Source organism: Streptomyces sp. NPDC006372 (genome assembly GCF_040612515.1).
Lineage (GTDB): Bacteria > Actinomycetota > Actinomycetes > Streptomycetales > Streptomycetaceae > Streptomyces.
The window spans coordinates 741,956-857,298 of the sequence record NZ_JBEXQJ010000001.1 but is presented as its reverse complement, the minus strand read 5'-3'; the positions used below and the strand labels follow the sequence as shown (position 1 = coordinate 857,298).

Below are 115,343 nucleotides of genomic sequence, written 5' to 3'. Positions count from 1 at the left end.
GGCCGCACCACCCCCGCCAGCCCCGCCAGTGCCGAGGTCGCCTCCTCCCCGGGCTTTCGGCCCGCCCCCGCGACCTCCGCTCCCTCCGGTCCGTACAGCACCGCCCAGCCACCCAGGCGCTGGGCGAGCTGCCGGAGGACCGACGGGACCGGGTCGGGGCGGGAGGCGGCGGCGGTGAGGCTCTGCTGGGCCTCGGTGACGCGGCGGAGTTCGGCCAGGCGGGCCTGCGCCATCAGCTGCCAGACGGCGCGGGCCACACCCGAGAAGGTGGTCTGCGGCGGCACCTCCAGCAGCGGCAGACCGTGGGTCTCGCAGGCGGCGGCCAGCTCCTTCGGCACCGTGTCGTGCACCGGCGCCACACCGAAGCCGAGCGCCGCACCGCCCGCCGCCACGATCCTGGACACGTAGTCGTCGAAGTAGGCCCCTGCCCCCGCCCCCTCCGGGATGTGCACGCCCGCCGTGAGCAGCAGCTCCCCGCCCAGCAGATACGGATACGGGTCGGCCATCTCCGAGGTGTGCACCCAGTGGACGACGGCCGCGGGGTCGTCCGGGCCGGCGACCCGGCGCAGGGCCAGGTCCTCGCGGGCCAGCAGGGCGGCGAGCCGGACGGGAGGCGTGGGCGGGACGGCGGGATCCGGCATGGTGTGCGTTCCCTCCATACAGCACCGGCTCGAATGGATGAAACGTACACTTCGCAGTCGCTTTCCGGCCACCTAGGGTCAGTGCTCGTCAACCTCGTCTCCCGCCACCCCGCGTGTGCGAAGGAGGTCCTCATGGCCGTCGACTACCTCGTGATCGTCGCCTACCTGGCCGGAATGCTGGCCATGGGCTGGTGGGGCATGCGCCGCGCCCGCTCCAAGAGCGAGTTCCTCGTGGCCGGCCGCCGCCTCGGCCCGGCCATGTACTCCGGCACCATGGCGGCGATCGTCCTCGGCGGCGCCTCCACCATCGGCGGAGTGGGGCTGGGCTACCAGTACGGCCTGTCCGGTGCCTGGATGGTCTTCACCATCGGCCTCGGCCTGCTCGCCCTGTCCGTCTTCTTCTCCGCCCGCATCGCCCGGCTGAAGGTGTACACCGTCTCCGAGATGCTCGATCTGCGCTACGGCGGCCGGGCGGGTGTGATCTCCGGGGTCGTCATGTGGGCGTACACCCTCATGCTCGCGGTGACCTCGACCATCGCCTACGCCACGATCTTCGACGTCCTCTTCGACATCAACCGCACGCTCGCCATCGTCCTCGGCGGCTCGATCGTCGTCGCCTACTCGACGCTCGGCGGGATGTGGTCGATCACCCTGACGGACATGGTGCAGTTCGTCGTGAAGACCATCGGCGTGCTGCTCCTGCTGCTGCCGATCGCCGTCGTCAAGGCCGGCGGGTTCGGTGAGATGAAGGCCCGGCTGCCCACCGAGTACTTCGACCCGCTGGGCATCGGCGGCGAGACGATCTTCACCTACGTGCTGATCTACACCTTCGGCATGCTCATCGGTCAGGACATCTGGCAGCGCGTCTTCACCGCACGCGGCGACCGCACCGCCAAGTGGGGCGGGACCGTCGCCGGCACCTACTGCCTCGCGTACGCCCTCGCCGGTGCCGTCATCGGTACGGCGGCCAAGGTGCTGTACCCGAAGCTGAGCAGCCCGGACGACGCCTTCGCGACCATCGTGAAGGAGGAACTGCCCGTCGGGGTGCGGGGGTTGGTGCTGGCCGCGGCCCTGGCCGCCGTGATGTCGACCTCGTCCGGCGCGCTGATCGCCTGCGCCACCGTCGCCAACAACGACATCTGGTCCCGGCTGCGCGGGATCGTCGAGGCGCCGTCGGACGACCACGACGAGGTGAAGGGCAACCGGGTCTTCATCCTGCTCATGGGCCTCGCCGTCATCGGCACGGCCATCGCGATCGACAACGTCGTGGAGGCACTCACCGTGGCCTACAACCTCCTCGTCGGCGGGCTGCTCGTGCCGATCCTCGGCGGGCTGGTGTGGAAGCGGGGCACGGTGTACGGCGCGCTCGCCTCCGTCGTGGTCGGCGGACTCGCGGTCGTCGTGCTGATGGCGACGCACGGGATCCTCGCCAACGAGCCCGTCTACTACGGGCTGCTCGCCTCGCTCGCCGCCTACCTGGCCGTCTCCCTGGCCACCCCCGCCACCGACGCCGCCGTCCTCGCCGCCTGGCGCGAGCGGCTCGCGGGACGGTCCCCCGAACTCGCGTCCGAACCGGTCACGGCTCCCCGGTAAGGTCGTAAGGCAAGCAGTACATACGCGATGAAGCGTAGGAAAGAAGGCATTTCTTCATGAGCAGCAACGAGACTCCCCGCGGACCCGTCGACTCCTCCCGGGTCCCGCGGTACGCCGGACCCGCGACCTTCGCCCGGCTGCCCCGGCTCGACGAGGTCGGCGGACGAGCCGATGTCGCCGTGGTCGGCGTGCCGTTCGACTCGGGCGTCTCGTACCGGCCGGGCGCCCGCTTCGGCGGCAACGCGATCCGTGAGGCGTCCCGGCTGCTGCGCCCGTACAACCCGGCGCAGGACGCCTCGCCGTTCGCCCTCGCCCAGGTCGCGGACGGCGGCGACATCGCCGTCAACCCGTTCAACATCAACGAGGCCGTCGAGACCGTCGAGGCCGCCGCGGACGACCTCCTCGGCACCGGCGCCCGCCTGATGACCCTCGGCGGCGACCACACCATCGCGCTGCCGCTGCTGCGTTCGGTGGCGAAGAAGCACGGCCCGGTGGCCCTGCTGCACTTCGACGCCCACCTCGACACCTGGGACACCTACTTCGGCGCCGAGTACACGCACGGCACCCCGTTCCGGCGCGCGGTGGAGGAGGGCATCCTCGACACCTCCGCCCTGTCCCACGTCGGCACCCGCGGCCCGCTCTACGGCAAGCAGGACCTCACCGACGACGAGAAGATGGGCTTCGGCATCGTCACCTCGGCGGACGTCTACCGGCGCGGTGCCGACGAGGTCGCCGACCAGCTCCGCCAGCGCATCGGCGACCGGCCGCTGTACATCTCCATCGACATCGACTGCCTCGACCCGGCCCACGCCCCCGGCACCGGCACCCCCGAGGCCGGCGGCATGACCTCGCGCGAGCTGCTGGAGATCCTGCGCGGCCTGGCATCCTGCAACCTGGTGTCGGCCGACGTCGTCGAGGTGGCCCCCGCGTACGACCACGCGGAGATCACGTCGGTGGCGGCCTCCCACACCGCGTACGAACTGACCACGATCATGTCCCGCCAGATCGCCGCGGCCCGGAAGGACTCGGAAGCGAAGTGACTCACGACCACGACCTGGTGCTCCGCCCGACGCCCGCCCAGACGGAGGCCGCCCTGAACCCTCCCCCAGGCCGTAACGGCGGAGACCTGGTCGTGGAGACGCTGGCCGGGCTGGGCGCGACGACCGTGTTCGGGCTGCCCGGCCAGCACGCGCTCGGCATGTTCGACGCCCTGCGCCGCAGCGATCTGCGCTACATCGGCCTGCGGGTGGAGAACAACGCCGGGTTCGCGGCGGACGCCTACGGCCGGATCACCGGCGAGGCCGCGCCCCTGCTGCTGTCGACGGGGCCGGGCGCCCTGACCTCCCTGGCCGCTCTCCAGGAGGCGGCGGCGGCCTCCGCTCCCGTGCTGGCGATCAGCAGCCAGATCCCGACGGCGGGGCTCGGCGGCGGCCGGCACGGCTACCTTCATGAACTGCCCGATCAGGCGGCGTCGTTCCGGGGCGTGGTGAAGTCCGTCCACACGGTCCGCACCCAGTCCCAGATCCCCTCGGCGATCGAGGCGGCCTGGACGTCGGCGCTGACCGCCCCGCACGGCCCCGTGTGGGTGGAGATCCCGCAGGACGTGCTGCTCGCGCCGACGGCGATCCCGGTGGTGACGGGCGGCGACGCCTTCCCCGAGGAACTGCCGCCGCGCCCCGAACTGACCGCCGTCGCCGCCGACCTGCTCTCGAAGGCGGCCCGGCCGGCGATCATCGCGGGCGGGGGAGTGGTACGGGCGGACGCCTCGGGCAAGCTGAGGCAGCTGGCGGAGCTGCTCGCGGCCCCGGTCGTCACGACCCCCGGCGGCAAGGGCGCCTTCCCCTGGAAGCACCCCCTGTCGCTCCAGTCCTGGATCGAGGACCGGCACACCACGGACTTCCTGGAGGACGCCGACGTCCTCCTGGTGGTCGGCTCGGGACTCGGCGAACTCTCCTCGAACTACCACACGTTCAAGCCGCGCGGCCGGGTCGTCCAGATCGAGGCCGACCTCGGCAAACTGGAGTCCAACCACCCGGCCCTGGGCATCCACGCGGACGCCCGCCTCGCGTTGCAGGCCCTGCTGGAGACCGTGTCCGAACGACAGGACCCGGCAGCCCCCGAGCGCGTACGGGAGCTGCTCGCGAAGGTCACCGAGCGCATCGCCGCCCAGGAACTCACCCTGGAACAGGACGTCCTGGCGTCCGTGCGCAGGGCGCTGCCCGCAGACTCCCCGTCCTTCTGGGACATGACGATCCTCGCGTACTGGGCCTGGTCGGCCTTCGACGCCAAGGGCCCCAACCACATGCACTCCGCCCAGGGCGCGGGCGGCCTCGGCTACGCCTTCCCGGCGGCCCTCGGCGCGGCGGCCGCCGACCCGACCCGGCCGGTCCTCGCGGTCTCCGGCGACGGCGGCGCCCTGTACTCGATCGCCGAACTGGCGACGGCCCGCCAGTACGGCCTCGACGTCACCTGGCTGATCGTCGACGACGGCGGCTACGGCATCCTCCGCGAGTACATGAACGACGCGTTCGGCGAGGCGACGGCGACGGAACTGACCCGGCCGGACTACGTGGCCCTGGCGGAGTCCTTCGGGGTGCCCGGGGTGCGGACGACCCCGGAGAGCCTGGAGGGGGACCTCGCGAAGGCGCTTCGGACACCCGGGCCCTCGGTGGTCCTGCTCCCCGCCGTGCTGCGCATGTTCGCGCCGACGCACCTGGGCTGAGCGCGGCCGGCCGGCCGGGGTTCCGCGCTCCTCACATGGGCGGGGCCGGACGGGGCACCTGTGCTTCAGTCCACCAGCGAAGGGAGCCGATCATGGTAGTCGTCGCCGTCATCGCCGTGTGCGTGGTCCTGGCCGTCCTGGCCTTCCTCGTCCCCCGCCTGTCCCGCCATCCCGAACGCGGCACGCAACGTACGCTCGGTGCCGGCGCGCGGGCCGGTGGCAAGGCACCCGGGATACTGGGACGGCTCTTCAGCAAGCCCTTCCACACCAGTTCCCGCGCGGTGAGCCGCAGCGGTTCGGCAGGTCGCCGCACCCGCGGCCGCCTGCCCTTCTGAACGACGGTGCGGACGGAGCGGGGAGCCTGGTGATGAACGCCGAAGACGCGGACAGACTGCTGGACGGGCTGACCGTGGACGCCAGCCGGCCGGAGCGGCCGATCGTGCTGGACGGAGACGGGCGGCCCATCCGGACCTGGCGGGAGAACCATCCGTACGACCGCAAGGTGGGCCGCAAGGAGTACGAGCGGACCAAGCGCGTCCTGCAGATCGAGCTGCTCAAGCTCCAGCGGTGGGTCAAGGACACCGGCGCGCGCGTGGTCGTCGTGTGCGAGGGGCGGGACGCGGCGGGCAAGGGCGGCACGATCCAGCGGCTGACCGAGCGGCTCAACCCGCGCGGCGCCCGCGTGGTCGCCCTGGACAAGCCCACCGAACGCGAGGCGGGCCAGTGGTACTTCCAGCGGTACATCGAGCAACTGCCCACGGCCGGGGAGATCGTCCTGTTCGACCGCTCCTGGTACAACCGGGCCGGCGTGGAGCGGGTGATGGGGTTCTGCTCCAAGGACGAGTACGAGCTGTTCCTCGACCAGTGCCCGGCCTTCGAGCGGATGCTGGTCGACGACGGCATCCTGCTGGTGAAGTTCTGGTTCTCCGTGTCCCGCTCCGAGCAGCGCACGCGTTTCGCGATCCGGCAGGTCGACCCGGTGCGCCAGTGGAAGCTCTCGCCCACCGACCTGGCCTCGCTGGACCTCTGGGACGACTACACCGAGGCGAAGGTCGACATGTTCCGTGCCACGGACACCGCACACGCCCCCTGGACCGTCGTCAAGAGCAACGACAAGCGGCGTGCCCGGCTGGAGACGATGCGCAGTCTGCTGTCGCGCATCGACTACGCCAGCAAGGACCACGAGGCGGTCGGCACCCCCGACCCCCTCATCGTCGGCGCCGCCGACACCCTTCTGGAGCCCGGGGAGGAGGACACCACACTGTCACCCACTCCGCTGTCCCCCGGCGCGGACGGGCCCGGCAAGCATCCCGGGCCCGACTGACACTCCGACACTCAGGCACCGGCACTGGCGGGGCGGAAACAAGCCGTCACCGTCTTGCCGTGCTTCTGGCACCTCATCGCCCACTCGTCCGCGAGCGTCCGCACGATGGCCACGCCACGGCCGCCGACATCACCCGGCTCCGCCTCGCGCCCGCGCGGCAGCGTCGGGTCCTCGTCGTGGACGCTCACATGGAGGCAGTCACCGTCCCACGTGAGGACCAGGTGCGCGTCGCTGTGCGCATGGACGTGCGCATTGGTGATCAGCTCGGAAACGGCCAGCACGACGGCGTCCACCGTGTCGGGTTCGGCAGCGGCCCAGGGCAGGGACTCGAGCCGCTCGCGCGTCCACTGCCGACCGGCGCGCACGCCCTCGGACATACGGAAGGAGTGCGCCCACCCCATCGCTTTCACCGCCACCGCCCCGACCTCCCGTTTTCGACCACACAGCAGCTCGTACGCGAACCGGGTACCCGGCGCCCGCATCGACAGACCTGAGGGCGCCGGACCCGGACACGGCTAGAGGCCGTCGCGGACCATGGCGGCGACGATGTGGACGTGGCGGTCGGCCGCCGTGGTCGACCACTCGTTGTCGTAGTTCAGGCCGTAGGGCCAGAAGTGGCCGCCGCCGGTGGAGATCTTCGCCCCGGAGCCGTCGTACTGCTTGACGAGCGCGGTGGCCTGCGCCCCCGTCCAGGTGCCGCTGCCGCCGAGCCGGGACCAGCCCGAGCTGGTGCCCACGCCGAGGGTGTGGGCGGTCTCGTGCAGGGCCGTCCGCTCGTTCATGTAGCTGCGGTTGCTGCCGAAGCGGATGGTGCCGTTGATGTTGCCGTCAGCGGTGGGCACGCCCGGCTCGTACCGGACGGTGATGGTCTTGCCCAGGTCGCTGAGGTTGTTGTAGCGGGCCACCGCCGCGTTCATGGCCTTGGTGATGAGGTCGTAGGCCGTGCGCTGGTCCTCGGTGGGGTTGCTCGCGCGGACGAGGGACCAGGTGATGGTGGCCGCCGCGGCGCGGTCGCGGGCCGGGGCGGGTGCGGCGGTGGTCTGCGGGGTCGCGGCCTGGGCGACGCCGGGGCCGATCAGGAGCGCGGCCGTCAGGGTGGCTATGACTGCCTTGCGTGGGCTCATGGGGGATCCTCCTGTGGGGGTGGCCGTGACGCGTGGGGGCGAAACTTCGTACGGCGTTCGGGATCTCGGACATACGGAACCACTGACGGCGTCAGCTGTGGATGGGTCAACTCTGTTCACTGACAAGTCAGTTGGTGTGCTGTCGACCGCAAGTATCCCGATGGGACAGACGGCGTCAAGAGTTCCGGTTCCGGTTCAGCTGACGTCGGACGGGTCCAGGCGGTAGATCGTCGACTGGTTCGACTGGTTCGACTGTGACGAGGAGTTGGAGCCGGTGCTCTTGCTGTAGTCGCTCTCCTTCACCGCCGTGCCGTGCTTCTGCACCCACGCCGTGACCTCGGAGCTGACGGTGCTGCCGCCGCCGGGGCCGCCGCCCATGCCGCCACCGCCGAGCTGGATGTAGTGCAGTTCGCCGTTCTTCACGAGTTCCTCGAGCTTGGCGAGGGTCATCGCCTTGTCGCTGCCGGACCAGCCCCACATCGAGATGACGGGCTCCCCGCTGCTCAGGATGAGCTGGGCCGCGCTCTGCGAACTGGACACGGCCAGGAGCCACTCGGCGCCGTCCTGGTGCTTCTTGAGGTAGGCGACCAGTTCGCTGCTCGCGCCGCCCATCCCGCCGGGACCGCCCGTGCCGTCGCCCGTGCCGTTCGGGGACTTGCCGCCAGGAACCTGCCCGCTCTGCCCGCCGGACGGCGTCCCGCCTCCCGGGAAGCCACGGCCCGCCTGGGCGTTGCCACCCTGCTGTGTCCCCCCGCCGGGCATCCCGCCCGCGCCCGGCCCGTCCGAGCCCGCGCCCGGAAAGCCCCCGCCGTCACGACCCCCGCCCCCGGGCCCGCCGAAACCACTGCCCGTGGACGGCCCGGCGGTCGGGTTCGTCCCACCCATGCCACCGCCACCGCCCGACCCGGACGGCACCGACCAGGCATACGCCGCCGGCCCGGCCACCGCTGCGACGACCGCCGCAGCCACGGACACCGCGAGCAGCCGCAGCCGAAGCCCCGAGACGCCGGACCGGAAGACGAACAGCCCCACGAGGGCCAGCGCCATGACGACCAGGACCGAAGGCCACAGCCAGGTGTTCCAACCGGAGGCCCGCCGCAGCAGCACCGCGGCCCAGACGGCCGTGACGCCCAGCCCGAGGGGCAGCACCCACACCCACCGCGGGTCCGCCCGGAAGGCGCGCAGCAGCAGCACCCCGCCGCCTCCGCACAGCGCCGCGACGCCCGGGGCGAGCGCGGTCGTGTAGTACGGGTGCATCGTGCCCTCGGCCAGCGCGAACGTCAGGTAGTGCAGGACGGTCCAGCCGCCCCACAGCAGCAGCGCGGCCCGGGTGAGGTCGGTTCGCGGTGCGCGGCCGCACCGGACCAGGCCGCCCACGAGCGCGACACCCGCGAAGGGGATCAGCCAGGAGATCTGGCCGCCGAGGATGTCGTTGAACATCCGGCCGAGACCGGCGGTACCGGAGAAGCCGCCGCCTCCGCCGCCCCCGCCCCCGCCGTTGCCCTCGCCGCCGAAGATCCGGCCGAGGCCGTTGTAGCCCATGATCAGGTTCCAGGCGGTGCCGTCCGTCGAACCACCGATGTACGGCCGCGAGGAGGCCGGGACCAGCGACACGGCGGCCGCCCACCAGAAGCTGGAGACGGCCAGCATCACACCGGCGGCCACCAGGTTCACGACGCGCTTCACCGACGCGGGCTTCGCGGCGTACAGATACACCACGAACACGGCGGGCAGTGCGATGTACCCCTGGAGCATCTTGGTGTTGAAGGCGAGCCCGAAGCAGGCCGCCGAACCGAGCAGCGGCAGCAGCCGCCCGCTGCGCACCGCCCGCAGGCCGAGGGCCGCGCCCGACACCATCAGGAACACCAGGAGCGTGTCGGGGTTGTTGTCCCGGTTGATGGCGACCGTGATCGGGGTGAGGGCCAGGACGAGGGCGGCGACGGCCGCCGCCGCGTGCCCGAACACGCGCTTCACAGAGGCGTGCAGGACCCAGATCGTGGCCAGCGCGGCCCCGACCATCGGCGCCATCATCTGCCAGGTGCCGTAGCCGAACATCCGGCAGGACAGGCCCATGACCATCAGCGCGAGCGGCGGCTTGTCGACGGTGAGGAAGTTCCCGGCGTCCAACGAGCCGAAGAACCACGCCTTCCAGCTCTGCGTGCCGCTCAGCACGGCGGCGCTGTAGAAGCTGTTGAGGCCGGAGCCGGACAGGTTCCAGGAGTAGAGCACCGCGGCCAGGGCGAGGATCGCGAGCAGCGCGGGCAGTGACCAGCGCGGAACGGCGTCGGACCGGGGCGCGGCCGGAGGGGGCTCGGCGGTGCGGAGCTGGGTTTCGGTGGCAGATGTCACCCGAGCATGGTGGACAGCCCTGTTGGGTGGCCGCTGTGCCCAAGCTGGCCCGCGCCTGTGAAACGGCACAGCCCCCGGTAACGACTCGCACACGCCTTCGTCAACGCCTACAACCTTTGCCCCTCGTCGGTGAGTCAAGGGGTGCATGACTCCTGCCATATCCCGCCGCGCGAGAGTGCTGGCGGTGGCCGTGGGTACGGGCGTACTCGTGCCGCTCGTCGCCTCCGCCACGCCCGCCTCCGCCGCGCCGCCGGCCGTGACCTGTACGTCCAACAAGGCCGGCCTCGCCACCAAGCTGACGAAGGACATCACCGCCGCCCTCGCCACCCGCAAGGGCACCGTCGCCGTCGGCCTTTACGACCGCAGCACCAACACGACCTGCACCCTGCGCGCGAGTTCCGCCTACGACTCGGCCAGCGTCGTCAAGGTCACCGTCCTCGCCACGCTGCTGTGGGACGCGAAGAAGACGAACCGGTACCTCACCGACCGCGAGAACACCCTCGCCAAGGCCATGATCACCAAGTCGGACAACGCCGCGACCTCCACCCTGTGGAAGCAGCTCGGCATGACGAAGATCAAGGGCTTCCTCACCGCCGCCGGCATGACCCAGACCAAGCCCGGCGCGGACGGCTACTGGGGCCTGACCCAGATCACCGTCACCGACGAGCAGAAGCTGCTGAAGCTCCTCACCGCCAAGAACGCGGTCCTGAGCGACAACTCCCGCGCCTACGTCCTCAAGCTGATGGGCCAGGTCGTCTCGTCCCAGCGCTGGGGCACACCGTACGGAGTGCCCTCCGGAGTGACCGTGGCCGTCAAGAACGGCTGGCTGCAACGCTCCACGAACGGCTGGCGCGTGCACAGCGTCGGCGCGTTCAAGGGCGGCGGCCACGACTACGTGATGACCGTGCTCAGCCACGGCAACAGCACCATGAACTACGGCATCGCCACCATCCAGGCCGTGGCCAAGGTCATCCACAAGGACCTGGCCGCGAGCTGACCCTTCACCCCGCGGCCCCCCGTCACCCCGCGGGCCACCCTTCACCACGCGTCCTACCCGGCGTCACCGGCCCGCCCTACGGTGACGCCCATGCCCCTCAGAACCCACCTCGCCCTCCTCACGGCAGGCCTTGCGGCGGCAGGCTGTCTGACCGCCGCCGGCCCGGCCCGGGCGCAGACCTCACACGCCTGCTCGCCCACCGTCTCCATCGACCGCTACTCCGACGCGCTCGACAAGACGACGTACGAGAACACCGTCGTCGGCAACCTCTCCGCGCTCGCCCAGAACGGGGACGGCTCCCTGGCCGCCCTCTCCGACCGCTCGGCGCTGTTCCGCCTGGACGCGCGCACGCTGCGGCCCCGCGCGGTCACGCCGCTCACCGACGAAACCGGTACCGCGCTCGACTCCGAGGGCCTGGTCGTGGACCGCGACGGCACGTACCTCGTCACCTCCGAGACCGAGCCGTCCGTACGCCGCTACTCCCGCAGCGGCAGGCTCCTCGACCGCCTCCCGGTCCCGGACGACCTGCGCGTGACCCCCGCCGGCCGCGCCCGGCCCAACGGCACCTTCGAGGGCCTGACCCTGCTCCCGGGCGGCCGCACCCTGGTCGCCTCCATGGAGTACCCCGTCTCCGGTGACACCGCGGACACCGTCCGCTTCCAGACCTGGGAACGCCACCGGGGCCGTTTCCGGCTCGGCCCCCAGCACGCCTACCGCACGGACCCGGCCCTCGGCGTCTCCGAGATCCAGGCGACGCCGGACGGCCGCCTCCTGGTCCTGGAACGCGGCTTCACGGCGGGCGTGGGCAACACGGTCCGCCTCTACCTGACCGACCCGCGCGACACCACGAAGAAGACCCTCCTCACCGACCTCGCGACCTGCCCCTCCCTGGGAGCCACGGCCAAGCAGCCCCAGCCCAACCCCCTCCTCGACAACATCGAGGCCATGACGCTCACGGGCCGCGAGAAGAACACCCTCAAGGTCCTCCTCGCCAGCGACGACAACGAAAACCCAGCTCAGACGACCCGCTTCTACTACTTGCGGGTAAGGACAACGCCGCTTCTTTAGGGGCGCGGGGCTGTATCGATGTGCGGCTCCGCCGCGTGGGCGCGAGCAGCCACGACGGCGCCGCACCCGACCACGAACAGAAATTGTTACGGCGGGATGAAATCCACCCCCCCACCGCGTTGGTGCCTTTCGGCAGAGAAGGACGATCGAAGGGCACCGGCGTGGGTTCACAACGGGGATGGGCAGGCCGACTGTGGGGATACGCCTGGCGCCACCCCAGGGACGTCGTCCTCGCCCTCGCCTCCTCCCTCGCCGGCATGGCCGTCATGGCCCTCGTCCCCCTGGTCACCAAGGTGATCATCGACGACGTCATCAGTGACCACACCAGGGACATGACCACCTGGGCCGGCCTGCTCATCGCCGCCGCCCTGGTCGTCTACGTCCTCACCTACATCCGCCGCTACTACGGCGGCCGCCTCGCCCTCGACGTCCAGCACGACCTGCGGACGGCGATGTACGACACGATCACCCGCCTCGACGGCCGCCGCCAGGACGAACTGTCCACCGGCCAGGTCGTCGGCCGGGCCACCAGCGACCTCCAGCTGATCCAGGGCCTGCTCTTCATGCTCCCGATGACCATCGGGAACATCCTGCTGTTCGTGATCTCCCTGGTGATCATGGCGTCGCTGTCGTGGCCGCTCACCCTCGTCGCCGTGGCCGTCGCCCCCGCCCTGGCCTGGATCGCCAAGCGCAGCCGCACCCGGCTGCACCCCTCCACCTGGTACGCCCAGGCCCAGGCCGCCGCCGTCGCCGGTGTGGTCGACGGCTCGGTCAGCGGGGTCCGGGTGGTGAAGGGCTTCGGGCAGGAGGAGCAGGAGACCGGCAAGCTCCGGGACGTCAGCCGCAGGCTCTTCGCCGGACGGCTCCGCACCATCCGCCTGAACTCGGTCTACACCCCGGCCCTGCAGGCCGTCCCCGCCCTGGGCCAGGTCGCGATGCTGGCGCTGGGCGGCTGGCTGGCGGTACGCGGGCACATCACGCTCGGCACGTTCGTCGCGTTCTCGACGTACCTCGCGCAGCTCGTCGGACCGGTCCGCATGCTCGCCATGGTCCTCACCGTCGGCCAGCAGGCCCGCGCCGGCACCGAGCGCGTGCTGGAGCTGATCGACACCGAGCCCTCGTTCCAGGACGGCCACAAGGAGCTCCCCGCCGACGCCCCCGCGACCGTCGAGTTCGACGACGTCGCCTTCGGCTACGACGGTGCCCACGGCACGAGCAGCCCCGTCCTCGACGGGCTCTCCTTCGAGATCCGCCCCGGCGAGACCCTCGCCGTCGTCGGCTCCTCCGGCTCCGGCAAGTCCACGGTCTCCCTGCTCCTGCCGCGCTTCTACGACGTCACCCGCGGTGCCGTCCTCGTCGGCGGCCACGACGTGCGGGAGCTGTCCCTGGAGTCGCTGCGGGCGGCCATCGGCCTGGTCCCGGAGGACTCCTTCCTCTTCTCCGACACGGTCCGCAACAACATCGCCTACGGCCGCCCCGACGCCACCCAGGAGGAGATCGAGAAGGCCGCCCGCGCCGCTCAGGCGGACCGTTTCATCAAGGAACTCCCCGAGGGCTACGACACCACCGTCGGCGAGCACGGCCTCACCCTCTCCGGCGGCCAGCGCCAGCGTGTCGCCCTGGCCCGCGCGATCCTCAGCGACCCGCGTCTGCTGGTCCTGGACGACGCCACGTCCGCCGTGGACGCCAGGGTCGAGCACGAGATCCACGAGGCCCTCAAGGGCGTCATGGAGGGCCGCACCACCCTGCTGATCGCCCACCGCCGCTCCACCCTGAACCTCGCCGACCGCATCGCCGTGCTGGACGGCGGCCGGCTGGCCGACATCGGCACCCACGACGAGCTCCAGCGGCGCTCCGCCCTGTACCGGCGGCTGCTCACCGACCCCGACGAGCTGGGCGCGGTCTCCCCGGGCCACACCCAGCCGGCCTGTCCCCAGGAGGACACCTCGGTACGGGAGGAGCTGGACGCCGAGTTCGACGCCGAGCGCGGAGTCACGCCGCGGCTGTGGACCGGTGACCGCGAGCGCGAGGACACCGCGCTGGCCGAGAGTCCCGCCACGCCCGAGCTGCTCGCCCAGGTCGAGGCGCTGCCCCCGGCCACCGACGTGCCCGACGTGGACGAGAGGCGGGCCGTCCAGCCGGAGGAGTCCTACGGCCTGCGCCGGCTGCTGCGCGGCTTCGGGCTGCCGCTGCTGGTCAGCCTCCTCCTGGTCGCCGTCGACGCGGGCATGGGCCTGCTGCTGCCGATCATGATCCGGCACGGCATCGACTCCGGCGTGACGAAGATCGCGCTCGGCGCCGTGTGGGCGGCGTCCCTGCTCGCGCTGCTGACGGTGGTGGTGCAGTGGGCGGCCCAGATCGGCGAGACCCGCATGACCGGGCGGACGGGCGAGCGGGTGCTCTACTCGCTCCGGCTGAAGATCTTCGCCCAGCTCCAGCGCCTCGGGCTCGACTACTACGAGCGGGAGCTGACCGGCCGGATCATGACCCGGATGACGACCGACGTCGACGCGCTGTCGACGTTCCTCCAGACGGGCCTGGTCACGGCCTTCGTCTCGGTGGTCACCTTCTTCGGCATCATGGTCGCGCTGCTGGTGCTCGACGTACAGCTCGCCCTGGTCGTCTTCGCGACGCTGCCGCCGCTGATCGTCGCCACGTTCTTCTTCCGCCGGGCGAGCGTGAAGGCGTACGAGCTGGCCCGTGAGCGCGTGTCGGTGGTCAACGCGGACCTCCAGGAGTCGGTGTCGGGGCTGCGGATCGTGCAGGCCTTCCGGCGTGAGCGGGACGGCGGGCGGCGGTTCGCCGGACGCAGCGAGAGCTACCGGCAGGCGCGCATCCGGGGCCAGTGGCTGATCTCGGTGTACTTCCCCTTCGTGCAGTTCCTGTCGTCGGTGGCCGCGGCGGCCGTGCTGATCGTGGGCGGGGCGCGGGTCGACGACGGGACGCTGGCGATCGGCTCCCTGGTGGCGTACCTGCTCTACATCGACCTGTTCTTCGCTCCCGTGCAGCAGCTCTCCCAGGTCTTCGACGGCTACCAGCAGGCGACGGTGTCCCTGGGCCGCATCCAGGAGCTGCTCCGGGAGCCGACGTCGACGAAGTCCGCCGAGGAACCCCTCGACGTGCCGTCCCTGCGCGGGGACATCGCCTTCGAGGACGTGCACTTCGCGTACGGAGACGACGAGGAGGCCCTGGGCGGGGTCGACCTGCGCATCCCCGCCGGGCAGACCGTCGCCTTCGTCGGTGAGACCGGCGCCGGGAAGTCGACCCTCGTCAAGCTCGTGGCCCGCTTCTACGACCCGACCAGCGGCCGGGTCACGGTCGACGGCACCGATCTGCGGGCCCTGGACCTCACCTCGTACCGGCACCGTCTGGGGGTCGTCCCGCAGGAGGCGTACCTCTTCCAGGGCACCGTCCGCGACGCCATCGCCTACGGCCGCCCGGACGCCACCGACGCCGAGGTCGAGGCGGCGGCCCGGGCGGTCGGCGCCCACGAGATGATCGCCACGCTGGAAGGCGGCTATCTCCACGAGGTCGCCGAGCGCGGACGCAACCTCTCCGCCGGGCAGCGGCAGCTGATCGCCCTGGCCCGTGCCGAGCTGGTCGACCCCGACGTACTGCTGCTCGACGAGGCGACGGCCGCGCTGGACCTGGCCACGGAGGCCCAGGTCAACCAGGCCACCGACCGCCTCGCGGGCCGCCGCACCACGCTGGTCGTCGCACACCGGCTGACCACGGCCGCCCGGGCGGACCGGGTCGTCGTGATGGACCAGGGCCGGGTCGCCGAGGACGGCACGCACGAGGAACTGCTCGCGCGCGGCGGGCGCTACGCCGAGCTGTGGCGGACGTTCATCGGCGCCCCCGAGCCGGAGGAGCCGGTCGGCGCCTCCCGCTGACAGTGGACGCGGTGCGGACCGTGACGCAGGGGACAGTCGTGCAACCGTGCGACATACGCCTTGCGTCCGTACATCAGTACGCCGATGGACGCGGACGACGCGGTACGGGAGGACGACAGTGGACAGTGGAGCGATACGCCGGCGGCTCGCGCTCGGCCTGGCCGTGCTGACCGCCTCCGGCTTGCTGGCGGTCGCCGCACCGGGCGAGGCGCAGGCCGCCACCGCCGCACCCTGCCCCGGCCGCAAGGTCCGCACCCTGCCGTTCTCCACCGGCACCGTGCTCGTCTACAAGCGCGGCGGCTACGTCTGCGCCGTCACGCTCCCCAAGCGGCCCGGCGTGAAGCGGACGATGAAGGTGAGCGTGCAGGCGCGCGGCAACCGCCCGGTCGTCGACGAGGGCAAGTACGCCTACCTCGCGGGCCCGGTGACGGTGCACGCCGGACGCCGCTGCGTATGGCTGAAGGGCAAGGTGGGCCGGGGGACGTTCAGCTCCGGCTGGACCCTCTGCTGAAGCCGTGCCCGCGCACAGGGTTTTCCCTATGTCCCCTGGTGCTCCGGTGAGTTGGTCCGCTAGCTTCCGGCGCACATCTGTCTCACAGGGGAGTGCGCATGCGCAAGGCGCTCAGATGGCTGCTGGCGCTCACGGTGCTCATAGGCACACTGGGCACGGCGACAGCGGCCACCGCCGCCGAGCCGGGGGCCACCGGCACCGACAGCACCACTGACATCAAGGAGAGACTGCTCTCCATACCGGGCATGAGCCTGGTGGAGGAGAAGCCGTACACCGGTTACCGCTTCTTCGTCCTGAACTACACGCAGCCGGTCGACCACCACGATCCGTCCAAGGGCACCTTCCAGCAGCGCATCACCGTGCTGCACAAGGACGTCTCGCGACCGACGGTCTTCTTCACCAGCGGCTACAACGTCTCCACGACGCCCCGCCGCAGCGAGCCGGCCCAGATCGTGGACGGCAACCAGGTCTCCCTGGAGTACCGCTTCTTCACCCCGTCCCGGCCCGCCCCGGCCGACTGGTCCAAGCTGGACATCTGGCAGGCCGCCAGCGACCAGCACCGGGTCTTCAAGGCCCTGAAGAGCGTCTACGCCAAGAACTGGATCTCCACGGGCGGTTCGAAGGGCGGCATGACCGCCACCTACTACGAGCGTTTCTACCCGCGCGACATGGACGGCGTCGTCGCCTACGTCGCCCCCAACGACGTGGTGAACAAGGAGGACTCGGCCTACGACCGCTTCTTCGCCCGCGTCGGCACCAAGGAGTGCCGCGACCGGCTCAACGCCGTGCAGCGCGAGGCGCTGGTGCGCCGCGAGCCGCTGGAGAAGAAGTACGCGGCCTACGCCGAGGAGAACGGCCTCACCTTCACGACCATCGGCAGCCTGGACAAGGCCTACGAGGCGACCGTCCTCGACTACGTGTGGGGCTACTGGCAGTACAGCCTGCTGAAGGACTGCGACCAGATCCCGGCCGACGCGAAGAACGCCACCGACGACGAGATCTGGACTTCCGTCGACACCATCTCCGGCTTCTCCGCCTACGCCGACCAGGGCCTGACGACCTACACGCCGTACTACTACCAGGCCGGCACCCAGCTCGGCGCGCCGACCATCCACTTCCCGCACATCGAGAAGCAGTACGTCCGCTACGGCTACCAGCCGCCCCGGAACTTCGTCCCGCGGGACATCCCCATGAGGTTCCAGCCGTCGGCCATGCGGGACGTCGACACCTGGGTCCGGCACAACGCCCGGCAGATGCTGTTCGTCTACGGCCAGAACGACCCGTGGGGCGCGGAGCCGTTCCGCGTCGGCAAGGGCGCGAAGGACTCCTACGTCATGACCGCCCCCGGCATGAACCACGGGGCCAACGTCGCGGGACTCGTGCCCGAGCAGAAGGCCCTCGCCACCGCCCGCATCCTCGACTGGGCCGGCGTCGCGTCCAGCGCGGTGCAGTCCGACCCCGAGGCGGCGAAGCCGCTCGCGAAGTTCGACGCCAAGCTGGACAAGCGTGACGTGCAGCGGGAGATGACGCTGCGTCCGTAGCCCGAACGTGTGCCGCGCCCGGCCGTCGCTCACAGCGGCCGGGCGCATCCCACGGGCCGGTCGCCGCCGAGCCGGACGTACAGGACCGTCGAAGCGGGGCAGTCGGCGCGGGTGGCGACGGCCCGGGTCACCTCGTACTCCGGCTCGTGTTCGCCCTCCCCGTCGCACGCCGTCTCGCGGACCTGCCCGTCGCCGGAACCGTAGACGCAGTCGCCGACGACGGTACGGGGGCCGCCCCCGCCGCCCGGGTCCCCGGGGTGCGGTGGCTGGAGGTTGCGCATGCAGGCGTAGCCCCGCGGCACCGCCCCGTCGCCGTCCTCGTCGGACGCGGGCCGCTGCTCGCTGATGTGCAGCACGAAGTCCGTGGTCGCCGGGCAGCGCGGCCCGTCCCGCACGGCGCCGTCGTGCCGGGCCACCACCCGGGCCGCGGCCCGCTCACCGGTGCACGACACCTCGGTGAAGCTCGTCGTCCCGAACGAACTGCACTCGCCGACCGCGAGGAACACCGCCCCGTACCCGGAGGGCCGGGTCGCCGTCGGTGCGGCGCCGGCGGTCGTCGGGCCCGGCGCGGCCTCGCCCAGCCGGCCGTCCTCCGCGACGCCCGCCGAGGGGCTCTGGCATCCGGTCAGCAGTGCGCCGAGCAGCACCAGCAGCCCACACATGACCCCCGCCGAACTTCTCGTGCGCATCGCCGTCCCTCTGAGTGCCCTGGCCCAGCGTGGCCCGCGGCGGCGGGCGCACGCCAGGCACATGGGACGGTTTGCGCACGTTGGGGGTGGTGCGCCCGGTCCGCGACGTACGTCTAGTACGACAGCCCGTGGCCGATCGGGTACAGCACCTGCGCGGGATCATCCGCCCGCTGCACGGGCACCGGCAGTTTCCCGCGCGGTTCCACCCGCCCCGCGATCACCCGCGCGGCGGCCTCCAGTTCGACGTCGGTCCAGGAGTACGTGGCCAGACAGGCCGGGACGGAGGTCAGCTGTGCCACGTCGTATGGGTTGCGGACGGCGACCGCCACGACCGGCCGGCCGGTCGCCACGAGCTGCTCCACCAGCGTCTTCTGGCTGCTGCTCGCGGTCACGTTGTACGTGGCGGCCACCACCGCGTCCGCGTCCCGCGCCGCCGCGACCGCCCGGGCGATCGTCGCCGCCGAGGGCGCCGTACCGGTCGACAGGGCGGTGGCGGTGAAGCCGAGCCCGGTCAAGGCGGCGGCGAGCACACCGGTCGGCGGTCCGGTGGTCCCCGACGGCGAGGCCGGATCCGCCCCGACCACCAGTACCTTGGGGTGCCGGCGCCGGGACAGCGGCAGCAGCCGTCCCTCGTTGACCAGCAGGGTGGTGGTCCGCTCGGCGATCCGGTCGGCCGTCTTCAGATGGGCGCGGGTGCCGACGTTCCGGTCGACCCCGCCCTGACTGACGTACGGCGCGCGGAACAAGCCGAGCTTCGCCTTCAGCCGCAGGATCCGCAGGATCGATTCATCCAGCCGGGCCTCGGTCAGCTCCCCCTTGCGTACGGCGGTGCGGACCGCGTTCCAGGCGAGGTCCAGGTCGGGCGGGTTGAGGAGCTGGTCCACGCCCGCCCTGAGCGCCAGCACCGGCACCCGTGCGTCGCCGTACTTGGTCCGTACGCCCTCCATGCCGAGCGAGTCGGTCACCACGACACCGTCGTAGCCGAGCCGTTCGCGCAGGATGCCGGTGAGGATGGGGCGGGAGAGGGTGGCCGGGTCGCCGGAGCCGTCGAGGGCCGGGACCATCAGGTGCGCGGTCATGATCGAGTCGATGCCCGCGGCGATCGCCGCACGGAACGGCGGTGCGTCGAGCTTCTCCCACAGCTCGCGGCTGTGCGTGATGGTGGGGAAGCCGGTGTGGCTGTCGACGTTGGTGTCCCCGTGCCCGGGGAAGTGCTTGGCGGTCGCGGCGACCCCCGACCCCTGGTACCCGGCGACCTCTGCGGCCACCAGCGCGGCCACGGCCCGCGGGTCGGCACCGAACGACCGTACGCCGATGACCGGGTTGGCCGGGTTGACGTTCACGTCGGCCACGGGGGAGTAGTCCTGACGGATGCCCATCGCGCGCAACTCGGCGCCCGCGATCCGGCCGAGGGCGCGCGCATCGGCCCTCGACCCGCCCGCGCCGACGGCCATCGCCCCCGGGAAGAGCGTCGCGGGCCTGCCCACCCGGGCCACTATGCCGTGCTCCTGGTCGGTGGAGATGAGCACGGGCAGCCCGCGCGGCAGCTCCAGGGACGCCTTCTGGATGCCGTTGGACAGCCCGGCGATCTGGTGCGGCTCGCGGGTGTTGTGCGCCCAGGCGAAGTAGATGATGCCGCCGACCCGGTACTTCGCGACGAGCTCGGCGGCCGTACGGACCCCGATCTCCTTCAGGTTGGCCTCGATGTCGGCCTGGTCGGGGCTGGTGGCGGAGTGGCCGTAGACCCGCATCACGAAGAGCTGGCCGACCTTCTCCTCCAGCGTCATGCGCGAGACGAGGGCACGCAGCCGCCTGTCGTCCGGGGCGTCGGCGGCGTTCGCGGGCCCGGCTGCCACGAGGGCGGTGGTGACGCCGGCCGTGGCGGCGAGGACGGTACGTCTGGAGGGCTGTGCGGTGCTTCCCGTGCTTCCCGTGCCGGTGTCGTGCACGTGCGCTCCTTCCGGAGGTGATCCGCTCGGATCCGCTGAAGGAAACTTCCAGGAGGTCACCAATAACCGGGAAGTTTCTGCCAGTCAAGGGAACGCACACTAACCGCACGGGGGCCGCCACCGGCGCGAGGAGAGGGGGACGCGCCGATGGCGGCGGGTGCCGCCGGCCGCGGTACGGCGGAGAGGGTGGTCAGCGATCGCAGCCAGCAGCGAGGGCCGACACCGCACCGAGGTGACTCTCCGGCAGCCTGCGCATTGGACGGCCGGGATCCGCCCCGGGTTCCCGGCTCACGCCGGATTTCCGCAAGTCGGTACGGGGGGTGCTCCGGGGGCCGACGGGCCCTGTGAGCCGACCCTTTCGGCCATCGTGGCCCGGACGCGGCGCTGCCCCGCCCCCAAGTCACCGGGGCGGGGCAGCGGGTCCGCTTCAGTGCCGCGTCACAGGGCGTGCTCGACGAAGCGTGCCGCAGTCTCCGCCAGCACCTCCCGCCCGTCCCGCGCCCACAACCCGTCGTTGAACAGCTCGACCTCGATGGCGCCGGTGTAGCCGGCCGCCTCCACGTACGCCTTCCACTCCCGCATGTCGATCGAGCCGTCGCCGATCTGGCCACGGCCGGTCAGCACGCCCTCCGGGAGGGGCGTCGTCCAGTCGGCGAGCTGGAAGGTGTGGATACGGCCGCCCGCACCCGCCCGGGCGATCTGCGCGGGAGCCGTGTCGTCCCACCAGATGTGGTACGTGTCGACGGTGACGCCGACCTGGTGGGCCGGGAAGCGTTCGGCCAGGTCCAGGGCCTGGGCCAGGGTCGACACCACGCAGCGGTCGGAGGCGTACATCGGGTGCAGCGGCTCGATGGCCAGACGTACGCCGTGCCGCTCGGCGTAGGGGCCGAGTTCCGCCAGGGCGTCCGCGATGCGCTCCCGGGCGCCGTGCAGGTCCTTGGAGCCCGCCGGGAGACCGCCCGAGACCAGGACCAGGGTGTCCGTGCCGAGCGCCGCCGCCTCGTCGATCGCCCGCCGGTTGTCGGCCAGCGCCTCGGCACGCTCCTGCGGGGCGATCGCCGTGAGGAAGCCGCCCCGGCACAACGTTGTCACCGTGAGCCCCGCGTCCCGCACCAGCTTCGCCGTGGCCTCCAGGCCGTACGACTGGACCGGCTCGCGCCACAGGCCGACGTTGTGGATGCCCAGCCGGCCGCACTCCGCCACCAGTTCGGGCAGCGACAGCTGCTTCACCGTCATCTGGTTGATGGAGAAGCGCTCCAGTCGCGAAGTGCTCACTGCTCGACTCCGTACACGCTCAGCAGGCTCCTCATCCGCTCTTCCGCCAGCTTCGGGTCCGGGAACAGGCCCAGCCCGTCGGCGAGTTCGTACGCCTTCGCGAGGTGCGGCAGCGAGCGGGACGACTGCTGGCCGCCGACCATCGTGAAGTGGGACTGGTGCCCGGCCAGCCAGGCCAGGAACACCACGCCCGTCTTGTAGAAACGGGTGGGCGTCTGGAAGAGGTGCCGGGACAGCTCGACCGTCGGGTCCAGCAGCTCCCGGAAGCCCTTCACGTCGCCGGTGTCGAGCACTCGCACCGCCTGCGCGGCCAGCGGGCCCAGCGGGTCGAAGATGCCCAGCAGGGCGTGGCTGAAGCCCTGTTCGTCGCCCGCGATCAGCTTGGGGTAGTTGAAGTCGTCGCCCGTGTAGCAGCGGACGCCCCGCGGCAGCCGGCGGCGGATGTCGATCTCGCGCTGTGCGTCCAGCAGGGAGACCTTGATGCCGTCGACCTTGTCCGGGTGCGCGGCGATGACGTCCAGGAACGTGCGCGTGGCGGCGTCGAGGTCCGTGGCGCCCCAGTAGCCCTCCAGCGCGGGGTCGAACATCGGGCCCAGCCAGTGCAGGACGACCGGCTCGGAGGCCTGGCGGAGCAGGTGGCCGTAGACCTCCAGATAGTCCTCCGGCCCCTTGGCGACCGCTGCCAGGGCCCGTGAGGCCATCAGGATCGCCCGCGCGCCCGACTCCTCGACCACGGCGAGCTGCTCCTCGTACGCGGCGCGGATCTCCGCCAGGTTGTACGGGTAGCCGACCTCGGTGGCGGAGAGCTGGTCCGTGCCCACGCCGCAGGCGATCAGGCCGCCGACCGACTTGGCCTCCGCCGCGGACCGGCGGATCAGCTCCGCCGCGCCCGCCCAGTCCAGGCCCATCCCGCGCTGGGCGGTGTCCATCGCCTCGGCGACGCCCAGCCCGTGCGACCACAGGTGGCGGCGGAAGGCGAGGGTGGCGTCCCAGTCGACGGCGGCGGGCGAGTCGGGGGAGACGTCCGCGTACGGGTCGGCCACGACGTGCGCCGCCGAGAAGACCGTGCGGGAGGTGAAGGGCGTGCCGGGCGCCACCACGAGCGGTGCGGTGCGGGGCTCGTAGGCCCGCAGCGTTCCGTCGCTGCCCGGGAGTCGGATGGTCACAGCGAGATCTCCGGTACGTCGAGTCGGCGGCCCTCGGCCGAGGACTGCAGGCCCAGCTCGGCGAGCTGGACGCCGCGGGCACCGGCCAGCAGGTCCCAGTGGTAGGGGGCGTCGGCGTAGACGTGCTTGAGGAAGAGCTCCCACTGGGCCTTGAAGCCGTTGTCGAACTCGGCGTTGTCCGGGACCTCCTGCCACTGGTCGCGGAAGACCTCCGTGGCGGGGATGTCCGGGTTCCAGACCGGCTTGGGGGTGGCCGAGCGGTGCTGGACGCGGCAGTTGCGCAGGCCCGCGACCGCGGAGCCCTCCGTGCCGTCGACCTGGAACTCCACCAGCTCGTCGCGGTTGACGCGGACGGCCCAGGAGGAGTTGATCTGGGCGATGGCGCCCCCGTCGAGCTCGAAGATGCCGTACGCGGCGTCGTCGGCCGTGGCGTCGTAGGGCTTGCCGTTCTCGTCCCAGCGCTGCGGGATGTGGGTGGTGGCGATGGCCTGGACCGACTTCACGCGGCCGAACAGCTCGTGCAGCACGTACTCCCAGTGCGGGAACATGTCGACGACGATGCCGCCGCCGTCCTCGGCGCGGTAGTTCCAGGACGGACGCTGGGCGTCCTGCCAGTCGCCCTCGAAGACCCAGTAGCCGAACTCGCCGCGCACGGACAGGATCCGGCCGAAGAAGCCGCCGTCGATGAGGCGCTTCAGCTTCAGCAGGCCGGGGAGGAACAGCTTGTCCTGGACGACGCCGTGCTTGATGCCGGCCTCGTCCGCCAGCCGGGCGAGGTCCAGGGCGCCGGCGAGGCCCGTGGCGGTCGGCTTCTCGGTGTAGATGTGCTTGCCGGCGGCGATGGCCTTCTTCAGGGCCTCCTCACGGGCGGAGGTGACCTGGGCGTCGAAGTAGATGTCCACCGTCTCGTCGGCGAGGACCGCGTCCAGGTCGGTCGAGACGTGCTCCAGCCCGTGCTGCTCGGCCAGCGCCTTCAGCGCGTGCTCACGGCGGCCGACCAGGATCGGCTCGGGCCACAGCACGGTGCCGTCGCCGAGGTCGAGGCCGCCCTGCTCACGGAGGGCGAGGATGGAGCGGACCAGGTGCTGGCGGTAGCCCATGCGCCCGGTCACGCCGTTCATGGCGATACGCACCGTCTTGCGTGTCACGTCGTTCCCTTCGTACGCGGTCGTCGCGCCGCGTACGCCCACTGGTGAGCGTTGCAGCAAGCGCTTTCTATACAGAGAGAAGCTAGCCTCTGAACCATGGTCCGGACAAGACCGTGACCAGGACGAGTTGTTCGAGGGGGCGAACAACAGGGGGTCGGGGGCTTAAGGTCTGCTCGGAACCATGGCCATGACTCGAACGGGTCAGGGCCATGGGTCTGTCGGTACCAGGGCCATGGGTCCGTAGGGAAGAGGGCCTCGGGTCCATCGGATCCACCGGGTCCGTCGGATCCACAGGGTTCACGGGTCTGTCGGGTCCGTCGGATCCGTCGGATCCACAGGAACCGAGGCCGCAGGTCTGGATGTGTACGAGGGCGGACGACGAGATGCGCGACCGGAGGACGACGAGATGACGGTGACCCTGGCGGACGTGGCGGCCCGCGCGCAGGTCTCGCCCGCGACGGTGTCGCGCGTGCTGAACGGGAACTACCCCGTGGCCGCGTCCACCCGGGAGCGGGTGCTGAAGGCCGTGGACGAGCTGGACTACGTGCTCAACGGGCCCGCGAGCGCCCTGGCCGCCGCCACCTCCGACCTGGTCGGGATCCTGGTGAACGACATCGCCGACCCGTTCTTCGGGATCATGGCGAGCGCGATCCAGTCCGAGATCGGCGGGCCGGGCGGCCGCGCGGGCGGCGAGCGGCTCGCGGTGGTCTGCAACACGGGCGGTTCCCCCGAGCGCGAGCTGACGTACCTCACGCTGTTGCAGCGGCAGCGGGCGGCGGCGGTGGTGCTGACCGGCGGGGCGATCGAGGACGCGGCGCACAGGGCGGCCATGGACGCGAAGGTGCGCAAGCTGGCGGACGCCGGGACGCGGGTGGTGCTGTGCGGGCGGCCGCCGGCACCGGAGACCGGGGCGATCGCGCTGACCTTCGACAACCGCGGCGGCGGGCAGGAGCTGACCGAGCACCTGATCGGGCTCGGGCATCGGCGGCTCGGCTACATCGCGGGACCGGAGGAGCGGACGACCACGCGGCACCGGCTGGAGGGCCACCGGGCCGCGCTGGCCGCGCACGGCATCGAGGAGGACCCTCGGTGGACGGTGCACGGGCGCTACGACCGGCGGTCCGGCTACGAGGCGACGCTGGAGCTGCTGCGGCGCGACCCGTCGCTCACGGCGGTCGTCGCGGCGAACGACTCCGTCGCGCTGGGGGCGTGCGCGGCGCTGCGGGACTCGGGGCTGCGGATCCCCGAGGACGTGTCGGTGGCCGGGTTCGACGACCTGCCGTTCAGCATCGACGCGGTGCCTTCGCTCACCACGGTGCGGTTGCCGCTGGCGGAGGCCGGGGCCCGGGCCGGGCGGATCGCCATGGGGCGGGAGGAGGCCCCTCCGGGGGGTATCGCCTCGGTGCGCGGGGAGTTGATGGTGCGAGGGTCTTCCGGGGGGCCGCGGGTCTCCTAAGTCCTGGGGGTGCCGTACTGGCCTCGCTGGGGGCTGCCGCCCCCAGGCCCCCGCTTCGGCCTGAACGGCCTCGTCCTCAAGCGCCGGACGGGCTGGGTGTCGCTGACCGGCGTGGTTGCCGGGAGGGCTCGTCAGCGGACCACGTCGAAGACGTTCTTCTGCAGGCCGTTGGCGTAGGCCTCGTGCTCGACGAGCTTCAGTTTCTGGGTGTCCTTGTCCGTGGCGCTGAAGAGCCGCTTGCCCGCTCCGAGCAGGAGCGGGAAGACGAGCAGGTGGTAGCGGTCGATCAGGCCGGCGTCCGAGAGGGCCTGGTTCAGGGAGGCGCTGCCGTGGACGATGATCGGGCCGCCCTCCGTCTCCTTCAGTGCGGCGACGTCGTCGAGTGAGCGCAGGATCGTCGTCTCGCCCCAGTTCGGCACCAGGTCGTCCTCGGTGAGGGTGGTGGAGACGACGTACTTCGGCATCACCTTGTAGTCGGCGAAGTCCTCCATGCCGGGCCACACCGGACTGAACGCCTCATAGCTGGTCCGGCCCAGCAGCATCGCTGTGGCCTCCTTCTGCTCCCGGCCCTTGATCTCGAACGCCTCGGGGAGGAACTCGATGCCCTTGAAGGTCCACCCGGAGTTCCGGTAACCGGGCTCGCCGCCCGGGGCCTCCACGACGCCGTCGAGCGAGATGAAAGCGGTGCTGATCAGGGTGCGCATCTGGGGTCCCTCGGTTCTCGTGTCCGGTTCTCTGCGGGTGTTGCATCCTTCCGACTGCGGATCACGCGGAAACTCATCGGCCGTCGCGCAAGTGTCTGGTCCCGGATGTCCCGGACGGCTAGGCTCGACCCACAAAATCTCTGACTGAGTCAAACATCGGGGGTCGAGGTCATGACCGTCCAGGACATCCGCTCCTTCAACCGCTTCTACACGAACGTCATCGGCGCGCTCGACTACGGCCGCCACATGTACGCCCCCTACACCCTCACCGAGTCCCGCGTGCTCTACGAGCTCGCCCACGCCCCGCGCACCGACGCCGCCGACCTGCGGGCCCAGCTGCACCTGGACGCCGGATACCTGAGCCGCATCCTGAACAAGTTCGAGGAGGACGGGCTGATCGAGCGCGGCCCGTCCGAGAAGGATCCGCGGCGCCGCCGGATCACGCTCACCGCGCCCGGCCGGGAAGCCGCCGCGCTGCTCGACGAACGGGCCCGGGAGACGGTCGGGGCGATGCTGGACACCGTGCGGTCCGAGGACCGGCCCCGGCTGGGGGAGGCGCTGCTGACCGTCCGGACGCTGCTCGGGGACGGCCGCGCGCCACGCCCCGAGGACGTGATCCTGCGCGAGCCCGCCCCCGGCGACCTCGGCTGGATCGTGGAGCGCAACGCCGCGCTGTACGCCGCCGAGTACGGCTTCGACCTCAGCTACGAGGGCCTGGTCGCCCGGATCGTCGCCGACTACGCCGAGGACCACGACCCGCAGCTGGACCGGACGTGGATCGCCGAGCTCGACGGCCGCCGGGTGGGGTGCGTCATGTGCGTCCGGGACGACGCGCCCGGCGCCGCCCGGCTGCGGCTGCTGCTCGTCGAGCCCGACGCGCGCGGCCTGGGCATCGGCGACCGCCTGGTGGGGGCACTCGTCGACTTCGCGCGCGAGGTCGGCTACCGCGAGGTGGTCCTGTGGACCAACGACATCCTCGGCGCCGCCCGCCGCATCTACCAGCGCCACGGCTTCGAGCTGGTCGCGGAGAAACCGCACCGTTCCTTCGGCCAGGATCTGAACGGCCAGGACTGGCGACTGGATCTTCACGCAACACCGGAGCGATGAAGGGGAGTCGTCGGCGGGGGTGCCGGGTAGGGTCCCTCCACATGAAGCTGGCGTTCTCCACCCTCGGTGTCCCCGGCCTGCCCCTGCCCGACGTCCTGCGGCTCGCGACCACGCACGGCTACCACGGCGTGGAACTGCGTACCCACCCGGAGGAACCGGTCCACCCCGGCCTGGGGCCCGCCGAACGGGCCGACGTCGCGGCCGAGTTCAAGGGCTCGGGCGTAGAGATCCTGGGCCTCGCGGGATACGCGCGGGTCGCCGCCCCGGGCGACGACGAACCCGTCCTGGCCGAGATCCGTGCCCTCCTCGACCTGGCCCGTGACCTCGGTGCCCCGTACATCCGCGTCTTCCCCGGCGGCGACCTCGACCTCCAGACCCCCGAGGAGGCCGACGCGACGGCCGCCCGGCGGCTCGGCACGGCCGCCGAGTACGCGGGCGAGCTGGGCGTCCGCATCCTCCTGGAGACCCACGACTCGCACCGCACCGCCGCCGATGCGATGCGTGTCCTCGGGCTCGTCGGCCACCGCCAGGTCGGCGCGCTGTGGGACGTGATGCACACCTGGCTGGGCGGCGAACAGCCCTCGGAGTCCTACGCGGCGCTCTCCCCGCACCTCGGCTACGTCCAGGTCAAGGACATCGCCTCCGCCGAGGACACCACCCCGCTGCCGCTCGGCGCGGGCGTCCTGCCCCTGGCCGAGTGCGTGGAGGTCCTCTCCCGGCACAACTGGGACGGCTGGCTGTGCTGGGAGTACGAGAAGCGGTGGTACGAGTCGGCGGCGGAACTGCCCGGGCTGCTCGGGCCGGGGCGGGATCACCTGAGCCGGCTGCTGAACGAATCGGCGTGACGGGGCGCGGGGCGGCGGCCCGGCGCGTGCCGGCGCCCCGGTGCGGTCAGATGACGCGGAAGAGGTCCGCGGCGGTGTGCACGTCGGTGAAGTCCTCGACGGAGCGCAGGTTGTCGCACAGGGCCTCCAGGACCGAGCCGGCCGCGCCGACGCGCGGCGCGCCGACGACCACGCCGAAGACCCGGAAGCCCAGTCGGCGCTTGGTGTCGTTCCAGCGCCGCATCCAGGCCTCGGTGACACCGCAGTCGTCGTCGGTGATCATCACGATGTCGCCGCGCCCGCGGGCCGTGTCGTCGAACTCCGCCGCCAGCAGCTCGCCGGCCGCCGACAGCGGCGCCTGGTAGCTGGTGCCGCCGCCGAGGAAGGTCTCCGCGAAGTCGAGGACCCGGTCGATGCCGGCGGGCTCGCCGGCCGGGAAGCGGAAGACCCGCAGCCGGTCGGCGGCGGAGAACAGGATGCCCACGAAGTCCCGGCCGGCGTGCCGGGCCTGGTCCAGCAGTGCCAGCGCACACGCCTTGGCCCACGCCTCCCGGGTGATCCCGCCGGGCCCCGCCTCGTACATGGAGTGCGAGGTGTCCACGCAGGCGATGATCGCGCCCCGGCCGGTGGCCTGCTCGCCCCGGCTGTCGTAGAGCATCAGCTCCCCGGCGGCGTAGCGCACCGCGAACACCGCACGCAGCTCGGGCAGGCCGAGATGGGCCAGCTCGGAGGGGATGACGCGGGAGAGGTCGTCGCCGAGCGTGACGCCGACCAGTTCCCCGGTGGCGTTCGCCACCTTGCGGGCGCGCTCGCCGTCGGCCATCTGCCGGAAGCGGCCGATCAGTTCGGCCCACCGGGCGAGGCGGCCGGTGCGCAGCCGTTCGGCGAGCAGGGCGCGCCGGCCGAACGGCATCCGTTCCAGCTCGCCGGCGCCGACGCCCCACGCCCGCATCAGCGCGGCCTCCTCCCGCACGGCCCCGGCGGCTTTCGCCGCCGCGTTCCGCGCGCCGGTCCGCAGCCCGGGAGCCGCCGCCGCGAGGGTCTGCGCGGCGCCCTCGGCGGCCCGTTCCGCATCGGCTTCGGCGGCTTCGGCGGCCTCGACCGCCTGCCGTACGGCGTCGGCGGCCGGAGCGGACACGGTGCCGTCCTCACCGGCCTCGTCGGCGGCCGACCGGAGTGCCTCGCTCACCGCTTTCGCCGCGCCCTCGGCGGCCTGCCGGGCCCGGTCCGCCTGATCGGCCTGCCGCTGTTGCGGCCGGGAGCGCTCCAGCAGTCCGCGCAGCGTGCCGGCCTGGGCGAGCACGGCCATGGCGGCGGCGTACGGGTCGCCGGCCGTCTCCCGGCGCAGCTCGGCGAACTCCGCCGACTCCAGCAGCGAGGTGACGATCTGGTGGTTGACGAGCCGGGAGGGGACCATCTCCGCGCGCTCGCGCACCCGTGGGCCGGCCTTGTAGGCGGCCAGGAACACATCGGCCAGGAGGTCGGGGGCGGCGGTGTGGCCGTGGCGCTCGTCCAGTTCCTCGGCCAGTTCGCGCAGTCCGGCCGACTGCCCGTAGGTGTCGCGCCAGGTGAACCGGTCGAACCGGTCCGCGACCACGGCCGCGGTGTGCCGCCCGGGGCCGGAGCCGGACAGCCCGAGCCATGTCCCGGCCAGGCCGGCCAGCTCGTCGATCCTGCTCGGCGTCCCGTCCATGGATGTGCCCCCGAGTTCTAGAGCTGGGCCTGCACCATGCTCGCGTCCATGCCGAGGGCCTCGGTGAGGACGCGGGCGCGGACGGCGCGCCGACGCCCGGCGACCCGGTCGATGGCGGCGGTGGAACGACCGGCGCTCACCGCCTCCTGGCGGAGCTTCTCCAGCCGCTTCCCCGCCGTGGCGAGCTGGTTGTGGGCCTTCTTGATGACCCAGTCGCTCAGCGCCTCGCGCGACTGCCCGGCCATGGCGTCGAGCTGGGCCTCCAGCTCGTCGATGGTGTCGGCCAGGTCGAGCGCCTCCTTGGCGTCGGGGTTGACCAGGTGCAGAACCTCGCGCTCGACGGTGGGGCGTTCGGCGGGGGAGTTCCACAGCACGTGCGTCAGCACCGAAAGGTCCGTCTCGTCGACCTCCGGGCGGCCGTCGAGGTACGCGGACGCCTGGAGCAGGCCCACCGCCTGCCGCCAGCGGCGGTCGGAGGCGACGAGTTCCTTGCGGCGCAGGGCCGCGCGCAGCGTGCACACCGCGTCGACGACCGCGTCGGGGACGTCCACGGCCGGGACGGCCTCGGTCACGGCGTGCCGCAACGCGGCCAGCTCGACCGTGGTCCGGGACGGTGCCTCCGGGCGTCTGACGGCGGACCGCACGAGCGCGGCGAAGTTCGAGGGATCCTCCAGGTACCCGACCTCGATCCGCACCAGCAGCCGGTCGTAGACGGCGGCCGCGTCCTCCTCACTCGGCAGCTCGTTGCTGGCTGTGATGGCCCCGATGAGCGGGCAGCGGATCGGCTCGCCGCCGTTCTCGGGGTGGTAGATCCGCTCGTTGAGATAGCCCAGCGTCTCGTTCAGGGCGGCCGTGGAGCACTTGAAGATCTCGTCGATGAACGCGATGTGCGCGGTGGTGGCACGGCCGTCGTAGACCTGGCGGTACTCGCCGCGGGCCAGGGCGGCGACATCGATGGGACCGAACATCCGCGTCGGCGCGGTGAACTTCGACAGCAGGATCTCCCAGTAGGCCGCACCTTCGATCCGGCCCGTCAGCTCCCGCGCCATCTCGGACTTCGCCGTCCCGGGCGGACCGAGCACCAGCGAGTGCTGCCCGGCCAGCAGCGTCACCACCAGCGTCCGCACGACGTCGGCCCGCTCGTAGAACCGCTCCGACAGCTCGCCGCTGATCGCCCGCAGCCTCCCCGCGGTGTCCTGCGCGTCCACGTCCGACTCCTCGCTCGCCCGTTCCACGGCGGACCGACGAGACGGCCCGTTCCTCCATGAACCTACGACGAAGTGGCGTGTGATTGACGGGGATCGCGGTGACCCGGGCCGCTCGAAAGCCGATTGCCGCCCCGTCCCCTCATGGGTAGCGTCTCCCGGCGTGCCCCCGACTCTGCGCACCCGGCGCCTGCTCCTGGACGCCTACACCCCGGCCGACGAGGAGGGGTTCGTCGCGCTCTTCCAGGAGCCGAGGGTGTCCCGGTGGATGGGTTCCGGCACGGCTTCCGAGGCGGAGGACCGGGCCCTGTTCGGGCGGATCTTCAGCAAGGTGTATGCGCGGGACCTGTTCGACGTGTGGGCGGTCCGGCGCGACGGCCTCCTGGTCGGGCACGCGGAGGTCAAGCGGGGCGACGAGGTGGACGGCCACGAGATCGTCTATGCGCTGGCGCCTGAAGTCTGGGGCGGCGGACTCGGAACGGAGCTGGTGGAGGCGCTCGTGGACCACGGGTTCGACACGCTCGCACTGACCGAGGTGCACGCCACCGTGGACGCGCGGAACACCGCGTCTCTGCGCCTGTTGGGCAGGGTCGGGTTCGAGCACGTCCGGGACCTGGTGGAGGACGACGGCAGCCTCACGCGCGTGCTGACCTGCCGCAACTCGGTTCCCAGCCGGGCGAAACGCAGCTGAGGCGGTCAGCACACCCGGACCTGGTGTCCTGACCGCCCAGTGACGCGAACCGCCCGCGCCCGGCGTCTGTTGCGTTGCCTCTGCCGACCGCGGATCCGGTCCGCTACTCCGCCTGTGCGCTCTCGGAGCGCGCTGGGCTCGCCGGCTTCTCTGAGGTCTCTGACTTCTCTGAGCCCTTTGCGCCGTTCCCGCACTGGGAGTCCAGCCTTGTCGTGCCGCCGGATCCGCCCAGGACGGTCCAGACGGCGCCTTCGAGCCCCCCTCCCTGCCTCTGAATGTAGATCGTGCGGCACTGAACAGCCCGACTCGTACCCTCCTCGGCCCGCTGATCGGTGTCGGCCGCGACGGGTGCTGCGGTGGTCAGGACGGCGGCGAGGACGATGAGGGCCGATCCAGCCGAGTGCGCGAGGGATCGGTGCGAACAGTGCAAGCGTGGAGTCTTCATGATCACACTTTGGGTGGAAAAGCGCCCGGCAGGAAGGCTGATGGGCCCTCGGGCGGGCAACTCAACCCGAACGTACGACATGGCGGGGAGCAGGGCCCGCGGCAGCGGCCCCCTCACGGCCGGTGGACCGAGGGCTCGGGAGGCAGCATCACGTCTCCACTCCGCTTGAGCCGCTGCCAGGGCAGCCGGTAGCCGTTGATCGCGGTCAGGCACGCCTGGACGAGGACCAGGTACATCACCTGGCGGTAGACGACCTGCTGGAGCGGGAGCGCCCACAGGGGCCGCAGGCTCTCGCCGTCGAGGTGGAAGGCGTACGCGGCGCAGCCGGCCTGCACCGCCAGCACACCGCTCCACGCCAGCACCGTGGTGAGCGGGTTCCCGAACACCAGGCCGTAGACGGCCAGTATGTCGATCAGCGGGGCGAGCAGCGGCGTGAGGATCTGGAAGACGGCCAGCAGGGGCAGGCCGAGGCGGCCGAAGCGGCCCGCCGGGCCACGTTCGAGCAGCGCGTGCCGGTGCTTCCATGCGGCCTGCATCGTGCCGTAGCTCCACCGGTAGCGCTGGCGCCACAGCTCCCGCAGCGAGGCCGGGGCCTCGGTCCAGGCGAGGGCGTCCGGCGCGTAGCTGATCTCCCATCCGGCCCGGTGCAGGGCCATGGTGATGTCGGTGTCCTCGGCGAGGGTGTCCGCACTCATCATCCCGGCGTCCCGCAGCGCCTCGACGCGGAATGCCCCCACGGCACCTGGGATGGTGGGCAGGCAGTGGAGCAGGTCGTACATGCGGCGGTCGAGGTTGAAGCCCATGACGTACTCGATGTGCTGCCACCGGCCGAGCAGCCGCCGGCGGTTGCCGACCTTGGCGTTGCCCGCGACGGCGCCCACTCGCGGGTTGGCGAACGGCTGGACGAGGCGGCCGACGGTCGAGGGGGCGAAGACGGTGTCGGCGTCCAGCATGACGACGAGGTCGTGGGAGGCGCGCCGGACGCCGGTGTTGAGGGCGGAGGGTTTGCCGCCGTTGGGCCGGCGGACGACGGTGACGTTCTCCAGGGCCAGTGACTCGGCGAGGTCGGCGGTGCCGTCCTGGGAGCCGTCGTCCACCACGATGATCTCGACGGGATGGTCGCTCGCGGCGAGGGAGCGGAGCGTCTTGGGGATGCACAGCCTCTCGTTGTAGGCGGGTACGACGACACTGACGGGCCGGATGACGGTCCGGCGGCTGCCGGTCTCGCGGCGCCGGTGGCGGCGGGCGTGCCGGCGGGCCAGCACGATCAGGACCGCACACCGTGCGAGGACGAGCGACCCCACCACCAGCAGCATCACGCTGACGACCGACACCGCCGTCCCCGACACGGCGACCGCGGTCACGAAGATGCGGCCCTGCCACAGGTGCGCCGTGCCGACGGGGCTGGTGAGACGGTCGGAACCGACGACATCGGCGACGGTGGCGAAGCGGTAGCCCTGGGCCTTCAGCCGGGGGATGAGGATCTTGAGGGCCTCGACGGTCTGCGCCCTGTCGCCGCCCGCGTCGTGCAGCAGGACGACCGCGCCGCTGCCCGGCGGGTTCGGAGTGGCCGCGTCGGCGATCGCCCGGGCGCCGGGCCGCCGCCAGTCGTTGGTGTCCTGGTCGATGAACGCCGTGACGTAGCCCTTGTCGCCGAGGCGCCGGGCCACGGACCACGACGCGTCGTCGAGGGCGGCGGTCGTCGAGGAGTAGGGCATCCGCATCAGCGACGTGTTGACGCCCGCGGCTCCCGCCAGGGCGAGCTGGGTCAGCGCCAGTTCCCGGTCGATGTCGCTCGCGGACCGGTCGGCCAGGTCCGGGTGGGAGAAGGTGTGCACGCCGATCTCGTGGCCGGAGCGGATCAGGCTGCGCAGGATGCCCGGGTGCCGGGCGGTCTGCTGCCCGGTGACGAAGAAGGTGCCGGGCGTGCCGTAGCGGTCGAGTACGGCCCGGACGCGGGGTGTCCAGGTCGGGTCGGGGCCGTCGTCGAAGGTCAGGACCACGGTCCTGTCCGGTGTGCGGAAGCTCCGCAGGTGACCGTGGGTGGTGTCGACGATCGGGCCGCCGTCGACGACCCTGCGGGGGACGCCGCCGGCCGGCCGTCCGCCGCGCCCCTCCTGGTCACCGGCGAAGCCCCGGGTGGTGAACCCCTCGACGAGGAGGACCGAGGCGACGAAGGCCAGCAGGACGAGCGGGACGAGGAGGCGGAAGCGGTGCCGCGCCGACAGGGGTGCTCGCGTCCGCCGCGGACCGGGCGACGCCGGTGGGCGGCCGGGTGACCGGGAGGAGCGCCACCGCATCAGGGTGCCTCGACCACCGAGGGGGCGGAGGACGGGGGCACGGCACTGGACGGCGCCGAGCTGCCGGCCGGCGTTGTGGGCTGGGAGGCGGGTGGTGGCGTCGTGGCAGGGGGCTCGGGCGCCGGCGGGGCGGACGGGGCGGTGGTCGGCGGGGCGGACGGGGCGGTGGTCGGCGGAGCCGGTGAGGGCGGAGGCGAGGCGGGAGCGGTGCCCGTGCCGGGGGCGGGAGCGGCGGGGCTGTCATCGGGGGGCGTGGGCCGCGCCGGCGAGGGTGGCTGCTGGGTCGTGGGTGCCTGTGGTTCCGATGTGTCAGGAGACGCCGGTGCGCCTGCCGAAGGACTGCCGGGCACCAGGAGCGAAACCAGAGGCGGGCCGGGTGAGGTGAGCTGCGGTCCGAGCAGCGCGCCGGGACCGGCTGCCGAGGGGCCGTCGGGCGAGCCGTCCGACGCCGGTGGCCCGCCGGGTGCCCCGGGCGTCCCGCCCGGGATGCGGGGGGCCGGCGCGGCAGGCCCGGCCATGTCGCCGGGCAGGATCGCCCCCGGCGCGAAGGGTGTTGCTCCCATCAGACTCAGCCCAAGGACCGCCATGTACGCGGCTGCACAGGCGGCCAGCCCGTAGCCGATGCGCCGCAGGTTCCGAGCACGCCGACCGGAGGAGTCGACGAACACGGGGAGGCTCGGATCCTTCGGCGATTCCTGGGCTTTATGTCCCCTCTTGGCCTGATAAAGCACCATGAAATTCAGCGTACGCCGCCGCGGGACTGGGCTCGGCAAGAATTTCTTACTCCACCGTGCAACCCTTTCCGTCCCCCGAGGGTCGTAGTGGGTGTCAGGACTTCTGGGAGGGGATCTGGGGGGATCGCGGAGAGCTCCTGACGGGAGGGGAAAAGCCGAGGGGGCCCGGTCGACGGACCGGGCCCCCTCGAAACCGTTCCGGGGTCAGAAGAAGACCCCGCACCTGAGCAGCACGTTCGCGTACGGCCGTGCCTCGCCCGTGCGGACCACCAGCCGGGCCCCGGCCGACAGCTCCTTGAGCCGCTCGTGCGAGACGAGCTCCACCCCGGGGAAGCGGGCCGTCAGCAGCTCCGACGCCTCCGGGTTGGCCTCCCGCACCTCCTCCGCCGCCGTCGCCCCCTCGACCACCAGCTCGGCCAGCAGCCCGTCCAGCACCTCGGCGAACGCCGGCACCCCGGCCCGGAAGGCCAGGTCCACCACCCGGGGCCCGTCGGGGATGGGCATGCCCGCGTCGCACACCAGCACCCCGTCCCCGTGGCCCAGTTCGGCCAGCGCACCGGCGAGATGGCGGTTCAGTATCCCGGTCCTCTTCATGCCCCGGCGACCTCCGCCGCCGTCGGGAAGGAGGCCTGCGCGCCTTCCTTCGTCACCGTGACCGCCCCGACCCGCGCCGCGTACGCGGCCGCCTCCGCCAGGGACTCGCCCGCCCCCAGCCGGTAGGCCAGCGCGGCGGTGAACGCGTCGCCCGCGCCGGTCGTGTCCACGGCGTCCACCTTCACCGACGGAACCCGGGAGACCCCCTCCGCGGAGGCCACCAGCGCGCCCTCCGCGCCCAGGGTCACCACCACCGACCGCGGGCCCTTCGCGAGCAGTATCCGCGCCCAGTCCTCGGGGCTGTCTCCCACGGCGGACGCGCCGAGGATCACCTTCGCCTCGTGCTCGTTGACGATCAGCGGGTCGCAGGCCGCCAGCACCTCCTGCGGCAGGGGCCGGGGCGGCGAGGGGTTCAGGACGAAGCGGCTGTCCGGCGCCAGGGTCCGTACGACCTCCACCACCGTCTCCAGCGGGATCTCCAGCTGCGCCGAGACCACCCGGGAGCTCTGGAACAGGCACGCGGCCGCGCTCACGTCCGCGGGGGTCAGCCGGCCGTTCGCGCCCGGTGAGACGACGATGCTGTTGTCCCCGGACGGGTCGACCGTGATCAGCGCGACCCCGGTCGGCGCGCCGCCCACCAGGACACCCACCGTGTCCACACCGGACTCCCGCTGCGAGTCCAGCAGCAGCCTGCCGTGGGCGTCGTCGCCGACCCGGGCCAGCAGTGCCGTACGGGACCCGAGCCGGGCGGCCGCGACCGCCTGGTTCGCGCCCTTGCCGCCCGGATGGACGGCCAGGTCGGAGCCGAGCACGGTCTCGCCGGCACCGGGCCGGCGCTCGACACCGATCACCAGGTCGGCGTTGGCCGACCCCACGACCAGGAGGTCGTAGTCGTACATGAGTTGTCTCCCCACGTGAGTGACATGGCCGGGCGGTCCCACGAGCCGTGTGCGACCGCCCGGCCGTTCCCCGATGTCAGCCGCTGAAGCCGGCCACGTTCTCCTTCGTGACCACCTTCACCGGCACCTTCACCGTCTCCTCGACCTTCTTGCCCTTGAGCGCCCGCAGGGCGTTGTCCACGGCGATCTTGCCCAGCTGGGACGGCTGCTGCGCCACCGACGCGTACAGCGTGCCGCCCTCGACCGCCTTCAGTCCGTCCGGCGTGCCGTCGAAGCCGACCACCGGGACCGACTTGCCGGCCTTGGAACCCAGGGCCTTGATCGCGCCGAGCGCCATCTCGTCGTTGGCGGCGATGACGCCCTGCACGTCCGGGTGGGCCTGGAGCAGGTTCGACATCACGTCGAGGCCCTTGGTGCGGTCGAAGTCGGCGGGCTGCTGGGCCACGACCTTGATGCCCGGGTAGGCCTTGAGGCCGTTCGCGAAGCCCTGCGCGCGCTCGCGGGCGGCGGAGGTGCCCGCCTGGCCCTGGAGGATCACGATCTTGCCCTTGCTGCCGAGCTTCTCGGCGATCGACTTGGCGGCGAGCTCACCGCCGGCGACGTTGTCGGAGGCGACCAGCGTGTCCAGCTTGGCGTTGTTGACGACGCGGTCCACGGCGACGACCGGGATGTCCGCCTTGTCGGCGGCCTTCACCGAGTTGCTCGCGGCGTCCGAGTCGACCGGGTTGACGATGATCGCGCCGAGGCCGGAGCTGGTGAAGTTCTGCAGCTGGTTGGCCTGCTGGGAGGCGTCGTTCTGGGCGTCCGTGACGGTCAGGTCCACGCCCAGCTTCTTCGCCTCGGCCTGGGCACCCGCCCGGATCTGCACGAAGAAGGGGTTGTTGAGGGTGGACAGCGACAGGCCCATCTTCGGGGTGCTCGCCGCGGAGGAGCCGTTGTGCAGGAAGGACGTGGCACCGACGATCGCGACGGTGACGACGGCCGCGAGTCCGTAGGTCGCCGCCTGCCTGCCCTTGCCCCCTTCAGAGGCACCGGCGGCACCCGGGGTCGCCCCCGCCTTGCGCCGCAGCGTGTCGAACAGCACCGCCAGCGCGATGACGACGCCGATGACGACCTGCTGCCAGAACGCCGACACGTTCAGCAGGTTCAGCCCGTTGCGCAGCACGGCCAGGATCAGCGCGCCGATCAGCGTGCCGGACGCCTTGCCGGTGCCACCGGCCAGGGACGCCCCGCCGATGACGACCGCGGCGATCGCGTCCAGCTCGTAGCCGTCGGCGGCCTGGGGCTGCGCGGAGGACAGCCGGGCGGCGAGCACCACACCCGCGACGGCGGCGAAGACGCCCGAGAAGGCGTAGATGGCGAGCTTCTGCCGCTTCACGCGCAGGCCGGACAGCCGTGCGGCCTCCTCGTTGCCGCCGATCGCGTACATCGAGCGGCCGATGTAGGTCCGGCCGAGCACGAACGCGGCGAGGAGCCCCATCACGATCATCACGAGCACCGGCACCGGCAGCCAGCCGCCGAGCGTGTCCCCGAGGTGCGAGACCGAGCCGGGCAGGGCGATCGGCGAGCCCTCGGAGATCACCAGGGACAGACCGCGCGCGACCGACAGCATGGCCAGCGTCGCGATGAACGGCGGCAGTTTGCCGTAGGAGATCAGGATGCCGTTGACCAGGCCGCACGCGACACCGGTCGCTATGGCCAGCAGGACGGCGGCGAACACCGGGACGCCCGCGGACGTGGCGCTCCACGCGAGCACGGTGGCCGACAGCGCGGCGACCGAGCCGACCGACAGGTCGATGCCCGCCGAGACGATCACGAAGGTGACGCCGAAGGCGAGGACGGCGGTGACGGCCGCCTGCACGCCGACGTTGAGGAGGTTGTCGGTCGTCAGGAAGTCGCCGGACAGCGCCGACATCGCGACGACGAGGACGATGAGCGCGGTGAGCGCTCCGTTGTCGAGCAGCAGTCGGCGCAGGCCGCCCGAGGCGCCACCCGCGCCCGTCGTGCTCTTGAGCGTGTCAGTGGCCACGGGAGGCCTCCTTGTCAGTGCTGGGGTTGCTTACGGCGAGTGCCATCACGGCGTCCTGGGTCGCCTCGTCGGCGGAGAGTTCGCCCGCGATCCGCCCCTGGGCCATCACCAGCACCCGGTCGCTCATGCCGAGCACCTCGGGCAGATCGCTGGAGATCATGAGTACGGCGGCACCAGCCGCCGTCAGTTCGTTGACGAGCTGGTAGATCTCGACCTTGGCGCCGACGTCGATACCGCGCGTCGGCTCGTCGAGGATCAGCACCTTGGTGTCGGCGAGCAGCCACTTGCCGATGACGACCTTCTGCTGGTTGCCGCCGGACAGGGTGCGCACGTGCTGGCCGAGGCCCGCCATCCGCACGCCCAGCTGCTTGGCGATCCGCTCGGCGGCCTCCCGCTGGCCCTTGAGGTCGACGAGCCCCGCGCGGGTGGCCGAGCGCAGTGTCACCAGCCCGAGGTTCTCCTCGACGGACGCGTCCAGCACCAGGCCCTGGCCCTTGCGGTCCTCGGGGATGAGCCCGATGCCCGCGGTCATCGCCGCGTTGACGTCGTGCTTGGCGATCGAGGCGCCGGAGACCTTCACGGCCCCCTCGTCGTACGGGTCCGCCCCGAACACGGCCCGTACGACCTCGGTACGGCCCGCGCCGACCAGCCCCGCGATGCCGACGACCTCACCGGCGCGCACCTCGAAGCTGACGTCGTGGAAGACACCGTCCCGGGTCAGCCCTTCGACGGTGAGCAACGCGGCGCCCTGGTCGGCCCGTTCACGCGGGTACTGCTGCTCGATCGACCGCCCCACCATGAGCCGTACGAGCTCGTCCTCGGGCGTGGCGGCGGGCACCTGCCCGACGCTCTTCCCGTCCCGGATGACCGTGACCCGGTCGCCCAGGGCGGCGATCTCCTCCAGGTGGTGGGTGATGAACACGATCCCGACGCCGTCCTCGCGCAGTGTGCGCACGATCGCGAAGAGCTTCTCGACCTCCTCGGAGGTCAGCACGGCGGTCGGCTCGTCCATGATCAGCACCCGTGCTTCGAGGCTGAGCGCCTTGGCGATCTCGACCATCTGCAGCCGCGCGATGCCGAGGTCCCGGACCCGCGCGCGGGGCGACACGTTCACGCCGACCCGCTTCAGCAGGACCTCGGCGTCGGCCTCCATCCGCTTCCGGTCGATCATCCCGAAGCGGCGCGGCTGCCGCCCGAGGAAGATGTTCTCGGCGACGGTGAGGTCCGGTACGAGATTGAACTCCTGGTAGATGGTGGCGATCCCGAGCCGTTCGGAGTCCTGCGCACCCTGGATGCGCGTCTCCTCGCCGCCCACCAGGATCTGCCCGGCATCGGGCGTGTAGGCGCCGGAGAGCATCTTGATCAGCGTGCTCTTGCCCGCGCCGTTCTCACCGAGCAGCACATGCACCTCGCCCCGGCGCAGGTCGAAGTCGACGCCGTCCAGCGCGACCACACCCGGGAAGGTCTTCCGTATGCCCTCGATGCGCAGCAACTCGTCCGCGTCGCTCACGTCGTGCTCCTTTGCACTGGGGTGGGGTTCTCGCCGCACGAGCGGCGTACGACGAGCCGGGCGGGGAGAGTGACGGACTCGCCGGGCCGCCCCTCGATCCGGTCGACCAGGGCGCGCACCGCGGCCCGCCCCAGTTCGCCCGTCGGCTGGGCGATCGCGGTGACCGGCGGATCGGTGTGCACGAACCACGGGATGTCGTCGAACGCGGCCAGCGCGATGTCGTCCGGCACACGCAGACCACGCGCGCGTACGGCGTCCAGCGCGCCGAGCGCCATCAGGTTGTCGGCGGCGAACACGGCCTCGGGCGGCTCGGCCAGGTCGAGGAACCCCTCGGTGACCCGGCGCCCGCTCTCGGCCTGGAAGTCGCCCTGCCCTATGTAGGCGTCGGGCAGTTCGAGCCCGAACGCGGCGAGCGCGTCCCGGAAGGCGTCCACGCGCTCCCGGCCGGTCGTGGTCGCCGCCGGCCCGGCGATGATGGCGACCCGCCGGTGCCCGAGCCCGCACAGGTGCGCCACGAGGTCCCGCACGGCGGCCCGCCCGTCCGACCGCACCACCGGCACGTCCACGCCCGGGATCCACCGGTCCACGAACACCATGGGCGTCCCGGCCCGCGCGGCGTCCAGCATCAGCGGCGAGCCGCCGTCCGTGGGGGAGACGAGCAGCCCGTCGATCCGCCGGTCCAGCAGGTTCCGTACGTGGTGGTCCTGGAGGTCGGGCCGCTCGTCGGCGTTGCCGATGATCACGCTGTAGCCGAGCGCGCGGGCCTCCTCCTCGACGGAGCGGGCCAGCTCCGTGAAGTACGGGTTCAGCACGTCGCTGATGACCAGGCCGAGGGTGTGGGTCTGGTCGGTGCGCAGGGAGCGGGCGACGGCGTTCGGGCGGTAGCCCAGGGCCTCGACGGCGGCCAGCACGCGTGCGCGTGCCTCGGCGCTGACCGACGGGTGGTCGTTCAGGACGCGCGAGACCGTGGCGACGGAGACGCCCGCCTCGGCAGCGACGTCCTTGATGCTCGCCATCGCCACTCCACCTCCTTGTGGAACCGGAGCCCGTCCGCGGACTCCGTGGAATCGATTACACCGACGGGGGGATGGAATCGATTACACGGCGGTAAATCAAGACCCCGGCGGCACCTCGCAACCGGATCGTGATGTCGCGGGGGGCTCCCCGGCGGTCCAGGGTGGAAGGGAAAGGTCCGTTTCGGAGGCCGGTTTTCCGGGCGAGCGGAGGAGCACATGACGGCGGCGACCCGTAACGACGTACCCATCGCACTCGGAGGCGACGGCGTAGAGGTGCGCAACATGCCGATCGGGGGCGGTATGTCAGTCAGCTACATCAGCCTGTCCCAGGGCACGGACATGGGCCCGGCCCTCAAAGGCCTGCCCGACGACGCGTGCCAGTGCCCGCACTGGGGCTATCTGCTCAAGGGCCGGATCAGGGTGCGGACGGCCTCCGGCGAGGAGGAGTACGAGGCGGGCCAGGCCTACTACTGGGCACCCGGCCATGTCCCGGTCGCCCTGGAGGACAGCGAGTTCGTGGAGTTCTCCCGGACCGAGGACTTCCGGCCGGTGCTCGACCACGTGGTGGACCAGGGCGGGTGAGCCGGCGAGAGCGGGGTCCGCGGACGACCGATGAGTTCTGCCGGCCGGAGTAGTCGACCCTTCCTGCCACCCTTCATCTCATCGACCACAGGAGGAACCCCGTGCCCCAGCTACTGCGCGTGCAGAACTTCAACGTCTCGAGCGACGGTTTCGGCGCCGGCGAGGGCCAGAGCCTGGAGCGGCCCTTCGGGCACGCCGACCCCGCGACGATGTTCGCGTGGGCCGGGGCCACGGCGAGCTGGCCCAACCGCACCGACCCGGGCGGGAGCCGCGGCCTCGACGACTACCTGGTGCGCGACTTCCACCACAACATCGGCGCCGAGATCATGGGCCGCAACAAATTCAGTCCCCAGCGCGGCCCCTGGCAGGACCACGAGTGGAAGGGCTGGTGGGGCGACGAACCCCCCTTCCACACGCCGGTGTTCGTCATGACCCACCACGAGCGTCCGTCGTTCACGCTCTCCGACACCACGTTCCACTTCGTCGGCGGCACCCCCGCCGAGATCCTGGAACGGGCACGGGAGGCGGCACAGGGCAAGGACGTCCGGCTCGGCGGCGGCGCCCACGTCATCCGGCAGTTCCTCGACGCCGACCTGGTCGACACGCTGCACGTGGCGGTCTCGCCGGGGGTGAAGCTCGGGTCCGGTTCACGGCTCTGGGAGTCGCCCGAGGACCTGCTCGACCGCTTCCACCGCGACGTGGTGCCGAGCCCGAGCGGGGTGACGCACCACCTGTTCTGGAGGAAGTGAGCCGGTCGATCAATCGGTGGTGAGCTGGTCCGCCCAGACGTAGCTCTCGGGCAGCAGGTCGGTGATCAGGACGGTACGGGCGCGGTCGCCCGTACCGACGATGACCTCGATGCCCGGGAAGTAGTCCAGCAGGACCTGCCGGCAGCGGCCGCACGGCGGGACGACGCCTCGGCCCCGGTCGCCCACGGCCACGATCGTGTCCAGTTCGTACGCGCCCTGGGCGGCCGCCGCACCGATGAGGGCCAGTTCGGCGCAGGGCCCTCCCGTGAAGTGGTAGACGTTCACCGCGGTGACGATCCGGCCGTCCCGGACCCGGGCCGCGGCCGCCACGGTGTGCTGGTCACCCCGGCACCGGGTCTCGGCCACGTGCGTGGCGGCCTGGACGAGTTCGTGGTCGACGGGATGGTGCCGCGCGGTCATCGTCTCCGCTCCGCTCTTGCCGGGGTGTCAGCCGTGGTCGGTCCGGCCGGCTGTTGTTCTCTGAGCTCCCCGTGCAGGCGGGCGACCACCGCGCACACCAGGGGCATGACCACCGGGGGCAGCAGAAGCAGGGCCACGGCGGTCGGCAGGATCTTCACCAGCACGCCCGTGATCCACACGTTGCCGCCGCTGAGCCACAGCATGCCGAGCCCGGCGTAGTGCGCCAGGGGAGCCGCCGCGTACCGGGCGAGCCAGAAGACGAGCACGGCGCCCGCCGTGACCAGCGTGCCCACGCCGAGCGTGCGCCACCGTGCGCGGCGGGTCAGCACCCAGGAGCGGTACAACGCAACGAACGGGGAACGGCGCTCCAGCACCGACTCGGCGGTGGCCCCCGAGAGGCGGAAGTACAGCAGCGGGCCGAGACACCCGATGGCGATCGGCAGCACCCACCCCACCAGCGTGTACTGCGGGGACGCGGTCTCACCGATCGGCGTGGGCTCGACACCGGGCACCTCGCTGCCCTCGACGAGGGACCACCACACCAGGGCCGCGAGCTCCACGGCGCCCACGGCGAGCCCGGTCAGCGCGTTGACCGCGAGGGCGGCGTGAACACGCGGGCGGCTGCGCCGCCACAGCTCGCGGGTGGTCAGCGGTCCGTCGTCGTGCCTGGCGTGGGAATCGGCGACGGCGTACGCGGTGTGCAGGACGGAGACGACGAGGAGGGCCAGGACGAACTGCAGCACCATCACCACGGCACCGACCCGCACCAACGGGTCCAGGCCGCCGTCGGCGTAGGCCACGTAGGAGTCCTCGTTGGCGATGTTGCGGTCCGCGTAGTCCCGGACGGCCCCGAAGGCGTCCCAGGTCGCCGCGAATCCCCAGGCCAGGATCGCGCAGCCGAGCACGGCCGTCGGGGCGGACACGACGAGAGTGAAGCCGTACAGCGCTCGGCGGTGGCGCCGCAGGACGCCCAGCGCCTCCGACATGATCACTGGCTGCGCGGGTCGTCGCGCTCGACGACCCGAAAGCGCTCGGCGACGACGAGAGTGTCGTCGTCGATGACGGGGGTGCGACCCAGGAACTCGCTCACGCCGTCGCTCCGGAAGAACTCCTCGTGCGCTGTCCGCCACTGTGCCACGTCGGCGTAGCCGCGCCCCTCGGCTCGCGCGAAGTCGTCGTCGATCTCCCGCAGGGGAACGACCCGCACGTCGACGAGCTCGATCGTGACGGCCGGCCGACCCTCGGAATCGAGCACCGCGAACCGCTGACCGGTTCGCGGCACGGCCTCTCCGGCGTGCTCGTAGATCTCCAGCAGACCCGTGAGCGCGGTCTTCCGGCCGTTCAGGATCGCCGCGACGCCACGATCGCGTTCCGGGCCGGGAAAGGCGAGTTCGAGAGTCGGAAGGTCGTCATGTCCCACCGGGAGAGGGTACGAAGACCGCTCGCGTTGATCAATGGCCGTCCGCCCGCTCGCCTTCCTGGGCCGCAGCTTCCCGCATCCCCGTCAGAAAGCTTTTGATCGCGGCCAGTTCGCGTTCGTCGTACTCGCGCAACAGACCCACTGCCCGGTCGATCAGCGGGCCGAAGTGCCGGCGGCCGAGGGCGATCGCGCGCTCGTCCACCTCGATGGTGACCTTGCGACGGTCCCGCTCGCTCCGCACCCGCCGCACATGCCCGGCCCGCTCCAGCCGGTCGACCAACGCAGTGGTCCCCGCCGAGTTCAGCCCGAGCGCCGCACCGAGTTGCCCGGCGCTGGTGTCCTTCCCCGCGCGGTAGGCGTCCATCAGGACGATCAGCGCCCGCACGTCGGTGGGATGCATGCCGTTGCGCTGGGCGAACCGGCCGCTGTGCCGCCCCAGGTCGACGACCACCGCGCGCAGCAGATGGACGATCTCCATCTCGGGCCCCTGCCCGGCCCCTTCGTACTCCTGGTCGGACACGGGGCGCCTCCCCTAGCATCTCGCTCAACAAGTATCTTGCTGGCCGAGATAATAGAGGTCCTGGTTCATGAGCGCTCGCGGTACGTACGACATGGACGGCTTCCTCGCCGCCTACGACAGGGTCATGGCCAAGTGGCCGACCACGCGGGAGACCGCGACCGTGCCCACGCCCTTCGGCGCGACGCACGTCAACATCTGCGGCCCGGCCGACGGGCCCCCGCTCCTCCTGCTGCCGGGCGGCGGAAGCCCCACCTCCGCGTCCTGGTACCGGCAGGCCGCCGAACTGTCCCATGTCCACCGGCTGTACGCCGTCGACCTGATCGGCGCCCCGGGCCGCAGCACCCCGGCCCCCGGCCGCCACCCCCGCACCACGGCCGACCTGGTGACCTGGCTGGACGCGCTCCTCAAGGGCCTCGACCTCGCGGAGACCGACCTGGGCGGGCACTCCTACGGTGCCTGGATCGCGCTGCAGTACGCCCTGCGCGCGCCCCACCGGGTGCGCCGGCTGGTCCTCCTGGACCCGACCCAGTGCTTCACCAAACTCAAGCCGGCGTACGGGCTGCACGCCGTGCGGATGCTGATGCGGCCCACGCCCCGCCGGGTCCGGGTCTTCCTGGAATGGGAAACCCGGGGTGCACCCCTCGACCCCGACTGGCACGCCCTCCAGGAGGCAGCCGCCGGCTTCCCCGCCGTGCGGCCGGTGGTGGGGCCAGTCCCGAAGCCGGGCGCGCTGGGCGCCCTGGACCTGCCGGTCCTGGTACTCGTCGCCGAACGCAGCCGGACCCATGACCCCGCCAAGGTGGCCGCCCGCGCCGGGAAACTGCTGCCCCACGCCACGACGGCCACCCTGCCCAACGTCTCCCACCACGCCCTGCCGCACGCCGCCCCGCCCGAAGCGAGCCGCCGCATCAGCGACTTTCTGCTCTGAGCCGTCTCCCTCTGCTCTCCGCCACCCGCACGACGTCCCGCAACGACTCGGTGAGCCGCAGGGCCAAGTAGTGCAACTCCGCACTCGTCACCCGTCGTACCGCGAGGAGTTCGGCGGAATGACCCAGCAGTTCGGCCGCCATGCCGAGCTGCAGGTCCTCGATGTCGTCGGCGAGGCGTGAGACGTATCCCGTCCCGTCGCCCACGAGGTAACACGGTTTGCCCTCGGGACTGCTCCAGGGCAGAAGACGCCCGGCCGTCGCGGGGGAGTGCCGTTCGTCGGTCATGCCCACACCTCCTTCTCACCTGCGGTGACTGCGTTCTGTGCTGAATCACTCACAGAGTGGGGTCGGCGCTGGCTACGCTGCCAGGGGCTGGAGCTTGACATCGCGCCTGTCAGGAAGAGGAGTTGGCCGCATGGACGAACGCCGCGCGCTTCGAACACCCCGCCAGAAGTACGGGGAGGAGCTTCGCCTCCGGCGGACGGCTGGCTGGAGGATCTGGAGAACAAGTACGACCCCCGCTTCGCTGCCGCCGCCGAACTGGAGCGTCATGCAACGCTGATCCAGCAGTTCGCGCTCGCACTGGTTCCCGGACTGCTTCAGACACCTGATTACGCGCGGGCTGTGTTCGCCGCCTACCGCCTCAACCGCACGGACCAGGAACTGGACAGGCACGTTGTCATACGAACAGAGCGTGCCCGGATCCTCGACGGGCCGTCCGCTCCGGTGGTCTGGACGCTTCTCGACGAGGCCGTGCTGCGACGCTGCGTGGGTGGCCCGCAGGTCATGGCCGAACAGCTGCACAAGATCGCGGACTTGGCCGAGGCACGACGAATCCGGCTGCACGTCCTCCCCTACCGCGTCGGTGCGCACGCGCTCATGGAGAGCCTGCTGACACTGATGAGCTTCGAGGACTCCGCCCCGGTGGCATACGTCGACGCGTTCGAGACCGGACGCCTGATGGATGATCCGCCGCTGGTGAGCGCCTGCCAGACCGCTTACGCTCTGGCCCTGAGCGACGCGTTGTCCCAGCAGGAGTCACTGGCCCTCGTCAGGTCGGCAGCGGAGGAACACACGCATGATCAGCAGTGAGCACACTGGGTGGTTCAAATCCAGCTACAGCGGCGGCAGTCAAGCAGAGTGCCTCGAAGTCGCTCACGGCCACCCCCTCGTCCCCGTCCGCGACAGCAAGACCAAGGGCGGCCCGACCCTGGCGTTCTCCACAAGCGGCTGGGCCCTATTCGTGGCCGCCGTCAAGGAAGGCCACATCAAGGGCTGACCGGAGTGTCGTACCCCACCGGATCACGTACGCCAACGAGGAGATCGGCTACACCGTCGCCCGGGTGGACACCGGCAGAGGTGCCGGCGATCTGCTCACGGTCGTCGGCGCGCTGCTCGGCGCTCTGGCCCTGAGCGACGCGTTGTCGCAGCAGGAGTCACTGGCCCTCGTCAGAGCGGCGGCGGAGGAACACGCGCATGGCCACCACTGAAAGCGGCATCACCGGCTGGCACAAGTCCAGCTACAGCGGCGGCGACCAAGGCGAGTGCCTCGAAGTCGCTCACGGCCACTTCCTCGTCCCCGTCCGCGACAGCAAAACCCCCGGCTGTCCGACCCTGGCGTTCTCCACGAGCGGCTGGGCCGTATTCGTGACCGCGATCAAGGAAGGCCACATCAAGGGCTGACCGCACTGTCGTACCCCACCGGTACCGTCGGATCATGCCCAACCAGACGGGGAACCCCACCGCCGAGGAGCCGCGGCGGCTCGCCGTTCTCGAAGGTGTCCTGGAGCGGATCACGTACGCCAACGAGGAGAACGGCTACACGGTCGCCCGGGTGGACACCGGCAGAGGCGGGGGCGACCTGCTCACGGTCGTCGGGGCGCTGCTCGGCGCGCAGGTGGGGGAGTCGCTGCGCATGGAGGGCCGCTGGGGGTCCCACCCCCAGTACGGCAAGCAGTTCCACGTGGAGAACTACACGACGGTGCTCCCGGCCACCGTCCAGGGCATCCGCCGCTACCTCGGCTCCGGCCTGGTCAAGGGCATCGGCCCGGTCTTCGCCGACCGCGTCACCCAGCACTTCGGCCTGGACACGCTGCGGATCATCGAGGAGGAGCCCAAGCGGCTCATCGAGGTCCCCGGCCTCGGCCCCAAGCGGACGAAGAAGATCGCCGACGCCTGGGAGGAACAGAAGGCCATCAAGGAGGTCATGCTCTTCCTCCAGACGGTCGAGGTGTCCACGTCCATCGCGGTCCGCATCTACAAGAAGTACGGCGACGCCTCCATCTCCGTCGTGAAGAACCAGCCCTACCGGCTCGCCGCCGACGTCTGGGGCATCGGCTTCCTCACCGCCGACAAGATCGCCCAGAGCGTGGGCATCCCGCACGACAGCCCCGAGCGGGTCAAGGCCGGCCTCCAGTACGCGCTGTCGCAGTCCACCGACCAGGGCCACTGCTTCCTCCCCGAGGAGCAGCTGATCAAGGACGCGGTGAAGCTCCTCCAGGTCGACACCGGCCTGGTCATCGAGTGCCTCGCCGAGCTGGCCGAGCCGCCGGAGGACGGCGAGGAACCCGGCGTCGTACGGGAGAAGGTCCCGGGCCCGGACGGCGGGGAGCCCGTCACCGCGATCTACCTCGTCCCCTTCCACCGCGCCGAACTCTCCCTCTCCGCCCAGCTGCTGCGCCTCCTGCGCACCGGGGAGGACCGGATGCCGGGCTTCGGGACGGTGGCCTGGGACAAGGCCCTCGGCTGGCTGAGAACGCGCACGGGCGCCGACCTCGCCCCCGAGCAGGAGGCCGCCGTCAAGCTCGCCCTGACCGAGAAGGTCGCCGTGCTCACCGGCGGTCCCGGCTGCGGCAAGTCCTTCACGGTCCGCTCGATCGTGGAGCTGGCCCGCGCCAAGAAGGCCAAGGTCGTGCTCGCCGCCCCGACTGGCCGGGCCGCCAAGCGGCTGTCCGAACTCACCGGCGCCGAGGCCTCCACCGTGCACCGCCTGCTGGAGCTGAAGCCCGGCGGCGACGCGGCCTACGACCGGGACCACCCGCTGGACGCCGACCTGGTGGTGGTCGACGAGGCCTCCATGCTGGATCTGCTCCTCGCCAACAAGCTGGTCAAGGCGGTGCCGCCGGGCGCCCACCTGCTCTTCGTCGGTGACGTGGACCAGCTGCCCAGCGTGGGCGCGGGCGAAGTCCTGCGCGACCTCCTGGCCGACGGCAGCCCCGTCCCGGCCGTGCGGCTCACCCGGGTCTTCCGGCAGGCCCAGCAGTCCGGTGTGGTGACGAACGCGCACCGGATCAACGCCGGCCGGCACCCGGTCACCGACGGCATGACGGACTTCTTCCTGTTCGTCGAGGACGACACCGAGGCGGCCGGGCGGCTCACCGTGGACGTGGCCGCCCGTCGCGTTCCGGCCAAGTTCGGACTCGACCCCCGCCGGGACGTGCAGGTCCTCGCCCCCATGCACCGGGGCCCGGCGGGCGCGGGCACCCTCAACGGCCTGCTGCAACAGGCCGTCACCCCGGGGCGTCCCGACGTGCCCGAGAAGAGATTCGGCGGACGGGTTTTCCGGGTCGGCGACAAGGTCACCCAGATTCGCAACAATTACGAGAAGGGCAAGAACGGTGTCTTCAACGGCACCGTCGGCGTGGTCACCTCGCTCGACCCGGTCGACCAGCGCCTGACGGTGCTGACGGACGAGGACGAGGAGGTTCCGTACGAGTTCGACGAGCTCGACGAGCTGGCTCACGCGTACGCCGTGACCATCCACCGGTCCCAGGGCAGCGAGTACCCGGCGGTCGTCATCCCGGTCACCACGGGCGCCTGGATGATGCTCCAGCGGAACCTGCTGTACACGGCCGTCACCCGGGCCAAACAGCTGGTCGTTCTCGTCGGTTCGCGCAAGGCGATCGGCCAGGCGGTGCGCACGGTGTCGGCAGGCCGGCGGTGCACGGCACTCGACTTCCGGCTCGACGCACAGAAAAATGATCGATCAAATGAGTCGTGAAGGTCACAAGGCACTTCCAGATGGGGAACACAGGGGGCAGGATGAGCAAGTTGGCGGCACTCAGTGCCGCCGATAGGCCCGATGGTCGACCCCGAGTGCACTCTCCTGAGCCGAGTGGGGGATGGTAGAGACAGTCAGGGCACCTCGAAGATGAGGCACAACGTCGGTGAGGGAAGACGTGAGCGACAACTCTGTAGTACTGCGGTACGACGGCAACGAGTACACCTACCCGGTGATCGACAGCACCGTCGGTGACAAGGGCTTCGACATCGGCAAGCTCCGCGCCCAGACCGGTCTGGTGACGCTGGACAGCGGTTACGGCAACACCGCCGCCTACAAATCCGGCGTCACCTATCTGGACGGCGAAGCGGGCATCCTGCGGTACCGCGGCTACCCGATCGAGCAGCTGGCCGAGCGCTCCACCTTCCTGGAGGTCGCCTACCTGCTGATCAACGGCGAGCTGCCGACCGTCGACGAGCTCTCGACGTTCAAGAACGACATCACGCAGCACACCCTGCTGCACGAGGACGTCAAGAACTTCTACAAGGGCTTCCCGCGCGATGCCCACCCGATGGCCATGCTGTCCTCGGTCGTGTCGGCGCTGTCCACCTTCTACCAGGACAGCCACAACCCGTTCGACGAGCGTCAGCGCAACCTCTCCACGATCCGTCTGCTCGCCAAGCTCCCGACGATCGCGGCGTACGCGTACAAGAAGTCGATCGGCCACCCGTTCGTCTACCCGCGCAACGACCTCGGCTACGTCGAGAACTTCCTCCGCATGACCTTCTCGGTCCCCGCGCAGGAGTTCGAGCTCGACCCGATCGTGGTCTCCGCGCTCGACAAGCTGCTGATCCTGCACGCGGACCACGAGCAGAACTGTTCGACCTCCACGGTCCGCCTGGTCGGCTCCTCGCAGGCGAACATGTTCGCCTCGATCTCGGCCGGCATCAACGCGCTGTGGGGCCCGCTGCACGGCGGCGCCAACCAGTCCGTGCTGGAGATGCTGGAGGGCATCCGCGACAGCGGCGGCGACGTCGACACCTTCATCCGCAAGGTGAAGAACAAGGAGGACGGCGTCCGCCTGATGGGCTTCGGCCACCGGGTCTACAAGAACTTCGACCCGCGCGCCAAGATCATCAAGGCCGCCGCGCACGACGTGCTGTCCGCCCTCGGCAAGTCCGACGAGCTGCTGGACATCGCGCTGAAGCTGGAGGAGCACGCGCTCTCCGACGACTACTTCGTCTCGCGCAGCCTCTACCCGAACGTCGACTTCTACACCGGCCTGATCTACCGGGCCATGGGCTTCCCGACCGAGATGTTCACGGTCCTGTTCGCCCTCGGCCGGCTGCCGGGCTGGATCGCCCAGTGGCACGAGATGATCAAGGAGCCGGGTTCCCGCATCGGCCGCCCGCGCCAGATCTACACGGGCGTGGTCGAGCGCGACTTCGTGCCCGTCGAGGAGCGCTGAGGCGCCGTACCGCTCGAGCCCTCGTATCCGGCTTCCGGGTGCGGGGGCTCTCGCGTTCCTGGCTGCACAGAAGCCGCAGAGAAAAAGAAGGCGCCCCGAGCGTCGGTCCCCCCACGGGCCGACGGCCAGGGCGCCTTCCCAGTCCCGGTACGGATTCCCCCCACGGGATCCGGCCGGGCGTCTGTGAGGACAGCGCCTGAATCGCTGTGAGCACAACGAGCAAAACCCGCCGTACTTCGGTTGTGTGCGGTCTGCCGGGACAGCGCACGACCGGGAGGGCCGCTCAAAGCTTCCCGGTGTACGTGTCCCGGCAACGCATCTCCGGAGGAGTCCCCCAAGACACCTCCAGATGCCAGGTATCGCCCCCCAAGACGCTGCCCGGCATCGTCAACTTAGACCTTCGAACCCCTTCGATGGTTACGTTCACATCACTGTGATCTGCGTCTCTTGCTTATGTCCGCTAGATGCACAAGAGCCCGGATATGCCGACCGGGACTCAAGCGTAAGGATGATGCGCGCGCCTTGTGAAGAGCTTATGTGAGCCGGGCCCGGGACTCCAGAGGGGCTCATATCAGGTTCGCCGTGAACTTAGGCCGAATTCGGGGGACTTCACCGGAATGTCCGCAGTCGCAGACTGTTCGTGACGACGAAGACCGACGAGAACGCCATCGCGGCTCCGGCGATCATGGGATTCAGCAGGCCCGCGGCGGCCAGGGGCAGCGCGGCCACGTTGTAGCCGAAGGCCCACACCAGGTTGCCCTTGATCGTGCCCAGCGTCCGCCGGGACAGCCGGATCGCGTCGGCGGCCACCCGCAGGTCACCGCGGACCAGCGTCAGATCGCCCGCCTCGATCGCGGCGTCCGTGCCGGTGCCCATGGCCAGGCCCAGGTCGGCGGTGGCCAGCGCGGCGGCGTCGTTGACGCCGTCGCCCACCATGGCGACGACCCGCCCCTCGGCCTGCAACGTCCGTACGGCGTCGACCTTGTCCTCGGGCAGGACCTCCGCCACCACCCGGTCGATCCCCACGGCCGTGGCCACCGCCTTTGCCACCGCCCGGTTGTCCCCGGTCAGCAGTACCGGCGTGAGCCCCAGGGCGCGCAGTTCGCGCACCGCCTCGGCGCTGGTCTCCCTGACCGCGTCGGCCACGGCCAGGACGGCCCGCGCGCTCCCGTCCCAGCCGGCCAGGACGGCCGTACGCCCGGCCCGCTCGGCCTCGTCACGCGCCCGGGCCAGCTCCGGCGGTACCTCGCCGAAGAGCCGCCCCACGGCGACCTCACGGCCCTCCACGCGCCCACGAACGCCCCGCCCGGGGACGTTCTCGAAGTCCTCGACGTCCGGGAGCTGTCCGGCCCTCTCCTCCGCGCCCACGGCGATCGCGCGCGCCACGGGGTGCTCGGAGGCGTGTTCGACGGCGCCCGCGAGCCGCAGCACCTGCTTCTCGTCCGCGCCCTCGGCCACGTACACCTCCTGGAGGGTCATCCGGCCCGTGGTGACCGTGCCGGTCTTGTCCAGGACGACCGTGTCGATCCGGCGCGTGGACTCCAGGACCTCCGGGCCCTTGATGAGGATGCCGAGCTGGGCACCGCGGCCCGTGCCGACCATCAGCGCGGTCGGCGTGGCCAGGCCCAGCGCGCAGGGGCAGGCGATGATCAGGACGGCGACGCCCGCGGTGAACGCGGTGACGGCGTCCCCGGTCAGCCTGAGCCACACCCCGGCCGTGGCGACGGCGATCAGCAGGACCACCGGAACGAAGATCCCGGCGACCCGGTCGGCCAGCCGCTGCACCTGGGCCTTGCCGTTCTGCGCGTCCTCCACCAGCTTCGCCATCCGCGCGAGCTGCGTGTCGGCGCCGACCCGGGTGGCCTCGACGACCAGCCGGCCGCCCGCGTTGACCGTCGCGCCGGTGACCGTGTCCCCGGCGGTCACGTCCACCGGCACCGACTCTCCGGTCAGCATCGAGGCGTCCACCGCCGAGACCCCTTCGACGACCGTGCCGTCGGTGGCGATCTTCTCTCCGGGGCGTACGACGAACCGGTCGCCGACGGCCAGTCGCTGGGCCGGGATCCGCACCTCACGGCCGTCGCGGAGCACGGCCACGTCCTTGGCGCCCAGCTCCATCAGCGCCTTGAGGGCCGCTCCCGCGCGGCGCTTGGAACGGGCCTCCAGGTAGCGGCCCAGCAGGATGAACGCGGTGACGCCGGAGGCGACTTCCAGGTAGATCGAGGAGGCGCCGTCGCCGCGTGTGACCGTGAGCTCGAAGGGGTGCCGCATGCCCGGCAGGCCGGCGTCGCCGAGGAACAGCGCCCAGAGGGACCAGCCGAACGCGGCCAGCGTGCCGAGGGAGACCAGTGTGTCCATGGTGGCGGCGCCGTGCCGCGCGTTCGTCCAGGCCGCCCGGTGGAACGGCAGCCCGCCCCAGACGGCGACGGGTGCGGCGAGCGTGAGCGAGAGCCACTGCCAGTTGTCGAACTGGAGGGCGGGGACCATCGCCAGCAGGACGACGGGGACGGCGAGGGCGGCCGAGACGAGGAGGCGCCGGCGGAGTGCCGACAGCTCCGGGTCGTCGTCGGCGGTGGGCTCCTCCTCGGGTGCGGGCGCGGGTTCCTGCGCGGTGTACCCGGTCTTCACCACGGTCGCGATCAGGTCGGCGACCTCGGTGCCGGCGGGGTAGGCGATCCTGGCCTTCTCCGTCGCGTAGTTCACCGTGGCGGTGACGCCGTCCATGCGGTTGAGCTTCTTCTCGACGCGGGCCGCGCAGGACGCGCAGGTCATCCCGCCGATGAGCAGCTCGACCTCGGCGAGCGCGGGCTCGCCGTCCGCCGGAGCCTTGGCGGTGGTGCTGGTCATGTGCGTACTCCAGTCCGTGCTCCGGGAGGTGGGCGCGCCCGGGAAGCGGAACGGGCCGTACGGGCCGGTGCGGCGTCGTACGGCCCGTACGTCGGTACGAGTGCCAGGTCTGGCGGGTCTCAGGCCCGGGCTTCCGGGGTTATCGGCCGGCTCAGGTCTCGCCCGTCGGTCGACTCAGGCCTCGTCCGTCAGTCGGCTCAGGCCCTGCCCGTCAGTTCGAAGCCGGCCTCGTCGACGGCGGCGCGGACGGCCTCCTCGTCGAGCGGGGCCGCGGAGACGACGGTGACCTCGCCGGTCGAGGCGACGGCCGTCACCGAATCGACGCCCGGGATCTGGGAGATCTCGCCGGAGACGGCGCCCTCGCAGTGTCCGCAGCTCATGCCGCTCACCTTGTAGACGGCGGTGACGGATCCCGTGGTGTCGGTCTGGGCGGTCATGTCGTTACTCCTCGGGGAGACATGTGGGGCGGTGGGGACCCATGAGGGCCCCACACCTCCCTACTGTACCCCCAGGGGGTATCACCTCACGACGTCCCCCGCCAGTGGTCTCAAGTACCGCAGGAGCACGTCCTTCAGCTCCTGGACGTACGCCTCCCGCTCGGCTCCCTCGTGGATCATGATCAGTTCCAGGCCTGCCTTGTAGATGCCGACGCACATCCGGGCGGTGCGGGTGATCGTCGCGGCGGGGGTGCCGGGTGCGAACGGGGCGAGGATCGTCTCGACCCGTGCGACCAGTGTGGTGTGCAGCGCCTCGTGCTCCTCGGCGATCCGCCCCGGGATGTCGGGACCGTGCATCAGGACGAAGAAGGCCGGGTAGCGGCAGCTGAACTCGATGAAGCGGTCCACGGTCCCGGCGATCACGTCTTCGAGCGGGGTGGTCGCGGGGTCGATCGGAGTGAGGGCCTCGTCGTAGGACTCCCGCATCTCGTGCAGGAGCCGGCTGCCCAACTCGATCGCGATCGCTTCCTTGTTCGGGAAGAACTGGTACAGCGTCCCCGGCGAGACGCCCGCCTCACGGGCGATGGCGTTGGTGCTGGCGGCCGTGTAGCCGGTGGTGGAGAAGACCGTGGCGGCGGCTTCGAGCAGCTGGGCGATGCGGCGCTCGCCGCGGGCCTGACGGCGGCGCGGCCGCTCCTCGGCCGCTGCCGTCGTCTCGGCGGTCTCGGCGGTCTCGGCGGTCTCGGCCGTCTCGGCCGGCTCCGTCGGATTCTCGGACTTCTCGGGCACCCGTCATCCCCAGGTCTCGGAACGCGATTGACAAACGCGAGTCCTCGCTCGCATTCTTGAGTGGCAAGAATGCGAGCGATCTCTCGTGTTTGCCAGTCTATGGCAGCCCCGTGCTGTCAGGCTGCGCCTGGACGCGGGTCACGGTGAAGGGGACACCGCACGATGACCGAAGTCAACACACCTCCGCGCGTCGGAGGCTGGACCCGTTTCGTGACCGCACGGCCCAGGCTGTCGCTGCTGGTGGCGCTGGCGATCACCGCGCTCGCGGTGCTGGCCGGCAGCGGCGTCGCCGACCGGCTCGGCGCCGGCGGCTGGGAGGATCCGGCCGCCGAGTCCACCCACGCGACCAAGGCCCTGGAGCGCGAGTTCCCCGGCTCCCAGCCCAACCTGCTGCTCCTGGTCGACGCGGGCGACGCCTCGGTCGACGATCCGGCCGTCGCCGCCGAGGCCGGGCGGCTCGCGGAGCGGCTGGCCGGTGAGCAGGGCGTTACCGGCGTCGGCTCCTACTGGCAGTCCCGCACCCCGGCCCTGCGCGCCGAGGACGGACACCAGGCGCTGATAGCCGCCCACATCACGGGCGAGGAGAAGACCGCGAGCGAGACCCTGGAGCGCATCGCGCCCCACTACCGCGGCGCGCACGGCCCGGTCGAGGTCAACGTCGGCGGCCCGGTCGCCGTGCGGCACGAGATGCAGACGATCATCCAGGAGGACCTGACCCGGGCGGAGCTCATCGCCCTTCCGCTGACGCTCGTGCTGCTGGTGATGGTCTTCGGCAGCGCCGTGGCCGCCCTGCTGCCGCTCGGCATCGGCATCGTCGCGATCCTCGGGACCAACGCGATCCTGCGGGGCCTCACGGAACTCACCGACGTGTCGGTGTTCGCCATCAACCTCACCACGGCCCTCGGCCTCGGCCTCGCCATCGACTACGCGCTGTTCATCGTCCGCCGCTTCCGCGAGGAACTCTCCACCGGCGCCGAGCCCTCGACCGCCATCGGCACGACCCTGCGCACGGCGGGCCGCACCGTGCTGTTCTCCGCCCTCACGGTCGCGGTCTCCCTCGCGGCGATGCTGGTCTTCCCGCAGTACTTCCTGCGGTCCTTCGCCTACGCCGGGATCGCCGTCGTACTGCTGGCCGCGGCGGCCGCGCTGATTCTGCTCCCGGCGGCGCTGACGCTGCTGGGGCACCGGGTCAACTCCCTGGACCTGCGCCGGGTGTTCCGGCGCGGGCACCGGCCGGAGCCCGCCGAGGAGGAAGGCAGGACCTGGGCGCGCACGGCGGCGCTCGTCATGCGCCGCGCCCCGTTCTTCGCCCTCGGCACCACGGCCGTGCTCGTCCTGCTCGGACTGCCCTTCCTGGGAGTGAAGTTCGGCACCGCGGACGACCGTCAGCTGCCCTCGACCTCCGAGTCCCACGTCGTGCAGCAGCACATCAGGGAGGGCTTCCCGGGCAGCCCCGGCGGCGGCCTCGAAGTGCTCGCGGAGGGCCGTGCGACCGAGGCGCAGTACGGCGCCTACAAGGAGCGGATCGCCGGACTGCCCGATGTGGCCCGGGTCGACGGGCCGCTGGTGAAGGGCGACTCGGCGTACTTCACGGTGCTGCCGAAGGGCGAGGCGGTCGACGACCGGGCCCAGCGCCTGGTCGGCGAACTGCGCGAGGCCGAGGCCCCCTTCGACACCGAGGTGACCGGCACGGCGGCCGTCCTGGTCGACTCCAAGGACGCCATAGGGGAACGCCTGCCGCTCGCGGCCGTCTTCATCACCATCGTCACCCTGCTCCTGGTCTTCCTCCTCACCGGCAGTGTGCTGATCCCGATCCAGGCGGTGGTGCTCAACGCGCTCAGTCTGACGGCCATGTTCGGCGCGGTCGTCTGGGTCTTCCAGGACGGCCACCTCTCCGGCCTGCTCGGCTTCACCAGCCCCGGCTCCATAGAGACGACCCTCCCGGTCCTGATGTTCTGCGTGGCCTTCGGCCTGTCCATGGACTACGGCGTGTTCCTGCTCTCCCGCATCAAGGAGGAGTACGACCACACCGGCGACCACGACCAGGCCGTGCGCCACGGGCTCCGGCGCACCGGCGGGCTGATCACGGCGGCAGCGGTCATCCTGGCCGTGGTCATGGTCGCGATAGGCACCTCCCGGGTCACCAACACCAAGATGCTGGGCCTGGGCGTCGCCCTGGCGGTCCTGATGGACGCGATGATCGTCCGCAGCCTCCTGGTCCCCGCGGTCATGCGCCTCACGGGCCGTGCCACGTGGTGGGCGCCCGGCCCCTTGCGCCGCTTCCACGAGCGCTTCGGCCTGAGCGAGACCGATCCGGAACCGGCGAGGGACGCGGAACCCGCCCGGGACAAGGCCGGGGCCCGCGGCTGAGGGTCCCACCACCGGGCCTCGCCGCCTCGCCGGCCGGCGGTCCGCGCCAGGGGGCTAGCGTGCCCACGTAGGGCGACCGACCGGGGCGCGAGGACAGCCGGCGACCTCGGATGCGAACGGAAGGCGGGTAGGTCATGCGGGCCGTGGTGTTCGAGCGGTACGGGGAGCCGGCCGAGGTGCGGGACGTGGCGGATCCCGGGCCCGCGGAGCACGGGGTCGTCGTCCGGGTGGAGGCCACGGGGCTGTGCCGCAGCGACTGGCACGGCTGGCAGGGCCACGATCCGGACATCACACTGCCGCACGTGCCGGGCCATGAACTCGCCGGAGTCGTCGAGGCGGTGGGCGGGCGGGTGACCCGATGGCGGCCCGGCGACCGGGTCACCGTGCCGTTCATCTGCGCCTGCGGCACCTGCCCGTCCTGCGCGGCGGGCGACCACCAGGTGTGCGAGCGCCAGACCCAGCCCGGCTTCACGCACTGGGGCTCCTTCGCCCAGTACGTGGCGCTGGACCACGCCGACGTCAACCTCGTGGCCGTCCCCGAGGAGTTGTCCGCGGCGACGGCGGCCTCGCTGGGCTGCCGGTTCGCCACGGCGTACCGGGCGGTGGTGCAGCAGGGCCGGGTCGCGGCGGGGGAGTGGGTGGCCGTGCACGGCTGCGGAGGGGTCGGACTCTCGGCGGTGATGATCGCGGCGGCGTCCGGCGCGCGGGTCGTGGCCGTCGACCTGTCGGCCCGGGCCCTGGACCTGGCGCGGGAGTTCGGGGCGGCGCAGTGTCTGGACGCGGCGTCCGTGCCGGACTCCGCGGCAGCGGTCCGTGACCTCACCGGCGGTGGCGCCCATCTCTCCCTCGACGCCCTGGGCTCTCCCGCCACCTGCGCCGCCTCCGTGAACGGACTGCGCCGCCGCGGCCGGCACGTCCAGGTCGGCCTGCTGCCCTCACCGGCCGGCACGACCCCCGTGCCGATGGCCCGGGCGATCGCCCTGGAGCTCGAACTCCTCGGCAGCCACGGCATGGCCGCCCACTCCTACCCGCGGATGATGGAACTGGTCCGCAGCGGAGTACTGCGCCCCGACCTCCTGGTGACGTCCACGATCCCGCTGGACGGGGCCCCGGCCGCCCTGGCGGCGATGGGGACGGCACCGGGAGCGGGCGTGACGGTCATCGCCCCCTGGAGCTGACGCCGCAGCGGGGCCGGGAGGAGAGAGTGCGGGTCAGTCGTCTCTGCGGTGGCGGTTCCCGGGCCTGGAGGCCACCCACGCCCGGACCGTGTCGGCGTACCAGTAGGGCTTGCCGCCCTCGACGTGGTCGGGGTCGGGCAGCAGGCCGTGCTTGCGGTAGGACCGCACGGTGTCCGGCTGCACCCGGATGTGTGCCGCGATCTCCTTGTAGGACCAGAGCCTTCGGTCGGTCATAGCGTGCACCTCCCCGCGCGCACCACGGCGGCGACCGGGACGGCCGTCAGGGGGAGCCGGGCGCTGCGCTGGCGATCAACAAGCCTGTGCCCGGTCAACGACACCCGGTGAAACAGGAAAGGGCCTGTGCACCAGGTGTGACGGAAGACCAGCGGAGCTGGGACACCCGTGACAGGAAGGAGGTGTTTGTGACACGGCCGGAGCAAATGCCCCGCCGCACCTCGCCGATGTCCCCGCGCGAGCCTGCCGCCTGGAGAGGCGGACCGACTCGTAGGGCCCAAGACTCGGAAGAGGAGGACACGACAGAAGGGACACGGACCAGCCTCGGACCGAAAGCGCTGTCATGATGTGGTCCGAATGTCCGGACAAAACATTGACAGGGCTTCGGAAAGGGGGCTACAAAGCCGGGGAGAGCCGACACCGAGGGGAAGCCGATGGCGTACGACCTGATCACCATGGGGCGGATCGGAGTGGACCTGTATCCGCTCCAGACGGGCGTCCCGCTGCCGCAGGTCACGTCCTTCGGCAAGTTCCTCGGCGGTTCGGCGAGCAACGTCGCGGTCGCCGCGGCCCGCCTGGGACGGCACACCGCGGTGATCACCCGCACCGGCGACGACCCCTTCGGCACCTACCTCCACGAGGCCCTGCGGGGCTTCGGCGTGGACGACCGCTGGGTCACCCCGGTGCCCGGCCTGCCCACCCCGGTCACCTTCTGCGAGGTCTTCCCGCCGGACGACTTCCCGCTGTACTTCTACCGGCGGCCCAAGGCTCCCGACCTGGAGATCGACGCCGACGAACTCGACCTCGACGCCCTCCGCGAGGCCCGGGTCTTCTGGGTCACGGGCACCGGCCTGAGCGAGGAACCGAGCCGTACGGCGACCCTCGCCGCCCTCACCCACCGCGCCAAGTCCGGCACGACGGTCTTCGACCTCGACTGGCGCCCCATGTTCTGGACCGACCCCGACGCGGCCCGCCCCTTCTACACGGAGGCCCTGCGCCACACCACCGTCGCCGTCGGCAACCTCGACGAGGTGGAGGTCGCCACCGGCGTGCGCGAACCCCACGCCGCTGCCCGCGCCCTGCTCGACGCGGGCGTCGAACTCGCCGTCGTCAAGCAGGGACCCAAGGGCGTCCTGGCCGTGAACCGCGAGGGCGAGACCGCCGAGGTCCCGCCGCTGCCGGTGAACGTCCTCAACGGCCTCGGTGCCGGTGACGCCTTCGGCGGCTCCCTCGTCCACGGTCTGCTCTCCGGCTGGGCCCTGGAGAAGACCATGCGGCACGCCAACGCCGCGGGTGCCATCGTCGCCTCCCGCCTGGAGTGCTCCTCCGCGATGCCCACGCCCGACGAGGTGGAGGCGGCCGTCACCGCGGGGGCCGTCAAGTGACCGTCGACGTCTCCGAACTCGTCCGCCTGCGCAGCCACCGCCCCGAGGCGATCGCCGAGGCCGCCGCCCGCCGCACCCGCAGGCCCCTGCTGAACGCGAGCGGCCGCCTGATGATCGTCGCCGCCGACCACCCGGCCCGCGGCGCCCTCGGCGTCGGCGGCCACGGCATGGCCATGGCCAACCGGGCCGGCCTCCTCGAACGTCTCTGCCTGGCCCTGTCCCGCCCCGGCGTGGACGGTGTCCTCGCGACCGCCGACATCCTCGACGACCTGCTCCTGCTCGGCGCCCTCGACGGCAAGGTCGTCCTGGGTTCGATGAACCGCGGCGGCCTCCAGGGCGCCCGCTTCGAACTCGACGACCGCTTCACCGGCCACCGCCCCGAGGACATCGAGCGCCTCGGCTTCGACGCCGGCAAGCTGCTCCTGCGCATCGACTACGACGACCCGGGCTCGCTCACCACGATGGAGTCCACCGCCCGCGCGATCGACGACATGGCCGCGCGCCGGCTCCCCGTCTTCGTCGAGCCGTTCCTCAGCCGCCGCACCCCCGAGGGCAAGGTCAGGAACGACCTCTCCGCCGAGGCCGTGACCAAGTCCATCGCCATCGCCTCGGGCCTCGGCGGCAGTTCCGCCTACACCTGGCTCAAGGTGCCCGTCACCGACAACCCCGACGACATGGCCGAGGTCATGGCCGCCTCCACGCTCCCCGCCGTCCTGCTCGGCGGGGAGGTCGGAGACGACCAGGACGGGGCGTACGAGAAGTGGCGCGGCGCCCTCCAACTGCCCACCGTGCGGGGGCTGGTGGTCGGCCGTTCGCTGCTGTACCCGGCGGACGGCGATGTGGCCGCCGCCGTGGACACCGCCGTAGGACTGCTGTGAGGGCCGCCTCATGACCGGTGTGCGCACAGAAGACCAAGGGTTCCGTCCCCCGGGCAGGCCCCGGGCCCAGATCGCCTCCGGCGCGGGAGGCCGCTTTGCTTTGGCAGGAGCGAAGAGCGAGCGACAACTCCCCGCCCGCTACGGCCCCGCGCCGGAGGTCCCCCACACGAGGTGTACGCGGCCTCACCGTGTGAACGTTCGCGGTGGCCGTTGCGTATCCGTGTCCACCCAGAGGGAGGGATACCGATGACCTCGACGACGAGGCTGACGGTCGCACAGGCGCTCGTGCGCTTCCTGTCGGCCCAGTACACCGAACGCGACGGCGTACGCCGTCGGCTCATCGGCGCCACCTGGGGCATTTTCGGCCACGGCAACGTCGCCGGCATCGGCCAGGCGCTCCTGGAGCACACCGAGGAGATGCCGTACCACCAGGGCCGCAACGAACAGGCCATGGTGCACGCGGCGGTGGGCTACGCCCGGCAGTCGGGCCGCCTCTCCACCCACGCGGTCACGACGTCCATCGGCCCGGGCGCCACCAACCTCGTCACCGGCGCCGCCCTCGCGACCATCAACCACCTGCCGGTGCTCCTCCTGCCCGGCGACGTCTTCGCTACCCGCCCCGCCGACCCGGTCCTCCAGCAGCTCGAAGTGCCCTACGCGGGCGACGTGTCGGTCAACGACTGTCTGCGCCCGGTGTCGAAGTACTTCGACCGGATCACCCGGCCGGAGGCCCTGATCCCGTCGGCGCTCAACGCGATGCGCGTCCTCACCGACCCCGTCGAGACCGGCGCCGTCACCCTCGCCCTGCCCCAGGACGTGCAGGCCGAGGCGTACGACTGGCCCGAGGAGTTCTTCGCCGAGCGTGTCTGGACCGTACGGCGTCCCGGTGCCGACCCGACGGAACTCGCCGAGGCGGTGCGGATCATCCGCTCGGCGGCGAGGCCCCTGGTCCTCGCGGGCGGCGGCGTCCACCACAGCCGCGCCGAGGAGGCGCTCGCCGAGTTCGCCGAGACCACCGGCATCCCGGTCGCCTCCACCCAGGCCGGCAAGGGCTCCCTCCGCCACGACCACCCCCAGGACGTCGGCGGAGTCGGCCACACCGGCACGGCCACAGCCGCCGAACTGGCCCGTACCGCCGACCTGGTGATCGGGGTCGGCACCCGCTACACCGACTTCACCACCGCCTCCGGCACGCTCTTCGCCGGTGAGGACGTCCGGTTCCTCAACCTCAACATCGCCGCCTTCGACGGTCACAAGCTCGCCGGGCAGCCCCTCGTCGCGGACGCCCGCAGTGGTCTGACCGAACTCACCGACGCCCTCCGGCTGCACGCGTACCGGGTCGCCGGCTCCTACGCCACCGAGTACACCGAGGACAAGGAGCGCTGGGAGCAGCGCGTCGACGCCTGCTACGAGGTGGACGAACCGGACACCCGGCCGACCCAGCCGCAGGTCCTCGGCGCCCTCGACGCCCTCGTCGACGAGTCGGACATCCTGATCAACGCGGCCGGCTCCCTCCCCGGTGACCTGCACAAACTGTGGCGGACCCGGTCCCGCGACCAGTACCACCTGGAGTACGGCTACTCCTGCATGGGCTACGAGATACCCGCCGCCATCGGCGTGAAGATGGCGGCCCCGGACCGGCCGGTGTGGGCGCTGGTCGGCGACGGCACGTACCTGATGATGCCGACGGAGCTCGTGACGGCCGTGCAGGAGGGCGTCGCGATCAAGGTCCTGATCATCCAGAACCACGGCTACGCGTCCATCGGCGGGCTCTCCGAGTCGGTGGGCGGCGAGCGGTTCGGCACCGCGTACCGCTTCCCGGCGGAGGACGGCACGTACACCGGCCCGCCGCTGCCGGTGGACCTCGCCGCCAACGCGGCCAGCCTCGGCATGCGCGTGCTGCGCGCGAAGACCGTACGGGACCTCCAGGCGGCGCTCGCCGAGGCCCGGGCCGCCGACACTCCCACATGTGTCTACGTGGAGACCCAAACGGCAGACACAGTGTCGGGCGCGCCTCCCGCGCAGGCCTGGTGGGATGTACCCGTGGCCGAGACCGCGACACGGCCGTCCGCGGTCAAGGCACGTGAGCTGTACGAACGGCACGTCTCCACCCGACGCCGCCATCTGTGAAGGAGTTCCCGGCCATGACGAAGATCGTCAACCACTGGATCGGCGGCAAGACCGTCGAAGGCGCCTCGGGCACGCACGGGCCGGTGACCGATCCGGCGACCGGCGCGGTGACGACGAAGGTCGCCTTCGCCTCGGTCGACGAGGTGGACGCGGCGGTCGCCGCCGCCAAGGAGGCCTTCGCCACCTGGGGCCAGTCCTCGCTGGCCCAGCGGACCTCGATCCTGTTCAAGTTCCGGGCACTGCTCGACGCCCACCGCGACGAGATCGCCGAGCTGATCACCGCCGAGCACGGCAAGGTGCACTCCGACGCGCTCGGCGAGGTCGCGCGCGGCCTGGAGATCGTCGACCTGGCCTGCGGTATCAGCGTCCAGCTGAAGGGCGAGCTGTCCACGCAGGTCGCGAGCCGCGTCGACGTGTCGTCGATCCGCCAGCCGCTCGGCGTGGTCGCGGGCATCACCCCGTTCAACTTCCCGGCGATGGTGCCGATGTGGATGTTCCCCATCGCCATCGCGTGCGGCAACACGTTCGTGCTGAAGCCGTCCGAGAAGGACCCGTCGGCATCCATCAAGATCGCCGAGTTGCTCGCCGAGGCGGGCCTGCCGGACGGTGTCTTCAACGTCGTCCACGGCGACAAGGTGGCCGTCGACCGCCTGCTGGAGCACCCGGACGTCAAGGCCGTCTCCTTCGTCGGCTCGACCCCGATCGCCCGCTACATCCACACCACGGCCTCCGCGAACGGCAAGCGCGTCCAGGCCCTCGGCGGCGCCAAGAACCACATGCTGGTCCTCCCGGACGCCGACCTCGACGCGGCCGCCGACGCCGCCGTGTCCGCCGCCTACGGCTCGGCGGGCGAGCGCTGCATGGCGATCTCGGCGGTCGTCGCGGTCGGTGCGATCGGCGACGAACTGGTGGAGAAGATCCGCGAGCGCGCCGAGAAGATCAAGATCGGCCCCGGCAACGACCCGGCCTCCGAGATGGGCCCGCTCATCACGAAGGTCCACCGCGACAAGGTCGCCTCCTACGTCGAGGGCGCGGCGGCCGAGGGCGCCGAGGTGGTCCTGGACGGCACCGGCCACACGGTCGACGGTTTCGAGGACGGCCACTGGATCGGCATCTCGCTGCTCGACAAGGTGCCCACCTCGGCCAAGGCCTACCAGGACGAGATCTTCGGCCCGGTGCTGTGCGTGCTGCGCACGGAGACCTACGAGGAGGCCCTGGACCTGATCAACGCCTCGCCGTTCGGCAACGGCACCGCGATCTTCACCCGGGACGGCGGCGCGGCCCGCCGCTTCCAGCTGGAGGTCGAGGCCGGCATGGTCGGCGTGAACGTCCCGATCCCGGTCCCCGTCGGCTACCACTCCTTCGGCGGCTGGAAGGACTCGCTCTTCGGCGACCACCACATCTACGGCAACGACGGCACGCACTTCTACACCCGCGGCAAGGTCGTCACCACCCGCTGGCCGGACCCGGCCGACGCCCCGGCGGGCGTGGACCTGGGCTTCCCGCGCAACCACTGACCGGTACCGGCCACTCCTTCGCCGGGCGAGCCGTCGATCACGGAGACTGTGGGCATGCACACACCGATGCACCCCACGGAAACCCCGACGACTCTGGGCGAGCAGCTCCTGCTCCTCTCCCTGGACGACGAGTCCGGCGCGGCGAAGGAGTCGGCCAAGGTGGCGCCGGCGATCTCCGCCGCCCTCCTGGTGGAGTTGGCGCTGGCCGGCCGGATCGATGTGACCGACGACAAGGTGACCGTCGTCGACGCCACGCCGCTGGGCGATCCCGCCCCCGACACGGCACTCGCCGACATCGCCGCCAGGGACGAGCCGGGAAGCACCAAGGACTGGATCACCCGGCTGAAGACGGACGCGACGGCGTGGGCGAACCGGGGCCTGATCGAGAAGGGTCTGGTCCGGGAGGAGAAGAAGAAGGTGCTCGGCCTCTTCCCCGTGCGCCGCTACCCGGAGGCCGACGGCTCGGTGGAGGCGGCGGTACGGCAGCGGCTCGACGCGGTCGTCCTTCGAGGAGCGGCGCCGGACGAGCGTACGGCGTCGCTGGTGGCCCTGCTGCACGGAGCGAAACTGCACCGACTGGCCTTCCCGGACGCCGACGCGCGCCAGGTCCGGGCGGCCATGGAGTCGATCTCCCACGGCCAGTGGTCCACGGCGGTGGTGCGTCAGGTGGTGCAGGCGGCGGAGGAGGCGCTGGCGTTGATCGTCGCCGTGACGGCGACGACGACGATCGTCGCCGGCAGCTGACGACAGCCGGGCCGGTCCGCGGGCCTGGAGGGCGGCCTGTCGGCGGTCATGGCTGCACACCTTCCTTATGTCGCTGGTGCTCTGACATCTGCCAGAGCTGTTGCTGTTTCTTGATGAAATGTTGTGTTTCTACTACATTTTCGCCATGAGCCCAGTGAGTCATCGCGAGGGAATGCAGATCTACAACCAGCTGAGAGTGCTGCGCGCGGAGCGCGGCCTCAGCCGCGTCGCGCTGGCCAAGCTGGTGGAGGTGCACCCGCAGACCATCGGCGCCATCGAGCGGGGCGACTACTTCCCGAGTCTCGACCTGGCGTTCCGGCTCAGTGACGTGTTCGAGCTTCCGGTGGAAGCGATCTTCAACCGCAAGCCCTTCGCCCCCCTCTCCGCCCAGCTGTACAGCAAGGAGGACCGCCCGTGAGCCGGCAAGGTGTGCGCGGGACGGATCTGGCGCGCAGCCCCATGCGTCCTGTGGCGCTCTCCCTGTGTGTGCTGAGCGCGGTCATGGTGGTGCTGTCACTCATCTCGGACGGCAACGCGTTCTCCGACTCGTGGTGGCTCGCGGCCTTCGTGCTCTGGCTGCTGCTGTGGAGCGTGCTGCGCTCGATGACCCGTGGCGTGGCCGAAAGGCCGCGGGTGGGGCTGGACGAGCGCGAGCGCGGGTTGCGCGACCAGGTCTCCTTCATCGGCTACCAGTGCGCGGTCGGCGCCGGCATGGCCGTCGTGCTGCTCATGGTCGTCTTCCAGAAGCAGCCGGACATGATCGAGCGGATGCCCGCGCTGCTGACGACCCTCATGCTGACCGCATCCGCCGTGCCCTCCGTCATCTTGGGAATGTCAGGCGTGGGCGTTGAGGACTCCGACGAGGACGAGTGATTCGTCCGGCGTGAAGCGGGAGTCAGGCTCGTGCGACAGGGCGGGTGCCCACCGATTGCGGCGGTGGGCACCCGCTCCGATGGCAGACGGCTCGCGCGCCGGGCGGTCAACCCCGGCTCTTCTTGATCCCCGCGCCGACTGCGACGAGAACGGCGATACCAATGGCGATCCAGAGGGCGATGCTCATGAGGTGCTCCTTCAGCGTTTCTTGCGAGGGGGTCGGTCAGGGACAGGAGGGGGTCTTCCGTACGCCGTGGACCTCCAGCGCCGGCTTGGTCATGTCGCACCTCCAGGGCGATGCACTAACCCGCTGAAGTATTGTGTTAACACATCACTTCGTCAAGGTAGTCATACGTTCTGTCGCTCCACCACGTGGAGCTGCTTCTTCTTGGCCGACGGGATGGCCGGCCGGTGCCGACCCCGAGTTCGAGCAGACAGGCCGGGCTGCGGCCGGGGTGGGGCGGTACGCTGCGCTCCACGCCACCGCAGGTCGTCGTACTGCGGACGCGGTATGCCGAGAGGCCCCGTAGTCCCGTGGGAGGGGTGCGGGTTCGGTCCCCGGTCGACAACTTCCCGACAGGTTCACCCCGTACCGTTGACGCATGGATCTTCGACTGCCCGGACTCCGCGGGCTGCTTCGGAGGCCCCGGAGGCTCCTCGCCGCCGGGGCCGCCGTCGTCGTCCTCGCCGGCGCGGGAACATGGACGGCCGTCGCGAACGACGAGGTGCCACCGGTCCACCGCACGGACCGCCTCCTGAACACCCGGGACGGCGTGCGCATCGACACCTCGTACTTCACCTCCGGCGGAGCCGGCCGGCGCCCCGCCGTCCTGCTCGGACACGGCTTCGGCGGCAGCAAGAACGACGTCCGGCAGCAGGCCGAGGACCTCGCCAGAGACGGCTACGCGGTCCTGACCTGGTCGGCCCGCGGCTTCGGCAGGTCCACCGGAAAGATCGGCCTGAACGACCCCAAGGGTGAGGTGGCCGACGCCTCGAAGCTCATCGACTGGCTGGCCAAGCAGCCCCAGGTCGAACTCGACAAGCCCGGCGACCCCCGCGTGGGCATGGCCGGCGGCTCCTACGGCGGCGCGATCGCGCTGCTCACCGCGGGCCACGACAAGCGCGTGGACGCGATCGCCCCGGCGATCACCTACTGGAACCTCGCCGACGCGCTGTTCCCGAACGGCGTGTTCAAGAAGCTCTGGGCCGGCATCTTCGTCAACACCGGCGGCGGCTGCGAACGGTTCGAGCCCGCACTGTGCCGGATGTACGAGCGTGTCGCCGAGTCGGGCAAGCCGGACGCCCAGGCGCGCAAGATGCTCGAAGAGCGCTCTCCGTCCGCCGTCGGCGACCGCATCAAGGTGCCGACGCTGCTGATGCAGGGCCAGACCGACTCCCTCTTCCCGCTCGGCCAGGCCGACCGGGCCGCGAAGACCATCCGCGAGAACGGCGCCCCCGTCGACGTCGACTGGATCGCGGGCGGCCACGACGGCGGCGACATGGAGAGCAGCCGCGTCCAGGGGCGCGTGAAGTCCTGGTTCGACCACTACCTCAAGCAGGACAAGGGCGTCGACACCGGCCCCGCCTTCCGTGTCACCCGCACCCTCGGACAGGGCTCCGGCGACGGCGAACCCCGTCTGACCGGCGTCACCTCGGACCGCTACCCCGGCCTGGAGAGCAAGCCCCGCTCCATCGCCCTGACCGGCCGCGAGCAGAGCTTCGACAACCCGCCCGGCGCCAGCCCGCCCGGCGTCTCCGCACTGCCCGGCCTCGGCGGCGCCGGCGGCCTCAGCCAGCTCTCCACCCTCGGCATCGGCATCTCCCTCGACTTCCCCGGGCAGTTCGCCGCGTTCGAGTCCGCGCCGATGCGCGAGGACCTCCAGATCACCGGCTCGCCGACCGCCACCGTCCACGTCAAGTCCACCAGCGACGACGCCGTCCTCTTCGCCAAGCTCTACGACGTCGGCCCGGGCGGCGGCACCCAGCAGGTGCTGCCCTCCCAGCTCGTCACACCCCTCCGGGTCGAGGGCGCCAAGGCCGGCAAGGACGTCACCGTCACCCTCCCGGCGATCGACCACGAGATCGACGACGGCCACCGGCTCCGCCTGGTCCTCGCCTCGACGGACCTCGGCTACGCCTCCCCGGTCGGCCCTGCCACCTACACCGCCTCCCTCAAGGGCGACCTCAAGGTCCCCTCCGCGCTCGGCCAACGCGACACCGAGGGCGGGCTGCCCGCGTGGGTGTGGTGGATGCCGATCGCCGGCGCCGTGATCGCCGCCGCGCTGATCGTCACGGGACGCCGCCGCACCGCGGCCCCCGCCCCGCCGGACCCCGAGCTCGCCGACGTGCCCCTCCAGATCACGGATCTGACCAAGCGGTACGCGAAGTCCACCGACCGGTACGCCGTCAAGGACCTCTCCTTCCGGGTGGAGAAGGGCCAGGTCCTGGGCCTCCTCGGCCCCAACGGAGCGGGCAAGACGACCACCCTGCGCATGCTGATGGGCCTGATCAAGCCGGACGGCGGCGAGATCCGCGTCTTCGGCCACGCCATCAGCCCCGGCGCCCCGGTCCTCTCCCGGGTCGGAGCCTTCGTCGAGGGCGCCGGCTTCCTGCCGCACCTGTCCGGCCGCGAGAACCTGGAGCTGTACTGGCGCGCCACCGGCCGCCCGCCCGAGGACGCGCACCTGGAGGAGGCCCTGGAGATCGCGGGCCTCGGCGACGCCCTCGCCCGCGCGGTGCGCACCTACTCCCAGGGCATGCGCCAGCGCCTCGCCATCGCCCAGGCCATGCTCGGCCTGCCCGACCTGCTCATCCTCGACGAACCGACCAACGGCCTGGACCCGCCCCAGATCCGCGAGATGCGCGAGGTGATGATCCGCTACGCCGCCGCCGGCCGCACGGTCATCGTCTCCAGCCACCTCCTCGCGGAGGTCGAGCAGACCTGCACCCACCTGGTCGTGATGGACCACGGACAGCTCGTCCAGGCGGGTCCGGTCGAGGACATCGTCGGCTCGGGCGACACCCTCCTCGTCGGCACGGCAACGCCCGTGGAGGAGCCCGTCGTGGAGAAGGTCACCGCGCTGCCGGGCGTCGCCTCGGCCGTCCGCACCGACGAGGGCCTCCTCGTCCAGCTCGACGCCGACGGCACCCCGCAGCGCCTGGTCGCCGAACTCGTACGGCTCGACGTGCCGGTGCGGTCGGTCGGCCCGCACCGCCGCTTGGAGGACGCCTTCCTCACCCTGATCGGAGCCGAAGCATGAGCAAGCTCGCCGAGCCGCCCGTCGAGGTCGCCGACGGCTACCGCGCGGGCCGCACCCTGCCCTTCCGGGTCGAGCTGGTCCGGCAGTTGAAGCGGCGCCGCACGCTCGTCATGGGCGGCGTCCTGTTCGCCCTGCCGGTCATCCTGCTCATCGCCTTCCAGGTCGGCGGCGCCCCCGGCGGCAACAACAACCGCATCAACCTCATGGACACGGCAACCGCGTCCGGGGCCAACTTCGCCGCGGTCAACCTCTTCTCCGCGGCCGGCTTCCTGCTCGTCATCCCCGTCGCCCTGTTCTGCGGTGACACGGTCGCCTCGGAGGCCAGCTGGTCCTCCCTGCGCTACCTGCTCGCGGCCCCCGTGCCCCGGGCCCGGCTGCTGTGGTCCAAGCTCGCCGTCGGACTCACCCTGAGCCTGGCCGCCATGGTCCTGCTCCCGATCGTCGCCCTCGCCGTCGGCACGGCCGCCTACGGCTGGGGCCCGCTCGAACTGCCCACCGGCGGCAGTCTGTCCACCGGCACGGCGGCCCAGCGCATCCTGATCGTCGTCGCGTACATCATGGTGTCCCAACTGGTCACAGCGGCCCTCGCGTTCTACCTGTCGACCCGGACGGACGCACCGCTGGGCGCGGTCGGCGGGGCGGTGTTCCTCACCATCATCGGCAGCGTCCTCGACGAGGTGACGGCCCTCGGCGACTGGCGCCACTTCCTGCCCGCGCACTGGCAGTACGCCTGGCTCGACGCCGTCCGGCCCCAGCTGGAGTGGTCGGACATGATCCAGGGCACCTCCATCTCCGTAACGTACGCGCTCGTGCTGTTCGCCCTGGCCTTCCGCGGTTTCTCCCGCAAGGACGTCGTCTCCTAGGGCAACGGAGGGTCACCCACCGGTCTCGACGGGCCGCCCCCGTGGCCGCTTCGAGACGCTTCCGCAACGCCCCGTACCGCACGTTCTCACCCCCTGCGCCGTCACAGTCGCAAGAAGCCGACACCAACGGATGCAGGGGGTACGGACGATGCAGGGGCACCGGACACGAAGGCTGCTGCTCGCCCTCACGGCGGCGAGCGGACTCCTGCTCACCGCGTGCGGCGGGGGAGCGGGCACCGACGACGGCAGCAAGGCGGCCGACCGCCCCGGCTACAGCTCGGGCCTGACCGCACCCGAGTACGGAGACGAACGCAGCGAGACGGAGGACGACCGCCGGGAGAACCCCGGCCACCTCTCCACCTTCGCCCTCGACGTCGACACCGCCTCCTACGACTACACCCGCCGCGCCCTCGCCGACGGCCGGCTCCCCGACCCCTCGACGATCCGCCCCGAGGAGTTCGTCAACAGCTTCCGCCAGGACTACGAACGCCCGGACGGCGACGGCTTCTCGGTCACCGTTGACGGCGCCCGCACCGACGACGAGGACTGGTCCCTGGTCCGCGTGGGCCTCGCCACCCGCGCCGGCGAGCGCGCCGGCGAGCGCGCCGGCGAACGCCCGCCCGCCGCCCTGACCTTCGTCATCGACATCTCCGGCTCCATGTCCGAACCGGGCCGCCTGGACCTCGCCCAGGAATCCCTGTCGGTGATGACCGACCGGCTGCAGGGCGACGACTCGGTCGCGCTCGTCACCTTCAGCGACGAGGCCGAGACCGTCCTGCCGATGACCCGCCTCGACGGCAAGCGCGACGAGATCCAGGACGCCATCGCCGACCTGGACACCCAGGACTCCACCAACCTCGGCGCCGGAGTCGAGACCGGCTACGAGACGGCCGTCGAGGGCCTGCGCGAGGGCGCCACCAACCGGGTCGTCCTCGTCTCCGACGCCCTCGCCAACACCGGCGACACCGACGCCGACACCATCCTGGAGCGCATCGCCGGCGAACGCCGCGAGCACGGCATCACCCTCTTCGGCGTCGGCGTCGGCAGCGACTACGGCGACGCCCTGATGGAACGCCTCGCCGACAAGGGCGACGGCCACACCGTGTACGTGTCCGACGAGGGCGAGGCCCGCAAGGTCTTCTGCGAGGAGCTCCCGCGCAACATCGACCTCACCGCCCGCGACGCCAAGGCCCAGGTCTCCTTCGACCCCCGGACGGTCGCCGAGTTCCGCCTGGTCGGCTACGACAACCGCCGGGTCGCCGACGACGACTTCCGCAACGACCGCGTCGACGGCGGCGAGGTCGGCCCCGGCCACACCGTCACCGCCCTGTACGCCGTCCGCACCGAGCCGGGTGCCGAGGGCCATCTGGCCACCGCCACCGTCCGCTGGCTCGACCCCGACACCCGCGACCCCCACGAGGAGTCCGGCGACCTCGAGACCGACGCCCTCCACGACTCCCTGCGCGCCGCCCCCAGCCGCTTCCAGGTCACCGCGGTCGCCGCCTACTTCGCCGACGCCCTCCGCTCACCGGGCGACCGCTACGACCGCCTCCCGGGGGCCCCGGGCAGCTTCACGGAACTGGCCGCCCGCGCCCGCGAGTTGTCCGGCGCCACGGAGGACAGGGCGGTGGGCGAACTCTCCAAGGCCATCGAACGGGCAGAGCGGCGCCGGGGCTGAATAGGGTCGCGACCACCGACCATGCGACGCGGGCCAACCGGGTGAACTTGCGGAACCAATCCTTCTGCACCGGGTTGATGAGGCAGTAGAGCATGCGGCGCTACGAGAAAGGAACGCGCAGTGCTCAAGGCGGCAATGATCGTCGCGGCGGCCGCCGCTTCTGCTCCTTTGGCGCGGGCCCGCATTCATACGTCCTGTTCCTGTGCAGCGCTGCCACCGTTCATGCCGCCTCACCGCCGGGCCCGGACGCGAGTCTCCGCTCCGATACCGGCTGCCCCGATTTTTCAAGCAGGAGGACAACTGCAATGCGACAGACCCTGAGCAGAGGAGCGTTCGCGGCGGCCGCCGCCACGGGGATTCTGTCCCTGTACGGCAGCCCCGCCCTCGCTGACTCCGAGGCGTCGGGAGTGACGAAGGATGCCTCTGGCGCGCTGTCCGGGAACAACGTGCAGGTGCCGGTCGACGTGCCGGTCAACCTGTGCGGGAACACCGTCGAGGTGCTCGCGGTCCTCAGCGATTCGTTCGGCAACGCCTGCCGCAACACCTCGCACAAGTCGAAGGGCTACGGCCCGGAGGCGTCAGCGGTCGCGAAGGGTTCCTACGGCGTGGGGTCCGGAAACATCGTGCAGGTGCCGGTCGATGTGCCGGTGAACGCGTGCGGCAACAGTGTCGACGGCCTCGCGTTGTTCAACGAGGCGACTGAGACCTCCTGCTCCAACGGTTCGTACGGCGGCGGTTACGGCCACGAGGACGACGACACCTCGAAGCCGGGTGAGGAGAAGGACCGGACGCCCCCCGCCAAGGACCGTCCCACCCCGCACGACGAGAAGACGCCGGATTCCCCGCGTTCGCCCGAGAAGGAGAGCGAGACGCCGTCGTCCACCCCTGAAGACAAGACCGGCCCGCTGCCCCAGCTGGCGGAAACCGGCAGTGAGGCGCTTGTGGCCGCATCGGCCGCCAGCGCCGCCCTGTTGGCCGGTGGGGTGCTGCTGTACCGCCGCGGCCGCACCAACTGGTCCCGGTAGCTGTTTCCGGGTGCCGGACGCGACCCGTCCGGCACCCGGGCCCCGCCCCGGACCGGCGCCTGCCGCCACCCGAGGCAGCCCCCGCCGGCCCGGGGACCATCCGCCGCACGGACCGGATGGCAGCGCGTCTCGACCGGTACCGCCCGCCGGACCCGTCGCGTACCCGTTCCGGCGATGTCCCCTCACTTCCATACGGTCCAGGTGCGAGGCCTCTGGCCTCCCAGGACAGCACTTTCCGCACCCCCCGGGCCGACCATGCTCCGGGGGGTGTCAGCCGTGGCATCACCCCACACCCCTCGAGCGTTCCCGGCACAAGTGCGGGCCGCCGATGACACTGTGGCCATCAGCGGCCCACGGTCCAGCACGCGCCTCCCGTCAAGGGCGTACCGGCGACGGCGACTCGCTCCGGCTGCCCGTCACCGGCGCGGGGACTGTGCCGCTCGCCGGCATCGCCCCGAGCCGGCGGCGCACTCCCCGGACGAGTGTCGACGCCGTGAAGGACGCGCCCTGGACGAAACGCATGGCCGGGCCGAAGCCCGAGGCCGTCAGCAGGCCGGCGAGGAACAGGCCGGGGTGGGAGGACTCGAAGCTACGCCCGACCGCCGGGGAGCCGTCGGGCAGTGCTGCCAGCGCTCCGCGCAACTCGGCGGAGAGCAGTCCGAGCCGGTCGCAGCGCGCCCGGAACCCCGTCGCGGCGATGACGTGCTCGGTCTCCAGGCTGCGCAGGGCACCCGCGCGGCTCACTGTGTCCAGTCGTACCCCGCCCGGTACCGCACTGGCCGCCGTGACCTCATGGCCCGGCAGCAGCTCCACGACACCCTCCACCCGGTCGCGGACCCACCAGGCGCCCGCCGGCCCCAGCGCCGTGGTCGCGATGCGTGCCCGGGTCGGCTCCGGCAGGCGGCGGAAGAGGTCGGGGCGCTCCGAGTAGAACCAGTTCTTCCACCCGGGGCCGAGGCCGCTGTGCGGGGAGCGGACCGACTGCCACCAAGGGCGCTCCCAGGGCGGCGGCACATCGTTCCAGACCAGCCGGTCCGCACGCGCCAGCACTCGTACGCGCGTGCCCTGCTCGGCGAGGAGCGCCGCCGTCTCCAGGGCGGCCTGGCCGCCACCGATCACCGTGACGTCCTTGTCGCGGAAGCGGCTGAGGTCGCTGTGGTGGCTGCTGTGCGTCACCAGTGCGGGGTGGAGCCCGCGCAGCGTCTGCGGCACCTCGACGAACGGCATCACACCGACCGCCAGCGCCACCGTCCGCGCGTGCACCTCCTCCCCGTCCTCGGTGACCGCCGTGAAGACGCCGGGCCCGGCAGCCACCCGGGCCACCGTGCGTTCGTCCACCTCGGGTACGGCATTGCGCGCGAACCACAGACCGTACTGCGCGAACGCCTCCACGGGAATCGGCTTCGCGTGACGTGCCGTCAGCCCATGTTCTGCACAGTAGACGTCCAGACGCCACCGTCCGTCCGGGTCGGAGAGGTTGGACGCCCACGGTTCCGACTTCAGGAACATGCCGCCGGGCATGTTGTCCCGCCAGGACGCCATCGGCCGCCCGAACACGCGCAGGTTCAACCCGGCCGCCGCGGCGTGGGCGGCGATCGACAGGCCGTACGGGCCTGCGCCCACCACCAGAAGGTCGTACACCATCAACTGCTCGCTTTCTCGTTGTCGGTCAGGGAGGGCGAGGCCGCCCGGGGGATCAGCGGTGACGCCTGCGCCGCCACGGGCGACGTCGGCGCGCCCAGCCGCTCGCGCAGCCGGCGGGACACATGCCGGCTCCACAGCGCCCACATGGCCCGTCCGGGGGAGCGGTCGTCAGCGGCGTGCCACGCCAGTTCGCGTCCGCCGGGCGTCGCACGCAGCGCGGCCAACGGCGCGTAGTTCTCCACCACGAACGTCCGTCCGGTCCTGGGGGCCCCGTCCGGCAGGGGACGGCCTGACAGATCCAGGTGGAGGGCTCGTACGACGTCCAGCCCCGCGCTGTCCTCGAAGAGCCGGAACTGGGCGCCGGTGCGTGGGTTGAAGTCGAGCAGGTGGTAACGGCCCGTCCTGCCGCAGCGGCGGAAGTCGAGATCGAAGATGCCCCGGTAGCCCAGTTCGTCGGTGAGCCGCTCGGCGAGCCTCTGGACCTCTGCGTTGGGCGTCCAGCAGCCAACCGCGGTCAGTCCCGCCCCTCGCGGCCAGGCCAGTTGCTTGCGGCCCGGCCCTCCCGCGCGCACCGTGCCCGAGCGGTCGGCGTAGCCGTGAAAGAACCAGTCCCGGTCGGGCCCCGGTGGCAGGTACGCCTGGAGCAGCAGCCGACTGCCCGCTTCCTCAGTACGCAGGAACAGCTCCCTCGCCTGCTGCACGGACCGCACCAGCAGCGTGCTGCGCAGCCCACTGCCGGCGGGCAGCAGCCAGGGCCGGCTCCACTTCGCCACCACCGGCAGCCCGAGCTGCCGCATGGCGCCGGCGACCTCCGCCGGACTGTCCGGGACCAGCGTGGCGGGGTGCGGGACGGCGGTGGACACGCACACGGCGGCCAGTTCCGCCTTGTCGGCCACGCGTTCGGCCAGTCCGCCCGGCATCGCCGGCAGCAGGTAGGAGGGCGCGAGTTCGTCCCGCACCCGGCTCACCGCGATCGCGCCCGCGTCGTCCATCGGCACCAGGACGGCGGGGCGGGCGATCCGGTCGGCCACGTGGCGCAACACGGCCAGGATCTCGTCGGGGGACGCTCCGGGGAGCGGCGGGGGATGCATCTGACGCACATAACGTGATGCCGCGACGGGACTTCCCGCGGAATCCGCGACGACGTGTACCTCCACTCCCGCCCTGCCGAGCGAGCGCGCGGCCCCCAGCGTTCCGTGGTGAAAGGGGTTCCGGTCGATCCGTAGCACAACAGCGGGGACACAGGTGTCGAGCAGCGACACGAATTCTCTCTTTCTCTTCGATCGGCTCACCCACACGGGCGAGACCAGCACTCGAAAGCCGCAACGGCAGTGGCGCCGTGAGTTCTTTCATGACTGGCTTTCATATGATTGCCCGTCAATACAGAAAAACGCGGCAGCACCACTGGACGAGAGTGAAGAAAGGAGCAGGCATGGCCCCACAGCACAAGCGGGCCGGAATCCGCCGGCTGGCCCTGGGCGTGGCAGCGGTCGCCACGTCGGCCACCCTGGCGTCCGGCCTCGCGGCGGGAGTGGGGGTGGGGGTGGCACGGGCCGCCGATCCCCGGGCTCCGGCGCCAACCCCGCCGGCGCCCGTGGCCTCGCCCTCGGGCCTCACACCTCCGGCCGTCCCCCTGCCTTCGACGCCGACGCCGGCCACCACACCGGTGCCGGGCAAGGAGACCCCGGCCTACGGTGTCTTCCTCAAGTCCGACGCCCGTGGTGTGGCCCGCATGCCACTGTTCAATCACTGGCTGGGCGGTGCCGAGTTCCGCGCCGGCCACACCTATCTGCCGGGCCACCGCTGGCGCGACATCGAGGGTTCCGCCGACTTCCTGGACGCGTGGGCGCGCTGGCGCAACGAGAAGCCCAACCGGATGCTCGTCCTCAACGTCCCCATGCAGGAGCGCAACGAGGAGGGAGCGTCGGACAGTGAGGTCCGGCGGTTGCTGCGGCAGGGCGCGGCCGGAGAGTTCGATCACCACTTCCGTGTCCTCGCCGAGCGGCTGGTGGAGCTGAAAGTGCCGGACACCGTCATCGTGCTCGGCTGGGAAATGAACGGCATCACGTACACCCATCGCTGCGGGCCGGACCCGGAGGCCTGGAAGAAGTACTGGAACAGGATCGTCACCACCATGCGTTCCGTGCCGGGTCAGAAGTTCCGGTTCGATTTCACGCCGAGTCGTGGCCAGGACGCCGTTCCCTGGACGAAATGCTATCCGGGGGACGACACGGTCGACATCATTGGCATGGATTCCTACGACCAGCCGGCCGGGATGTCGTTCGATCAACAGGTGAGAGAGCCCTACGGGCTGCAGGACCACGTAGACTTCGCGAAGGCTCACGGCAAACCCATTTCCTATCCGGAATGGGGGCTCTTCCGTAACGGTGACAATCCCGAGTACATGCGGAGGATGCTCGACTGGATCGAGGAACACAGGCCGCTCTACAACACGCTGACCGACTACTGCCCGCACGGCGTGTGGCAGTGCAGGACCAACCCGAAATCGGCCCATGTCTACCGTTCGACCCTCTTCGGCCGCACCGACGAGACGGGCCCGCCCCTGACGCCCACGCCGAAGCCCACGGCCCCCGGCACACCGCCTCCCCCGACGGACTGCACGCCGCTGGATCTGGGCAGTTGGGTGGAAGAGTGGCTCGGAGGGAGGCTCTGCCTCCGCTTCGACTGGTGGTAGGAATCCGGCAAGGCCCGCCGTCGTCACCGTTGTCCGCGCACATCGGCGGCGGCGGCCGGGCCGGGCACCGAGGGGGCCGGGGCGGGGTCGTCGTCCTGGCCTGACTTCCTCGGCCGCGCCAGCAGGGCCAGGCCGCCCAGCAGACCACCGGCGCTCGCGCCCACCAGACCGGTCACCGCCGATGACGCGGACGTCGGCTCGCTCGGCTCCACCGCACGCGAGAACTGCACGAGCCGCACGTTGGTGTTGCCCCTGCTGTCGTCGGCGTGCCGGGTCAGCGCGCGGGTGACGGCGTTGGCCATGTCGACGGCGAGGCCGGGGCGCTCGGAGGTGGCCGAGACGGCGACCATCGGCGCGTCGGGCGACGTCGCCGAACGCACACTGCGCTGCAGGGTGCTCACCGGCACACCCGCCCACACCTGCGCGTCCCCGAGCACCGCGAGCTGAGTGGCGACCCGGCCGTAGGCCTGGGCGAAACCGAGGGCGGCATCGGGCGTGGACTTCCCCGTGGGCACGGCGATGACGTAGCTGGTGGCCGTGTACGTCGAGGGCGTGAGCACGCCGTACGCACCGCCGACGAGGCTCCCGGCGAGGGTGCCGGCCGCGAGCACGGACCACAGCGGCAGCGCCCTGAGACGGGCCAGGGACAGGCGGCGCTGACGGGTCGGAGTGTCGGTCATGAGGAGTTGGCTCCCAGAGGTGAGGGGGACGGCGAACTGGAGACCGCTGCCGCGTACACGTCGGTGAGACGGGCCGCGCAGTGGGTGATGCTGTAGTGGTGCGCGACCTCCGAGGTCGTGCGCGGCCGGGGGCCGGATGCGCTGACCTCGGCGATCGCGCGGGCGTAGGCCTCGGGGCCGCCGCGCACCCGCCGGACACCGCCGTCGGCGGTGGCGTCCGGCGGGCGGACGTCCTCGATCGCCGGGCAGGAGGCGTAGAGCACGGGCAGGCCGGACGCCAGCGCCTCCACGGCCGCCAGGCCGAAGGCCTCGTCGGTGGACGGGGCGGCGAACAGGTCCATCGCCGAGGTGAGCGCGGGCAGGTCGGGGCCGGGCGAACCGTCGGCCACGTAGGGGCGCTCACCGGCGAACACGACGCGCCCGGCCACACCGGCCTCGTGAGCCGTGCGGCGCAGGGCGTGCTCCTCGGGGCCGCCGCCCACCAGCAGCAGCCAGTGGTCGTCCGGGAGCAGGGCTAGTGCGCGGACGAGGACGTCGAACCGCTTCCCCGGGGCGAGCCGGCCGACGCCGCCGACGACGAACGCGTCCGCCGGCAGGCCGAGGTGCCGACGGGCGCTGACGCGCCGCTCCCGGTCGAACCGGAAGCGGTCCACGTCGATGCCGTTGGGGACGACCTCGATACGGGGCGCGGGCACACCCCAGCGCTTCAGGCGATCGGCGACGGTCGGAGACACGGCGACCGTCGCCGACCCGAGCCGCTCACTGGCGAGGTACAGCCGCCGCACCCCCGCCGTCAGCCGGCGGCCCTCCATCTGCGAGTCGCCCAGGGAGTGCTCGGTGGCGACGACCGCCCGTACCCCGGCGACCCGGGCGGCGAGCCGGCCGTACACGCAGGCCCGGTACAGGTGGGTGTGCACCAGGTCGTAGCCGCCCGCCCGGATCAGCCGGACCAGGCGCGGCAGCGCGGCCAGATCACGGTTGCCGCCCATGCCGAGATGCGTGACGCGGACACCGTCGGCGGTGAGACCCTCGGCGACCGCGCCGGGGTTGGTGAGCGTCACGACATCGCAGTCGACGGGCAGATGGCGCAGCATCAGACGCAACTGCTGCTCGGCCCCGCCGACCCCGAGGCCGGTGATGATGTGCAGAGCCCTCATCTCACAGGCCCTCCACCGGACGCCGCCGCAGCCGGTGCAGCCAGTGCTTGAGCTGCAGGCGCCAGGCCGTGTCCTCCTGGCCGACGTACACGCGCGGCAGGGCGTGCGGGCCGGTCAGCGGCCCGGGGTCGATGGCGCAGGCATAGGTGTAGCCCGCGTCGCGTACGGCTTCGACGGCGCGGGCGTCGATCGCGCCGTACGGGTAGCAGAAGCCTTCCACCGGAGCACCCGTCAGCTCCTGCAGTCGCTCGCGGCTCTCGGCGACCTCGGCCTTCAGGGTGAGGTCGTCCGTCTTGGTGAGGTCGACGTGGGTCAGCCCGTGCGAGCCGATCTCCACGCCCTCGGCCGCCGCACTCCGGATGCCGTCCGCGGTCAGCAGCGGCTTGCGCGGGCCGAGCGGGTCCCAGGCGTTGTCACCCCCGAGCTGCCCGGGCAAAACGAAGAGGGTGGCGCCGCAGTCCCAGCGGCGCAGCAGCGGCAGGGCCTCGGTGACGAAGTCGGCGTACCCGTCGTCGAAGGTCAGCCCGACCAGGTTCCGTCCCCCGCCCCGGGCACGGGCGGCGAGCAACTCGGTCACGGACACACCCTGCAGCCCTCGTCGGCGCAGCCAAGCCAGCTGCCGGTCGAGTCGCTCGGGCGTCACGGTGATGCGGTACGGGTCGTCCGAGCAGTCACCCACCGAGTGGTACATCGCCACCCAGGGGACGGGGCCCTTGGACGGAGCCGGGGGTCTGACTGCGTCGGGAAAATCAACGGAAGCGGCCATGTGGGAGCCTTCGTGTGACGGCGCGTAGGGAGCGCAGAGCGGACGCGGAGCCCTGGGCACCGAGAGCCCAGGCGAGCGAGACGAAGACGAGGGTCACGGTCAGAAGGCCGGCCGTGAGGCCCGCAGCCGGGGACGGCAGCCGACTCGCGGTGAACGCCCCCACGGCGGTGGCGGCGACCGCGGCGCACACCAGCCTGCTCAGCTCGGCCAGGACCTGCCGGCCCCGGACGGAGACACTGTGGGGGCTTTCGTGCCGGCCCGTGCGCAGTCCGGCGAGCAGCAGGGCGGCCGTGACGGTGATGCCGAGGGCGTTGGCGGCGGCGATCCCCGCCACGCCCCAGGAGCGCACCGTCGCGGCGCCGATCAAGGACGTCGCGGTGATGCCTGCCGTCATCGCGCCGAGGGGGTACCAGCTGGCGCGACCCGCCGAGAAGTAGGAGCGCACCAGGGCGCCGACCAGGGTCTGGCCCAGCAGTCCGAGGGCGTACACGCGCATGACGTCCGCTGTCGCCGCGGTGTCGCTCGCCCTGAACGCCCCCCGCTCGAAGAGCAGTTCGATGATCTGAGGGGCGCAGGCGATCACCGCGCACATGCCCAGTAGCACCACACAGGAGGCGAGCGCCAGATCCCGTTCCACGCGGCTGCGGGCCCGTGCTGTGTCACCGTCCGCCAGCGCCCGCGCCACCACGGGGAAGGTGACGGTGCACACCATCAGCGACAGCGTCATCGGAATCTGGGCGACCTTCTGCGCGTAGTTCAAGTGCGAGATGGCGCCGGAGGGCAGGCCGGAGGCGAGGAAGCGTTCCACAAGGACCTGCGACTGGCGGCACAACGCGAAGAGGAGCACGGCGGAGACCAGGGCGAGTTGCACGGGCCGCTCCTCGACGGCGGCCCTGTCCCCGGCCACCGGCGACTCGGGCGACGCCAGCCGCCGCCACAGCGACGGCAGTTGCACCACCACCATCAGACAGCCGCCCGCCGCCACCCCGACCGCGGCAGAACGCACGCCCAAGCCTTCGCCGAGCAGGAACATCGCGGCGATGATGCCGGTGTTGTAGGTGACGTAGATGGCCGCGGGCGCGAGGAAGCAGCGGTGTGCCCGCAGGGCGGCACTGCAGTACCCGGCCAGTCCGAAGGCCAGCACGCAGGTCGCTGTGATCCGGGTGCAGTCGGCGGCGAGCCGGGGGTCGGACAGGCCGGGTGCGAGGGCCTGGACCAGGTAGGGAGCGGTGCCGGCGACCAGCGCCGCGACCGCGGCGAGGACGAGGCACAGCCGGGGCAGGGTGGCGCTGACCAGGGCGCGGACCGGGTCGCCCGGGGCGCCCCGGGCGCGACGGGCCAGCGCCATGCTGAACGCCGGGATCAGTGCGATCGCCAGCCCGTCCTCGATGAGCAGCGTGGAGGCGAACTCAGGAACGGTCCACGCGATCAGAAAGGCGTCCGTTTCGCTGCCGGCGCCGAACAGCCGAGCCAGCGACTGGTCGCGTACCAGGCCGAGCAACGAGCCGGCGATGGACAGCGACGCCGTGACGAGCGCAGCCCTGGCGAGGAAGCTTCCGGAGGCCGATGCCGACGCCGGGTCGGAACTCTCCCCCGCCTTGGTGGCGGCACGTGCCGGGGGCACGGTCGCCGCGCCGTTCGTTTCGGGCCGGGGGGACTTCGGGGGTACCACCGTCATCGCGCCAGTGCCTCCTCGGCGGGCTCACGCACCCCGCCCGGGGGCACGTCCTCACGCGCGTCGCCATGATCGGCCAGCGCCCACCACGCCACGAGGCCCATCGCAATGGCGATCAGCACGGTCGCGGGACCGCCGATGTCTCCGTACACGAAGTCGGTCAGCAGCCAGACCAGCAGTCCGCAGGCGACGAGCCCGCAGTCCAGGCCCTGTCCGCGGTCACGGGCGCGCAGCAGCCGCCGCACCCCGCACACCAGCAGCGCGAGCCAGCTCCCGGCGAGCCCGAGCAGCCCGATCAGGCCCTGCTCGCTCAGCACCAGCAGGTACATGTTGTGCGGAGACAGCAAGGGCTGCCTCTGGTACGCCATTCCCGCGCCGTCGGTTTCGCTGCCCGAGGACAGCGCCAGCGTGGCGTGCCCGTCCCGGTACTCGGGGAAGCCCTTCAACCCCACGCCCGTCAGCGGGTGCTGACGCCAGATGTCCGTGGCGGACGCCCACAAGGTGTACCGGTCGACGACGGACTGGTCAGGCGCGTCGGTGACCTGGGCGATGCTGTCGATCCGCTGCTGCAGCAGCGCCGACCCCACACCGAACCCGCCCACCAGGATCACGCCCGCAGCGATCGCGGCCCCGGCCACCTTGAGCGCACGCCGCAGTCCGGCCAGCACCAACTGCACGGTGCACGTCAGAACGGTCGCGATCCAGGCTCCCCGGCTGAAGGAGAGCGCGAGCGGCAGCAGCAGCACCAGAGCGCACCCGACGGCGATGACCCGCTGTCGTACCGACACCCGGCCCAGCGCGATCCCGGCCGCGCACACCAGGCCGAGCGAGACCGTCGTCGCCATGCCCATCACGTCGTGCGGTCCGAAGGTGCCCACCGCCCGGATGTTCTCGCCCTGGTAGGAGGCACCGGTCCGCGTGACGAACTGGTGTACACCGATGGCCCCCTGACACAGCCCGACCCCCACGAAGGACCAGGCGACCATGCGGAAGCCGGTCCGGTCGCGGAGCAGCAGCAGAACGGCCGCTGGAACGAGCACGAAGGTCTGCAGATAGCGCCCCAGACCGGCGAACCCGGCTTGGGGCGAGAACGCACCCATGGCGGCGAGCGCGAGCCCCACCACCGGCAGGCCCAGGATCAAGGCCGCGGTGGGCGACAGCGGGCGCCGTCGTTCACGCAGGAGACGGATCACGCAGTACACCACCACGAGCCCGGAGAGCACGTCGGCGGGCCCCGCGCCGTCCGGAGTCAGCGGCAGGGCCAGCACGGCAGGCACGGCCACCACAGACAGGGCCGGTGCCAGCGCGGCGACACGGCGGGGGAGTGGTGTCAGGGCGAGGCTCACCTCTCTCAGCTCCCCGTCGGACGTACCACCGTGGCCACGGTGCGCAGCAGGATGCAGACGTCCTGCCACAGGGACCAGTCGTCGATGTAGGCGTTGTCGAACCGGCAGCGGTCCTCGATCGAGGTGTCGCCGCGCAGCCCGTGGACCTGAGCCAGGCCGGTGATACCGGTGCGCATGCGATGGCGGACCGCGTAACCGGGGTAGGTCTGGCCGAACTGGGCGACGAAGTAGGGCCGTTCGGGCCGTGGTCCGACCAGGCTCATGTCGCCCCGGAGCACGTTCCACAGCTGGAGCAGTTCGTCGAGCGAGGTGCGACGCAGCATCCGGCAGAGCCAGCGCATCTCGTTCTCGTTCGCCACGCTCCACCGGGTCGCCGACTCGTGCTCGTCGACCGGGCGGTGCGTACGGAACTTCAGCAGCGTGAACGGCTCGCCGTTCCTGCCGATGCGCTCCTGCCGGAACACCACACCCGGCCCGTCGCTGATCCGCAGCGCCACGGCGAAGGCCAGCAGCAGAGGGCTGACCAGCAGCAGCAGCGTTCCCGACACGAGGATGTCGAGCGCGCGCTTGCCCGCGCTGCCACGCCGGGCCGGAGACATGTCCAGACGCCGGCAGGAGAACCCGGCGAGCCGCTCCCGCGCCGCGTACGACGGGGTGTCGGCGTCGACCTCCCAGATCACGCAGCCGGACTCGGCCAGCGCCCGCAGCAGCGGCTCCTGTTCGGTGCGCACGGTGGAGTGAACGGCCAGCACCGCCCGAACTCCGTTCTGGATGACCGCACGCTCGACCTCCTCGGCGCTCGTCAGCACCGGCAGGCTCCCGGTGCCGTCCGGCTGCTCGGCGACGATCCCCACCGGCCGCACGCCGCACCGCGGGTGACGCAGTACGGCGGCGGCCACGCGCTCGGCGGTGGCGACCGGGCCCAGGACGAGTGCTGCGTGCGGGTGGCGCACCAGTGCGGCGCGCCGCCGCGCGTGCAAGGCTCCGCGCATCACACAGCCGGCCGTCGCCTGCAGGGCGAGGCCCATCAGCACGGTACCGAGGGCCAGCGCGTGTTCCGGCCGGTACGCCGCCAGGAGCGCCGCGAGTGCCAGCCAGGCCACCGCGATACGGCCGCACACGGCGGGCAGTTCCTCCAGAAGTCCCGGTACCGGCCGCCGTCCGTCGCGCTGGCGCAGCAGCAGGGAGACGGCGACCAGAGCAGCGACGAGCAGTGGCTGGCGCTGGGCCTCGGTGAGCGCAGGCACGCCGGCCAGGGCGGCGACGCCGTCCGCGACGAACAGTGGGACGGGTGAGGCCGGTTGCGCCGGGTGTCGAGGGGCGGACAGCCGGAAGCCGGGGGCGATGCCGCGCGGCGGCATGACCGAGACGGGTGAGGATCGGTGGTCCCGCGGCGGTACACCGGGGGAGGGCACGGTACGTTCGGCGGTCACGAGTGGATGGACTCCCTGTACTCGATGGGCTCGACGCGCTGCGTTGCCCGGTTCGCGTCGGCGCCACGTCCGGTGTCGAGCGCCTGACCGTGCTCAGCGCTGGGGATGGCGGCGGTCCACGGGCCGAGCAGGTCGCGATAGACGTTCGAGACGGCCTCGGCGGTGTGCCGCACGTCGTGGGTGGACAGCACGTGCCGGCGGCCCTGGTTGCCGAGCGTCTCGCGCAGCATGGGGTCGACCAGCAGCTCGGCGACGGCCCCGGCCAGCGCCGCCGGGTTCTCCGGCGGGACCAGGCACCGGGCGGCGAGGGAAGGCGGCAGGCTCTCGCGGGCCCCGTCGACGTCCGTGACCACCACGGGACGCCCGCAGGCCATCGCCTCCAGCGGAGCCAGGGCCATGCCTTCCCAGCGGGACGGCAGGACGACCACGTCGGCGGCCTGGTACCAGGGGGAGGCGTCGGCGACGGCTCCCGTGAACAGGACGGATTCCGGGGCGACTTCGCGAAGCCGGTCGTGGTCCGGCCCGTCGCCGACCAGGACGAGGCGGGCGTCGGGCACCCGCTGCGCGATGGTTTCCCACGCTCGCAGCAGGACGTCCTGTCCCTTCTGCCGGCACAGCCGCCCCACGCACACGGCGAGCGGTGCGGCCGGGCGGATGCCGGCGAGCGGCGCGAGCCGGGCCCGCACGGTGGCGGCGGCGGCCGGGCGGAAGCGCTCCGGGTCGATGCCGTTGGGGACGACGGTCCACCGGCCGGTGATCCTGGCGTCCACGCCGGTCGCGCGCTCGGCCTCACTCACACAGAGCACGCGTGAGGCCCAGCGCGCACCCCATCGTTCCCACATGAGCGCCAGCGCCGCGGTGCCCCCGCCGACCGCCTCGAACGACCAGGCGTGCGGCTGGAAGACGGTCGGAATCCGCCCGCGTACCGCGAGCCGCCCGGCGAGCCCGGCCTTCGCGCTGTGCGCGTGCACCAGATCGGGACGTACCTCGTCGATCACCTGTGCCAGGTGCCGTACCTCCTGGAACAGTGAGGTACCCGGCGACCGTGTCGCGTGCCAGTGCCGTACGCGCGCGCCGAGCGTCCGCAGTCTCGTTGTGAGCGCACTGTCGGGGCAGGCCACGGTGACGTCCAGGCCGTCCGACAGCTGTGCCCGGACCAGGTCCGTCACGACGCGGGCGACGCCGCCGTCCACCGGTTGGGTGAGGTGCAGGACTCTGGGGAGAGGGGCGGTGGAAGACGGGTGCATGTGCGCGGATTCCTCGCTCGCGAAGGTGTTCGGAGAGGACGGCAACGAACTCACCGCCGTGCGTCGACGGCGGCGAAGAGCACGCCGGCCCACGCGGCGTCCCGCTGCGAACGGAGCCGGAAGGTCACCTGGTCACCGGCGTGTTGCAGGCTTCTTCCGAGGTCGAACACGTCGGAGTCGTAGCCGAGGGTGTTGGCGTATGCGGGCACACGTGCCGCATCGTCCCCGGGCTCGCTGATGGTGGAGTTCAGGACGTCGTCCTGGGGGTTGGCGGCGTTGCCGAGGACGGATGCGGACCCGGACTCGCCGGTCGTCACGGTGAGCGAGTCGCCGGTCGTGCCACGGTCGCCGTCGTACGCCACCAGGCCCGCCCGGCCCCACGCGTCGGCGGCGAAGCCGAGTTCGCGCAGGCGGACCTCCGGCGCCGGGTCGGACAGCGATACGAAGCCGTCCCAGAGCGCGAGGTGCCGCAGCGGCTCCGACGGGTTCTCGTACACCACCACCAGCGTCCAGCCGCCCCACGCCCCGGCCGGCGACTTGCCCATGGCCACGTTGACCTGTGCCACGGTGTACAGGCCCGGCCCGCTCTCCCGCACCAGTTGCGTCACGTCCGCCGAGGCCTGGAAGGCGTCCGCGCCGTCCGTCACGCGGTGTCCGACAACCGTGTCCGCGAGGAGCTCCTTGTACTCTCCGCCGGGTTCGGCGATCAGCACTCGCCCGTTGTCCTCCGGTGGCTTCTGCTCGCCCACGCGCAGATTCCCGCCCCAGTACAGACGCGCGTACGTCACCCGGGAGCCGGTGGGCAGGCGGACCTCCCCGCGGGAGGCGTTGTAGGTGTTCGGGTCGCGGTCGACATCGATGTAGAACATGTCGAAGTCGCCGTTCACCCCCTGCCTGCCTTCCCGCACGTCAGCGCATGAAGGCCTCTCGTCGGTGCGGCAGGTGATGGACGAGTTGGCCGCGCGTGCGATGCCGCCGTGCTGAAGCGCGCGGTACCGCTCGGCGAAGCCGATGCTGCCCGACTCGGGTGCGGGCGGCGCGGCCGGCGCGGCGGTCGGCGAGCTACTGGCTGCCCATACGGCGGCAAGGCTGAGGACGCCCACGGTCGCACGGCGAAACAGCGGGCCCAGGCTATGGCGCATGACCGGTCATTGCCCTTCCGGAACAGGTGGCCGTGGCAGCAGCGCCACGAGTGCGAGGTGTCCGCGCTGAGGAGTGCGTCGGGCGGTTCGCAACTCTAGTCATCAATCAGACATAGTCGATGAAATTCGAAGATATCTGGCACGTGTGTCGGAATCGTGAAGCATGCGACGTTGTTGACCGGCGGCGGTGTGCCGCAGGTGGCGTGCGGCAGGCCGCGTAGGGCGGCCGAGGCGTCACCCGACGGGGGAACGGTCACCACCGGTCTGACGTATCGCCTGATCAGGCCTTACACGGCGAAAGAGGGAATTGCGAAATTCCGGAAAGCGTATGAGCGGTTGCGGGACGTCATGGTTGCTTTCACGGTGGGCTCAAGATCCGACGTCGTCGAAAGGAACCCCCATGTGCGCTCTGCCCGCACGGCGCATCGCTTCCAGCGCATTGTGCGCCACCTTCCTGGTCGGGATCGCCTGCCCCGCCGCCATGGCTGCCGACTCGGCCCCCGAGTACAGCCATGTGGCGTCGCCCGGTGCGCGGCACTCTGGCACGGATGCGCTACTGGCACAGCTCAGAAAGCTCGACGGGGGCGAACTCGCCCCGGTCGCCGACCTCCTGCACGCCCTCCTCAAGGCGGACAACGGCCAACTGACGGCAGCCGAGGCCAGGAAACTGGCAACTGCCGCGAAGCAAGCGCTGGCCCAGTTGGCCGCCGAGATTCGAACGGACACGGCCACACCGACAGCGTCGGCCCCGGCGACGGGCGTGTTGCTACCGGCTCCCGCCGGGCCTGCCACTGACTCCACGAACGACCCGCTGGAGGTCCTGGAGAACACGCTGGACGCCGTGGGGCAGGCCGTAGACGACCTTCTGGAGTCACTCGACCCCGCTGACGAGGCCTCCGATGGCGACAGCGTGGCGCTTTCCCCGGTCGACGACCTGCTGACCGAGTTGGACGAGCTCATCGACGCGCTGAACGGCAGCGATCCGTCGGAGCCGACCCTGTCCGAACCGACGACGCTGCCCAGCATGTGGCCACTGACGTCGGTGCCTTCGCTGTCGCCCGTCACGCTCCCCGCGATCACGCCGGCGCTGCTGGGCTCGTGACCGCCGTACGGCACGGCTCTTTCCCGTTCAGTCGTGGCGCCGACCATCAGGGCGGCTCCACGACTGTTCTTGTTCCTGCTCCTGTTCCTTTCCTGTTCAGGGATCTCATATGAGGACTCGCGATCTTCGGTCCCTCCGGTTTCCGCCTCGACCCCGGCTCGTTAGGCACGGCGACAGACTCCCCTCCGGTGACACGCGTTGCCGAAGAAAGGAACACGATGAAGTCCCTGAAGGCTGCAGCCGTCCTTGCCGGGTCCCTGATCGCCGCCACTGCCGCCACGCCGGCATTCGCCCACAACACCGCTCCCAACCTGGCCGCCCCGGGACAGAGCGCCCCCGACGCGGCGTTCACCGGCCAGGGTGCGCCGGTTTCGGCGCCTGCCGCGCAGAGTGCTCCGGCTCCGGTTTCGGCGCCGCAGAGTGCTCCGGTTTCGGCCCCGCAGAGTGCTCCGGCCCCGGCCCCGGCGTCGCAGAGTGCCCCGGCCGCGGCGCCGGAGAGTGCTCCGGCTCCGGCCCCGCAGAGCGCCCCGGCTTCGGCTCCGGCCCCGCAGAGCGCCCCGGCTCCGGCTCCGGCTCCGGCCCCGCAGAGCGCCCCGGCTCCGGCTCCGGCTCCGGCCCCGCAGAGCGCCCCGGCTCCGGCCCCCGCGCCGCAGAGCGCCCCGGCTCCGGCTCCCGCCCCTGACCTGGCGTCCACCGACCTCAACGGCGGCGTGAAGACCAAGCTCCCCCTCGAGGCGAGCGCCACGGGCAGCAAGTCGCTGCTCCCCACGGTGAAGGAGACCGCAGAGGCACTGAACGAGGCCAAGCCGCTGCGCGGCAATCTGTGGATGTAGGGCTACGCCCCCCGTACAGAGTCGGCCCTCGGCGAGTCCGAGGGCCGACATCTTTGTGGCCTCGTCTGTCTCCATGTCACCGGCACGGCCGTCGGTGATCACTGTCTTGGCCGCGCGGCGGTGACCGCGCGGGGCGTTCGGCGGTTACGGCTACGGATCAACCGAACGGGACGAGGAGTGAGCCATGGTCGTCAGCGTCGGCGGAGGGCCGGTGGGTGCCGAGGACGGAGGCCCGGACCCGGTGTGGCACCGAGCGGTGGGCAGAACACGGCGGGATGCGGCGCGCGGACTGTACTCCTGCGTACTCATCGCCGCTCTGACCTCAGCGTCGGCCGCCTCCCGGCCTCAGCGCCCCCGACCCGGAATCGCCCCGAGTGACACGGCCTTCGACGTCGCATACCGCGGCCGCCGTATCCGCGGTCGGTGGTTCCCCGAGTGCGGCACAGCGGAGGACGGCCGTTGGCTTGTCACCGTGGACGGCCGACCTCTGCATCTGATGCGACGCGCTGACGGCACCTGGCTGAGCATGGTGGACCACTACTGTTCGTACCCGACACCGCTCGAGGCAGCCCGCGCCGCCGTCGACGAACTCGGATCCGGTCAGCGGCTGCGCACCCTGGCTCCACAACCGGTGGACGGTGGGCACCTGCACGGGGGACACCGACATGGCGTACGTGCGTAAAGACGCCGGCACGCTCACCAGGGCCGAGAAGCGCCGGTTCGTCAAGGCGCTGCTGGAACTCAAACGGCGCGGCGAGTACGACGAGTTCGTGCGCATGCACATCGCGCACTTCTCCTCCGACGGCGAGCACGGACTGCGCACCGCGCACATGGCTCCTTCCTTCCTGCCCTGGCACCGTCGGTTTCTGATCGAACTGGAACGCGCCCTACGCCGAGTGGACCCGTCGGTGACCCTGCCGTACTGGGACTGGACACGCGACCGCACGACCACCTCCGTGCCCTGGACGGCGGATTTTCTCGGCGGCAACGGGCGCCGGTCCGACCACCAGGTGATGACAGGCCCGTTCGCCTACCGGGAGAGCAACTGGGTCATCAAGGTGGGCGTGACCGACGAGAAGTTCCTCACCCGGGACCTCGGCAGCCCGCGGGCCACGGTCGGCCTGCCCACGAAGGCGGACCTGGAGTGGGCGCTGAGGGAATCCGCCTACGATGTGGCGCCCTGGGACTCGACGGTCACGCGAGGTTTCCGCAACAGGCTGGAGGGCTGGGGCGCCGGCAGGGGCAGGACCTCGTGGCGCAATCACAACCAGGTGCACCGCTGGGTCGGCGGGGCCATGCTCGGCGCCGCCTCCGTCAACGACCCCGTCTTCTGGCTGCACCATGCCTTCATCGACCTGCAGTGGCACCGCTGGCAGCGCCGTCACCGCGGGGCCCGCTACCTCCCCGCGAAACCGCCGGGTCCTGACAACGCGCAGCACGGCCGGATCGTGGCACGGCATCAGAAGCTGCCGCCGTGGGACGTGTCGCCGGACGAACTTGAGGACGTCGGCCGGATCTACCGGTACGCGTGAGCTGAGGCGGGTCCAAGAGAAGAGCCCCGGCGTTCCAGGACGCCGGGGCTCTCAGGTGAAGACGACGGATGTCAGTGGCCGTAAACCCCGCGAGCCTTCTCGGCGTGCTTCTTGAGGTCCTTCGTGTCGTGCTTGCCGTGTCCCTTGAGCTGCTTCTCGGCGTGCTTCTTGAAGCCCTCGGCGTCGTGCTTGCCGTGATCCTTGAGCTGCTTCTCGGCGTGCTTCTTGAAGCCCTCGGCGTCGTGCTTGCCGTGTCCCTTGTGCTGCTTCTCGGCGTGCGCCTTGTGCTGCTTCTCGTCGCTCTTCTTGCCGTGCGCCTCGCCCTGCTTCCCGGCGTGGCCCTTGTCGCTCTTCTTGTCGCTCTTCTTGTCGTGCGCCTTGTGCTGCTTCTCGGCGTGCGCCTTGTCGCTCTTCTTGTCGTGCGCCTTGTGCTGCTTCTTGTCGTGCACCTCGTGCTTCTTGTGGTGCTTCTTCTCGCCGTCGTTGTTCTCGCAGACGCTGCCGGCAGCCCGGTTGAGCCCGCCGAACACGGTGAGGGCGTTTCCGCACACGTTGATCGGCGCGTGGATCGGAATCTGGAGCACATTGCCGGACAGGAAGCCGCGCGAGTCGATTGCAGCGGCCTTGGCGTCGGCGTCCGCTGCGGCGACACCGGGCACGCTGAGCACCACGGCGCCCGCGCCAAGAGCGAGAGTGCCAACCTTCGCGATGCGAGACATAAAGACGTTCTCCTTACAGGCTCGGTGAGTGCGGTAGCGGAATGAGCGATCGCACTTCCCCTTCAACGCGTCGCCTTCGCACCGGTCACGGCGACTACCTCCGGATCACCCTCTTTTGCCCGAGATGCACATGCGGCCGGACGCGACCCATCCGGTTGGGCCGCTTGAGGCGCGTGCAGCAGCACCCCGGTCTGCGGCCTTCTGAAAGAACCGGGCACATGGGCGTTTCATCATCAAAAATCACAAACATCACCGTATGCTCGTGACTGTTGGTGCACAGCCAGTCACGGACTGTGCCTACTCAAGAAACGGAGAGGTAATGCGCAAGTACCAGAAGGCCGCGGTCGTCGCGGCCATGCTCGGCAGCGTCAGCTTCCTGGGTGCCGGTGTCAGTCACGCCGGCGACGAGGGGCACAAGCTCAAGCTCGACAGTGACCAGACCCAGCTGTGCTCGGCGGACGAGGTCAACATCACGGGCAGCGAGACGGGCTCCGTCTTCGCTCCGGTCAACGGCGCCGGCCTCCAGTTCAACGACCTGAGCGACCGCAACACGGTGAACTGTGCTCAGGTCTTCGGGCTCGGTAAGTGATCTCTGATCAGGTGGTCTAGGTAGGTCCCGGGGCTCGGACCAGGTGTCCGAGCCCCGGGGTCTGCTGCCTGGGGAAGGGGGATCTATCCGGATACATGCCGTATTGCCTACTTTTCGCGCCTTGGCGTTTCACGCGCTCGAAAGCAGCGAGCATCGCCTACAGTGAGGACTGTCGGTGACCAGTCCATTACGGACTGTGTCGACGCGAGAAACGGAGACGTAATGCGCAAGTACCAGAAGGCTGCGGTTGTCGTGGCCATGCTCGGCAGTGTCAGCTTCCTGGGTGCCGGTGTCGGCCACGCTGACGGGGACCCGAAGGTCAAGCTCGACAACAAGCAGAGCCAGGAGTGCTCGGCGGACGAGGTCAACATCACGGGCAGCAAGACGGGTGCCGTCTACGCTCCGGTCAACGGCGCTGGCCTGCAGTTCATCGACGAGAGCGAGCGCACCTCGGTGAGCTGCACTCAGCTCTTCGCCATCGGCGGCCGGTAGTCACTGGCAGCTGGTCCAAGCAGACCCCGGAGCTCGAGGTGTTCGAGCCCCGGGGTCTGCTGTTTGGCTTTTTGCCGGTCCGCGCGCGTCGGGAGCTGGAAAGGGTGGCGGTCTGCGCCCTCGCCCTCGCCCCGGCGGGGTCGGCGAGCCGCCGCCTCGTCAGTTCCGGCACCCAAGAAGGGGCAAGTGCCCGCGAAGCAAGGGCACCTGACATGAAATTTCATGAGATGAGGACGCAATGGGCGTTTCGCGTAGCAATTGGCAGAAATCGCTCCTAAAGTGATGCCTGTCGGTGACCAGACCGTAACGGGCTGTGTCGACACGAGAAACGGAGACGTAATGCGCAAGTACCAGAAGGCCGCGGTCGTCGTGGCCATGCTCGGCAGTGTCAGCCTCCTGGGTGCCGGCGTCGGCCACGCTGACGGGGACCCGAAGGTCAAGCTCGACAACAAGCAGAGCCAGAAGTGCTCGGCGGACGAGGTCAACATCACGGGCAGCGAGACGGTCGACGGCTTCGCGCCGACCAACGCCCTGGGTCTCCAGGTTGTCGACCAGAGTGAGCGCACGTCGGTGGAGTGCGCTCAGCTCTTCACCATCGGCCGGTAAGTACTGGTCGGCTGACCTTAGGCAGACCCCGGGGTTCGAACCAGGTGTTCGAGCCCCGGGGTTCGTCGTTCGGTATGGGCGCTCGGGCGGTCACTCGTATGCAGGTATCCATACCGGATCATGGATCTTTTGGGGAAGTGCGTGTCTTGCGCGTTTCATTCACTAATACCCCTAAGAATCCCTTACAGTTGCCAACTGTGCGCGGCCAGTCAGTTGCTGACCGTGACGAAACGAGAACGGAGAAGCAATGCGCAAGTACCAGAAGGCGGCAGTCGCCGTTGCCATGCTCGGCAGCGTCAGCTTCCTGGGCGCCGGCGTCGGCCACGCTGCGGACGGGGACTCGAAGGCCAAGGCCGACAACACCCAGCAGAACCAGAAGTGCTCCGCGGACGAGAAGAATTGGTCGCTTGTCAACATCGGCGACGTGAATATGGTGATCAACGTCATGGGCCTCCAGTTCGTCGACCAGAGCGAGCACAAGTCGGTGAAGTGCACTCAGGTCATCCCCGCCGCCAAGTAGTCGATTCTCGGGTGTAGGCAGCCGTCAGGAGGTCACCGGGTGTCCGAGCCTCGAAGCTGCCACTGACTTCGTTCCCAGTCCACGCGTCCGGAACGGCACCGCAGTCCAGTCACGGGGGCCGACGGTAAAAGGAAAAGGCAGATGTTCAATTCGAAGAAGATCGCAGCGGCAGTGGGTGTCCTGGGGAGCTTTGCTCTCATCGGCGCCGGTGCCGTCCAGGCCTTCGCTGATGACCGCGCCGACGGGTGCGTCGACAACGGCAGCGGCTACACGCGCTGTTCGCAGGTGAGGGAGTACCAGGTCACCACCGACAAGCGCGGAAACATCACCGTCGTCAACGACTCGACGCAGAGCTGCCCGGCCTCGGGCGGTCAGATCGACTGCGTCAGCAGCTTCGCCGTCCCCGGCAAGAATTCCTGACGTCGGACCGAAAGGGCCGAGACACCTTTCGTCGTCGGCGCCAGTCACACAAGTCCACCCGTGCATACGGGGGTGGCCGGGACCTGTTTCGCGTCCCGGCCACCCCCGTATGTCTATTGTGTCGTCCGGTCCGCTGTCCGGGTAATTCCCCGCACTCCTGTTGCACCGGGCGGTGTAGCCGCTTCGGCGTGTCACTGGAAGCCCGGCATGTCTCCATGGTGAGCTGATCGCTCACCGCTGCCCACTGTCCAGTGGAAATCGTTGCCCGGAACGAAGGTTCGGTGACTCAGTGCTGGAAATCGTGAGTGACACCATCAGCCACCATCTCGCTCAGGCCGCAGCACGAACGCCCGAAGAGACAGCGTTCACTTTCGTGGACTTCGGCACCGACCGCGACGGAGTCCCCTCCACTCTGACATGGCGCCAGCTGGAGAGACGGGTACGCACCCTCGCGACCGCCCTGCGCCACGCCGGGGCAGCCGGCGAGCGCGTGGCCATCGTGGCACCGCAGAACCTGGACTACGTCGTCGGCTTCCTCGCAGCCACGTGCGCCGGCGCGATCGCCGTTCCCCTCTTCCCCCCGGCCCTGCCTGGTCATGCGGAGAAGCTGGCTGCCGCACTCGCCGACGCCGACCCGGTGCTCGCCCTCACCAGCCCCGACTCGCTCCAGGCCGCGGAGAAGTTCTGCGCCGACCAGGACGGCCTGCGCCTGCGCGTGGTCACGGAGCAGGAACTGCTCGCCGGTCCGGCGCCGGCGGGAGTACCGGCGGACGTGGAGACCTTTCATCCGCGCCCCGAGGACTGTGCCTATCTGCAGTACACCTCGGGTTCCACCCGCGTGCCGTCGGGCGTGGAGATCACCCACGCCAACGTCTGTGCCAACGCACGCCAGGCCCTGGAGGCCTACGACATCCGCACCGGGCGCAACTGCACCGTCGGCTGGCTTCCGCTGTATCACGACATGGGACTGGTTCTCGCGGTCGTGCTGCCCCTCGTCGGTCACGTCCCCTCCGTGCTCATGGAGCCGTTGGCCTTTGTGCAACAGCCCGTCAGATGGCTGCGTCTGCTCACCCGGTACCCGGGAGCCCTCACCGCCGCTCCCAACTTCGCCTACGACTACTGTGCGCGCCGCGTCACCGACGAGGAGCGCGACCGGCTGTCACTGGGATCGGTCGCCGCCATGGTGAACGGCAGTGAACCTGTCGCCGAGCAGACGCTGCAACGGTTCCAGCAGGCCTTCGCACCCGTCGGCATGGTCCGCACAACCATGCGCCCGTCCTACGGACTGGCCGAGGCGACCGTGTTCGTTGCCGCCTCACCGGCCGGGGAGGAACCGACCGTCACCTGCTTCGACCGTGACGCGCTGGCGGACGGCACCACCCGTGTGGTCGAGGCCACCGAAACGCGGGCGGTGACCCGCCTGGTCGGATGCGGACGGCCCACCGGGCAGGAAGCCGTCATCGTCGACCCGGTCACCCGCGTCCGTCTGGAGGACGGGCACGTCGGCGAGATCTGGCTGCGCGGACCCAACGTCGGCCGTGGCTACTGGAAACGCCCGGAACAGAGCGAAGCCACCTTCCGAGCCACACTCCACGGCGAGAACCAGCACCACTGGCTACGCACCGGCGATCTCGCACTGATGTACGACAAACAGCTCTACATCACCGGTCGCATCAAGGACCTCGTGATCATCGACGGCACCAATCACTATCCGCAGGACATCGAGCAGACCGTCGAGAGCGCCCACCCGGCCGTCCGCCGTCACCACACCGCGGCGTTCTCCGTTCTCACCGACGCCGGAGAACGTCTTGTCGTCGTCGCCGAGCACGTCCGCGACCTCGCAGACCTCCACAGCGTCCGGGAAGAGGCGACTCGCGCCGTCCGCGCGGCCGTGTCGGCCGGCCACGCCATCGCGATCCACGACTTCGTCCTCGCCCCGCCCGGCACCGTACCCCACACCACCAGCGGCAAGGTTGCCCGTGGAGCATGCCGCGAACGCTACCTCCAGGGGGCCTGGAGCCCGGAAACGTGAGCACTGAGGGCGGGAGTCACCGCATGCAGCAACCAGGCGGCCCCACGGCCAGTCGCTCCGGACCGGGCGTCACCGCACTGCGGAGCGCGCTGGTGCGGTTGGTCTCGGACATCAGTGGCATCTCCCCAGAACAACTCGACGACGCCCGCCCTCTGGCGGAGTACGGCCTCACCTCCCGCGACGCCGTCGGACTGACCGGCGAGCTGGAGAAGTTACTGGACCGGTCACTGCCCGCCACGTTGCTGTGGGAACATCCCACGATCGGACAACTGGTCAGCGCTCTGGCGACCGCAGACAACGCCGACACCGCGGAAACCGACGAGCAGTCCGATACGTCCGGCGAGGCGGCCATCACGACCGGCACCGACGACCATGCCATCGCGATCATCGGCATCGGCTGTCGCCTGCCCCCGAACGTGCAGGGACCGGACGCGCTCTGGGAACAACTCCTGGCAGGGACGGACGCGGTCAGCCAGGTGCCCGCGGGACGGTGGCGGAACTTCACCGGCACGGCGCCCGACGTCACCGCCCTGATGGAATCCACCACACAGTACGGCGCCTTCCTCGACGACATCGAAGGGTTCGACGCCGACTTCTTCGGCATCACACCCCGCGAGGCCGAAGTCATGGACCCCCAGCAACGGCTGGTACTCGAAGTCAGCTGCGAGGCGCTGGACCATGCCGGAGTTCCCGCCCACGCCCTCCGGTCCACCCGCACCGGCGTCTTCGTCGGCCTGAGTGCCCTGGAGTACGGGCAGCTGACCACCTCCGACCCCGCGCGCCTGACACCGTGGACCAGCACCGGAGCCGCCGGCAGCATCGTCGCCAACCGCGTGTCCTACCTGCTCGACCTCCGCGGGCCCAGCATCACCACCGACTCGGCCTGCTCGTCGTCCCTCGTGGCCGTGCATCTGGCCTGCCGCAGCCTGCGCGGTGGGGAGTGCGACACGGCACTGGCCGCAGGAGTCAACGTGCTCCTGTCCCCAGCGGTCACGGCCTCGTTCGAACAGGCCGGTGCGCTGGCCGCGGACGGCAGGTGCAAACCCTTCGACGCCGCGGCGGACGGAATCACCCGTGGTGAGGGCTGCGGCGTCGTCGTGCTCAAGCGTCTCGCCGATGCCCGGCGCGACGGCGACCGGGTGCTCGCCGTCGTCAGAGGCACCGCCGTGAACCAGGACGGCCGGTCGGCGGGCCTCATGGCACCCAACCCGACGGCGCAGGAGGAGCTGCTGCGCGACGCCCTGCGGGACGCGCGGATCGACGCCGCCGACATCGACTACGTCGAAGCGCACGGGACGGGCACCCTGCTGGGAGACCCCATCGAAGCAGCCGCCCTCGGAGCGGTCGTAGGCCGCGGCAGACGCCCCGACCAGCCCTTGCTCATCGGCTCGGTCAAAAGCAACCTGGGTCACCTAGAAGGCGCGGCCGGCATCATCGGCCTGATCAAGACGGCGCTGGCCCTGCATCACGGCCGCATCCCGGCCACCCTCCACTTCCACGACCCCAACCCCCACATCGACTTCACCGAACTGGGCCTGCGCGTGGTCACCGAAGCGACCGTCTGGCCCGCCCCGGAGAACCGCAGGGGGCGCGCCGGCGTGTCCGCCTTCGGGTTCGGCGGCACGAACGCCCACGCCGTCCTCGAGCAGGCGCCGTCAACCGTCCCGAGTCCCGCGCAGCCTTCGGCGACCGACGACGAGGCAGCTGACGACCCGCACATTCTGGTGGTGTCAGCCCGTTCCCCGGACCGGCTCGCCGACGTGGCCGCGAGTCTGTCGCGGTGGGTGGCCGCCGGTGACGCACCTTCGCTCACCGATATCGCCCACACCCTCGCATCACATCGCCGTGGCCCGTCCTGCGCCGCCGTCGTCGCGCGGACCCGCCCCGAGGCGGCCGCCAGGCTCGCCGCGCTGGCCCGGGGCGAGACCGTTCCCGGCGTGGTCGCCGCATGCACCGACGCAGGAGCGGCTCAGCCGTTCACAGCGCGCCGGCCGGTCTTCGTCTTCTCCGGTTACGGCTCCCAGTGGAAGGGCATGGGGCGGCAGTTGCTGACCGGCGACTCCCGCTTCGCCGCCCAGGTGTCCGCGCTCGATCCGGCCTTCCTCGCGGAGACCGGCTCCTCACTGACCGACATGCTCACGTCCGATTCCGGCCGCACCGTGGACCGGACCCAGCCGCTGCTCTTCGGCATCCAGCTGGCCCTGGCGCAGACCATGCGGGCCTACGGCGTGGAACCGGCGGCCGTCATCGGCCATTCGATGGGCGAAGTCGCAGCCGCCGTGGTGGCGGGCGCTCTCGACGCCGCCGACGGACTTCGCGTCATCGTCCGCCGGTCGGCGCACCTCGCCGGCATCGACGCCGAACAGGCCGGCGCGATGGCGGCGATCGAGCTGCCCGCGCCGTCCCGGACGGACATCCTCAACCGCTTCCCCGGTGTGGAGGTCGCCGTCCACTCCTCGCCGCAACGCTGCACGGTGGCCGGACCGGCCCAGACGGTGCGCGACCTGGTGGACGAGTTGTCCGAGCAGGGTCACCTGGCCCGGCTGCTGAACGTCGGCGGAGCCGGACACTCGGCCGCGGTGGATCCCATTCTTCTGCCACTGCGCGAAGACCTTGCCGCTCTTCGCCCGGGCGCTCCCACGACGCCCTGGTACAGCACGGTCCTCGAGGACCCCCGCGCGGACCCGGCAGCCGATGCGGGCTACTGGTGCGCCAACGTCCGCCGCCCGGTGCGTCTGCAGCAGGCGGTGACTGCGGCCACGGAAGACGGCCACACCCTGTTCCTGGAGATCTCGCCCCATCCCATCGCCGTCGTCCCGCTCACCGAGACGCTCGACGCCACACCGGTGGGTGACCAGGCCCTGGTCGTCCCGACCCTGCACAAGAACGCGGACGACACCGTCGCCGTACGCGCCGCGCTGGCCAGACTGCACTTCGCGGGCGTCACGACGAGCACCGGTCTGTGGCCCACCGGTGCGCGCACCGCACTGCCCACCCCGGCCTGGCGTCACAGACGATTCTGGTTCTCCCGCCCCGCCACCTCGACCACGGCCGGCGGTCACCCCCTGCTGGGTGTGCGCACCGACGACCCGCGGACCGGCGTCGTGCTGTGGCAAGGAGACGTCGGCACCCGTCGACACCGCCCCAGGAGCACGGTCCACGACCAAGCGGTGCTGACCCTCGCCGAGGCCGCGGAGCTGGTGGTCGAAGTCGGCCTGGAGCTCTGGGCCCGGGAGGGCCTCACTCACCTCGGAGTCGAGGACCTGCAGATCCACCAGTGGCTCGCCCTCTCCAGCAGCACCCCGCTGACCGCGGTGTGGGAACCGGGCTCCGGCACACACGGAACGGTCACCCTGCACGCCCGCGGCACCGGGGCCGCCTGGCGCTGCCACGCCTCGGCCCTCATCACCCGCGATCCCGAACCCCCGCGCGAGCTCCTCCCCGCGGAACAGGCCCCGGACATCGTTCACCCTTTCGCCGCCGAGGACCTGCCGCACCCGCACGGACCGTTCTACGCGCATCTGCTGACCAGCATGCTGGAAGCGCTGAGTGCCGCCGGAGCCGGCGGCACTCCACCGGGCGGTGACCGCACCGTCCGAGCCACCGCGCACGCCGTCCCGGTCGGAGTACGGACCTTGTACATCAAGGGGCCGGGACTCCGCGACACCGGATACGACATCCGCTGCACGCCTGCCGCCGGCGCCGACGGCGGGGACACCGGCGTCAACCAGTGGCACGTCACCGCCCAGGGCACCGAGAGCGAGCTGGTCGCCCGGTTCGTTCAGCTGCGTCCCATCGAGCATCACGAGGTGCCCCGGCCCCTCGAGACGTGCAGCTACGACATCCAGTGGGAGAAGTCCACCGTCCCCCCGCCCCTGGGCCTGCACCGTGCCCTCCTCCTGAGCGACGAACCGGACGACGCCGCAGACGGGGTCACGGCCTCGCTCGCGTCGGCCCTGCGAGCCGGGGGTGTCAACGTCACACAGGCCCGGGACGACGACAGCGACGCCGTACTCGACGCCTGGCTGCAGACCCCGCAGGAGGACGGCCCGAGCGCCGTCGTCCTGGTCTTCCCCCCGTACGAACGCGACGACGACACGCGGCCACTGCGCACAGCAGCACGGGTGGCCCGCCGCCTGGCCGGCGGAACGCACCGGCAACCGCCGCGCCTGTGGATGGCCACCGTGCTGGCACAGGCGACAGGGCCGGGGGAACCCGGAACGCCGCACCTTGCCTGCCTGCGTGGACTCGTCCGTGTCATGGCACTCGAACACCCCCATCTGCGTGCCTCGCTGGTGGACATCGACAAACAGCCCGGCGCAGTCGGTGACCTCGTCCAGGAACTCCTCGCCGACGGCGACGCCGATGAGATCGCCTGGAGGGCCGGCACTCGCCTCGCCGCCCGCCTCGCCCGCGCCGACCTCACCTCTCAGGGCAACGACGACGTGGCATTCACACGTCCTGACGGCGCCTACATCATCACCGGTGGGCTGACCGGCCTGGGCCTGGCAACAGCGGGCCGGCTCGCCGAGCAGGGCGCCGGCCGTATCGTCCTGAACGGACGGCGTGCCCCCGGGCCCGAAGCCCAGTCCTTCCTGGCCGAGTTGCGGGCCCGGGGGACCTCCGTCGCCGTGGTCCGCGGAGACATCGCAGAACCGGATGTCGCCCCGAGCCTGGTGCGTGCCGCCCTCGCAGAAGGCCACACCTTGCGAGGCGTCGCGCACTGTGCCGGTGTGCTGCACGACCGCATGATCACGGACCTCGAGCCGGCGGACTTCGACAAGGTGCTGCGGCCGAAGACCGTCGGAGCCCGGCACCTGGAGGCGGCCATCGCCGACCACGACCTGGACTGGTGGGTGATCTACAGCTCCGCCGCGGCACTGATCGGCTCGCCGGGACAGTCCGCCTACGCGGCCGCCAACGCCTGGCTCGACGCCATCGCTCACCACCGCAGAGCCTCGAACCGCCCGGCGACCGCCATCGCCTGGGGCCCGTGGGAGAACATCGGGGCGGCGGCCGGGAACCCGGCGCTGGCCCTGGAGCCCATCCACCTGACCGAGGGAATGGACGCCCTGCAGGCGCTCGTCACCCTCAACCGCACGCACGTCGGCGTCGTGCACCTCGATGCGGGCCGTGTCCTGGCGGCGTTCCCCGGCCTGTCTGCCATCCCCTTCTTCAACGACGTTCTCGAGGACAGCGCGCTCAGCGCCGACGACTGGGTCGGTCCCGACGGCATCACCGCCCTCGGAAGCTCCGCCCCGGAGCTGGTCTACGCACGCCTCGCCAAGAGGACGGCAGCCATCATGGGGTTCAGCGCCCACGAACTCGACGAGACGACCGCACTGACCGAACTGGGACTGGACTCCCTGATGGCGGTGCGGATCCGCAACGCCCTCCGCCAGGACTTCGGCATCGACCTGCCTGCCCCCCGCCTGCTGCGCGGCGCCTGCCTGCGCGAACTCGGCGGCGCGGTGCTGGAACAACTCGGCCTCGGCTCCTCGGTGCCCACGGCCTCCTCTCCACCGGCAGGCCCCGCCGACGTCGGGCAGGCACAGCCGACCGCGCCCTCGCTGCCCGGTTCCCTCGGTGCCCGGGACCCGGCAGAGCGGCTGGTCGCGAGCGCCTGGTCCGAGGTCCTGCGCCGCAAGCCCGCAGACGTGCACGAGGAGTTCACCGCCGCCGGGGGAGACCGACGCGCCGCCGAGGCCATGGTGGACGTCATCCGTCGGCGCCTGGGCGACGACACTCGGCTGGACCTGACGGGCGAGGCCGTTCTCGCCCACCGGACCGTCGCAGCCATCGCCGAACTGATCCGGCCGGTGGTCAACCGAACCGGCCCGTCGGCACTCACCACCCTGCGCCCCGCTGTCCCCGGGACACAGCGGCCCCCGTTGTTCACCTTCCACCCGGCCGGCGGACCGACCTCGGTCTATCTGCCCCTGACGGGGCTGCTCCCGACCGACCAGCCTGTGTACGGGCTGGAACGCGTCGAAGAGCTGAACACCGTGGAGGACAAGGCAGCCCACTACCGCACGATCATGCGTGACCTCCAGCCGGAAGGGCCCTACCACCTGCTCGGCTGGTCCTTCGGAGGATGCCTTGCGTACGAAGTGGCTCGTCAACTGAACGAACGGGGTCAGGACGTCGGGTTCCTCGGACTGATCGACACCATCCTGCCCGCCGCTCTGCCGCAGCAGGAGTCGCCGGAGCTGCTGCTCGAGCGCTTCGGTCGTTTCGCCGAATACATCGAGAAGACCTACGGCCACCGCCTGGACCTGCCCTACGAAGAGCTGGCGGCCACGCCCGACGAGAAGCAGATCGACGTGATCATGCGGCTTGTCGCCGACGCCGGCCTCGACATGAGCCCGGGGGTCATGGAGCATCAACGGACCTCGTACGTGGATGCCCGGGTAGGCGAACGATACGTTCCCCTTCCCCACGACGGCCATGTGGTGCTCTACCGTGCCCAGCAACCGCAGCAGCTCACCACCGCTCTGGACCCGCGCTACCTCCGCCAGGAGGCGGACCTGGGATGGGCCCCCCTGTGCCAGTCCCTCGAGATCGTCCCCGTCGAGGGCGACCACCTGTCCCTCATCGACCCACCCCATGTCGAGACCATCGCGCGGCACCTCGTCCGTACCATCGGGCGGCTCCCCGAGGACCGCTGAACGACGCCTGTTCCGTGGGGCTCACCCGCGGAACAGGCGCAACCGCTCCTCACCCACCCGGGCACGGGCCTCCGGGTCGGTGACGCCGAGGTCAGGACGGGGAGCCAGACACAGCACACCGACCTTGCCGATGTGCTGATTGGTCTGGACAGCCCGTGTCGCCGCACCCACCTCCGACAGCGGATACGTCGTCGACAGGGCGGGAACCAGGCTGCCCATGGTGATGAGCCGGTTGACCTCACACTGCTCGTGAAGGTTCGCGCCGTGACTGCCGATGATCCGCTTCAGCCGCATCCAGAGATACCGGTTGTCGTAGGTGTGCTCGTAACCGGTACTGGATCCGCAGGTGACGACCGTCCCGCCGCGTCTGGCCAGGAACACGGACGCCGCGAAGGTCTCCCTGCCGACGTGCTCGAACACGATGTGCGGGTCCTCACCGACCGCCTCGCGGATCGCCTTTCCCATCCTCTTCCAGCCCTCGGGACGCTGCAGGAGTGTGTCGTCCCCGCCCAGGACCTCCTGGCGGTTGATGACCGCATCGCATCCCAACGACCGGAGCAGACGTGCCTTTTCGTCGGAGTTCACCACGCCGACCGGGACACCGCCTCCGCCCAGCACCAGTTGGACGGCGTAGGAGCCCAGCCCGCCGGTCGCGCCCCAGACCAGCACGATGTCGCCCTGCTTCATCCGCGCACCGCGGTCGCTGACCAGCATGCGGTAGGCCGTACTCGCGCACAGCGGGTTGACGGCCGCTTCCTCCCAGGTCAGGGCAGGGGGCTTCGGCATCAACTGGCTCGCCCGAACGACGGCGTAGTGGGCCAGCCCGCCGAAGTTCGTCTCGAACCCCCACGCCTTCTGCCCGTGCCCCAGCATGCCGTCGCGATGTGTGTCGGGATCCTGCTCGTCGACGTAGGCCGGAGAGATCGACACGTGGTCACCGATCTTCCACCTGCGCACGGACGACCCCGTACGGACGATGACGCCCGAGGCGTCGGAACCCACGATGTGGTACGGAAGATCGTGCCGCGCCTCCCATCCTCCGGCCTTCCTCATTTCCTTGAGGAACTGGAAGGTGGGCAACGGCTCGAACATGGCCGTCCAGACCGTGTTGTAGTTGATCGCACTCGCCATCACGGCGATCAGAGCCTCGTCCGGAGCGAGCTCGGGCATCGGCACGTCCTCGACGAAGAGGGACTTGCGCACGTCCTTGTCCTCGACGCCCTCGAACATGTTGACGTCGGCGGCGCGCACACAGGCCGCCGGGAAGTGGTCCGGGAGGGGGAGGGACTCGAGGGTCGCTGCGTCCGCACCCGCGATGACCGCTTCGGACAGGGACGATGTCATGTCGGCTCCAATCTTGCTCACGTCTCACGACTGTTCCCAAGAGAACCGCTGATCTGATGCGGCGCAATCGCTGCTCTGCCGTACGGGCGACTGCCCTCCGTTGAACGGAGTGTCTGCCGGTGGCGGACGGTGTGTTTCGTCATGCTCCCAGCTGTGTGGGCATATTGTCTGAAATTCGCGAGAACGTACCTGGTGTGTCTGGGGCTCGTCGCCGCTCTCGTCTCGACCGAGGCGCATGCGGCCGCACGGAGCCCGGAAGGCACACCCGGGCCTCACGGTGCGGAGGCTCGTGTCACTGCCGTGCGGACGATCGACGACCGAACGCGCGATCTCACGGTCAGTTCGCCGGCCATGGGACGGTCCATCCCGGTCCGTGTCCTTCTCCCGGCCAGCTGGAACAAGCGGCCTGAAGCCACCTTTCCCGTTCTCTACATGCTCCACGGCGGCGCCGACGACTACAGGGCCTGGACGCGCGCGACAGACGTGGAAGAACTGTCGCAGAACTCCGATGTGCTCATCGTCATGCCCGACGCGGGAAAGGACGGCTACTACAGCGACTGGTTCGCCGGCCCGCACCGCTGGGAGACCTTTCACACCAGCGAACTCGTGCGGCTCATGGAGAAGGAGTACCGAGCCGGCCCGTCGCGCGCCGTCGTGGGACTGTCCATGGGCGGTTTCGGCGCACTCAACTACACGGCACACCATCCGGGCCTGTTCCGGTACGCGGCGGCGATGAGTTCCTACGTGGATCTCAACGACCCGTTTGTGCGCCTGGTCATCGGACTCGGCTCTCAGAAGGTCGGCGTCGACATGAGGAAGGTGTGGGGCGACCCGATGGAGAACGCCGATGTCTGGCAGTTCCACAACCCCGCAGCCATGCCGCGGTCCTTCCGCGGAACGCACGTCCATCTGTCCGTCGGTACCAGCATGCCCGGACCGCTGGACGTGGGGCGCTCCCCCTACGTCATTCTGGTGAGTGTGCTGGGCGAGGCTGCGCTTCCGGAGCAGATCAGGAAGTTCGCCTCCGCGCTGCGCGCGGAAGGAGTCCACGTCACGACGCATCAGTATGAGCCCGGGACGCATTCCTGGCCGTACTGGCGGCAGGAACTGCACCGCATCTGGCCCACGGTGATGCGCTCACTCGGGCTGCCGGCCTCCGGTTCCCGGGACGAGCGTCAAGCTTCCTTGCGGGCGAGGATCCGGTAGGCCTGCCCGCCCCGTACCGCCCCCAGGAAAGGGGCGATCGCGAGGTCGGCCGCGGCCGCCGCGGCGATCAGCGGGACGGAGGCCGTCCAGATGGCCGCGTGGGCCAGGGCGCGGGTGCGGGTCGGAGGTGTTCGGGACCAGGGATGCCGGGGGCTCGGCGTCCAGGAGCGGAAGCGCTCCACGACGGCGCCGCAGAAGTCCCCGCCCGGCCGTCCGGTGACGCGTTGCTCCACCACCGTGGTGAAGCCCCGTTCCAGCAGCGCCTGCCGGAGATTGGTGAAGGGCATGAGGTGCACGTGCTGCGGCTGCATCCAGGGAATCCAGTGGCGGCCCAGCAACCGGCTGAGCGAGCTCTGCGGGTCGGGGACCTCGATCACCAGGTGACCGCCCGGCTTGAGGACGCCCCGTGCCGCCTCCAGCTCGGCCCGTGGATCCAGGGTGTGCTCCAGGTAGTGGAACATGCTCACCACGTCATAGGCGGCTTCCAGGGATGCGGCCAGTTCGGGGAAGTCGCCCCGGTGACCGCGGTGCACCCAGCCGTGCTTCTCGGCCCGCTCCACGGCGTCGCTGCGGTCCAGGCCGTGAAAGACGGTCTGCGGCCAGACGTCCTGGGCGACGAGGCAGAAGTGACCGTGCCCGGCCCCCACGTCCAGCCAGGTGCTGGGCGCGGTGTGCGGGGGCAGGAGGCGGGCGCGGTCACGGTAGGCAGGCCCCTGGAGGGCGAACACCTTTTCCATCTGCCGTTCGCCGATGCCGTCGTAGCAGTCGCGGTAGTAGAAGTCGAGGCCGGCCAGGTTCAGCCGCGGATTCTGGAAGGTGTGGCCGCAGTCTCCGCACTCCTCCAGAGTGAACCGGCCCGGCTTTCCCTGGTACATGTCCCGTGCCGTCACGCGGTGTCTCAGGTCGGACGACCCGCACCACGGGCAGGAGTCGCGACGTGGCTCGAAGAACCGCTCGACACCCCGGGCGATCTCGGCCTGGTATTCCGCGCGGAGACCGGCGTGCGGGTCGGCCGGACCGCGCAGAGCGTGCGCTGCCCGCGCGGTACGCAGCCAGTCGCCCGGGCCCAGCACGGGCCTGAGCCAGGTGGCACGGTAGCGGTCGGCGGGAGCGAACCGTCGACCGCGCACCAGCGTCGGCTGCAGTGCGTAGCCGGTCAGGGCAGCCGCTCCCCAGGTCGGAGCCGTCGCGAGGCAGGCGAGGGTGAGCGCACCGGCGGCCAGGCGTGCCGCCAGGGCGGCCGACAGCGGGACGAAGGTGTTGCCCGGCCGGGCGGCGACGCGTTCCCGGGCGGTGCGGCGGACACTGCGAAGCCCGGGCGCGAGCGCGAATCCGGTCGTGGTCGGCGCACACTTCTTCAGGCGCCCGAGCAGATCGGTGAGTTCCCTCGCCGAGAGCCCCGCGAGATCCGTGCCGGCGGGCAGGCGGGTGCCGAGTCGCTCCAGGACGGCCGCCTCCACGACGACGGCATGCTGGGCGCTTCGTCCGAAGGCCAGCCTGTCGCGCCGGAAGGAACGGGTGTTCACCAGGCGGGCGAAGTCGAGCAGCTCGGCCGTCGGCAGATCACCCGGCAGCAGATCGAGTACCTTCAGCCCCTCCCGAGAAGCGAAGGCGCAGGCGGCGCGGCGGGTCTCGTCGTCCAGCCGCACTCCGGAGGCCAGCACGAAGCGGAAGTCCGGGGAGGGCGGATCCGGGGAGGGCGGATCCGTGGAGGGCTCAAGGAGGCGCAACCCGGCGAGTCGGCGATTGAGTCGTACCGCGTTGAGGGCGAATCCCGCGCCGAGCGCTGCCGCGGTGAGATGGGCCATGTTCCTTGGCATCGGTTTCCCGTCCCGCCAGAAGGGGTGCTTTTACTCATGTTCTCCTGATGGGTCCAGGAATGCGCCGCCCAGTATGTCTATGGTCTGCCACTCGGGTAACGGCCCGGCAGGCACCAGCACACCTGGAGAGGGGAACGGCGTGGGGCGCACAGTGGTGATCTTCGCCGCGGGATCCCGGGGCGATGTCCAGCCTTGCTTGGCACTGGGCCGAGCACTGGCCGGGCGGGGCGACACGGTGAGAGTCCTGGCCAGTGGGCGCTACGAGCATCTGATCGCCGAGGCAGGACTGGATTTCCACCACCTTCCGGCCGACCCCGTGGAGATCATCGAGTCCGTCGGGGGACAGGAACTCCTCGCCGGCCCACGCAACCCGGTGTCGTTCGTCCGCCGGATGGACCGGGTCCTGCGACCCCACATCATGCCGATGCTGGAGGAGACCCGGGCGGGAGCGAAGGGCGCCGACCTGGTTCTGGCGCCCAGCTTCGGTTTTCTCGGACTCCATCTGAGCCAGTGCCTCCGCGTCCCGCACGCCGTCATCCACTTCCAGCCGAGCCAGCCCACCAGGGCATTTCCGCACCCCCTGGCGCCGGCCGCCGGGTTGCTGGGGGCCCTGGGCAACCGGCTCAGCTTCGGCGCGGTCGACCTCGGGTCCTGGATGCTGTGCCGGAGGTACGTCAACACATGGCGCCGGGAGAGCCTGGGCCTCCCGGAGCTGTCACTCTCGGCTCCTTTCCGGCACGTCCGCCGCGCGCCCGTGCTGTGCGCGTTCAGCCCCAAGGTGGTGCCGCGGCCGTCCGACTGGGGACCCAACGTCCACGTGACCGGCTTCTGGCACCACGACCGGCCGAAGTGGACTCCGCCGCCGCACCTGCTCGCCTTCCTGGCCGACGGGCCACCGCCCGTCTACGTCGGATTCGGCAGCATGAAGACCGGCGATCCGGAAGCGACCGACACCCTCGTACGGATGGCGCTGCGACGCGCCAAGCTACGCGGAGTACTGACCGGCGATCCCGCCACCAGCGAAGACGACATCCTCGTCGTCGGCGATACCCCCCACGACTGGCTGTTCCCCAGGATGGCCGCCGTCGTCCACCACGGAGGGGCGGGCACGACTGCCTCAGCACTGCGTGCGGGAAGACCCTCACTGGTCTGTCCGTTCTTCGGCGACCAGCCCTACTGGGCCGCGCGGGTACGCGAACTCGGTGCGGGGCCCGCACCGTTGCCGGCGCGTGATCTCACCGTTTCCGCCCTCGCTCGACGCCTGCACGAGCTCACCCGGCACCCTCCCTTTGCCGAGGCCGCGCGCCGGCTCGGCCAGGCCCTGGAAGCCGAGAACGGCACCGCCCGAGCCTGCCAGGTCCTCGACGAGTGTCTGGTCGGTCCCCAGTGATGGCTGAGGTGTCTCCAGTCCCGAAAGGGCGTCAAGGCAGCTTTCGCACGGGCGAGCCCGCGAGGAACGCGCGGATGTCCTCGACCGCCTGCCCGTAGTACGTCGCGTAGTTGGCCCGCGAGACGTAGCCGAGGTGCGGGGTGGCGAGGAGGCGGGGCGCGGTGCGCATCGGGTGGCCGGCGGGCAGGGGCTCGATGTCGAAGACGTCGACGCCGGCGCCGGCGATCCGCCCCTCGTGCAGCGCGGCGAGCAGCGCTTCCTGATCCACGATGGCAGCGCGCGAGGTGTTGACCAGATACGCGGTCGGCTTGAGGAGGGCGAGTTCGGCGGGGCCGAGCAGACCGCGGGTACGGTCGCTCAGCGCGAGGTGGACCGAGACGAAGTCGCTGCTCGCGAGCAGGTCCTCCCGGGAGGGGGCGAGTTCGACGCCGACCTCGTCGGCGCGTTCCCCGGTGAGGTTCTGACTCCACGCGCTGACGCGCATCCCGAAGGCGAGACCGACCTGGGCCACGCGACCGCCGATCTTCCCGAGGCCGAGCAGCCCGAGGCGGCGACCGTGCAGGTCGGCGCCGACCGTGGACTGCCAGGGACCGCCGGAGCGCAGGGCGTTGCTCTCCTCGACGACGCCGCGGGCCAGCCCGAGCAGCAGGGCCCAGGTCAGTTCCACGGGCGGGGTGGACGAACTGGCCGTGCCGCACACGGTGACGCCGTGCTCCTCGGCGGCCCCGTAGTCGATGACCGAGTTGCGCATGCCGGAGGCGACGATCAGTTTCAGCCGCGGCAAGCGGGCGATCAACGACCCGGGGAAGGGCACGCGCTCGCGCAGGGTCACCACGATGTCGAAGTCGGCCAGAGCCGCGGCGAGGGCTTCCTCGCCGTCCCGATGGGTGTCGAAAGAGACGACGTCCACCTCGCCCGCGATCGGCGACCAGTCGGCGACCTCGGTCGCCACCTTCTGAAAGTCGTCCAGCACAGCACAGCGCAGCCGCACGTCGCTTCCTCTCCACGTCCCATGGCCGGGAGACCGACTCTATGCCGGACGACCACGCCTTTGGCCACGCGCCCTCGGGCCCCCCCGGAAAACCCCGCGACGGAAAACCCCGCGACGACACCCACCGCCCGCTGTTAGCGTGCGACACATGCAGGTCATGACCCACACCACCACCGCAGCCGCGCGAGCGACCAGCTCACCGGCTGCCGACGTCTGACCTGACACTCACCCCGGCGGCCGGAAACGGACCGCCGGATCACCGCCGGACCCCTGTCCGAGCCTTGTTCCCCGCGGTTCCTTCCGGTCTCCGTACTCGACGACCCGGATGCCCCATGAACCCGAGGGAACAGCCATGAACACCGACATGAACACCGCCATGAACACCGGAACGGACACGGACCGGACCGTACGCACCTTCACCGACTTCTACCGCGAGCGCGGACACCGGCTCGTCACCGGCAGCACACTCCTGCCACCCCCGTCGGACCCGGTGCTCTTCACCACCTCCGGCATGCACCCGCTCACGCCGTACCTGACGGGCCGCCCCCACCCGCAGGGGCGGCGCCTCACCAACGTCCAGCGCTGCCTGCGCACCACCGACCTCGACGAGGTCGGCGACTCCACCCACCTGACGGTCTTCGAGATGCTCGGCTCGTGGTCACTAGGCGACTACGGCCATGAACAGAGCCTGCGCTGGGCCTACGAGCTGCTGCGCGACGGCTTCGGCATCCCGCACGGGCACCTGCACGCCACGGTCTTCGGCGGGGACGACCAGGCCGGCCCCGACACCGAGTCGCTGCGCACCTGGCGGCATCTGGGGGTGCCCGTGGAGCTGACCCGGGAGGACAACTGGTGGGACAACGGCCCCGTCGGCCCGTGCGGCCCCGACTCGGAGATCTTCGTGTGGACCGGCGACCCCGGCACCCCGCCCCAGGGCACCCCCACCACCGACCCACGCTGGGTCGAGATCTGGAACCACGTCCTCATGCGCTACGACCGCCAAGAGGACGGCACCCTCGAACCCCTCCAGCGGCCGGCCGTCGACACCGGCATGGGCCTGGAACGGCTCGTGACGGTCCTCCAGGGACACACGTCGGTCTACGACACCGACCTGTTCGAACCCTGGATGCGACTGCTCCCGCCGCTGTGGGACCTGGACGAGCCGTCGCTGCGCCTCGTCACCGACCACCTGCGCTCCAGCATCGTTGTCCTCGGCGACGGCGTACGCCCGTCCGGCGCCGGCCGCGGCTACGTACCGCGCAGACTCGTCCGCCGCCTCCTCACCGCCCTGTGGCGCGACGACCCGTCCCGCACGCTGTCCGACCTGCCCGTGGAACTCCTCGACCACACTCTGGACCACTTCCACCAGCCGGGCGGCCCCGCCCCGGTCCGCGAGGTGCTCCTCGACGAGGAACGCCGCTTCGGCAAGCTGCTGGTACGCGGGCGCCGCGTCCTCTCCCGACCGGAGTTCCGGGGCCCGCTGACCGAACAGGACTACCACCGCCTCCACGACACCCACGGCCTGCCACGCGACCTGGTCGCCGGCCTGCTCACCGGGTGCTGATGAGCAGGGGGTGAACTCGAACCTGTTCGGCGGCGAAAAGCGATGCCGTGCCGGGCGTCACGAGCGTCAAAGGAGCCTTCGGCCTGTGATCATGGAGCGCTCATCGAAAGTGATCGACGAGGAACTCCGGGTCGCCGCGGCCTGTGTGCCGCCGCCGTGGGGAGCTCGCGGGAACGCGCGGTAGGTGATGTGGTGAACTGGTTGACCTCGCTGCCGGCGGTGGTGCTGGTTGTGGGCGGACTCGTGCTCGCCTTGCTGGTCGCGGCCGTGGCACGGGTCGGCGTCCGGGTGCTCGTACCGGCCGGGGAACGGGATCGGGTGCCGCAGATTGCCACGCCTCTGATGCCGACCCTGGGCGCTGCCTTCGCGATCTTCGCGGCGCTCTCACTGGCAAGCGAGGCCGGCTACCTGCGCGCAGCCGAGGGGCTGGTGAGCGACGAAGCGGCCGCGGCCTCCCGTCTGGCATGGGCGGCGACAAGTCCGCGAGTCCACTCGGAGCCGATCCACGCGGCACTGCTGGACTACCTGCAGACCACGCGGGCCAGGGAGTGGGAGGGTGCAGCGGCGGCCTCCGGTGACGACCCGGCCACCGCTCGCGCCATCGCCCGGCTGGAGCGGAGTGTGCGCGCCGAAGCCGCCCGGCCCGCTGTGGGAACCCCGGCAGGCGCGGAGCTGGTGCTCTCCCTGGACGGTCTCACCAGCAGTCGTCGCGCCCGCGTCGCGGCCGCCTCGCGCGACGTTCCCTCGCTCTACGTCGTCACGCTCGTGGTCAGCGGACTGGCCTTGATCGTGAACTCCGGCGCACTGGTCTTCCGCAGCAGTCTGCGCACGTCGCTGCTCATCGTCGGCGTTGCGAGTGTGGTCGGACTGAGCCTCGCACTGCTCTTCGCCCTCAGCGCCCCCTGGAGCGGACCGTTCATCGTCAGTGGGCATCCGCTCGACACCATCATCGGGGACGTGAAATCCGGCTTCTTCAACGGCGGGCAGGGGTGAGCCCCCGACCCGCAACTTCCGCGGTAAAGAGCCCTCCCGAACGGGAGGGCGGAGACTTGCGCCCCCGGCAGGACTCGAACCTGCGGCCAAGCGCTTAGAAGGTGCTATGGCCTGAGCGATGAGGGGGCGTCTGTGACTGCCAAGGCAGGCCCGGTCAGCTGGCCGGGCGCGACCGTGGCCGCCGAGCCCTCTCCGCGTCGTCCTGGCTACCGAAGGCGCATGCCGTCGGCCGGAGTCGCGGCGATCGACGGCGGTGACGCCGTCATCAACTACGCCGTGAGGTATTTAGGTACTATGGCAGCGGAGGTGTTGACGATGACGACGGCGGCGAAGTCGGTACGCCAGTCCCCGCTGAAGGTGGACCCGGCGACGGACAAATTGATCAGCCAGGGCGCTCATTTCCTGGGGCTGACGAAGAAGGACCTGGTGGCCGAGGCGGTCCGGGTGTATCTGGAGCAGCGCCGTGAGGATCTGCGGTCCGGCATGGTGGAGGCGCTCAGTGTGCTGGACGGCTCGCTGAAATCGGATGTGATGCTGCTGACCGGGCTGACCGCGGAGGAGATCGACGCGGTCGGGGGAATCGAGGAATGAGCGGATCCGGCCCGCTGCGCCCGGCCCGCCCGACGCTGCGCTGCTTACGCGAGGATTTGCGCCTCGCGGTGCCGCCGCTCACGGTGCCGCTGGACGAGATCGACCACCCGGTGCTGGTCAAGGCGTCCGAGCAGTTCGCGGACGAGGACGGCAAGCACGAAAGCATCCGGTCCGTGGACGACCAGGTGCTGTTCAAGGTCAAGGTGCAGCGATGGCGCGGCGCGGTATGGCTGGATGCCGATCTGCCGTGGCTGGTCGCGGCGGGTCGGCGCGAGGACGGCTCGGGCGATGACTTCTATGCGGCCCTGGAGGCCCTCGGCCGCGCCGCCCGGGCTCGCTACAACGCGGAACATTCCGACGGGCTGAAGACCGCGACACACACCGCTCACCTCCTGCCCGCACGCGAGGACCATGTCCGGTACCGCGCCGAAGCCGGTGTCCGCTTCGTGCGCCGCCTGCGTGCGACTCTGCTGGACCTGGCGCACGCCACGCTGCGCGACGGCCGTGAGCACACACGCGAGTTCGACACCTTCACCCTTGGCCTCCAGGTGCGTGCGGACGACGGCCACGAGACCTACCTCGCCGTCCGGATCACCGGCTCGGTACCGCCGAACCTGACCGTGCTGATCCTGCGCAACGTCCCCGGCTGCGAGGCTGAGGGCTGGTATCCGGAGTACGCCCTGCCCGAGCGGGACCTGCTCCCGGCCGAACAGGCGTGGTCCAACCTCATGGACCCACGCGCGGCTGCCCAGGTGCTGGACGAGGAGCGGAGCCAGGCATCCGTCGGCGCGAACCGCACCCCAGATGTCGGGGTATGTGTCCACGATCGTGGACAGTCAAGGCGCTTGCTCTCACAGCGATGTGCTTCCGGACATGAAAGAGCCTCTCACGCGTTTCCGCAGGTGAGAGGCAGTGTGCGCCCCCGGCAGGACTCGAACCTGCGGCCAAGCGCTTAGAAGGCGCCTGCTCTATCCACTGAGCTACGGGGGCCGGGTGTGGTGGCCTCTGTCGTGGTGCCCTGGTGTGGGCCGTTCCGTGACGTTGCCGGGGACAAGGATAGGGCTCCCGCGTCCTTGCCCCTGTTGCTTCGCCTCCGTGGCTCGATGTGGAGGTTCGGTGAAGCGGTCCTGATAATCGCAGGCGGGTACGAATCGTGCACCGCTTTTGGCGCCTGGCGCATCGGGTGTTGTGCACTCGTTATGCCTGGAGTGTGCCCCTGTCCCACTAGTCCCTTCCGTCCCTTGTGTTCCGTCGGCACGCAGACATGCTCATATGCTTCAGTAATCCCCTAAAATTGGGCATTCTTCGCATGTGGTGACCTTGGACGTACGGCCTCAGCTGCTCGACGCACTTTCCGCCCTGCGCGACCGTGTCGCCGCCGCACGCTTCCCGCTGCCCCTGGCGGGGGCCCCACGCGCGCGTGCCAACCGCGACGAACTGCTCGCGCAGCTCGACGACTACTTGGTGCCCCGGTTGCGCGAGCCCGAAGCGCCGCTTCTGGCCGTCGTGGGCGGATCGACCGGAGCAGGGAAATCGACGCTGGTGAACTCGCTCGTGGGGCGGCGGGTCAGCGAGGCGGGCGTGCTGCGGCCGACGACACGCACTCCCGTGCTGGTCTGCCATCCGGAGGACCAGCACTGGTTCAGCGGAATGAGGGTGCTGCCCGATCTCACGCGCGTGTGGGTGGCCCAGCAGGAATCCACGGACGACCTGCTCCTCCCGGGCGAGAACCCCGCGCGCGTGCTGCGCGTCGAGACCGCCGCCACACTCCCGCCCGGCCTCGCCCTCCTCGACGCCCCCGACATCGACTCCCTGGTCTCCGACAACCGCGTCCTGGCCGCCGAGCTCATCTGCGCGGCCGACATCTGGATCATGGTCACCACAGCCGCCCGCTACGCCGACGCCGTGCCCTGGCACATGCTGCGCACCGCCAAGGAGTACGACGTGACCCTCATCACCGTCCTCGACCGGGTGCCCCACCAGGTGGTCGGCGAGGTGTCGCGACAGTACGGCGCCCTGCTCACCAAGGCCGGCCTCGGGCACGTGCCGCGGTTCACCGTGCCCGAACTGCCCGAGTCGGCCTGGGGCGGCGGGCTGCTGCCGGCTACCGCCGTGGCCCCGCTGCGCACCTGGCTGGTCCACCTGGTGCAGGACCCGGCGGCCCGCCAGCAGGTCCTGGCCCGTACCGCGCACGGCGTCCTCGACTCCCTCAAGTCCCGGATGCCCGAACTGGCCGGCGCCGCCGCCGCGCAGTACGCCGCCGCCCTGCGGCTCACCGCCGCCGTCGACGGGGCGTACGACAGCGAGTACACGCGCGTACGGGGCAGGTTGCAGGCAGGGGCGGTGCTCGCCGGCGACGCCCTCAAGCGGTGGCGTGCCTTTCCCTTGGACTGCACCGCCGAGGAACTCCTCGACGCGCTCGTGGAGAGCCTGAGCACACTGCTGCTGTGCGCCGTCACCGCCGCCGACGAGCGCATCGACGACGCCTGGCGGCGCGAACCGGCGGCGGCCGCACCCGGGCTCGCCGACCGCGAACCCGCGGCGGAGAGCGCCGAGCACCGGATCGGACTCGCCGTACGACGCTGGCGGCGGGAGCTCGAGGAGCACGCCGACGACGAGGTGCGCGAGCTCGACCGGACCCTCGCGCCCGACC

96 protein-coding genes, 1 tRNA gene and 1 pseudogene (2 of these 98 running past the window's edge) are annotated in these 115,343 nt (G+C 71.0%); 55 read left to right on the top strand and 43 right to left on the bottom strand.

The features are described from left to right. Positions 1–641, bottom strand: partial view of a PucR family transcriptional regulator ligand-binding domain-containing protein gene (locus ABZ016_RS03790; protein ID WP_356914904.1) — the start only. It extends 841 nt beyond the left edge of the window; 641 of the gene's 1,482 nt are visible here — the first part of the coding sequence; it begins with the start codon at positions 639–641; its stop codon lies beyond the left edge, outside the window. Positions 642–773: 132 nt separating this feature from the next. Here ABZ016_RS03790 and ABZ016_RS03785 point away from each other — a divergent pair, with 132 nt between their 5' ends. From ABZ016_RS03785 to ppk2, 5 genes are all read left to right on the top strand, one after another. Further along, entirely contained in the window at positions 774–2,234 is a 1,461-nt protein-coding gene (locus ABZ016_RS03785) for a sodium:solute symporter (protein WP_356914903.1), read from the top strand. Positions 2,235–2,290: 56 nt separating this feature from the next. Then, on the top strand, positions 2,291–3,274 hold the full coding sequence (speB, locus tag ABZ016_RS03780) for an agmatinase (RefSeq protein ID WP_003990417.1): 984 nt from the start codon (positions 2,291–2,293) through the stop codon (positions 3,272–3,274). Further along, on the top strand, positions 3,271–4,956 hold the full coding sequence (locus tag ABZ016_RS03775; RefSeq protein WP_356914902.1) for a thiamine pyrophosphate-binding protein: 1,686 nt from the start codon (positions 3,271–3,273) through the stop codon (positions 4,954–4,956). Before speB ends, ABZ016_RS03775 begins: the two co-directional genes overlap by 4 nt. A gap of 92 nt (positions 4,957–5,048) precedes the next feature. After that, positions 5,049–5,291 (top strand): DUF6411 family protein, encoded by a 243-nt coding sequence (locus tag ABZ016_RS03770; RefSeq protein ID WP_356914901.1) that lies wholly within the window; start codon positions 5,049–5,051, stop codon positions 5,289–5,291. 32 nt (positions 5,292–5,323) lie between these two features. Next, positions 5,324–6,280 carry a polyphosphate kinase 2 gene (gene ppk2 / locus ABZ016_RS03765; protein ID WP_356914900.1) on the top strand — a complete coding sequence of 319 codons (957 nt, stop codon included), beginning with the start codon at positions 5,324–5,326 and terminating at the stop codon, positions 6,278–6,280. Between the two features lie 11 nt (positions 6,281–6,291). On the opposite strand, the gene ABZ016_RS03760 is transcribed toward ppk2, so the two are convergent. The 3 genes from ABZ016_RS03760 to ABZ016_RS03750 form a co-directional block, all read right to left on the bottom strand. Next, positions 6,292–6,696: an ATP-binding protein gene (locus ABZ016_RS03760; protein ID WP_356914899.1), complete on the bottom strand. Its 405-nt coding sequence runs from the start codon at positions 6,694–6,696 to the stop codon at positions 6,292–6,294. A 99-nt stretch (positions 6,697–6,795) separates the two neighbouring features. Further along, on the bottom strand, positions 6,796–7,404 hold the full coding sequence (locus ABZ016_RS03755; protein WP_356914898.1) for a hypothetical protein: 609 nt from the start codon (positions 7,402–7,404) through the stop codon (positions 6,796–6,798). A gap of 195 nt (positions 7,405–7,599) precedes the next feature. Further along, entirely contained in the window at positions 7,600–9,753 is a 2,154-nt protein-coding gene (locus tag ABZ016_RS03750; protein WP_356914897.1) for a glycosyltransferase family 39 protein, read from the bottom strand. Between the two features lie 145 nt (positions 9,754–9,898). Here ABZ016_RS03750 and ABZ016_RS03745 point away from each other — a divergent pair, with 145 nt between their 5' ends. From ABZ016_RS03745 to ABZ016_RS03725, 5 genes are all read left to right on the top strand, one after another. Next, entirely contained in the window at positions 9,899–10,750 is an 852-nt protein-coding gene (locus tag ABZ016_RS03745; protein WP_356914896.1) for a serine hydrolase, read from the top strand. 90 nt (positions 10,751–10,840) lie between these two features. Beyond that, positions 10,841–11,818 carry an esterase-like activity of phytase family protein gene (locus ABZ016_RS03740; RefSeq protein WP_356914895.1) on the top strand — a complete coding sequence of 326 codons (978 nt, stop codon included), beginning with the start codon at positions 10,841–10,843 and terminating at the stop codon, positions 11,816–11,818. Positions 11,819–11,979: 161 nt separating this feature from the next. Next, the gene (locus tag ABZ016_RS03735) at positions 11,980–15,711 is read left to right on the top strand and encodes an ABC transporter ATP-binding protein (protein ID WP_356914894.1); all 3,732 of its coding nucleotides are present in this window, start codon (positions 11,980–11,982) and stop codon (positions 15,709–15,711) included. Positions 15,712–15,829: 118 nt separating this feature from the next. Continuing rightward, positions 15,830–16,222, top strand: coding sequence for a hypothetical protein (locus ABZ016_RS03730; protein ID WP_356914893.1), 393 nt, complete (start codon positions 15,830–15,832; stop codon positions 16,220–16,222). A 98-nt stretch (positions 16,223–16,320) separates the two neighbouring features. Continuing rightward, on the top strand, positions 16,321–17,763 hold the full coding sequence (locus ABZ016_RS03725) for a S28 family serine protease (protein ID WP_356914892.1): 1,443 nt from the start codon (positions 16,321–16,323) through the stop codon (positions 17,761–17,763). 29 nt (positions 17,764–17,792) lie between these two features. On the opposite strand, the gene ABZ016_RS03720 is transcribed toward ABZ016_RS03725, so the two are convergent. The 5 genes from ABZ016_RS03720 to ABZ016_RS03700 all read right to left on the bottom strand — a co-directional run bounded on the left by ABZ016_RS03720 (position 17,793) and on the right by ABZ016_RS03700 (position 23,990). Next, a complete protein-coding gene (locus ABZ016_RS03720; RefSeq protein WP_356914891.1) occupies positions 17,793–18,452 on the bottom strand; it encodes a hypothetical protein in 660 nt (219 codons plus the stop codon). A 113-nt stretch (positions 18,453–18,565) separates the two neighbouring features. Further along, entirely contained in the window at positions 18,566–20,401 is a 1,836-nt protein-coding gene (locus ABZ016_RS03715) for a glycoside hydrolase family 3 protein (protein WP_356914890.1), read from the bottom strand. A gap of 438 nt (positions 20,402–20,839) precedes the next feature. Then, on the bottom strand, positions 20,840–21,637 hold the full coding sequence (locus tag ABZ016_RS03710) for a sugar phosphate isomerase/epimerase family protein (protein WP_356915049.1): 798 nt from the start codon (positions 21,635–21,637) through the stop codon (positions 20,840–20,842). A gap of 35 nt (positions 21,638–21,672) precedes the next feature. Further along, positions 21,673–22,842: a dihydrodipicolinate synthase family protein gene (locus ABZ016_RS03705; protein ID WP_356914889.1), complete on the bottom strand. Its 1,170-nt coding sequence runs from the start codon at positions 22,840–22,842 to the stop codon at positions 21,673–21,675. Next, positions 22,839–23,990: a Gfo/Idh/MocA family oxidoreductase gene (locus ABZ016_RS03700; protein WP_356914888.1), complete on the bottom strand. Its 1,152-nt coding sequence runs from the start codon at positions 23,988–23,990 to the stop codon at positions 22,839–22,841. The genes ABZ016_RS03705 and ABZ016_RS03700 overlap by 4 nt, the downstream gene beginning before the upstream one ends. Positions 23,991–24,396: 406 nt before the next feature. On the opposite strand from ABZ016_RS03700, the gene ABZ016_RS03695 reads away from it, so the two are divergent. After that, complete coding sequence (locus tag ABZ016_RS03695) at positions 24,397–25,446, top strand: LacI family DNA-binding transcriptional regulator (RefSeq protein ID WP_356914887.1); 1,050 nt, start codon at positions 24,397–24,399, stop codon at positions 25,444–25,446. A gap of 131 nt (positions 25,447–25,577) precedes the next feature. Here ABZ016_RS03695 and ABZ016_RS03690 read toward each other — a convergent pair whose 3' ends face one another. Continuing rightward, positions 25,578–26,150: a dihydrofolate reductase family protein gene (locus ABZ016_RS03690; RefSeq protein ID WP_356914886.1), complete on the bottom strand. Its 573-nt coding sequence runs from the start codon at positions 26,148–26,150 to the stop codon at positions 25,578–25,580. A gap of 171 nt (positions 26,151–26,321) precedes the next feature. On the opposite strand from ABZ016_RS03690, the gene ABZ016_RS03685 reads away from it, so the two are divergent. Further along, a complete protein-coding gene (locus tag ABZ016_RS03685) occupies positions 26,322–27,257 on the top strand; it encodes a bifunctional helix-turn-helix transcriptional regulator/GNAT family N-acetyltransferase (protein ID WP_356914885.1) in 936 nt (311 codons plus the stop codon). Positions 27,258–27,298: 41 nt separating this feature from the next. Continuing rightward, positions 27,299–28,102, top strand: a complete 804-nt coding sequence (locus ABZ016_RS03680) for a sugar phosphate isomerase/epimerase family protein (RefSeq protein ID WP_356914884.1) — start codon at positions 27,299–27,301, stop codon at positions 28,100–28,102. Between the two features lie 46 nt (positions 28,103–28,148). Here the strand turns inward: ABZ016_RS03680 and ABZ016_RS03675 are convergent, their stop codons facing one another. Together ABZ016_RS03675 and ABZ016_RS03670 are read right to left on the bottom strand one after the other, a co-directional pair. Further along, the gene (locus ABZ016_RS03675) at positions 28,149–29,774 is read right to left on the bottom strand and encodes a VWA domain-containing protein (protein ID WP_356914883.1); all 1,626 of its coding nucleotides are present in this window, start codon (positions 29,772–29,774) and stop codon (positions 28,149–28,151) included. A gap of 17 nt (positions 29,775–29,791) precedes the next feature. Further along, complete coding sequence (locus ABZ016_RS03670; RefSeq protein ID WP_356914882.1) at positions 29,792–30,982, bottom strand: AAA family ATPase; 1,191 nt, start codon at positions 30,980–30,982, stop codon at positions 29,792–29,794. A gap of 160 nt (positions 30,983–31,142) precedes the next feature. On the opposite strand from ABZ016_RS03670, the gene ABZ016_RS03665 reads away from it, so the two are divergent. Next, the gene (locus ABZ016_RS03665; protein WP_356914881.1) at positions 31,143–31,670 is read left to right on the top strand and encodes a GNAT family N-acetyltransferase; all 528 of its coding nucleotides are present in this window, start codon (positions 31,143–31,145) and stop codon (positions 31,668–31,670) included. A 558-nt stretch (positions 31,671–32,228) separates the two neighbouring features. On the opposite strand, the gene ABZ016_RS03660 is transcribed toward ABZ016_RS03665, so the two are convergent. The 6 genes from ABZ016_RS03660 to ABZ016_RS03635 all read right to left on the bottom strand — a co-directional run bounded on the left by ABZ016_RS03660 (position 32,229) and on the right by ABZ016_RS03635 (position 41,197). Next, complete coding sequence (locus tag ABZ016_RS03660; protein WP_356914880.1) at positions 32,229–34,415, bottom strand: bifunctional polysaccharide deacetylase/glycosyltransferase family 2 protein; 2,187 nt, start codon at positions 34,413–34,415, stop codon at positions 32,229–32,231. A gap of 938 nt (positions 34,416–35,353) precedes the next feature. Beyond that, on the bottom strand, positions 35,354–35,743 hold the full coding sequence (gene rbsD, locus ABZ016_RS03655) for a D-ribose pyranase (RefSeq protein ID WP_356914879.1): 390 nt from the start codon (positions 35,741–35,743) through the stop codon (positions 35,354–35,356). Further along, a complete protein-coding gene (locus ABZ016_RS03650) occupies positions 35,740–36,642 on the bottom strand; it encodes a ribokinase (RefSeq protein WP_356914878.1) in 903 nt (300 codons plus the stop codon). The genes rbsD and ABZ016_RS03650 overlap by 4 nt, the downstream gene beginning before the upstream one ends. A gap of 76 nt (positions 36,643–36,718) precedes the next feature. Then, positions 36,719–38,671, bottom strand: coding sequence for a substrate-binding domain-containing protein (locus ABZ016_RS03645; protein ID WP_356914877.1), 1,953 nt, complete (start codon positions 38,669–38,671; stop codon positions 36,719–36,721). Next, complete coding sequence (locus tag ABZ016_RS03640; protein WP_356914876.1) at positions 38,661–40,181, bottom strand: sugar ABC transporter ATP-binding protein; 1,521 nt, start codon at positions 40,179–40,181, stop codon at positions 38,661–38,663. The genes ABZ016_RS03645 and ABZ016_RS03640 overlap by 11 nt, the downstream gene beginning before the upstream one ends. After that, a complete protein-coding gene (locus ABZ016_RS03635) occupies positions 40,178–41,197 on the bottom strand; it encodes a LacI family DNA-binding transcriptional regulator (RefSeq protein WP_356914875.1) in 1,020 nt (339 codons plus the stop codon). Before ABZ016_RS03635 ends, ABZ016_RS03640 begins: the two co-directional genes overlap by 4 nt. A 216-nt stretch (positions 41,198–41,413) precedes the next feature. On the opposite strand from ABZ016_RS03635, the gene ABZ016_RS03630 reads away from it, so the two are divergent. Continuing rightward, entirely contained in the window at positions 41,414–41,779 is a 366-nt protein-coding gene (locus tag ABZ016_RS03630) for a hypothetical protein (protein ID WP_356914874.1), read from the top strand. A gap of 101 nt (positions 41,780–41,880) precedes the next feature. Then, positions 41,881–42,528, top strand: a complete 648-nt coding sequence (locus ABZ016_RS03625; protein ID WP_356914873.1) for a dihydrofolate reductase family protein — start codon at positions 41,881–41,883, stop codon at positions 42,526–42,528. Positions 42,529–42,537: 9 nt separating this feature from the next. On the opposite strand, the gene ABZ016_RS03620 is transcribed toward ABZ016_RS03625, so the two are convergent. From ABZ016_RS03620 to ABZ016_RS03605, 4 genes are read right to left on the bottom strand one after another with little or no spacing between them, the layout of a single operon-like run. After that, complete coding sequence (locus ABZ016_RS03620; RefSeq protein WP_356914872.1) at positions 42,538–42,948, bottom strand: cytidine deaminase; 411 nt, start codon at positions 42,946–42,948, stop codon at positions 42,538–42,540. Beyond that, positions 42,945–43,934, bottom strand: coding sequence for a hypothetical protein (locus tag ABZ016_RS03615; RefSeq protein ID WP_356914871.1), 990 nt, complete (start codon positions 43,932–43,934; stop codon positions 42,945–42,947). The genes ABZ016_RS03620 and ABZ016_RS03615 overlap by 4 nt, the downstream gene beginning before the upstream one ends. 2 nt (positions 43,935–43,936) lie before the next feature. Continuing rightward, a complete protein-coding gene (locus ABZ016_RS03610) occupies positions 43,937–44,368 on the bottom strand; it encodes an ASCH domain-containing protein (RefSeq protein WP_356914870.1) in 432 nt (143 codons plus the stop codon). A gap of 31 nt (positions 44,369–44,399) precedes the next feature. Next, positions 44,400–44,846, bottom strand: a complete 447-nt coding sequence (locus tag ABZ016_RS03605) for a MarR family transcriptional regulator (RefSeq protein ID WP_356915048.1) — start codon at positions 44,844–44,846, stop codon at positions 44,400–44,402. 109 nt (positions 44,847–44,955) lie between these two features. Here ABZ016_RS03605 and ABZ016_RS03600 point away from each other — a divergent pair, with 109 nt between their 5' ends. Further along, positions 44,956–45,816: an alpha/beta fold hydrolase gene (locus ABZ016_RS03600; protein ID WP_356914869.1), complete on the top strand. Its 861-nt coding sequence runs from the start codon at positions 44,956–44,958 to the stop codon at positions 45,814–45,816. Here ABZ016_RS03600 and ABZ016_RS03595 read toward each other — a convergent pair. Further along, positions 45,797–46,102 (bottom strand): hypothetical protein, encoded by a 306-nt coding sequence (locus ABZ016_RS03595; RefSeq protein ID WP_356914868.1) that lies wholly within the window; start codon positions 46,100–46,102, stop codon positions 45,797–45,799. The two genes, ABZ016_RS03600 and ABZ016_RS03595, sit on opposite strands and share 20 nt — an antisense overlap. Positions 46,103–46,126: 24 nt before the next feature. Between ABZ016_RS03595 and ABZ016_RS03590 the strand changes: the two genes are divergently transcribed. From ABZ016_RS03590 to ABZ016_RS03565, 6 genes are all read left to right on the top strand, one after another. Further along, a complete protein-coding gene (locus ABZ016_RS03590) occupies positions 46,127–46,909 on the top strand; it encodes a DUF5753 domain-containing protein (RefSeq protein ID WP_356914867.1) in 783 nt (260 codons plus the stop codon). Continuing rightward, complete coding sequence (locus tag ABZ016_RS03585; RefSeq protein WP_356914866.1) at positions 46,896–47,096, top strand: DUF397 domain-containing protein; 201 nt, start codon at positions 46,896–46,898, stop codon at positions 47,094–47,096. Before ABZ016_RS03590 ends, ABZ016_RS03585 begins: the two co-directional genes overlap by 14 nt. Positions 47,097–47,160: 64 nt before the next feature. Then, positions 47,161–47,307 carry a hypothetical protein gene (locus tag ABZ016_RS03580; protein WP_356914865.1) on the top strand — a complete coding sequence of 49 codons (147 nt, stop codon included), beginning with the start codon at positions 47,161–47,163 and terminating at the stop codon, positions 47,305–47,307. Continuing rightward, complete coding sequence (locus ABZ016_RS03575) at positions 47,294–47,500, top strand: DUF397 domain-containing protein (protein WP_356914864.1); 207 nt, start codon at positions 47,294–47,296, stop codon at positions 47,498–47,500. Before ABZ016_RS03580 ends, ABZ016_RS03575 begins: the two co-directional genes overlap by 14 nt. A 34-nt stretch (positions 47,501–47,534) precedes the next feature. Beyond that, positions 47,535–49,817: an ATP-dependent RecD-like DNA helicase gene (locus ABZ016_RS03570; protein WP_356914863.1), complete on the top strand. Its 2,283-nt coding sequence runs from the start codon at positions 47,535–47,537 to the stop codon at positions 49,815–49,817. A gap of 178 nt (positions 49,818–49,995) precedes the next feature. Further along, a complete protein-coding gene (locus ABZ016_RS03565) occupies positions 49,996–51,285 on the top strand; it encodes a citrate synthase (protein WP_356914862.1) in 1,290 nt (429 codons plus the stop codon). Between the two features lie 609 nt (positions 51,286–51,894). Here ABZ016_RS03565 and ABZ016_RS03560 read toward each other — a convergent pair. From ABZ016_RS03560 to ABZ016_RS03550, 3 genes are all read right to left on the bottom strand, one after another. Then, positions 51,895–54,132, bottom strand: coding sequence for a heavy metal translocating P-type ATPase (locus ABZ016_RS03560; protein WP_356914861.1), 2,238 nt, complete (start codon positions 54,130–54,132; stop codon positions 51,895–51,897). Positions 54,133–54,329: 197 nt separating this feature from the next. Further along, positions 54,330–54,569 (bottom strand): heavy-metal-associated domain-containing protein, encoded by a 240-nt coding sequence (locus tag ABZ016_RS03555; protein ID WP_356914860.1) that lies wholly within the window; start codon positions 54,567–54,569, stop codon positions 54,330–54,332. A gap of 81 nt (positions 54,570–54,650) precedes the next feature. Beyond that, positions 54,651–55,226: a TetR/AcrR family transcriptional regulator gene (locus ABZ016_RS03550; RefSeq protein ID WP_356915047.1), complete on the bottom strand. Its 576-nt coding sequence runs from the start codon at positions 55,224–55,226 to the stop codon at positions 54,651–54,653. A gap of 294 nt (positions 55,227–55,520) precedes the next feature. Here ABZ016_RS03550 and ABZ016_RS03545 point away from each other — a divergent pair, with 294 nt between their 5' ends. Together ABZ016_RS03545 and ABZ016_RS03540 are read left to right on the top strand one after the other, a co-directional pair. After that, positions 55,521–57,728, top strand: coding sequence for an MMPL family transporter (locus tag ABZ016_RS03545; RefSeq protein WP_356914859.1), 2,208 nt, complete (start codon positions 55,521–55,523; stop codon positions 57,726–57,728). 134 nt (positions 57,729–57,862) lie between these two features. Next, on the top strand, positions 57,863–58,906 hold the full coding sequence (locus tag ABZ016_RS03540; RefSeq protein WP_356914858.1) for a zinc-dependent alcohol dehydrogenase family protein: 1,044 nt from the start codon (positions 57,863–57,865) through the stop codon (positions 58,904–58,906). Positions 58,907–58,939: 33 nt separating this feature from the next. On the opposite strand, the gene ABZ016_RS03535 is transcribed toward ABZ016_RS03540, so the two are convergent. After that, the gene (locus tag ABZ016_RS03535) at positions 58,940–59,140 is read right to left on the bottom strand and encodes a MerR family transcriptional regulator (protein ID WP_356914857.1); all 201 of its coding nucleotides are present in this window, start codon (positions 59,138–59,140) and stop codon (positions 58,940–58,942) included. Positions 59,141–59,574: 434 nt separating this feature from the next. Between ABZ016_RS03535 and iolC the strand changes: the two genes are divergently transcribed. The 12 genes and pseudogenes from iolC (at position 59,575) to ABZ016_RS03475 (ending at position 73,493) form a co-directional block, all read left to right on the top strand. Further along, positions 59,575–60,525 (top strand): 5-dehydro-2-deoxygluconokinase, encoded by a 951-nt coding sequence (gene iolC, locus ABZ016_RS03530; protein ID WP_356914856.1) that lies wholly within the window; start codon positions 59,575–59,577, stop codon positions 60,523–60,525. Continuing rightward, positions 60,522–61,403 carry a deoxyribose-phosphate aldolase gene (locus ABZ016_RS03525; protein WP_356914855.1) on the top strand — a complete coding sequence of 294 codons (882 nt, stop codon included), beginning with the start codon at positions 60,522–60,524 and terminating at the stop codon, positions 61,401–61,403. Before iolC ends, ABZ016_RS03525 begins: the two co-directional genes overlap by 4 nt. Before the next feature lie 61 nt (positions 61,404–61,464). Further along, positions 61,465–61,566: pseudogene (locus tag ABZ016_RS03520) on the top strand (5-deoxy-glucuronate isomerase); the annotation flags it as partial. An 83-nt stretch (positions 61,567–61,649) separates the two neighbouring features. After that, positions 61,650–63,533: a 3D-(3,5/4)-trihydroxycyclohexane-1,2-dione acylhydrolase (decyclizing) gene (gene iolD / locus ABZ016_RS03515; RefSeq protein ID WP_356914854.1), complete on the top strand. Its 1,884-nt coding sequence runs from the start codon at positions 61,650–61,652 to the stop codon at positions 63,531–63,533. Between the two features lie 14 nt (positions 63,534–63,547). After that, the gene (gene mmsA / locus ABZ016_RS03510; RefSeq protein ID WP_356914853.1) at positions 63,548–65,050 is read left to right on the top strand and encodes a CoA-acylating methylmalonate-semialdehyde dehydrogenase; all 1,503 of its coding nucleotides are present in this window, start codon (positions 63,548–63,550) and stop codon (positions 65,048–65,050) included. Positions 65,051–65,104: 54 nt separating this feature from the next. Further along, positions 65,105–65,794 carry a GPP34 family phosphoprotein gene (locus tag ABZ016_RS03505; protein ID WP_356914852.1) on the top strand — a complete coding sequence of 230 codons (690 nt, stop codon included), beginning with the start codon at positions 65,105–65,107 and terminating at the stop codon, positions 65,792–65,794. Positions 65,795–65,939: 145 nt separating this feature from the next. After that, positions 65,940–66,212: a helix-turn-helix transcriptional regulator gene (locus ABZ016_RS03500; protein ID WP_356914851.1), complete on the top strand. Its 273-nt coding sequence runs from the start codon at positions 65,940–65,942 to the stop codon at positions 66,210–66,212. Then, positions 66,209–66,667, top strand: a complete 459-nt coding sequence (locus tag ABZ016_RS03495) for a hypothetical protein (protein ID WP_356914850.1) — start codon at positions 66,209–66,211, stop codon at positions 66,665–66,667. Before ABZ016_RS03500 ends, ABZ016_RS03495 begins: the two co-directional genes overlap by 4 nt. A gap of 602 nt (positions 66,668–67,269) precedes the next feature. Then, entirely contained in the window at positions 67,270–69,927 is a 2,658-nt protein-coding gene (locus ABZ016_RS03490; protein WP_356914849.1) for a CocE/NonD family hydrolase, read from the top strand. After that, on the top strand, positions 69,924–70,790 hold the full coding sequence (locus ABZ016_RS03485; RefSeq protein WP_356914848.1) for an ABC transporter permease: 867 nt from the start codon (positions 69,924–69,926) through the stop codon (positions 70,788–70,790). The genes ABZ016_RS03490 and ABZ016_RS03485 overlap by 4 nt, the downstream gene beginning before the upstream one ends. Positions 70,791–70,938: 148 nt before the next feature. Next, on the top strand, positions 70,939–72,468 hold the full coding sequence (locus ABZ016_RS03480; RefSeq protein ID WP_356914847.1) for a von Willebrand factor type A domain-containing protein: 1,530 nt from the start codon (positions 70,939–70,941) through the stop codon (positions 72,466–72,468). 305 nt (positions 72,469–72,773) lie between these two features. Next, a complete protein-coding gene (locus ABZ016_RS03475) occupies positions 72,774–73,493 on the top strand; it encodes a chaplin (protein WP_356914846.1) in 720 nt (239 codons plus the stop codon). Positions 73,494–73,868: 375 nt separating this feature from the next. On the opposite strand, the gene ABZ016_RS03470 is transcribed toward ABZ016_RS03475, so the two are convergent. Both ABZ016_RS03470 and ABZ016_RS03465 read right to left on the bottom strand, forming a co-directional pair. After that, positions 73,869–75,137, bottom strand: a complete 1,269-nt coding sequence (locus ABZ016_RS03470) for an NAD(P)-binding domain-containing protein (protein WP_356914845.1) — start codon at positions 75,135–75,137, stop codon at positions 73,869–73,871. After that, a complete protein-coding gene (locus ABZ016_RS03465) occupies positions 75,137–76,399 on the bottom strand; it encodes an ATP-grasp domain-containing protein (RefSeq protein WP_356914844.1) in 1,263 nt (420 codons plus the stop codon). The genes ABZ016_RS03470 and ABZ016_RS03465 overlap by 1 nt, the downstream gene beginning before the upstream one ends. Before the next feature lie 170 nt (positions 76,400–76,569). Here ABZ016_RS03465 and ABZ016_RS03460 point away from each other — a divergent pair, with 170 nt between their 5' ends. Next, positions 76,570–77,832, top strand: coding sequence for a glycosyl hydrolase (locus ABZ016_RS03460; RefSeq protein ID WP_356915046.1), 1,263 nt, complete (start codon positions 76,570–76,572; stop codon positions 77,830–77,832). A 23-nt stretch (positions 77,833–77,855) separates the two neighbouring features. Here ABZ016_RS03460 and ABZ016_RS03455 read toward each other — a convergent pair whose 3' ends face one another. From ABZ016_RS03455 to ABZ016_RS03420, 8 genes are read right to left on the bottom strand one after another with little or no spacing between them, the layout of a single operon-like run. Beyond that, positions 77,856–78,512, bottom strand: coding sequence for a lipopolysaccharide biosynthesis protein (locus ABZ016_RS03455; protein ID WP_356914843.1), 657 nt, complete (start codon positions 78,510–78,512; stop codon positions 77,856–77,858). Further along, the gene (locus ABZ016_RS03450; protein ID WP_356914842.1) at positions 78,509–79,669 is read right to left on the bottom strand and encodes a glycosyltransferase; all 1,161 of its coding nucleotides are present in this window, start codon (positions 79,667–79,669) and stop codon (positions 78,509–78,511) included. The genes ABZ016_RS03455 and ABZ016_RS03450 overlap by 4 nt, the downstream gene beginning before the upstream one ends. Before the next feature lies 1 nt (position 79,670). Continuing rightward, a complete protein-coding gene (locus ABZ016_RS03445) occupies positions 79,671–80,360 on the bottom strand; it encodes a polysaccharide deacetylase family protein (protein ID WP_356914841.1) in 690 nt (229 codons plus the stop codon). A 58-nt stretch (positions 80,361–80,418) separates the two neighbouring features. Then, positions 80,419–82,113: a lipid II flippase MurJ gene (locus ABZ016_RS03440; protein ID WP_356914840.1), complete on the bottom strand. Its 1,695-nt coding sequence runs from the start codon at positions 82,111–82,113 to the stop codon at positions 80,419–80,421. Continuing rightward, positions 82,110–83,456 (bottom strand): O-antigen ligase family protein, encoded by a 1,347-nt coding sequence (locus ABZ016_RS03435; protein WP_356914839.1) that lies wholly within the window; start codon positions 83,454–83,456, stop codon positions 82,110–82,112. Before ABZ016_RS03435 ends, ABZ016_RS03440 begins: the two co-directional genes overlap by 4 nt. Before the next feature lie 5 nt (positions 83,457–83,461). Then, positions 83,462–84,889 (bottom strand): exopolysaccharide biosynthesis polyprenyl glycosylphosphotransferase, encoded by a 1,428-nt coding sequence (locus ABZ016_RS03430; protein ID WP_356914838.1) that lies wholly within the window; start codon positions 84,887–84,889, stop codon positions 83,462–83,464. Further along, positions 84,886–86,136 carry a glycosyltransferase family 4 protein gene (locus ABZ016_RS03425; RefSeq protein ID WP_356914837.1) on the bottom strand — a complete coding sequence of 417 codons (1,251 nt, stop codon included), beginning with the start codon at positions 86,134–86,136 and terminating at the stop codon, positions 84,886–84,888. The genes ABZ016_RS03430 and ABZ016_RS03425 overlap by 4 nt, the downstream gene beginning before the upstream one ends. A 50-nt stretch (positions 86,137–86,186) precedes the next feature. After that, positions 86,187–87,278, bottom strand: coding sequence for a DUF3344 domain-containing protein (locus ABZ016_RS03420; RefSeq protein ID WP_356914836.1), 1,092 nt, complete (start codon positions 87,276–87,278; stop codon positions 86,187–86,189). A gap of 400 nt (positions 87,279–87,678) precedes the next feature. Here ABZ016_RS03420 and ABZ016_RS03415 point away from each other — a divergent pair, with 400 nt between their 5' ends. The 4 genes from ABZ016_RS03415 to ABZ016_RS03400 all read left to right on the top strand — a co-directional run bounded on the left by ABZ016_RS03415 (position 87,679) and on the right by ABZ016_RS03400 (position 90,745). Then, entirely contained in the window at positions 87,679–88,380 is a 702-nt protein-coding gene (locus ABZ016_RS03415; RefSeq protein ID WP_356914835.1) for a hypothetical protein, read from the top strand. Between the two features lie 218 nt (positions 88,381–88,598). After that, positions 88,599–89,213 (top strand): hypothetical protein, encoded by a 615-nt coding sequence (locus tag ABZ016_RS03410; RefSeq protein WP_356914834.1) that lies wholly within the window; start codon positions 88,599–88,601, stop codon positions 89,211–89,213. Between the two features lie 184 nt (positions 89,214–89,397). Beyond that, a complete protein-coding gene (locus tag ABZ016_RS03405) occupies positions 89,398–89,895 on the top strand; it encodes a tyrosinase family oxidase copper chaperone (RefSeq protein WP_356914833.1) in 498 nt (165 codons plus the stop codon). After that, positions 89,879–90,745, top strand: a complete 867-nt coding sequence (locus ABZ016_RS03400) for a tyrosinase family protein (protein WP_356914832.1) — start codon at positions 89,879–89,881, stop codon at positions 90,743–90,745. The genes ABZ016_RS03405 and ABZ016_RS03400 overlap by 17 nt, the downstream gene beginning before the upstream one ends. Before the next feature lie 71 nt (positions 90,746–90,816). Here ABZ016_RS03400 and ABZ016_RS03395 read toward each other — a convergent pair whose 3' ends face one another. Further along, positions 90,817–91,464: a chaplin family protein gene (locus ABZ016_RS03395; RefSeq protein ID WP_356914831.1), complete on the bottom strand. Its 648-nt coding sequence runs from the start codon at positions 91,462–91,464 to the stop codon at positions 90,817–90,819. Positions 91,465–91,783: 319 nt separating this feature from the next. Between ABZ016_RS03395 and ABZ016_RS03390 the strand changes: the two genes are divergently transcribed. The 7 genes from ABZ016_RS03390 to ABZ016_RS03360 all read left to right on the top strand — a co-directional run bounded on the left by ABZ016_RS03390 (position 91,784) and on the right by ABZ016_RS03360 (position 102,791). Then, the gene (locus ABZ016_RS03390) at positions 91,784–92,053 is read left to right on the top strand and encodes a hypothetical protein (RefSeq protein ID WP_356914830.1); all 270 of its coding nucleotides are present in this window, start codon (positions 91,784–91,786) and stop codon (positions 92,051–92,053) included. A 222-nt stretch (positions 92,054–92,275) separates the two neighbouring features. After that, on the top strand, positions 92,276–92,545 hold the full coding sequence (locus tag ABZ016_RS03385; RefSeq protein ID WP_356914829.1) for a hypothetical protein: 270 nt from the start codon (positions 92,276–92,278) through the stop codon (positions 92,543–92,545). 339 nt (positions 92,546–92,884) lie between these two features. After that, positions 92,885–93,151 carry a hypothetical protein gene (locus ABZ016_RS03380; RefSeq protein WP_356914828.1) on the top strand — a complete coding sequence of 89 codons (267 nt, stop codon included), beginning with the start codon at positions 92,885–92,887 and terminating at the stop codon, positions 93,149–93,151. Positions 93,152–93,398: 247 nt separating this feature from the next. Further along, positions 93,399–93,671, top strand: a complete 273-nt coding sequence (locus ABZ016_RS03375) for a hypothetical protein (RefSeq protein ID WP_356914827.1) — start codon at positions 93,399–93,401, stop codon at positions 93,669–93,671. A gap of 141 nt (positions 93,672–93,812) precedes the next feature. Further along, a complete protein-coding gene (locus tag ABZ016_RS03370) occupies positions 93,813–94,091 on the top strand; it encodes a hypothetical protein (protein ID WP_356914826.1) in 279 nt (92 codons plus the stop codon). A 301-nt stretch (positions 94,092–94,392) separates the two neighbouring features. After that, complete coding sequence (locus ABZ016_RS03365) at positions 94,393–96,123, top strand: fatty acyl-AMP ligase (protein ID WP_356914825.1); 1,731 nt, start codon at positions 94,393–94,395, stop codon at positions 96,121–96,123. A gap of 23 nt (positions 96,124–96,146) precedes the next feature. Further along, positions 96,147–102,791 (top strand): SDR family NAD(P)-dependent oxidoreductase, encoded by a 6,645-nt coding sequence (locus tag ABZ016_RS03360; RefSeq protein ID WP_356914824.1) that lies wholly within the window; start codon positions 96,147–96,149, stop codon positions 102,789–102,791. A gap of 21 nt (positions 102,792–102,812) precedes the next feature. Here ABZ016_RS03360 and ccrA read toward each other — a convergent pair whose 3' ends face one another. Beyond that, a complete protein-coding gene (ccrA, locus tag ABZ016_RS03355; RefSeq protein ID WP_356915045.1) occupies positions 102,813–104,135 on the bottom strand; it encodes a crotonyl-CoA carboxylase/reductase in 1,323 nt (440 codons plus the stop codon). 351 nt (positions 104,136–104,486) lie between these two features. Here ccrA and ABZ016_RS03350 point away from each other — a divergent pair, with 351 nt between their 5' ends. Beyond that, entirely contained in the window at positions 104,487–105,341 is an 855-nt protein-coding gene (locus ABZ016_RS03350) for an alpha/beta hydrolase family protein (RefSeq protein ID WP_356914823.1), read from the top strand. On the opposite strand, the gene ABZ016_RS03345 is transcribed toward ABZ016_RS03350, so the two are convergent. After that, complete coding sequence (locus ABZ016_RS03345) at positions 105,311–107,149, bottom strand: class I SAM-dependent methyltransferase (RefSeq protein ID WP_356914822.1); 1,839 nt, start codon at positions 107,147–107,149, stop codon at positions 105,311–105,313. The two genes, ABZ016_RS03350 and ABZ016_RS03345, sit on opposite strands and share 31 nt — an antisense overlap. A gap of 151 nt (positions 107,150–107,300) precedes the next feature. Here ABZ016_RS03345 and ABZ016_RS03340 point away from each other — a divergent pair, with 151 nt between their 5' ends. Then, on the top strand, positions 107,301–108,551 hold the full coding sequence (locus ABZ016_RS03340) for a glycosyltransferase (RefSeq protein ID WP_356914821.1): 1,251 nt from the start codon (positions 107,301–107,303) through the stop codon (positions 108,549–108,551). Positions 108,552–108,582: 31 nt separating this feature from the next. Here ABZ016_RS03340 and ABZ016_RS03335 read toward each other — a convergent pair whose 3' ends face one another. Beyond that, positions 108,583–109,542, bottom strand: coding sequence for a D-2-hydroxyacid dehydrogenase family protein (locus ABZ016_RS03335; protein ID WP_356914820.1), 960 nt, complete (start codon positions 109,540–109,542; stop codon positions 108,583–108,585). 352 nt (positions 109,543–109,894) lie between these two features. Here ABZ016_RS03335 and ABZ016_RS03330 point away from each other — a divergent pair, with 352 nt between their 5' ends. From ABZ016_RS03330 to ABZ016_RS03320, 3 genes are all read left to right on the top strand, one after another. Continuing rightward, positions 109,895–111,106 carry an alanine--tRNA ligase-related protein gene (locus ABZ016_RS03330; RefSeq protein WP_356914819.1) on the top strand — a complete coding sequence of 404 codons (1,212 nt, stop codon included), beginning with the start codon at positions 109,895–109,897 and terminating at the stop codon, positions 111,104–111,106. Between the two features lie 192 nt (positions 111,107–111,298). Further along, positions 111,299–112,099 (top strand): hypothetical protein, encoded by an 801-nt coding sequence (locus ABZ016_RS03325; protein WP_356914818.1) that lies wholly within the window; start codon positions 111,299–111,301, stop codon positions 112,097–112,099. A 219-nt stretch (positions 112,100–112,318) separates the two neighbouring features. Next, entirely contained in the window at positions 112,319–112,690 is a 372-nt protein-coding gene (locus tag ABZ016_RS03320) for a hypothetical protein (protein WP_356914817.1), read from the top strand. 44 nt (positions 112,691–112,734) lie between these two features. On the opposite strand, the gene ABZ016_RS03315 is transcribed toward ABZ016_RS03320, so the two are convergent. Then, positions 112,735–113,259 carry a hypothetical protein gene (locus tag ABZ016_RS03315; protein WP_356914816.1) on the bottom strand — a complete coding sequence of 175 codons (525 nt, stop codon included), beginning with the start codon at positions 113,257–113,259 and terminating at the stop codon, positions 112,735–112,737. Between the two features lie 348 nt (positions 113,260–113,607). Beyond that, positions 113,608–113,680: transfer RNA gene (locus ABZ016_RS03310), tRNA-Arg, on the bottom strand. Positions 113,681–114,001: 321 nt separating this feature from the next. On the opposite strand from ABZ016_RS03310, the gene ABZ016_RS03305 reads away from it, so the two are divergent. Beyond that, positions 114,002–115,343: the 5' portion of a dynamin family protein gene (locus ABZ016_RS03305; RefSeq protein WP_356914815.1), read on the top strand. Its footprint extends 266 nt past the window's final position; only the first 1,342 of its 1,608 coding nucleotides appear in the window; its start codon is at positions 114,002–114,004; the stop codon falls past the right edge of the window.

What these genes read in the sequence shown, in the direction of transcription:
- ABZ016_RS03500 (WP_356914851.1), top strand. Translation starts at nt 65,940, where the DNA reads ATGAGCCCAGTGAGTCATCGCGAGGGAATGCAGATCTACAACCAGCTG.
- iolC (WP_356914856.1), top strand. Translation starts at nt 59,575, where the DNA reads ATGGCGTACGACCTGATCACCATGGGGCGGATCGGAGTGGACCTGTAT.
- ABZ016_RS03445 (WP_356914841.1), bottom strand. Translation starts at nt 80,360, where the DNA reads ATGTACCACTCGGTGGGTGACTGCTCGGACGACCCGTACCGCATCACC.
- ABZ016_RS03375 (WP_356914827.1), top strand. Translation starts at nt 93,399, where the DNA reads ATGCGCAAGTACCAGAAGGCGGCAGTCGCCGTTGCCATGCTCGGCAGC.
- ABZ016_RS03395 (WP_356914831.1), bottom strand. Translation starts at nt 91,464, where the DNA reads ATGTCTCGCATCGCGAAGGTTGGCACTCTCGCTCTTGGCGCGGGCGCC.
- ABZ016_RS03650 (WP_356914878.1), bottom strand. Translation starts at nt 36,642, where the DNA reads ATGTACGACTACGACCTCCTGGTCGTGGGGTCGGCCAACGCCGACCTG.
- ABZ016_RS03690 (WP_356914886.1), bottom strand. Translation starts at nt 26,150, where the DNA reads ATGCGCACCCTGATCAGCACCGCTTTCATCTCGCTCGACGGCGTCGTG.
- ABZ016_RS03675 (WP_356914883.1), bottom strand. Translation starts at nt 29,774, where the DNA reads ATGGACGGGACGCCGAGCAGGATCGACGAGCTGGCCGGCCTGGCCGGG.
- ABZ016_RS03480 (WP_356914847.1), top strand. Translation starts at nt 70,939, where the DNA reads ATGCAGGGGCACCGGACACGAAGGCTGCTGCTCGCCCTCACGGCGGCG.
- ABZ016_RS03460 (WP_356915046.1), top strand. Translation starts at nt 76,570, where the DNA reads ATGGCCCCACAGCACAAGCGGGCCGGAATCCGCCGGCTGGCCCTGGGC.
- ccrA (WP_356915045.1), bottom strand. Translation starts at nt 104,135, where the DNA reads ATGACATCGTCCCTGTCCGAAGCGGTCATCGCGGGTGCGGACGCAGCG.
- ABZ016_RS03535 (WP_356914857.1), bottom strand. Translation starts at nt 59,140, where the DNA reads ATGACCGACCGAAGGCTCTGGTCCTACAAGGAGATCGCGGCACACATC.
- ABZ016_RS03785 (WP_356914903.1), top strand. Translation starts at nt 774, where the DNA reads ATGGCCGTCGACTACCTCGTGATCGTCGCCTACCTGGCCGGAATGCTG.
- ABZ016_RS03755 (WP_356914898.1), bottom strand. Translation starts at nt 7,404, where the DNA reads ATGAGCCCACGCAAGGCAGTCATAGCCACCCTGACGGCCGCGCTCCTG.
- ABZ016_RS03570 (WP_356914863.1), top strand. Translation starts at nt 47,535, where the DNA reads ATGCCCAACCAGACGGGGAACCCCACCGCCGAGGAGCCGCGGCGGCTC.
- ABZ016_RS03370 (WP_356914826.1), top strand. Translation starts at nt 93,813, where the DNA reads ATGTTCAATTCGAAGAAGATCGCAGCGGCAGTGGGTGTCCTGGGGAGC.
- ABZ016_RS03630 (WP_356914874.1), top strand. Translation starts at nt 41,414, where the DNA reads ATGACGGCGGCGACCCGTAACGACGTACCCATCGCACTCGGAGGCGAC.
- ppk2 (WP_356914900.1), top strand. Translation starts at nt 5,324, where the DNA reads ATGAACGCCGAAGACGCGGACAGACTGCTGGACGGGCTGACCGTGGAC.
- ABZ016_RS03660 (WP_356914880.1), bottom strand. Translation starts at nt 34,415, where the DNA reads ATGCGGTGGCGCTCCTCCCGGTCACCCGGCCGCCCACCGGCGTCGCCC.
- ABZ016_RS03470 (WP_356914845.1), bottom strand. Translation starts at nt 75,137, where the DNA reads ATGGTGTACGACCTTCTGGTGGTGGGCGCAGGCCCGTACGGCCTGTCG.
- ABZ016_RS03330 (WP_356914819.1), top strand. Translation starts at nt 109,895, where the DNA reads ATGAACACCGACATGAACACCGCCATGAACACCGGAACGGACACGGAC.
- ABZ016_RS03405 (WP_356914833.1), top strand. Translation starts at nt 89,398, where the DNA reads ATGGTCGTCAGCGTCGGCGGAGGGCCGGTGGGTGCCGAGGACGGAGGC.
- ABZ016_RS03685 (WP_356914885.1), top strand. Translation starts at nt 26,322, where the DNA reads ATGACCGTCCAGGACATCCGCTCCTTCAACCGCTTCTACACGAACGTC.
- ABZ016_RS03425 (WP_356914837.1), bottom strand. Translation starts at nt 86,136, where the DNA reads ATGCACCCGTCTTCCACCGCCCCTCTCCCCAGAGTCCTGCACCTCACC.
- ABZ016_RS03400 (WP_356914832.1), top strand. Translation starts at nt 89,879, where the DNA reads ATGGCGTACGTGCGTAAAGACGCCGGCACGCTCACCAGGGCCGAGAAG.
- ABZ016_RS03635 (WP_356914875.1), bottom strand. Translation starts at nt 41,197, where the DNA reads ATGGCGAGCATCAAGGACGTCGCTGCCGAGGCGGGCGTCTCCGTCGCC.
- ABZ016_RS03695 (WP_356914887.1), top strand. Translation starts at nt 24,397, where the DNA reads ATGACGGTGACCCTGGCGGACGTGGCGGCCCGCGCGCAGGTCTCGCCC.
- ABZ016_RS03585 (WP_356914866.1), top strand. Translation starts at nt 46,896, where the DNA reads ATGATCAGCAGTGAGCACACTGGGTGGTTCAAATCCAGCTACAGCGGC.
- ABZ016_RS03600 (WP_356914869.1), top strand. Translation starts at nt 44,956, where the DNA reads ATGAGCGCTCGCGGTACGTACGACATGGACGGCTTCCTCGCCGCCTAC.
- ABZ016_RS03770 (WP_356914901.1), top strand. Translation starts at nt 5,049, where the DNA reads ATGGTAGTCGTCGCCGTCATCGCCGTGTGCGTGGTCCTGGCCGTCCTG.
- rbsD (WP_356914879.1), bottom strand. Translation starts at nt 35,743, where the DNA reads ATGAAGAGGACCGGGATACTGAACCGCCATCTCGCCGGTGCGCTGGCC.
- ABZ016_RS03390 (WP_356914830.1), top strand. Translation starts at nt 91,784, where the DNA reads ATGCGCAAGTACCAGAAGGCCGCGGTCGTCGCGGCCATGCTCGGCAGC.
- ABZ016_RS03455 (WP_356914843.1), bottom strand. Translation starts at nt 78,512, where the DNA reads ATGACCGACACTCCGACCCGTCAGCGCCGCCTGTCCCTGGCCCGTCTC.
- ABZ016_RS03745 (WP_356914896.1), top strand. Translation starts at nt 9,899, where the DNA reads ATGACTCCTGCCATATCCCGCCGCGCGAGAGTGCTGGCGGTGGCCGTG.
- ABZ016_RS03545 (WP_356914859.1), top strand. Translation starts at nt 55,521, where the DNA reads ATGACCGAAGTCAACACACCTCCGCGCGTCGGAGGCTGGACCCGTTTC.
- ABZ016_RS03385 (WP_356914829.1), top strand. Translation starts at nt 92,276, where the DNA reads ATGCGCAAGTACCAGAAGGCTGCGGTTGTCGTGGCCATGCTCGGCAGT.
- ABZ016_RS03605 (WP_356915048.1), bottom strand. Translation starts at nt 44,846, where the DNA reads ATGGAGATCGTCCATCTGCTGCGCGCGGTGGTCGTCGACCTGGGGCGG.
- ABZ016_RS03595 (WP_356914868.1), bottom strand. Translation starts at nt 46,102, where the DNA reads ATGACCGACGAACGGCACTCCCCCGCGACGGCCGGGCGTCTTCTGCCC.
- ABZ016_RS03560 (WP_356914861.1), bottom strand. Translation starts at nt 54,132, where the DNA reads ATGACCAGCACCACCGCCAAGGCTCCGGCGGACGGCGAGCCCGCGCTC.
- ABZ016_RS03320 (WP_356914817.1), top strand. Translation starts at nt 112,319, where the DNA reads ATGCCGTCGGCCGGAGTCGCGGCGATCGACGGCGGTGACGCCGTCATC.
- mmsA (WP_356914853.1), top strand. Translation starts at nt 63,548, where the DNA reads ATGACGAAGATCGTCAACCACTGGATCGGCGGCAAGACCGTCGAAGGC.
- ABZ016_RS03360 (WP_356914824.1), top strand. Translation starts at nt 96,147, where the DNA reads ATGCAGCAACCAGGCGGCCCCACGGCCAGTCGCTCCGGACCGGGCGTC.
- speB (WP_003990417.1), top strand. Translation starts at nt 2,291, where the DNA reads ATGAGCAGCAACGAGACTCCCCGCGGACCCGTCGACTCCTCCCGGGTC.
- ABZ016_RS03620 (WP_356914872.1), bottom strand. Translation starts at nt 42,948, where the DNA reads ATGACCGCGCGGCACCATCCCGTCGACCACGAACTCGTCCAGGCCGCC.
- ABZ016_RS03540 (WP_356914858.1), top strand. Translation starts at nt 57,863, where the DNA reads ATGCGGGCCGTGGTGTTCGAGCGGTACGGGGAGCCGGCCGAGGTGCGG.
- ABZ016_RS03420 (WP_356914836.1), bottom strand. Translation starts at nt 87,278, where the DNA reads ATGCGCCATAGCCTGGGCCCGCTGTTTCGCCGTGCGACCGTGGGCGTC.
- ABZ016_RS03680 (WP_356914884.1), top strand. Translation starts at nt 27,299, where the DNA reads ATGAAGCTGGCGTTCTCCACCCTCGGTGTCCCCGGCCTGCCCCTGCCC.
- ABZ016_RS03380 (WP_356914828.1), top strand. Translation starts at nt 92,885, where the DNA reads ATGCGCAAGTACCAGAAGGCCGCGGTCGTCGTGGCCATGCTCGGCAGT.
- ABZ016_RS03345 (WP_356914822.1), bottom strand. Translation starts at nt 107,149, where the DNA reads ATGGCCCATCTCACCGCGGCAGCGCTCGGCGCGGGATTCGCCCTCAAC.
- ABZ016_RS03710 (WP_356915049.1), bottom strand. Translation starts at nt 21,637, where the DNA reads ATGACGGTGAAGCAGCTGTCGCTGCCCGAACTGGTGGCGGAGTGCGGC.
- ABZ016_RS03450 (WP_356914842.1), bottom strand. Translation starts at nt 79,669, where the DNA reads ATGAGGGCTCTGCACATCATCACCGGCCTCGGGGTCGGCGGGGCCGAG.
- ABZ016_RS03740 (WP_356914895.1), top strand. Translation starts at nt 10,841, where the DNA reads ATGCCCCTCAGAACCCACCTCGCCCTCCTCACGGCAGGCCTTGCGGCG.
- ABZ016_RS03505 (WP_356914852.1), top strand. Translation starts at nt 65,105, where the DNA reads ATGCACACACCGATGCACCCCACGGAAACCCCGACGACTCTGGGCGAG.
- ABZ016_RS03490 (WP_356914849.1), top strand. Translation starts at nt 67,270, where the DNA reads ATGGATCTTCGACTGCCCGGACTCCGCGGGCTGCTTCGGAGGCCCCGG.
- ABZ016_RS03415 (WP_356914835.1), top strand. Translation starts at nt 87,679, where the DNA reads ATGTGCGCTCTGCCCGCACGGCGCATCGCTTCCAGCGCATTGTGCGCC.
- ABZ016_RS03440 (WP_356914840.1), bottom strand. Translation starts at nt 82,113, where the DNA reads ATGACGGTGGTACCCCCGAAGTCCCCCCGGCCCGAAACGAACGGCGCG.
- ABZ016_RS03475 (WP_356914846.1), top strand. Translation starts at nt 72,774, where the DNA reads ATGCGACAGACCCTGAGCAGAGGAGCGTTCGCGGCGGCCGCCGCCACG.
- ABZ016_RS03350 (WP_356914823.1), top strand. Translation starts at nt 104,487, where the DNA reads ATGGGACGGTCCATCCCGGTCCGTGTCCTTCTCCCGGCCAGCTGGAAC.
- ABZ016_RS03485 (WP_356914848.1), top strand. Translation starts at nt 69,924, where the DNA reads ATGAGCAAGCTCGCCGAGCCGCCCGTCGAGGTCGCCGACGGCTACCGC.
- iolD (WP_356914854.1), top strand. Translation starts at nt 61,650, where the DNA reads ATGACCTCGACGACGAGGCTGACGGTCGCACAGGCGCTCGTGCGCTTC.
- ABZ016_RS03615 (WP_356914871.1), bottom strand. Translation starts at nt 43,934, where the DNA reads ATGTCGGAGGCGCTGGGCGTCCTGCGGCGCCACCGCCGAGCGCTGTAC.
- ABZ016_RS03720 (WP_356914891.1), bottom strand. Translation starts at nt 18,452, where the DNA reads ATGCGCACGAGAAGTTCGGCGGGGGTCATGTGTGGGCTGCTGGTGCTG.
- ABZ016_RS03555 (WP_356914860.1), bottom strand. Translation starts at nt 54,569, where the DNA reads ATGACCGCCCAGACCGACACCACGGGATCCGTCACCGCCGTCTACAAG.
- ABZ016_RS03410 (WP_356914834.1), top strand. Translation starts at nt 88,599, where the DNA reads ATGAAGTCCCTGAAGGCTGCAGCCGTCCTTGCCGGGTCCCTGATCGCC.
- ABZ016_RS03575 (WP_356914864.1), top strand. Translation starts at nt 47,294, where the DNA reads ATGGCCACCACTGAAAGCGGCATCACCGGCTGGCACAAGTCCAGCTAC.
- ABZ016_RS03725 (WP_356914892.1), top strand. Translation starts at nt 16,321, where the DNA reads ATGCGCAAGGCGCTCAGATGGCTGCTGGCGCTCACGGTGCTCATAGGC.